General features: G+C 38.9%; 100 protein-coding genes and 2 pseudogenes (1 of these 102 cut by a window edge). 54 read left to right on the top strand and 48 right to left on the bottom strand.

The window, feature by feature from the left end; translation table 11 throughout:
- Positions 1-47: 47 nt before the first annotated feature.
- The 5 genes from HX021_RS13850 to HX021_RS13830 all read right to left on the bottom strand — a co-directional run bounded on the left by HX021_RS13850 (position 48) and on the right by HX021_RS13830 (position 4,379).
- Positions 48-449 carry a TolC family protein gene (locus tag HX021_RS13850; RefSeq protein ID WP_286590995.1) on the bottom strand — a complete coding sequence of 134 codons (402 nt, stop codon included), beginning with the start codon at positions 447-449 and terminating at the stop codon, positions 48-50.
- Positions 450-629: 180 nt separating this feature from the next.
- Complete coding sequence (locus HX021_RS13845; protein WP_286590994.1) at positions 630-1,484, bottom strand: helix-turn-helix domain-containing protein; 855 nt, start codon at positions 1,482-1,484, stop codon at positions 630-632.
- A 288-nt stretch (positions 1,485-1,772) separates the two neighbouring features.
- Positions 1,773-2,234, bottom strand: coding sequence for a nuclear transport factor 2 family protein (locus HX021_RS13840; RefSeq protein WP_286590993.1), 462 nt, complete (start codon positions 2,232-2,234; stop codon positions 1,773-1,775).
- Complete coding sequence (locus tag HX021_RS13835; RefSeq protein WP_286590992.1) at positions 2,234-3,388, bottom strand: FAD-dependent oxidoreductase; 1,155 nt, start codon at positions 3,386-3,388, stop codon at positions 2,234-2,236. Before HX021_RS13835 ends, HX021_RS13840 begins: the two co-directional genes overlap by 1 nt.
- Positions 3,389-3,629: 241 nt before the next feature.
- A complete protein-coding gene (locus HX021_RS13830) occupies positions 3,630-4,379 on the bottom strand; it encodes a helix-turn-helix domain-containing protein (protein ID WP_286590991.1) in 750 nt (249 codons plus the stop codon).
- Positions 4,380-4,573: 194 nt separating this feature from the next.
- Between HX021_RS13830 and HX021_RS13825 the strand changes: the two genes are divergently transcribed.
- The 4 genes from HX021_RS13825 (at position 4,574) to HX021_RS13810 (ending at position 9,514) form a co-directional block, all read left to right on the top strand.
- Positions 4,574-4,786: a hypothetical protein gene (locus HX021_RS13825; protein ID WP_286590990.1), complete on the top strand. Its 213-nt coding sequence runs from the start codon at positions 4,574-4,576 to the stop codon at positions 4,784-4,786.
- 139 nt (positions 4,787-4,925) lie between these two features.
- Complete coding sequence (locus tag HX021_RS13820) at positions 4,926-5,147, top strand: DUF6140 family protein (protein ID WP_108635557.1); 222 nt, start codon at positions 4,926-4,928, stop codon at positions 5,145-5,147.
- Between the two features lie 160 nt (positions 5,148-5,307).
- On the top strand, positions 5,308-7,140 hold the full coding sequence (locus tag HX021_RS13815; RefSeq protein WP_121122685.1) for a DUF262 domain-containing protein: 1,833 nt from the start codon (positions 5,308-5,310) through the stop codon (positions 7,138-7,140).
- Positions 7,133-9,514 carry a GmrSD restriction endonuclease domain-containing protein gene (locus tag HX021_RS13810; RefSeq protein WP_286590987.1) on the top strand — a complete coding sequence of 794 codons (2,382 nt, stop codon included), beginning with the start codon at positions 7,133-7,135 and terminating at the stop codon, positions 9,512-9,514. Before HX021_RS13815 ends, HX021_RS13810 begins: the two co-directional genes overlap by 8 nt.
- 73 nt (positions 9,515-9,587) lie before the next feature.
- On the opposite strand, the gene HX021_RS13805 is transcribed toward HX021_RS13810, so the two are convergent.
- Entirely contained in the window at positions 9,588-9,998 is a 411-nt protein-coding gene (locus HX021_RS13805) for a hypothetical protein (RefSeq protein ID WP_286590986.1), read from the bottom strand.
- Positions 9,999-10,614: 616 nt separating this feature from the next.
- Between HX021_RS13805 and rhuM the strand changes: the two are divergent.
- Positions 10,615-10,896: pseudogene (rhuM, locus tag HX021_RS13800) on the top strand (RhuM family protein); the annotation flags it as partial.
- Positions 10,897-10,993: 97 nt separating this feature from the next.
- Entirely contained in the window at positions 10,994-11,440 is a 447-nt protein-coding gene (locus HX021_RS13795; RefSeq protein ID WP_286590985.1) for a nuclear transport factor 2 family protein, read from the top strand.
- A gap of 382 nt (positions 11,441-11,822) precedes the next feature.
- On the opposite strand, the gene HX021_RS13790 is transcribed toward HX021_RS13795, so the two are convergent.
- The gene (locus tag HX021_RS13790) at positions 11,823-12,395 is read right to left on the bottom strand and encodes a hypothetical protein (protein ID WP_286590983.1); all 573 of its coding nucleotides are present in this window, start codon (positions 12,393-12,395) and stop codon (positions 11,823-11,825) included.
- 211 nt (positions 12,396-12,606) lie between these two features.
- Between HX021_RS13790 and HX021_RS13785 the strand changes: the two genes are divergently transcribed.
- Positions 12,607-13,053, top strand: a complete 447-nt coding sequence (locus tag HX021_RS13785) for a nuclear transport factor 2 family protein (RefSeq protein WP_286590982.1) — start codon at positions 12,607-12,609, stop codon at positions 13,051-13,053.
- A 109-nt stretch (positions 13,054-13,162) separates the two neighbouring features.
- On the opposite strand, the gene HX021_RS13780 is transcribed toward HX021_RS13785, so the two are convergent.
- Positions 13,163-14,185, bottom strand: a complete 1,023-nt coding sequence (locus HX021_RS13780) for a hypothetical protein (protein WP_286590981.1) — start codon at positions 14,183-14,185, stop codon at positions 13,163-13,165.
- Positions 14,186-14,577: 392 nt separating this feature from the next.
- Here HX021_RS13780 and HX021_RS13775 point away from each other — a divergent pair, with 392 nt between their 5' ends.
- The 6 genes from HX021_RS13775 to HX021_RS13750 all read left to right on the top strand — a co-directional run bounded on the left by HX021_RS13775 (position 14,578) and on the right by HX021_RS13750 (position 21,508).
- Entirely contained in the window at positions 14,578-14,721 is a 144-nt protein-coding gene (locus HX021_RS13775; RefSeq protein WP_286590980.1) for a hypothetical protein, read from the top strand.
- Positions 14,722-14,829: 108 nt separating this feature from the next.
- Complete coding sequence (locus tag HX021_RS13770; RefSeq protein WP_286590979.1) at positions 14,830-16,509, top strand: tetratricopeptide repeat-containing sensor histidine kinase; 1,680 nt, start codon at positions 14,830-14,832, stop codon at positions 16,507-16,509.
- A gap of 13 nt (positions 16,510-16,522) precedes the next feature.
- Positions 16,523-17,188 carry a response regulator gene (locus tag HX021_RS13765; protein WP_286590978.1) on the top strand — a complete coding sequence of 222 codons (666 nt, stop codon included), beginning with the start codon at positions 16,523-16,525 and terminating at the stop codon, positions 17,186-17,188.
- A 669-nt stretch (positions 17,189-17,857) separates the two neighbouring features.
- Positions 17,858-19,978 (top strand): phospholipase D-like domain-containing protein, encoded by a 2,121-nt coding sequence (locus HX021_RS13760; RefSeq protein ID WP_286590977.1) that lies wholly within the window; start codon positions 17,858-17,860, stop codon positions 19,976-19,978.
- Positions 19,979-19,989: 11 nt separating this feature from the next.
- Positions 19,990-20,943, top strand: coding sequence for a hypothetical protein (locus HX021_RS13755; RefSeq protein WP_286590976.1), 954 nt, complete (start codon positions 19,990-19,992; stop codon positions 20,941-20,943).
- A 4-nt stretch (positions 20,944-20,947) separates the two neighbouring features.
- Complete coding sequence (locus HX021_RS13750) at positions 20,948-21,508, top strand: thermonuclease family protein (protein WP_286590975.1); 561 nt, start codon at positions 20,948-20,950, stop codon at positions 21,506-21,508.
- 100 nt (positions 21,509-21,608) lie between these two features.
- Here the strand turns inward: HX021_RS13750 and HX021_RS13745 are convergent, their stop codons facing one another.
- The 3 genes from HX021_RS13745 to HX021_RS13735 all read right to left on the bottom strand — a co-directional run bounded on the left by HX021_RS13745 (position 21,609) and on the right by HX021_RS13735 (position 24,744).
- Positions 21,609-22,718 (bottom strand): hypothetical protein, encoded by a 1,110-nt coding sequence (locus HX021_RS13745; protein ID WP_286590974.1) that lies wholly within the window; start codon positions 22,716-22,718, stop codon positions 21,609-21,611.
- Complete coding sequence (locus HX021_RS13740) at positions 22,615-23,541, bottom strand: tetratricopeptide repeat protein (protein ID WP_286590973.1); 927 nt, start codon at positions 23,539-23,541, stop codon at positions 22,615-22,617. Before HX021_RS13740 ends, HX021_RS13745 begins: the two co-directional genes overlap by 104 nt.
- 123 nt (positions 23,542-23,664) lie before the next feature.
- Positions 23,665-24,744: a type I restriction endonuclease gene (locus tag HX021_RS13735; protein WP_286590972.1), complete on the bottom strand. Its 1,080-nt coding sequence runs from the start codon at positions 24,742-24,744 to the stop codon at positions 23,665-23,667.
- A gap of 205 nt (positions 24,745-24,949) precedes the next feature.
- Between HX021_RS13735 and HX021_RS13730 the strand changes: the two genes are divergently transcribed.
- On the top strand, positions 24,950-26,110 hold the full coding sequence (locus HX021_RS13730; RefSeq protein ID WP_286590971.1) for a DUF4236 domain-containing protein: 1,161 nt from the start codon (positions 24,950-24,952) through the stop codon (positions 26,108-26,110).
- A 208-nt stretch (positions 26,111-26,318) separates the two neighbouring features.
- Here the strand turns inward: HX021_RS13730 and HX021_RS13725 are convergent, their stop codons facing one another.
- The 8 genes from HX021_RS13725 to HX021_RS13695 all read right to left on the bottom strand — a co-directional run bounded on the left by HX021_RS13725 (position 26,319) and on the right by HX021_RS13695 (position 34,252).
- Positions 26,319-27,722, bottom strand: a complete 1,404-nt coding sequence (locus HX021_RS13725; RefSeq protein ID WP_286590970.1) for an alginate export family protein — start codon at positions 27,720-27,722, stop codon at positions 26,319-26,321.
- Between the two features lie 17 nt (positions 27,723-27,739).
- Positions 27,740-30,043: a cation:proton antiporter domain-containing protein gene (locus HX021_RS13720; protein ID WP_286590969.1), complete on the bottom strand. Its 2,304-nt coding sequence runs from the start codon at positions 30,041-30,043 to the stop codon at positions 27,740-27,742.
- 23 nt (positions 30,044-30,066) lie between these two features.
- Positions 30,067-30,486, bottom strand: a complete 420-nt coding sequence (locus HX021_RS13715) for an OsmC family protein (protein WP_286590968.1) — start codon at positions 30,484-30,486, stop codon at positions 30,067-30,069.
- A 9-nt stretch (positions 30,487-30,495) separates the two neighbouring features.
- Entirely contained in the window at positions 30,496-30,798 is a 303-nt protein-coding gene (locus HX021_RS13710; RefSeq protein ID WP_286590967.1) for a GNAT family N-acetyltransferase, read from the bottom strand.
- A 37-nt stretch (positions 30,799-30,835) separates the two neighbouring features.
- On the bottom strand, positions 30,836-31,021 hold the full coding sequence (locus HX021_RS21710) for a (4Fe-4S)-binding protein (protein WP_353621039.1): 186 nt from the start codon (positions 31,019-31,021) through the stop codon (positions 30,836-30,838).
- A gap of 64 nt (positions 31,022-31,085) precedes the next feature.
- Positions 31,086-32,579: a gluzincin family metallopeptidase gene (locus tag HX021_RS13705; protein ID WP_286590966.1), complete on the bottom strand. Its 1,494-nt coding sequence runs from the start codon at positions 32,577-32,579 to the stop codon at positions 31,086-31,088.
- 244 nt (positions 32,580-32,823) lie between these two features.
- Complete coding sequence (locus tag HX021_RS13700; protein ID WP_172393543.1) at positions 32,824-33,477, bottom strand: hydrolase; 654 nt, start codon at positions 33,475-33,477, stop codon at positions 32,824-32,826.
- Positions 33,478-33,667: 190 nt separating this feature from the next.
- Positions 33,668-34,252 carry a Crp/Fnr family transcriptional regulator gene (locus HX021_RS13695; protein ID WP_286590965.1) on the bottom strand — a complete coding sequence of 195 codons (585 nt, stop codon included), beginning with the start codon at positions 34,250-34,252 and terminating at the stop codon, positions 33,668-33,670.
- A gap of 393 nt (positions 34,253-34,645) precedes the next feature.
- Here HX021_RS13695 and HX021_RS13690 point away from each other — a divergent pair, with 393 nt between their 5' ends.
- From HX021_RS13690 to HX021_RS13655, 8 genes are all read left to right on the top strand, one after another.
- Positions 34,646-35,614: a zinc-dependent alcohol dehydrogenase family protein gene (locus HX021_RS13690; RefSeq protein ID WP_286590964.1), complete on the top strand. Its 969-nt coding sequence runs from the start codon at positions 34,646-34,648 to the stop codon at positions 35,612-35,614.
- A gap of 571 nt (positions 35,615-36,185) precedes the next feature.
- Entirely contained in the window at positions 36,186-36,833 is a 648-nt protein-coding gene (locus HX021_RS13685; protein ID WP_286590963.1) for a hydrolase, read from the top strand.
- A 323-nt stretch (positions 36,834-37,156) separates the two neighbouring features.
- Positions 37,157-37,777 (top strand): Crp/Fnr family transcriptional regulator, encoded by a 621-nt coding sequence (locus HX021_RS13680; RefSeq protein WP_172392616.1) that lies wholly within the window; start codon positions 37,157-37,159, stop codon positions 37,775-37,777.
- A 176-nt stretch (positions 37,778-37,953) separates the two neighbouring features.
- Positions 37,954-38,868: a pirin family protein gene (locus HX021_RS13675; RefSeq protein WP_172392617.1), complete on the top strand. Its 915-nt coding sequence runs from the start codon at positions 37,954-37,956 to the stop codon at positions 38,866-38,868.
- A 47-nt stretch (positions 38,869-38,915) separates the two neighbouring features.
- Positions 38,916-39,935 (top strand): Atu2307/SP_0267 family LLM class monooxygenase, encoded by a 1,020-nt coding sequence (locus HX021_RS13670; RefSeq protein ID WP_172392618.1) that lies wholly within the window; start codon positions 38,916-38,918, stop codon positions 39,933-39,935.
- Between the two features lie 375 nt (positions 39,936-40,310).
- Positions 40,311-41,000: a hydrolase gene (locus HX021_RS13665; protein WP_172392619.1), complete on the top strand. Its 690-nt coding sequence runs from the start codon at positions 40,311-40,313 to the stop codon at positions 40,998-41,000.
- Between the two features lie 57 nt (positions 41,001-41,057).
- On the top strand, positions 41,058-42,827 hold the full coding sequence (locus tag HX021_RS13660; protein WP_286590962.1) for an amidohydrolase: 1,770 nt from the start codon (positions 41,058-41,060) through the stop codon (positions 42,825-42,827).
- 150 nt (positions 42,828-42,977) lie between these two features.
- A complete protein-coding gene (locus HX021_RS13655) occupies positions 42,978-43,850 on the top strand; it encodes an AraC family transcriptional regulator (RefSeq protein WP_286590961.1) in 873 nt (290 codons plus the stop codon).
- Positions 43,851-44,352: 502 nt separating this feature from the next.
- Here the strand turns inward: HX021_RS13655 and HX021_RS13650 are convergent.
- From HX021_RS13650 to HX021_RS13620, 7 genes are all read right to left on the bottom strand, one after another.
- Entirely contained in the window at positions 44,353-44,943 is a 591-nt protein-coding gene (locus tag HX021_RS13650; RefSeq protein WP_286590960.1) for a Crp/Fnr family transcriptional regulator, read from the bottom strand.
- A gap of 11 nt (positions 44,944-44,954) precedes the next feature.
- A complete protein-coding gene (locus HX021_RS13645; RefSeq protein WP_286590959.1) occupies positions 44,955-45,179 on the bottom strand; it encodes a (4Fe-4S)-binding protein in 225 nt (74 codons plus the stop codon).
- Between the two features lie 92 nt (positions 45,180-45,271).
- Positions 45,272-45,595 carry a MoaF-related domain-containing protein gene (locus HX021_RS13640; RefSeq protein ID WP_502959005.1) on the bottom strand — a complete coding sequence of 108 codons (324 nt, stop codon included), beginning with the start codon at positions 45,593-45,595 and terminating at the stop codon, positions 45,272-45,274.
- A 73-nt stretch (positions 45,596-45,668) separates the two neighbouring features.
- A complete protein-coding gene (locus HX021_RS13635; protein ID WP_286590957.1) occupies positions 45,669-46,508 on the bottom strand; it encodes an alpha/beta fold hydrolase in 840 nt (279 codons plus the stop codon).
- A gap of 36 nt (positions 46,509-46,544) precedes the next feature.
- Positions 46,545-46,898, bottom strand: a complete 354-nt coding sequence (locus tag HX021_RS13630; protein ID WP_286590955.1) for a nuclear transport factor 2 family protein — start codon at positions 46,896-46,898, stop codon at positions 46,545-46,547.
- A 567-nt stretch (positions 46,899-47,465) separates the two neighbouring features.
- Positions 47,466-48,047: a Crp/Fnr family transcriptional regulator gene (locus HX021_RS13625; RefSeq protein WP_286590954.1), complete on the bottom strand. Its 582-nt coding sequence runs from the start codon at positions 48,045-48,047 to the stop codon at positions 47,466-47,468.
- Positions 48,048-48,251: 204 nt separating this feature from the next.
- Positions 48,252-49,235, bottom strand: coding sequence for an alpha/beta fold hydrolase (locus HX021_RS13620; RefSeq protein ID WP_286590953.1), 984 nt, complete (start codon positions 49,233-49,235; stop codon positions 48,252-48,254).
- 73 nt (positions 49,236-49,308) lie between these two features.
- Between HX021_RS13620 and HX021_RS13615 the strand changes: the two genes are divergently transcribed.
- From HX021_RS13615 to HX021_RS13595, 5 genes are all read left to right on the top strand, one after another.
- The gene (locus HX021_RS13615; RefSeq protein WP_286590952.1) at positions 49,309-50,166 is read left to right on the top strand and encodes a LysR family transcriptional regulator; all 858 of its coding nucleotides are present in this window, start codon (positions 49,309-49,311) and stop codon (positions 50,164-50,166) included.
- Between the two features lie 472 nt (positions 50,167-50,638).
- Entirely contained in the window at positions 50,639-51,100 is a 462-nt protein-coding gene (locus tag HX021_RS13610; RefSeq protein ID WP_172392630.1) for a nuclear transport factor 2 family protein, read from the top strand.
- Positions 51,101-51,124: 24 nt separating this feature from the next.
- A complete protein-coding gene (locus HX021_RS13605; protein ID WP_286590951.1) occupies positions 51,125-52,579 on the top strand; it encodes an aldehyde dehydrogenase family protein in 1,455 nt (484 codons plus the stop codon).
- 11 nt (positions 52,580-52,590) lie between these two features.
- Positions 52,591-53,118: a putative antibiotic biosynthesis monooxygenase gene (locus HX021_RS13600; RefSeq protein WP_172392632.1), complete on the top strand. Its 528-nt coding sequence runs from the start codon at positions 52,591-52,593 to the stop codon at positions 53,116-53,118.
- Positions 53,119-53,434: 316 nt separating this feature from the next.
- The gene (locus HX021_RS13595; RefSeq protein WP_172392633.1) at positions 53,435-54,964 is read left to right on the top strand and encodes a GMC family oxidoreductase; all 1,530 of its coding nucleotides are present in this window, start codon (positions 53,435-53,437) and stop codon (positions 54,962-54,964) included.
- 418 nt (positions 54,965-55,382) lie between these two features.
- Here HX021_RS13595 and HX021_RS13590 read toward each other — a convergent pair whose 3' ends face one another.
- From HX021_RS13590 to HX021_RS13565, 6 genes are all read right to left on the bottom strand, one after another.
- Positions 55,383-56,366 (bottom strand): SDR family oxidoreductase, encoded by a 984-nt coding sequence (locus HX021_RS13590; RefSeq protein ID WP_246250354.1) that lies wholly within the window; start codon positions 56,364-56,366, stop codon positions 55,383-55,385.
- Between the two features lie 125 nt (positions 56,367-56,491).
- Positions 56,492-57,010, bottom strand: coding sequence for a Crp/Fnr family transcriptional regulator (locus HX021_RS13585; RefSeq protein WP_286590949.1), 519 nt, complete (start codon positions 57,008-57,010; stop codon positions 56,492-56,494).
- A 67-nt stretch (positions 57,011-57,077) separates the two neighbouring features.
- The gene (locus tag HX021_RS13580) at positions 57,078-57,698 is read right to left on the bottom strand and encodes a Crp/Fnr family transcriptional regulator (RefSeq protein WP_172392635.1); all 621 of its coding nucleotides are present in this window, start codon (positions 57,696-57,698) and stop codon (positions 57,078-57,080) included.
- Between the two features lie 410 nt (positions 57,699-58,108).
- A complete protein-coding gene (locus tag HX021_RS13575; RefSeq protein WP_172392636.1) occupies positions 58,109-59,044 on the bottom strand; it encodes an arginase family protein in 936 nt (311 codons plus the stop codon).
- Between the two features lie 941 nt (positions 59,045-59,985).
- Positions 59,986-60,483 (bottom strand): hypothetical protein, encoded by a 498-nt coding sequence (locus tag HX021_RS13570; protein ID WP_286590947.1) that lies wholly within the window; start codon positions 60,481-60,483, stop codon positions 59,986-59,988.
- On the bottom strand, positions 60,470-60,997 hold the full coding sequence (locus tag HX021_RS13565; RefSeq protein ID WP_286590946.1) for a hypothetical protein: 528 nt from the start codon (positions 60,995-60,997) through the stop codon (positions 60,470-60,472). Before HX021_RS13565 ends, HX021_RS13570 begins: the two co-directional genes overlap by 14 nt.
- An 838-nt stretch (positions 60,998-61,835) precedes the next feature.
- Here HX021_RS13565 and HX021_RS13560 point away from each other — a divergent pair.
- From HX021_RS13560 to HX021_RS13535, 6 genes are all read left to right on the top strand, one after another.
- Positions 61,836-63,629, top strand: a complete 1,794-nt coding sequence (locus tag HX021_RS13560) for a hypothetical protein (protein ID WP_286590945.1) — start codon at positions 61,836-61,838, stop codon at positions 63,627-63,629.
- 2 nt (positions 63,630-63,631) lie between these two features.
- A complete protein-coding gene (locus HX021_RS13555) occupies positions 63,632-64,870 on the top strand; it encodes a hypothetical protein (protein WP_286590944.1) in 1,239 nt (412 codons plus the stop codon).
- A 256-nt stretch (positions 64,871-65,126) separates the two neighbouring features.
- Positions 65,127-65,456 carry a nucleotide pyrophosphohydrolase gene (locus tag HX021_RS13550; RefSeq protein ID WP_201670433.1) on the top strand — a complete coding sequence of 110 codons (330 nt, stop codon included), beginning with the start codon at positions 65,127-65,129 and terminating at the stop codon, positions 65,454-65,456.
- Positions 65,456-67,354, top strand: a complete 1,899-nt coding sequence (locus HX021_RS13545) for a DUF2075 domain-containing protein (protein ID WP_286590942.1) — start codon at positions 65,456-65,458, stop codon at positions 67,352-67,354. Before HX021_RS13550 ends, HX021_RS13545 begins: the two co-directional genes overlap by 1 nt.
- Before the next feature lie 547 nt (positions 67,355-67,901).
- Complete coding sequence (locus HX021_RS13540) at positions 67,902-68,375, top strand: Panacea domain-containing protein (protein ID WP_286590940.1); 474 nt, start codon at positions 67,902-67,904, stop codon at positions 68,373-68,375.
- Positions 68,376-68,398: 23 nt separating this feature from the next.
- Positions 68,399-69,136, top strand: coding sequence for a UU032 domain-containing protein (locus tag HX021_RS13535; protein WP_286590939.1), 738 nt, complete (start codon positions 68,399-68,401; stop codon positions 69,134-69,136).
- A 287-nt stretch (positions 69,137-69,423) separates the two neighbouring features.
- On the opposite strand, the gene HX021_RS13530 is transcribed toward HX021_RS13535, so the two are convergent.
- The 5 genes and pseudogenes from HX021_RS13530 to HX021_RS13515 all read right to left on the bottom strand — a co-directional run bounded on the left by HX021_RS13530 (position 69,424) and on the right by HX021_RS13515 (position 72,983).
- On the bottom strand, positions 69,424-70,182 hold the full coding sequence (locus tag HX021_RS13530; RefSeq protein ID WP_286590938.1) for a hypothetical protein: 759 nt from the start codon (positions 70,180-70,182) through the stop codon (positions 69,424-69,426).
- Complete coding sequence (locus tag HX021_RS13525) at positions 70,172-71,176, bottom strand: hypothetical protein (protein WP_286590936.1); 1,005 nt, start codon at positions 71,174-71,176, stop codon at positions 70,172-70,174. The genes HX021_RS13530 and HX021_RS13525 overlap by 11 nt, the downstream gene beginning before the upstream one ends.
- A 48-nt stretch (positions 71,177-71,224) precedes the next feature.
- Positions 71,225-71,350: pseudogene (locus HX021_RS21705) on the bottom strand (double zinc ribbon domain-containing protein); the annotation flags it as partial.
- Positions 71,351-71,668: 318 nt separating this feature from the next.
- The gene (locus tag HX021_RS13520) at positions 71,669-72,310 is read right to left on the bottom strand and encodes a hypothetical protein (RefSeq protein WP_286590935.1); all 642 of its coding nucleotides are present in this window, start codon (positions 72,308-72,310) and stop codon (positions 71,669-71,671) included.
- Positions 72,311-72,341: 31 nt separating this feature from the next.
- Positions 72,342-72,983 carry a hypothetical protein gene (locus HX021_RS13515; RefSeq protein ID WP_286590934.1) on the bottom strand — a complete coding sequence of 214 codons (642 nt, stop codon included), beginning with the start codon at positions 72,981-72,983 and terminating at the stop codon, positions 72,342-72,344.
- A gap of 547 nt (positions 72,984-73,530) precedes the next feature.
- Between HX021_RS13515 and HX021_RS13510 the strand changes: the two genes are divergently transcribed.
- Genes HX021_RS13510 through HX021_RS13495 form a run of 4 tightly spaced genes read left to right on the top strand, consistent with a single transcriptional unit; the run spans position 73,531 to position 78,966 of the window.
- Positions 73,531-73,689 (top strand): hypothetical protein, encoded by a 159-nt coding sequence (locus tag HX021_RS13510; RefSeq protein ID WP_286590933.1) that lies wholly within the window; start codon positions 73,531-73,533, stop codon positions 73,687-73,689.
- 17 nt (positions 73,690-73,706) lie between these two features.
- Entirely contained in the window at positions 73,707-74,402 is a 696-nt protein-coding gene (locus tag HX021_RS13505; protein WP_286590932.1) for a TlpA family protein disulfide reductase, read from the top strand.
- Positions 74,395-77,601, top strand: a complete 3,207-nt coding sequence (locus tag HX021_RS13500; RefSeq protein ID WP_286590931.1) for a SusC/RagA family TonB-linked outer membrane protein — start codon at positions 74,395-74,397, stop codon at positions 77,599-77,601. Before HX021_RS13505 ends, HX021_RS13500 begins: the two co-directional genes overlap by 8 nt.
- Positions 77,602-77,613: 12 nt before the next feature.
- Positions 77,614-78,966, top strand: a complete 1,353-nt coding sequence (locus HX021_RS13495) for a RagB/SusD family nutrient uptake outer membrane protein (protein WP_286590929.1) — start codon at positions 77,614-77,616, stop codon at positions 78,964-78,966.
- 44 nt (positions 78,967-79,010) lie between these two features.
- Here the strand turns inward: HX021_RS13495 and HX021_RS13490 are convergent, their stop codons facing one another.
- Positions 79,011-79,400: a hypothetical protein gene (locus HX021_RS13490; RefSeq protein WP_286590928.1), complete on the bottom strand. Its 390-nt coding sequence runs from the start codon at positions 79,398-79,400 to the stop codon at positions 79,011-79,013.
- An 84-nt stretch (positions 79,401-79,484) separates the two neighbouring features.
- Positions 79,485-80,132, bottom strand: a complete 648-nt coding sequence (locus tag HX021_RS13485; RefSeq protein ID WP_286590927.1) for a Crp/Fnr family transcriptional regulator — start codon at positions 80,130-80,132, stop codon at positions 79,485-79,487.
- 310 nt (positions 80,133-80,442) lie between these two features.
- Between HX021_RS13485 and HX021_RS13480 the strand changes: the two genes are divergently transcribed.
- The 14 genes from HX021_RS13480 to HX021_RS13415 all read left to right on the top strand — a co-directional run bounded on the left by HX021_RS13480 (position 80,443) and on the right by HX021_RS13415 (position 90,383).
- Entirely contained in the window at positions 80,443-80,568 is a 126-nt protein-coding gene (locus HX021_RS13480) for a hypothetical protein (protein ID WP_286590926.1), read from the top strand.
- 80 nt (positions 80,569-80,648) lie between these two features.
- Positions 80,649-81,629: a hypothetical protein gene (locus HX021_RS13475; protein ID WP_286590925.1), complete on the top strand. Its 981-nt coding sequence runs from the start codon at positions 80,649-80,651 to the stop codon at positions 81,627-81,629.
- A 23-nt stretch (positions 81,630-81,652) separates the two neighbouring features.
- Positions 81,653-82,714, top strand: a complete 1,062-nt coding sequence (locus tag HX021_RS13470; protein ID WP_286590924.1) for a histidine kinase — start codon at positions 81,653-81,655, stop codon at positions 82,712-82,714.
- Between the two features lie 33 nt (positions 82,715-82,747).
- Positions 82,748-83,500 (top strand): LytR/AlgR family response regulator transcription factor, encoded by a 753-nt coding sequence (locus HX021_RS13465; protein ID WP_286590923.1) that lies wholly within the window; start codon positions 82,748-82,750, stop codon positions 83,498-83,500.
- 41 nt (positions 83,501-83,541) lie between these two features.
- The gene (locus HX021_RS13460; protein ID WP_286590922.1) at positions 83,542-83,850 is read left to right on the top strand and encodes a MerR family transcriptional regulator; all 309 of its coding nucleotides are present in this window, start codon (positions 83,542-83,544) and stop codon (positions 83,848-83,850) included.
- 598 nt (positions 83,851-84,448) lie between these two features.
- Positions 84,449-85,093, top strand: a complete 645-nt coding sequence (locus HX021_RS13455; RefSeq protein ID WP_286590921.1) for a DUF6266 family protein — start codon at positions 84,449-84,451, stop codon at positions 85,091-85,093.
- A 101-nt stretch (positions 85,094-85,194) separates the two neighbouring features.
- Positions 85,195-85,734, top strand: a complete 540-nt coding sequence (locus HX021_RS13450; protein WP_286590919.1) for a DUF6266 family protein — start codon at positions 85,195-85,197, stop codon at positions 85,732-85,734.
- A 38-nt stretch (positions 85,735-85,772) separates the two neighbouring features.
- Positions 85,773-86,159: a hypothetical protein gene (locus tag HX021_RS13445; RefSeq protein ID WP_286590918.1), complete on the top strand. Its 387-nt coding sequence runs from the start codon at positions 85,773-85,775 to the stop codon at positions 86,157-86,159.
- Between the two features lie 14 nt (positions 86,160-86,173).
- Positions 86,174-86,683 carry a CHAP domain-containing protein gene (locus HX021_RS13440; protein WP_286590917.1) on the top strand — a complete coding sequence of 170 codons (510 nt, stop codon included), beginning with the start codon at positions 86,174-86,176 and terminating at the stop codon, positions 86,681-86,683.
- Positions 86,684-86,777: 94 nt separating this feature from the next.
- Positions 86,778-87,200, top strand: a complete 423-nt coding sequence (locus HX021_RS13435) for a hypothetical protein (RefSeq protein WP_286590916.1) — start codon at positions 86,778-86,780, stop codon at positions 87,198-87,200.
- 381 nt (positions 87,201-87,581) lie between these two features.
- Positions 87,582-88,406 (top strand): helix-turn-helix domain-containing protein, encoded by an 825-nt coding sequence (locus HX021_RS13430; RefSeq protein WP_286590915.1) that lies wholly within the window; start codon positions 87,582-87,584, stop codon positions 88,404-88,406.
- Between the two features lie 119 nt (positions 88,407-88,525).
- On the top strand, positions 88,526-89,023 hold the full coding sequence (locus HX021_RS13425) for a DoxX family protein (RefSeq protein ID WP_286590914.1): 498 nt from the start codon (positions 88,526-88,528) through the stop codon (positions 89,021-89,023).
- A gap of 3 nt (positions 89,024-89,026) precedes the next feature.
- Entirely contained in the window at positions 89,027-89,377 is a 351-nt protein-coding gene (locus tag HX021_RS13420) for a SnoaL-like domain-containing protein (RefSeq protein WP_286590913.1), read from the top strand.
- A 463-nt stretch (positions 89,378-89,840) separates the two neighbouring features.
- On the top strand, positions 89,841-90,383 hold the full coding sequence (locus tag HX021_RS13415) for a hypothetical protein (RefSeq protein WP_286590912.1): 543 nt from the start codon (positions 89,841-89,843) through the stop codon (positions 90,381-90,383).
- A 298-nt stretch (positions 90,384-90,681) separates the two neighbouring features.
- Here the strand turns inward: HX021_RS13415 and HX021_RS13410 are convergent, their stop codons facing one another.
- A complete protein-coding gene (locus HX021_RS13410) occupies positions 90,682-90,999 on the bottom strand; it encodes a winged helix-turn-helix transcriptional regulator (protein WP_286590911.1) in 318 nt (105 codons plus the stop codon).
- Positions 91,000-91,128: 129 nt separating this feature from the next.
- Here HX021_RS13410 and HX021_RS13405 point away from each other — a divergent pair, with 129 nt between their 5' ends.
- Together HX021_RS13405 and HX021_RS13400 are read left to right on the top strand one after the other, a co-directional pair.
- Positions 91,129-91,731 (top strand): isochorismatase family protein, encoded by a 603-nt coding sequence (locus tag HX021_RS13405; RefSeq protein WP_286590910.1) that lies wholly within the window; start codon positions 91,129-91,131, stop codon positions 91,729-91,731.
- A gap of 9 nt (positions 91,732-91,740) precedes the next feature.
- A complete protein-coding gene (locus tag HX021_RS13400; protein WP_286590909.1) occupies positions 91,741-92,469 on the top strand; it encodes a pirin family protein in 729 nt (242 codons plus the stop codon).
- Between the two features lie 29 nt (positions 92,470-92,498).
- Here HX021_RS13400 and HX021_RS13395 read toward each other — a convergent pair whose 3' ends face one another.
- Together HX021_RS13395 and HX021_RS13390 are read right to left on the bottom strand one after the other, a co-directional pair.
- A complete protein-coding gene (locus tag HX021_RS13395; RefSeq protein WP_286590908.1) occupies positions 92,499-93,662 on the bottom strand; it encodes a PepSY-associated TM helix domain-containing protein in 1,164 nt (387 codons plus the stop codon).
- Between the two features lie 2 nt (positions 93,663-93,664).
- Positions 93,665-96,118, bottom strand: a complete 2,454-nt coding sequence (locus HX021_RS13390; protein ID WP_286590907.1) for a TonB-dependent receptor — start codon at positions 96,116-96,118, stop codon at positions 93,665-93,667.
- Between the two features lie 38 nt (positions 96,119-96,156).
- Between HX021_RS13390 and HX021_RS13385 the strand changes: the two genes are divergently transcribed.
- Entirely contained in the window at positions 96,157-97,293 is a 1,137-nt protein-coding gene (locus tag HX021_RS13385) for a helix-turn-helix transcriptional regulator (RefSeq protein ID WP_286590906.1), read from the top strand.
- 131 nt (positions 97,294-97,424) lie between these two features.
- Here the strand turns inward: HX021_RS13385 and HX021_RS13380 are convergent, their stop codons facing one another.
- The 6 genes from HX021_RS13380 to HX021_RS13355 all read right to left on the bottom strand — a co-directional run.
- Positions 97,425-98,819 carry an alpha-L-fucosidase gene (locus HX021_RS13380; RefSeq protein ID WP_286590905.1) on the bottom strand — a complete coding sequence of 465 codons (1,395 nt, stop codon included), beginning with the start codon at positions 98,817-98,819 and terminating at the stop codon, positions 97,425-97,427.
- An 18-nt stretch (positions 98,820-98,837) separates the two neighbouring features.
- Positions 98,838-100,295 (bottom strand): beta/gamma crystallin family protein, encoded by a 1,458-nt coding sequence (locus HX021_RS13375; protein ID WP_286590904.1) that lies wholly within the window; start codon positions 100,293-100,295, stop codon positions 98,838-98,840.
- Positions 100,296-100,390: 95 nt separating this feature from the next.
- Positions 100,391-100,813, bottom strand: a complete 423-nt coding sequence (locus tag HX021_RS13370) for an Ig-like domain-containing protein (protein ID WP_286590903.1) — start codon at positions 100,811-100,813, stop codon at positions 100,391-100,393.
- 94 nt (positions 100,814-100,907) lie between these two features.
- A complete protein-coding gene (locus tag HX021_RS13365; RefSeq protein WP_286590902.1) occupies positions 100,908-102,863 on the bottom strand; it encodes a RagB/SusD family nutrient uptake outer membrane protein in 1,956 nt (651 codons plus the stop codon).
- An 11-nt stretch (positions 102,864-102,874) separates the two neighbouring features.
- Positions 102,875-106,396, bottom strand: a complete 3,522-nt coding sequence (locus HX021_RS13360; protein WP_286590900.1) for a SusC/RagA family TonB-linked outer membrane protein — start codon at positions 106,394-106,396, stop codon at positions 102,875-102,877.
- Positions 106,397-106,575: 179 nt separating this feature from the next.
- Positions 106,576-107,653, bottom strand: the 3' portion of a protein-coding gene (locus tag HX021_RS13355) for a FecR family protein (protein ID WP_286590899.1). The gene runs 116 nt beyond the window's last position; the window shows 1,078 of its 1,194 coding nt (coding positions 117-1,194); the start codon falls outside the window, past its right edge; it ends in the stop codon at positions 106,576-106,578.

The following is a 107,653-nucleotide window of genomic DNA, read 5'->3' as shown; positions in this document are numbered from 1 at the left end:
CAGAGGAGTTTGCTAGAAAAATCAATAAACAAAATATTGCAGCTTAACTATGTGTCCATTTTATTGTTGCAATTCCACTCACTTTCCACAATGTTATATCTTATTTTTCCCCCATTATAAATAACTTGACTTATTTCAGCACTTAATGAATTGCCAAAATGAATATTCGATAAATTTGAATAATGATTTAGTCTTTTGTCAAATATTCTCGTATCGCTCATATAGTCCATTCCCGCTAAGACAGAAATTTCAGGCAATTTTAATTGTTGATTTATACGTGTCTTCTCGCTAGCTAATTTTACCCCCTTTTCACCAATCATTAATAAAGGGTGGTGTTCAAGTGTTTTAGCAAACACTTCTTCCAAAGATTGTCCGGCCTTTTGCTGCGCCCAAACGAATTGATGTAATGGAAAAAATACCAATAGGAAAATTAAGAATCTTCTAACCATGTATTATAAAATTTATCCTCGATTTCTGCGGATGATTAAAAATTGTGAGTTCATACAACAACATTCTTATAATACCTGTAAGGTATTGTAGTCGAGTATTAAAAACACTTCAAAACCTGTTGTACAAAGGAAGAATAAACGGTAAGTCTAGGCAATGGAGAGAAGGTGGTATGTGTTGGACTAATCGAATATTCTTTTTCGAAACTCAATGGCTGGTATACCACATACCTTTGCGAACAGACGCGAGAAGTATGCATAATCTTCATACCCCAACATCGCTGCAATTTCTTTAATAGAAGCATCGGAATGAAATAGCAAGCGTTTAGCTTCTAAAATCACGCGCTGTTGAATGTGATAGGAAACAGAAAAACCAGTCGTATTACGTACACACTGATTTAAATAAGGAGAAGAAATATGTAAAAGTTTGGCAAATTCAAACGGACGTTTGGAATTAATGTAATTTTTTTCCAACAATAGCTTGAACTCTTTGGTAACAATCTCTGCACGCGTGAAGTATTCAGTTGGTTTGTCAAATTCTATATATTGCGCTATCAAAAGAGAGGCAAATGCATTACAGCTATTCAAGAGTGCGGAATCATAGAACTTCCCTTGATGGTTTTGAAAAAGAGTGGAACACAACGAAAATGATTTGTTTAAAAGTGTGCATGAATCACTACTAATGATCAGTGGTTTCGCTGGGACCAATTCTTCAATTACCTTCAGATACTGTCTTTGAATATATTCGCTTTTAATAGAAATAATACGAAATTCGACATCCTTTTGGTTAATTAATCGATGGACTTGATTTGGATGTAGATACAGAATAGTTTTAGCTGTAATATCATATCTATGAAAATCGATTTCCACGCATGCTTGTCCCTTTTGTTGTAAAAGAAAAATATGAAAATCGTGACGATGAGACTGATCCACTTCTTTCGATACGGATCCATTTGCAGAAAGCCACTTTCTGATAGATACTCCTTCATGAATATCCTCTGTCAGCTTCATTATCGGTATAAAATTGATATTTTTCAAAGAAAACATTTTAAACCATATAAATATAATACTTTATTTAAAACCTATACAAATTATATTACTATATTCGTTGTGCCTTATGTCTATCAATTGGCAAGGAGAATGTAAACGCTTAGACTCCATTTTCCGAACTGCTTGTCCATATTTTTAAAGCTATAATCTTCCCTCCAATGATATGTATGGATTTTTAATTGCTCACATGGAAGTATGTATTACGGTTGGGGAGGATAAATAATATGCGCTTAGACAATCGTCAATGTCAACTATTTGTTGACATCGATTCTAATTTCAATATTGAGATTTGTGCTTCACAATATCCCCAAAATGTAATGTTATGTGCTGTATTCGCCAACCGTATTCAGTTTTTATGTAGTTGATATCTTGGCTCATAAAAACCTGGTTCGTGGTGTCCTTCTTAAATTTACTGGTAACCCAAAACAACCAATTTCCTGTGGCTGAACTTCCATTAATTTTTATAACAGGATTGGAATAACTGTGCATAGCAAAAAGGACAGTTTGCGTTTCTATAATAAAACTCTTAGTAATGTTTTCTAGACCTTCTTCTCTGATACCCATTGATGTACTTTCCCAAACCGCATTTTTCGTAAAAACTTCTAAAAATGCTTCGGGATTTATTTTCATATTATTCCGGCCCTGATTTATATATAAGGCATATTGATGGGTAACATCTTTAATAGCCTCTTTGTCTTCAAGGGCCTGGACACGTTGTTCTATACTTTGCTTTTCCATTACATTTCCAATTTGCCATTTGATTTTTGATGAAAATCTTTCATTAATTGATAATTAAAAAGCAATTCTTCTTCTGTAACTATTTGATTTTCGGGTTTGTTTCTTTCTTCTGAACTTTCGCCTTTTGATTTTGCCATGGCGGCTCTTGTTGTTTGGAAATTTGCTTTCTTTTCTTCTGTGACACCATTGGCAAATAATTCGCACAAAGCTTCTGCATCCAGCATTGCCAAACTAATTCCTTGCCCTCCCGGTCCATAAGGATGGGCTGCATCTCCTATCAAAAATAATCTTTCACTATACCATTTATTAGGAATACTACCATTATACACAGGTTGGTGATATAATACTGTTTTTGGATTAGTTTTACAATCCCGAAAAATTTGTTGCAAGTAAGGTATCCAATTCTCTGACTTTTTTGTTACTTTTTCGTAAACTTCTTTGTCTGTTATGACTTTTGCTTCTTCTTCGGTCATATGTAGGTGCATCCACAAGAAATTATTTTTATAGGTGTCATTACAATCTATTTTGCCAATCGACCCCAAACCTATATTGCCATCAGTATTGTTAAATGAAGACATTTCTATTTTTTCACTACTTGGAAAAATAAAGCCAAGCCCTAAGTAGCCTGCATATCGTTTATCAGATTTACTTTCAGGATTTAAGAGCCTTCTTACCTTAGAACCTACACCGTCCGAACCTACCAAATACTTACCTGTAATTTGCTGTCCGTCACTTGAAACAGCAACTACGCTATCTGCTTTTTCAATTACATTCTCCAAAGCATAATCATAAATAACCGGAATATCTAATTCATTTATACGCTCACGAAGTTTTTCAAAGACGGCCAATCGGGTAACTATAATAGCAGGGCTCGCATCTGGTTCAGTTTTATCCTCAAAGCTTATTTTGCTATTAGCAAAGTACATCACTATTTTTTTTGTAGGCTCTCCTATATTATCGATTCCCATTTTTTCGAGAATTTTCACTCCTTTAGAAGAAATTCTCACACCGCTTGTAGCTCCACCAAAACTTTTTCTTGCTTCAAGAACTATGCAAGGTATTTTTTTCTCCGTAAGCTGAATTGCTAGACTCAGACCTGCAATACCTGCGCCTACTATGATTATCTGATCTTTGTTTTCGGTTATATTTTTCATCTCAATTTAACTTTGATTTAGATAATACAAAGTTATTGAGTGTTATTCGCTTAAAATTGTACAAATCGGACGTTTCTGCAATTGTAGTTTATTTCTTAATGAATATCCTTGTAGTGCTTAAAGCCAACTTTTGATTAAATTTATGGAAGGTCAAATACAACCAAGTTAAACAAACGTAGCCAACAGCTCTAAAAATGCCAATGTAACATTACACCGTCTATTTTACAGGCTCGGTAAATATCTACTTTAGTAGTGAAAATTGTAAAAAGCGATCCTTTATATTTTTATTGAGCTCTTTCGGAGAAACCCCTGAATGCTTTTTGATTTCCTTGATAAAGTGAGACTGATCTGCAAATTTCTGTTCAGGAAATAACTTTCCCTCTTTAATATTTTGAAAAGAAAAACGAAAACGAATAATATTACAATAAGTTTTTAACGAAACACCAAATCGTCGATTGAAATATCGATTGATTTGTCGACTATCCCAATAAACTTTTTCAGAAAGTTCCTGAACTGTCAATTCACCTTTATAATCATATATTAATTCAAATAGTTGACGCTTTCTATCGTCAATTCTTTCTGTCACAAGAGATTGAATTTTTTGTGAAGCCTTTTTCTGAAATACCCCGAAATCATTTAAATCATTTTTATGAAAATCCCAAAAGCCCTCTTGTAAATTTAGACCTTTATCTCTTAAGTTGGCAATTTTATCAGAAAATAAAAACTCCGCTGCAAGCGGTTTGAAACTTATTGCAAAATTTCGTTGTTTTGATATGATCTTAGCTTGGTGGAATTGCGTTTCAAGTCCCAAAAGCGTTATGTGGAACGGTTCCGTTTTAGATTCAGAAATTATCAAATCAATCCGACCGTCTGGTAATATGACCACTTCCTTATCCATATTTGATTGATTCTGTAGAAGCCAAAAACTATCGACAAAGTCATAGAGCGAGCTGTCCGGTTTAACAAATATATATTTCAAGTCACTATCCATTGAAAGAAATTAATTTCTCTCGTAAAGTTATAAAATAACGTGTACTGTATTGATATATAAATAAAAAAAATAGGTAGAGATTATTTATGGCACGTGTATCATAAATTGTCAATAACACAATGATTCAGGTTGAATAGTGAAAAAATGTGTAAAGACGATCGCGCAAAAAGCAAGTGGATATTACGGTTTGATTTATGCCAGTCATTTCGGTCGTCACCGTATTGGACAGCCACAAGGTGATCCGATATTTAAATCGTTTGGATAGTCTTTTGACCCTTCCTGAAGTAGGAGAAGAAATAGAGCAATTGTGGCTCAAATTGATTCTTGAGGAATTGGATCTCCCTGTATCGCTCGACTTCGTCAATCCCAGATTGCCTGAAAGATCTTGTTTGTTCGTTAATCTCTGATAGCGACCTACTTTGGCGTTATAGCCGGATATATTTGACGAGGTTCAATAAAATCGTTACGCTATTTTATTGTACAACGAGTGAAATTGCTTTTTAACTACGCAAATATTTATTAATTTAACACAATCATATTATTCTCATGAGCCTATTTTTAATTACTGTAAAATCACGTCTGGCGGCGAATCTGACCGTCATGGAAAAAGGAATGACAGTGGAAGTATCCTGTCGCGATTCCGAATTATATGCCAATGGCTGTCCCCATGTTAAGGAAGCTTTTATGCGCAAATATGGTATCGATCTGCTGAAGTTGGGTGGCCCCAATGCGATATGGAACTATTTTGATATTAAAAAGATCTCTTAACTAATCTTGGAAAGAAGGAGAGGTGTTTTTGTAATGGCATACGTTTGCCATTCATATAAAATTAAGATATACTTTGCTGATAGAATTTTTCCGAAATAAAATATGAAGCACCGTTGTTCAAATGGATTTGCAAGGTCGATATAGGATTAAATATTTACAAATGACAAAAAAATTAGATACAGATTTATATACAATCGTAGAGATTTTAAATGCCGGTATTGATAATTTTGAAATCAAAAGTTACCAAAGAGGTTACCGGTGGGATATTGATAATATTAAAACGTTAATTGGAGATATTTTAGAATGCGGTGCCAATAGTGTCTATTGTTTGCAGCCTATTGTTGTGACTAAAATATCTGCTTCTACTTACGAAGTTATCGATGGTCAACAACGTCTTACAACTTTTAAAATATTAATGCACTGTCTGCGGAGCTATACGAGCGAACTGGATATCAAAGATTTTAATATTTCCTATGAAACACGGTCTTGTGAGATATTTTTGAAAAAACTATATGACAATGCATTAAGACATGAATTGGAAGATTTAACACTCGAGCATGTCCTCGTTCTATGGAACCAGCTGACATTAGAAAAAGAGGAGCGGAACAGAGATAATTTTCACATCTTCCAAAGTTATTGTACTTGTCATTTCGAGCTGAAAAGGCTAGATATTGCTACAATATCTAGTATTGTTGACAAAATAAGGACACAAATAAAATTTATATGGTATGAAGTAGATTTGTTGCTATTAAATGTTACTGCCGAAAAGCTTTTTGCAAATATTAACAAAAACAAAATAAAGCTTACGGGAGCTGATTTAATAAAGGCCCTTTTTATACTGGACATAGAAAATAATGCTGATAATGTTGAGGTAAAGCATTTTAGAAAGCAAAATCTGGCAAATGAATGGGACGAGATTGAGCAATCATTGAGAAACCCTGATTTTTGGTTCTTTATTACCAATAGTCACAACCAACATTATGATGTGCGGATTGGTAAACTTTTTGATATCGTGACCGAAAACAGGTTGGAGTCGGATCTAGGAGCTTATTTTATAATGAGTAAAGATGAAGATCTGAGGCCTTGGTCTTTGATCTACGATAAGTATAGAATTGCTCAGGAGTGGTTTGAAGATACGTATTATTATCATCGTATAGGCTTTCTTGTGAATATGGATATTCATTCGTTCGAACGGATATTGGAGGAGTATACTAACGGTGAAATCACATCTAAATTAAAATTCAAAGAATGGCTGGATGGTGAGATTTCTGCCTATTTCCGATCATTCGAAATCAAGGAGCTTCTTTATTCAAAACAGAACGATAGGGGGCGCTATGGTAGGTGTACGGGGGTGTTATTACTTTATAATATTTTACTTACCGAAAAATTCTATCCTGGTCAGAAGTTTTCCTTTGGAAAGTTTGTTGAGCAAGAATGGTCACTTGAACATATCCAACCTCAGAATCCAAAAGAAAAGACTGCTGAGAATTGGCTTGAATGGTTAAAGGAAATAAAACCACTTATTGTTGATAAAATAACAGATAATGAGCAGCTAATAATAAAAGTAGATGCTGATCAATATGACTTTAGTGAGATCAATTATGATGAATTATGTCATAGTTTGAAGCCGGTCAGGCAGACGGATAAGATCCCAGCCCCTATTTTAAAACAGTTGAGTGCTTTAGAAGATACGTTTGAAGAGGAATTTCCTGTCCATGGGATTCAGAACCTCGCTTTATTAGATAAGGTAACCAATTCAAAATTGAGCAATGGGTCTTTCAAAGAAAAGCGCGCTTTAGTACTTCAAATGAATGATCCCGAAAGTGTAGACAATGAAAAAACGTATTTGCCTTTAGGGACTTTAAACGTTTTCAGCAAAACAATGATAACAGATCCTATGGGTATTCAGCTTGAATACTGGAGTGTTACAGATAGCGAATTTTATGAAAAAGATATTAAGAACACTTTAGCACCTTACTTGTCCTATGAATAACGATAATCAGCTTTCTTTTGTAAATATCATCACGAAGTTCAAAATTCAAATCCCTATTCTACAACGCGATTATGTACAGGGACGAAAAAATGATACAGTAAAAGAAATCAGGGAGAATTTTGTAGAAGATTTAATTTGTCATATTTCAACACACACCGAGAAAATATTGCCACTGGACTTTGTTTACGGTTATGCTGATGAGGAGTTTGGAAAATATGATCGAGAAGTTGCGAAGAAAAATCTTAATGCTTTACTCGCAACGATCGCTAAATATTCCAGCCCTGAAGAGTTCCAGATTTCCTATACTATTAAAGATCATGGAGATTTAAAGAAAGATCTATTTATTCCTCTAGATGGGCAACAGCGGCTTACAACCCTGTTTCTGTTACACCTTTATGTAGCGTTAAAATTCCGTCCGGAGCAAATCTCACTACTGGAAGGTAAGCTTACTTATAAAACCAGAAAATCTTCCGATGTTTTCCTTTCAAAATTGGTTGAAAATGCGAAATCTTTATCCCAAGAGCTCGCCATTGATGACGCTATTAAAGATGCAAGCTGGTTTTTAATTAGCTGGCTTAAAGATCCTACTGTCGAAGGGATGCTGGTTATGCTCCGGGAGATAGAAGATAGATTTGCTAGCCTTGAAAACAAAGATGAAAGTCTCCAATTAGCCCATCACAATTTATTTGTTTCTCCTAAAATTAAATTTGACTTTCTGGATCTGAACGAGCAGGGTATAACTGATGATATTTATTTGAAAATGAACTCAACAGGTAAGAGTTTGAGTGACTACGACAACTTTAAATCGTGGTTTGTAGGGAAAGTAGATGCGTTATTGGAGAAAAATAAATGTTTGAAAGAACAATCCTGTTTTACCAATTGGAAAGATAAGTTAGATCAGGACTGGTACAATATCTTTTGGGAACAAGATCAGCTTAAGTCGGATCAATTGATGTATAGTTTTATCAGAAGCGTTTTAAGTTATGCTATTGTTTTTTCAGATGAAGAAGAAAAAGATAAAAAACTAAAATTTGATAAATTAAACTCAGACACATTTTTGTCATTAAAATTTTTTGAAGAGAACGAATTAATAACTGAAGAAAATATATCTTTTCTGTTTTCTTTACTAGAAGAGCTAGCGAATGAAAGCGAATCTTTGCTTGATATATCTGACCTATGGAATAGTACATTTACCAGTGAGGGGGAGTTTCGAAAGGTTGTAATTGATATACATGTTATCGAGTCTCTTTTACACAGAACCTTTATTTATGCTGCCTTTTTGTTAATGGTCCGCAGATCATCTTTTAACAGATTGGAATTTAAAAAATGGGTAAGGATATTTCGAAATATCGTTTATAATACCCGGATTGACGATTTTCCGAGATTTATACATTCAATTAAGGCTACACATGACTTTCTATCAGGTGATCAAAGACTTTACACTGATAATGAAAAATGGATAGATTTTTTCTCAGAAAAACAGGTAAGAGAGGAGTTTCACAAATTTCATCTGGAAAATACCGATACCGAAAATATTAAGGCATTCGAAAAAGCTGAGAATCATTTTTATCTCTATGGGCAGATCGATTTTCTTATAAACTGGTCAAGAAACGGAAACGGAGAATTTGAGCTTAATACGTTCCAACGATTCTGGGAACGATTTGAAAAATTGTTTTCTAAAGAGCATCTTGAAAGTAAGATTTTACAGCAGGTTTTGTTGGTATTTGGTGATAAGTGGATGCCAGATAAAGGGAGCTACAGATATTCCTTTTGTAAAAGTTCCTATAATTCTGCAAGGGAGAGAGATGAAAACTGGCGTCAAGTTTTCAGTGGCGGAGACTCTGGAATTTTAAATATCTTAAATAGCAGTGAATGTGAAACTGAAGATTTAAAGGATATTATTAGTACTCATATAAAAAAAGTAAATGACTGGCGAAGATATATTTTAGAAGATGGATCGTTGATTGATCAATGTGGTCAGCGTCTGATCAATTGGTTAGGTGATGGGAATTTTGTACGATTACTTGATAAAACTAAATTGAGTGGTAATCATAGAGAGTTGAGAACTTGGGTGTTGTTTAAACAGCTCGAAAAGAAGTTTGGTGGCGATTTAATTAAATATTTTTCTGCTAATTCGGGCGAGCGAGATTCTCGAATTTATTTTGTGACTTCTGGCCTTTTCCTCAGGTTTGATAGGCATTCAAGTTTATTCTGTTTTGAAATTTTACAGGAGGAAAATAACCAATATAATATCGTTGATGAACTCGAAATAGAAAATGTGTATGAAATAGAAAATGTGTATTTAGATTGCATAAGAGATTTTAATTTATATACAAAAGATAAGTTACCCGTAAAATTGGAAGAACTAATTTAATGATATGTATCATATCAGCTCCACAGGCGGATTTTTATATCCGCCTGTGGATATCTTGGTTTTGAAAAATAAATCACTCTTCCTCATAAAGTTCCCAATATAGATCATCAATAAAACTGACAAACTCCTCACTGCTAAATATTTCGCGGTAATCCCCGTCCTCATCTTTGAGATAGAAAGTTCCTTCTTTTCTTGTGACGGCAAAATAGCTCATGCCAGCTTGGAAGGGCTTTGCGAAGTCATAGACTTTACCTTCTTCAAGACAGACTTTGTCAAGCACAGCATTTAAAAATAGCACGCGTGATTTGCGTAGCATATCATTCATTTCGTCCATCACTTTGAGATAGTGATTCGGCGTATTTAGTGATTGTATATTAAAATCTTGTTTGAGTAGAGGTGCATTACCTGGATAGGATTTTTCCTCGAAATTTTTGTTGATATGCTCAAGTTCCTGGCATAGATGATTTATTTCTTCTTTTGTCATTGTTAATAATTATTTACGTTGTAAGATAGGTTAAGTTATAAACTTAGTAAATCTTTTCGAAAATTGAAGAACATCATGCCACGATCGCCTGTGCACATCCCTCGCACAGGTGATGGATAATTTTGTCAGGCAATTGCTGTTAAGGGGAGCAAAATGCTCTGCTTAACAGCAATATTAACACATTTAAAAAGGCAAAATTATAACTTAGCAGGAATTACCCTCTGCATTTTATTGACAACAGCACTTACAATAAAAAATATTGAAACTTTTAATCTAGTCTCAATATTTAATACAGCAGTACTATTTCGGTTTGTTGTCCTCGGAGTAGTTTTCTGTTTTTTGCACATCTATACTTATAAAAAATATGCTAAGCCTCATCAAGACATGTTAGTGGACTTACAGTATCATATAGCTGAACTGGAGGACTTTCATTCCACAGCTATAGACGATTAGAAAAAGGCGATAATGTTTTTTGAAATCTTGGATCGTTCATTTTTTACCTTATATTCATGTTTCATGAACATTTAAATTTTGTGAACGAAGGACAGAACAGTACTTTACTAATGCTCTAGATAGATGAAATAAAGAGAAAAATCGGAATTTCCGATTTTCTACTAAGCTTACAAATTATTATAACCTTGATGTCATTATCTCTGTCGGCTATCGTATCAAGAATTATCGGGGCACCAAGTTTCGACAATGGGGTAGGGGACGTTTGTGTGAGTATATTGTCAAAGGCTTTACCATGAATGGTGAGTTACTGAAGCAGGCCGTACGTAATTACTTTGATGAGTTATTGGATCGTATCCGTGATATACGTTCCTCGGAAAAAGTTTTCTGGCGCAAAGTGTTTTTTGTTTTCACCTCCCCATTCCCTCCATTCACCGAGTTTTCCTGATCGTTAGTCTAAAGCCCATAGGCTAGGGGCGTATTGTGTCGTAGTTTTGAGTCAACAAATAAGAACTAAAAAACTAACACTATAAAATAAAGACATTATGAAAACTCTAGTAAAAACATTAGCAGCAGCAGCTTTAATCGCCGTATCCACATTCGCTATGGCTGCTGAAGGACCAGGTTCCAAATCAGCAAAAGCCAACGTTAACCTTTCCACAGCAGACTTCGCACTGGAGCATTATGTTGCGGTCACTACCGAGGGCGAGTCAGCAGGAGTGGAGCAATTATTTGCAGAAGATTTCAGCCAAAACATCCAAGCTTCCAATGTACAGTCTTATAGCCGTGAGGCGGTGGTTAAATCTCTGAAAAAACAAAAAGGAGAGCAGCTGAACTGTGAGGTCAGCACACAGATCATCGAAGAGTCTGCAGATTATATGGTAGCCAAAGTAACAATGAAATTTGAAAATTTCAGCAAAGTAGACCTTGTGACTTTGGTACGTGAAGGTAGTAACTGGAAAGTATCCACATCGATCAATTCGTATAAATAAGAGCCATCTCAAATAAATATATAAATGTTGTAAGGCCATGTCGTGAGACGTGGCTTTTTTACGTCAAAAGGGCCTGATGTAAATCAGACCCTTTCTCTTAGCGTTTAATTGTACAGTAATTTTTATGTTTCCTATCGTTTCCTCTTTTTTGTTTCGTCATCCAATGTTTTTGAAGACAATTGGATTTTCACTGTACGACGCCAATTTTTATGTTGAACCTTTCGAAAGAAAGGTAGCTTGTAGCCGTTTTGTATTATAAGAACAGTAGTCATTTCGAAATAGTTTTATTGGAGTGAATTTTTTTATAAATTCAATAGGACTATTGAAGTATATCTTACAAGAACAAATCCGTCATTAGAACCGATGAAAAATCCTAAACTCCCTATAAATTCTGAGAAATGATATTACCATCAAAATCTAGTTCATAACAATTCGATTCGAAGTCGACCAGTTTTATGCTTTTCGGCAGTACTGTCACTTCTTTGTGGCCATCAATATTTACCCAGATATTAATTCCAGCAAATCTCCAAATAATATCGCCAGCTTTGGTGAGTCTTATAATCTCAATTTCACCATGTACTAATAAGTCATTTTCTATTTTTTGTAGTCCAAAGTTAACGCAGTCGTCAATCTGATTCTTCCAGGTTAGTGACAAATTTGGAATGCTAAAACAGTATAAATCATCTGTGAAGCAGATGTATAAATGATCGTCTTCTATTAGGAATGTCCTTTCAGTTAAACCAGCATAAGGACCTGTACCACAAATGATCGTGCTGCCAATTTCTTCATTATTCAAACTAATTAATATTGCTAGCTGCGCCGATACTTTATATCTACCTATTGAACTGTCAAAGTATACCTGATCATATTCTCTCAGATTATCTGACGATTCAATTTCGTATTGGTCATCCTCAAGGATTGTTATTTTATACTCTTGATATGAAGTTTCAATCATCTGTCGAGTGCTTGTGATATTAAAGATAATTGATATAATCGATTATCGAAAATTCGACGGTTTTATTGTTAAGTGTTTCACCTCCCCATTTCCGCCATTCACCGAGTTTTCCCGATCGTTGGTCTAAAGCCCATAGGCCAGGGGCATATTGTGAAGTAATTTTGAGTCAACAAATAAGAACAACAATACTAACACAATAAAAAAAGACATTATGAAAACTCTAGTAAAAACATTCGCAGCAGCAGCCTTAATCGCAGTATCCACTTTCGCTATGGCCGCTGAAGGACCAGGTTCCAAATCAGCAAAAGCAAACGTTAATCTTTCCACCGCAGACTTCGCACTGGACCATTATGTTGCGGTCACTACCGAAGGAGAGTCAGCAGGAATAGAGCAATTATTTGCCGAAGATTTCAACCAAAAGATCCAAGCTTCCAATGCACAGTCCAACAGCCGAAGTGCTGTGATCAAGTCCTTGAAAAAGCAAAAAGGGGAGAAGCTAAACTGTACAGTAAATACTGACATCATCGAAGAGTCAGCGGACTATATGGTTGCTAAAGTAACGTTGAAATTTGAAGATTTCACCAAGACTGATCTTGTGACGTTGGTGCGTGAAGGTAATAACTGGAAAGTGTCCAAATCGATTAATTCGTATAAATAGTACCTTATCACTGGTGGTTTGCCAACCATAAAAAGACAAACCACTAGTGAATCATATGTTTATTTAAGGCCACGTCGGGAGATGTGGCTTTTTTATGCAGCTAACGAACCTATTCCTTTTGTTTCTGCATTATTCCAAGTTGAACATGTTGATTGCTATCAGGTTTTATACGGACATACGTATCCCAAATATGTCTTGTCACAGCCTTTAATGATTTATTAGGTTGGACCGGGTGATATCCTGGGCCTGTAAAAAACTCAACTTCATTGTCGATTTTCGAGTACCAAATATTCCCAATGTCTTTCACCCCTAGGCTGTCAGGCTGTGTGATTTTACGGAAATACTCTAGTCTATCCTGATCTAATCCAATAACCTGATACGCTTGTGTTTTGTCCTGACAATCGACCTGAATATATTTTTCGCCATTCCAGCACATGCAATCTTCGGGAGTCAAAAAATGTATTGTAATAAAAATAGTAACAATTAAAGACGCAGCTCCGGTAAATCTTAAGGCATGTTTATTTAAAAATGGCTTTTTCTGAAGACCTGATTCATCTTTATTTCTTTGGCTTTCATCAGCTCCTTCTGGACTAATTACCTGACCTGTGTCAACATGATCTATATCCACAGTTTTCTCATGATCACCTTCCGAAATTACAGCCTCATCTTGGCTAATACCTTTGGGACCAACAGCTGTGGAGGGCACCATTTTACTACCATCTTCAATGGGCGGGGGGGTATGTGGGGGATCAAGGTCAATTTGTGTAGGGGTATTATCATAATTATAGCGGAATGGTCGTGGTTGATAATCCACAAGTACAGCTAATAATTTGACAAGAAGCTCATCTGGATTTTCAGTTTTACCTAAAATAAACTTCTGTAAAGCTCTTAACCATCCTGTTTTATACTTGTAAATAGCATCTTCTAAACTTTTTTCCTTTTTAAGAGGATCAAAGAATTTCTGTAAGACCAGAATATCGGCTTCTGGTAACCCTTCGGACAATCTAATTAAGCAGTAATCCCTCAAGTTGGCAGGTGAGGGGCTGGCCAATAATTCATCCATTTCTTGTTTTCTTTTCTTTTCCTCATAGAGGGAAAGAACCCCTTCTTTAAATATGTTAAACGTCGGCATGGCTACAAAATTAGGTTCTATTTCTATCCGTATTTACGGAATCCCGTAAGCAAATAGTCTATCTATACATCAGAATTTTCAGTATAACCGGGATTTGACAAGACCTTTCGGACTTAGCAGTATCATTTGATAAAAAGGTTTTTAACGGCTATAACTTTGTTCTCGAAGTCAGATGATAGATCGATTAAAATTATAAGACTAAGATACTAAACTGATTTCACAATGAGAAGATCTCGCGGTAGTCATTAGCCGGTTTGGGAAGCAGCTTCTGCCTCCCGCGATTGACACTCTTACTTCCCAAAAAATTCAGAAGGCCTTCTGAAAACAATGTAGCAATCCCGTGCACGGAGCACGCGGACCTACCAAGTTTTTACATTCTAATTTTTTGAATCATGTGGAGTTTAATATTATATTTTTTGTTTGGAATCGGTCAGCCTTCCAACGGACAGCAGGGTAATCAAAATGGTCAAACTACAGTGACACCTTATGGAGACCATGGTGGAGAAACCGAAACTCCTCGTCCTCCTAAAGGATAGATAATTAAGCAATATTTTTTATTGAAAAGGTAGCCTTTGGCTACCTTTTTTTATTTATTATTTTATTAGCTCAAAATTGTCAATATCTTAGATAGAAATTAGCCAGATTTGAAATATCTATATTGTATTAGCATCTTTCTGCTTTCTTGTGTTAGCCATGAAGAGAGGCAAGAAAATACTGTAAGTAGCCTAGACTATGACAAAGCTTATGAGTACATTGATGCAGGAAAAACGGATAGTTCCTTTTTCTTTTTCGATAAAGCGAGACAGGTGTTCTTGGATAATAAGGATAGTCTTGGAGTAGCCAAATGCCTTGTTAATATGGCAATTACATTAAAAGATCAAAATGATTTTTTTGGTGCCCAAGAAACTGCACTTCAGGCAGTTTCCTATATGAATACTAATGATCCCAAGCATTATATTTACTTAAGTACAAATTACAACAACTTAGGGGTTGCAAGTAGTAAACTTGGTCAGTATAAAACAGCATTATCTTTTTATGAGTTAGCGCTCAAATTTTCGAATGATTCGTCCAATACATTCAGTTATCAAAATAACATAGCGATTTGTTATCAAAATATTAATCAGTACAATACAGCGATTGAAATATATAATAGTCTACTTGGAAAAACAAAAAACAGCCCAAAACGCTATGCGAGAATATTATCTAATTTGGCAAGAACTAAATGGCTCCAGAATTCAAGGTATCCCGCCGAAAATGAGCTGTTAAAAGCTATGACTATTAGGAGGAGAGAAAAAGATCTTTGGGGATTAAATGCAAGTTACGTACACTTAACCGATTTTTATACTAAAAATAGCCCTAATACTGCACTATTATATGCAGAGAAAATGTATGAGGTTGCTAAGGAATTAAAAAGTGCTGATGATCAAATTTATGCCTTAGGTAAACTCGTTGAGCTAACTCCCTCAAATCTGGCCAAAAAATATTTTAGTATTTACCAGCACATGGCTGATAGTGTCCAGAAAGCCCGCGCCGCTGCCAAAAACCAATTTGCTTTGATCCGTTATGAAGTCGAAAAAAACAAAACCGAGAACCTGAGACTCGAAAAGGAGAATGCCCAAAAACAATATCGCCTGACCAGGCAACGTGTGATAACCGGGGCCAGTATATTTTTGCTTTTGTTAGTTGTAGGAGGTGGAACATTTTGGTACAAGCGCCGCAAGCAACGGCTTGAACTCGAAGCGCAGAATCGTGTCAAAGAAACCCAACTTCACCTTTCTAAGAAGATACATGATGTTGTGGCCAATGGTATCTATCGCGTGATGACCGAAATCGAATATAAAGATGACATCGATCGGGAAGGAATGCTCGATAAGCTGGAGCATATGTACAATCAGTCGCGCGATATCTCACATGATGTCGAACAGAAGACCATTACCGAGATTCCCTTTAGCGAACAGATTGCTTCATTGCTCAAATCATTCGCTGCTGATCACCGTCGTGTACTCATTGCCGGGAACGAGGCCGGGCAGTGGACTCATGTCAGCAAACGAATCAAAGACGAGATCAAGCATGTGCTTCAGGAATTGATGGTCAATATGAAAAAACATAGCCAGGCCGATCAGGTCGTGGTACGTTTCGAAACATCAGGAGAACAACTGAAAATAGTGTATAAAGATAATGGCATTGGCATGCCACAGGAAAAAACTCAAGGAAAAGGATTGTCCAATACGGTTTCCCGTATTGAAAGCCTCGGCGGTGAAATTATCTTTGTCAGTGAACTGGGAAAAGGACTCAGCGTTACGACCAATATCCCACTAGTATAAAAGATAATAATGTATGTTTAAAAAAGTACTCATTGCCGAAGACCATGATACAGAAAATGTTGCGGTGCAAATAACACTTCGCGATCTTGGTGTGAACCACCCCAAGTATGTTTATTATTGTGATCATGCACTCACCTGGATCAAGAATGCCATCCGCGATGGTGAGCCCTATGATTTACTCATTACGGATATTGAATTTGAGGATGACGGTAATTTCCAGGAGATCAAGGATGGTCTAGCATTGATCAAAGCTGTTAAGGAGATTCAGCCAGACATCAAAACCATTATTTTTACAGGTAAGGATAGATCCGTAACGATCAACGAAATGTTTAAGGCCGGTCAGATCGATGGCCACGTAATTAAAGCACGTCGTGGCGGGCAACATCTTCGGGAAGCGATCCAGGCCGTTTATCAGAATAGGATCTATCAGTCTCCGGATACAAAAAAAATTATTCAAGAGCAAAATTCACATGAGTTTACCCAACTAGATTTGCACATCATTAAGCTATTATACGAGGGGATTGCCCAAAAAGATATGCCCCAATATCTGCAGCAAAGAGATATCAAACCATCAAGTCTGAGTAGTATTGAGAAACGGCTCAATCTGATGAAAGATATATTAGGCTTCACCAAAAATGAGCAGTTAGTCGCTTATTGCAAAGAGATGGAATTGATATAAACCTATTGTTACGGGAAACCGTATGAGAGGACCATCTTACGACATTAATTTTGTGAAGACAAGCAATCAGGTTGTAGATTAAAGTATTTTATGCATTCAAGATACTTATTGCTATATGTTAACCAATTCGATGAAAAGGAAAGGCTATCTTAAGATAGCCTTTATTTGTTTTTATCCTATTCCATGAACTCCAGTCTAGCGAATGCCTACATCTTAATCGGATTTGTTTGATCACTTTCATTCCTTATTGATGACTTGTGGGGATGGTCATTCGCAATAGGAGTGCAATAACACAAAAGAGAATTAAACTATTGAAAATATCATCGTTTTGGGAGATGTAGTCGTAACCGAATAAAAAGGCTATAGTTATTGTGAATACAAACAAAAACGATGGCCAGGATATCGACTGAACCGTAGGAACATTTGAACTCATTTTATCAAGATCTAATTTTGGTTGTAATGACATGTTAAATATACTGAAACTGTAGAGAAGTCTTTCTTTCAAGTATTGTTTTTGTGTTAAGTTTTACGCAGAGACTAAATCAACCAATTCCTAACCGCACCTTTACGGGAAACCGTAATATCTGCTTTGCGGGATTTGATACTTTTGGATCGATAAATCAACAAATATCAGCAAAAGTCATTTAACCATATTTAACTGAACACACTATGCACACAGATCAATTGATCCAAGATACGCTCTCCGATAGTAGAGTGATCTATGAACGTGTTAGGCAAGAACTTTCTAAAGCCCGAACCGAAGTCTTGATAGCGATGGCCTGGTTTACCGATAATGAACTGTTCGCAACAGTTCAAGGATGCCTGGATCGACATGTAAAAGTTTCTATTATTATATCCGATCAACCGGATAATGAAAAGCTTGATTTTGCGCTCTTGGAAAAGCAGGGCGCAGAGGTGACCAAGGTCAAAAATGTTGGTTGGGGGATCATGAATCAGAAGTTCTGCGTGATCGACCAAGCTGTAGCTATTACAGGTTCTTATAATTGGAGCAACAATTCCAAAAGCAATAATCATGTAAGCGTTATCGTCACCAATTATCCAAAGACTATCGCTGAGCTCACTGATACTTTTCATGGGATACGGACGCGAGCCATAAGGATCAATAACGGTGAATCATTGGAAGATATTATAGCATCTGAACAAATAGAAACACCTATGCAGCTTAAACCCGAAAACCATACTCTCCGGTATACTATGTCTTCAGGAGGAGAACTCAATTTCCAACAGCAGTCCTTGAAAGAATTCAAAGATGTGCTGGACAATATCATTGCCTCTGAAGTAGGAGCCTTTGATAAGGATCTGGTCAAGCAGAGTGGCTATAACCGCGCCAAAGAAAACAATGGCGACCATCAGATTCTTCACCAGGCCATGGATAGTCTGTACTCCAATTTCATCAATGAAATTGAAGTTATCGCAGAAAAGAAAGATCGTTTGAAGGTGCGCATTGACGAACAACAGAAAGTGAGTTCGACCAATATGGAATTTCGTACTGAGCAGGAAATTGAAAAGATTAAGGGCAATGCAACGGTAGACAAGCAAAATCTCGATTCGGATATCAATACTTTGACCGCAAAAATTGAAGAGAAACGTCTTCAAATTACCTCTAATAACAATACGAGAATCCCCTTTATCGAAAGTAAGATCATTGCCTTGAAGCAAAAGATCAAAGAATTGGAAGTTGAGTTTGTAAAGCCTGCAATCAATAAACCTATTATGTCAATCCTAGCAGCTACGACTTTATTACTTGCCCTGTATATATTTGTTTTTTACTCCTCTGTGGCCTATATCTTTATTTTCTCAAAAGAAGAGATTAATGAGATGATGCTGCTAGGCTCAGCAAATACACAATCGCCCGAAGTCTTTAATCCACATGCTATTACTAAGATAGGGGAGAAAGGGATTGGCGGTATCTTATTTCTCTTTTTGTTTGTCGCTATTCCGTTGGCATTGGGTATGTACAAAGTTTTTAAAGATCTTTTTGATGTCAGTGAAAATAAGGAAGTCCAGCAACATGGTATTATTCAGAAGATCAAAATGGCCTTCGTGAACCATTTGGGCATTATTCTCATCCTCGTTGTTGATATTTTTATTGCCTATAAAGTGTCAAAAAATATCAATGATATAGAGTTGTTGACTAACAAGACAGATCAGCGTCTGTCACTGTTAAATGTACTTGGAGATAGTAACTTTTGGCTAGTATTTATTCTTGGTGCGCTTGGCGTATTTCTATTTGGATTCTTTTTCGAAAAATTAATGAGTCAGGTCAACGAACGTAATCTTTCTTTTCAACAGCAGAAGACCAAGCATATTGTCGAGAGCCACCAGAAAGAGATCAATGAATACCAGGAGCAGATCAATAAAATTCAATTGGAGAATGATACCATACAAGCTGAACTATTTGCGCTGCAAGTGAGCAAAGATGAAAAGATAGGTCAGATCCAACAGCTCCCTATTCAGCAGAACGAGCGGGTAGGTGTCCTGCAACATCAGCTGCTCACTTTTAAAGAAAGGATTAGTAATATCGGACAGATTTACAAGAGCCAAATTGACAATGACAAGTTGCCTATTTCCAAAGCGGAGATGGAAAACCGTGTCAATATCTATATGGAAGGCTGGAGCAAATATCTATACGAGGTGTATGCAATTTTAAAGGCCGAGACCAAAACCCGTGAGGCTGTAGGTGAATGCGAAACTTGGCTTTCCAATTTAGGGCTACAGTCTGATATTAAACATGAACTTCTTGAAGATATTGCAGCATTTAATAATTAACCGTTATCCCAATGAAAATACCTTATATTTTATCATTTTTTGTCCTGTCCTTATCAGCCGCTTGCCGGAATGATGATGCTAATAAACAGCAGGTTATGCTGAAGGACTATAATATTATTATCGCACCAGACCTTTCCAATAGGATCAACACACATTTATATCCAAAACCAATCCACGATACTGTTTTGATCCGGGAAGTTATCAGCCATAGTGATGAGCTATTAAAGCTCCATAATCGGAGTTCTGGTCAATTAGATGTTTATAAACTTGATTTTATCAATCGTGGAATATTAAATACCTCATCATTCGATCCGAAGCGGATGACTATTGATTTTAATCGGTTTTCCAATAATCAGTTAGATAGGGTCAGCTATATTCGCAAAGGGCTTAAAAGCGATGTAAAGGCGTTTTCAAATGAGGTAAATCGGGTCTATGATTATGCATTGAAAAATCAGTCCGGGGCGGATGTCTGGAATTATTTTAACGAAACGATCAAGAGTTCATTGGTAGACGTTTCACCAAAACGAATAAATGGGGATAGTAAGATCATTGTGGATAAGAAAAATACCAATGTCCTGCTTCTTCTGACTGACGGTTATATCGAAAGTACAAACAAGGGTAGAGGTTATCGTCTTGGATCAGAACTTGTGACCAAAATTCGAAAAGATTACAATGCGAGCGGTAAGCGAGACTTAGCCGCTTTTATACAATCCGATTCCACCTATGCAATCAATAGAACTGATTTTAACCTCAAAGACGTGAACATCTTTATTGCTGAACTTGTTGACCGTTCATTGGATCCAAGCGGTGCAGCCAAAGAACAGCCTACTGATTTTCAGATTATCAAGGTTATCTGGGAGAAGTGGCTTAAAGATAGTGGCTGTGCCAATGTTAAGGTTATTCAGGCTGTGAATACAAAAGAACAGTTTTATCAGGAGTTTAAACAATTCCTCAAAACGTTATAGGCAGATGAAAAAGTGGGTAAATGTAATGATCAAACTGGGCATAATCGCCCTGTTTTTTCTGCTTGTTTTTTTAATGAGCTGCACGCAATCCGAGCAAACTTTCCGGTCTTTCGGTTTTTTGGAAAAAAGCAATCTTCCTTACTCGGATGCGGTACGGGTATATAAAGTAGTTGATGGAGATACCTTCTGGATAAAAAGCAGAGCTGGAAAAAATGTAAAGATCAGACTGATCGGTATCGATGCTCCTGAGGATCGAAATGCTTTTCACAAAAAGAAGCATCCTTTTGGGATAACATCCAAACGCTATCTCGATAGCTTGATTCTGCATAAGGAGATCCGATTAGAATATGATGTGGATTCACTGGACCGTTATGGACGGACTCTCGCATACGCTTATCTTAACGATACATTCATCAATGCTGAGCTGATCAAAAATGGATATGCATTATTAATGACAGTGCCACCCAATGTGCGGTATGAATCCCAGTTTGTCGAAGGACAGCGTTATGCCCGCTCAAATCGCTTGGGTCTTTGGAATGTATACGATAATCCTAAACTAGACTGAGTATTCAATCGTTGGCTCATTAGATCGGTCTGTTATATCAATATAACAGACCGATTTTGTTTTTAGCGAAATTATAAGTTCAGGACTTTGTGACGAAGGGTTAGCTTGGCCAGTTCTGGCTTAGATGGGCATTCCATATTTTTTTCATCATAATCTCAAATATGACCTGCTCTTTTTTTGATACCAGTTTAGGTTCTTTACCCTTGTGTTTTTTGATCAATATTTGGTCAGGTAGGGCCAGGATATTAGTGATTTGCGTGTAGGCGAGCTTAGAAGAGGAATCCGAAGCAAAAAAGTACATTTTTTTGTTTGTCATCACTATAGTCCCTCTTTTTATAAATTGATAACTTGAATAGCCCCGGTCTGAACGCAATTCAAACCAGTCGATATTGCTTTCCTCGTATAAGCATATTTCATTTTTTATAATCTCTTGATTTGTACCCAATTGCTGGAGAGGTTCTTTCTCGAGTTTCCAGTAGGAAAGAAGTTTATTGAGCATTTGTTTACTATAAGCCGGAAACTTGATGTTACGTATCTCTAGTGACTGCTCTAGCTCATGAAATTCACGGTATGATATTCGTTTTTTTGCGATAAATGGCTTGGCCAGTGAATCAACGAATTGTGTAGTCCTTTTATCTTTTATTCCTTTGAGTATGGTATCACCGATGTTAAAAAACTGAACTAATTTGTTGAAATGAGCGAAGTCGTTGTTATCCAACATAGAGTTTTTAAGTAGTTTAATGTATTCTCTATCGATCACATCAATGCCTAATTTTTGCCGATAATATGTTGCTGTATGATCGGCTATGAGTAACAAAGATTGTAAATGTTTAATGTTATCTAATTCAAATTCACTGATGATCCCATTTTTACAGCATTCATTGATATAGGTGATATAAAATTCCTCCATATTCAACCCGAAGCTTTTGTATACGTCGGTGCCATACTTTGATACGATCAGCTCCATGTCATGAATGCTGACCGATTCTATTGGTTTATTTGCAAAGAGGTTATTGATTTCAATTACACAATTCTCATCCGGCTCTTGCTTAAACCAACGTTGCAAGAGACTTTTCTTGATGAGCGGTTTCTTTTCAAATATTTCCTTATTCATATTGTCTGTATTCTTCATATATGGGATCATTCCAGTTACATACACCGCCATGCCAGGAGCAGGCCCCTCGACCTCGTGCGTTAGATGTAGTGCCATCACAGCATCTTGTCACATAGCCTATAATCCGCTTCCTTAAGGGATTGATTACATTATATAATCTTTGGGCAACGGTTGACCCAAGCTCCATCGCTCTGTTGAGATCGTTGACAGCTGCTTGTGGTTGCTTTAATTTTTGATAGCATACAGCTCTCCTGTAGTAATGGTCTGCGTCCTTATTGTGGGCTATCAAGTTATCCAGCTTTCCTAGCGCATCGCTATAATTGCCTTGTTTCATCAATAGATCAATCTGGTTGGATCGTAGGGTATTTCTTTTGTTGGATAGCTGATCTATTTCATCGCCAAACTTGGCAAATGTATTTGCACGATCAATCAGTCTGAGCGATCGATCTATATCTTTAGTTGGGGCTGCCAACAGTTTTAAATAATAGCTTAGACTATCCTTCCGGATAGCCTCATTCTTCTCCTCCAACGCTTTCTTTTGTCGTGCAGCTAGCTCCAGCTCTGCTTTTTCCTTTTCTTTTTGTAATTGGAAATGATGACTGGCAATACTAACAGGAATTGAAAAGACAATAAGAAGCAGCGTGATAAAGAGTTTTACCTTAGCGTCCAATTTTACCCGTAGCATGTTTTCCCATTTAGCTTCAGTTGGCGGAATAAAAAGCGAAGAGATTGAAGCCAAGATCAATCCAGTTAGCAGGTTGTTAGCGAATATAAAGGCAAACAACATAATGCAGCTGGACAAAACAATCTGCCACAAAGGGAACTTCTTTGCCTGCGTTTGGTCACTAGCTCCATGGAAGATATCTTTAAATATTTTCTTACCGGGTGATATCAGTCCACTTACATATCTTCTTTTCATGGTTTTTGGAAGTTATTTTTTCGTTGCGATTATGAGTTCGCTTGAGGTACTATAAAAAGATATATCGCTTAAGAGTCTTGCTCCCAAGCGATAGTTAAAGAATTATTATAATGAAAGCATGTACTATTCATAATTTTTCAGTGCATCTGTTATTTCTTGGCGGTAATTATAGATTTCATCCAGGGAAGTCAACAGTTTTTTGACACCTTTATCTTTCCCCTCATGAAATACTTCAAGATATTTATTTGTTGAGTTGAAGTGTAATCGGGCCAAGGGTTTGCGGTTATTGTCATCGAGTAAGATGCCAAAATAAGATTGCGTATCGCGAAAAGCTATGCGAGAGGCGGGGACATGCTCACGCAAGATCGCTTTTACGATCTGTGATCCCTCAATTTCCTCTTCTGTTGTAATTATTTTGATCTCGGTACTGATGTTATCGTCGATTGGCGGCACTTCAGCAGTCGCTTTTTGTGGTATCGTCTCATTGATACTAAGAGCAGTTTTCAATCTTGAGCTGATGGATTCATTAATAGATGATGAAAGTGCTTTCTTGGTATATTCCTTAAAAACAGCCATTCTAGAAGCGATCAGCGGCTTGTCGAAAAATCGGTTGACCAAAAGTTTGACTAGTTCATCAGATGGCTCCTGAAGTTCTTTTTCAAACTCTTTTCGGATCGCTTTGATATATTTTAGTCCTTCTGCGGAATCCAATATTCCCTCTAGGTGGTAACCATTCTTGGTAAACTTCTCCAGGATCTTGATGTTAGAATCTTTAAGATTGTTGAGATCCAGGGTAAAGAATGGTTTCTCATCCATGATATTCGGTTTTTCGAGATCAGCATAAAAATTATAGATATGTCCATTCGTCAATACGCCAAATCTTGCTTTTGAAACGTGAAAATAACGGTGCAACTGCGAATTGTGTGCGTCCGCAGTTTCCTTCCAATGCTTACATTCAATGATTAATATTGGTTCGTTATCTTTCTTAATGACATAGTCTACCTTTTCTCCCTTTTTGGTGCCGATATCGCATATAAATTCAGGTATTACTTCCGTAGGGTTGAATATATCATAGCCTAAAATTTGGATAAAAGGCATTACAAAAGCATTCTTAGTTGCTTCTTCCGTGCATATTTGATCTTTGAGGTTGCCTACACGTTGATGTAGCTGCTCCAGTTTGAGTCGTAGATCGTTTTCCATCATGTTAATAATATTTGATTATGACCAAAGTTAAAGAGAGCCCTTCTGAGAAATTTACGGGTTCCCGTAAATTGAAAATAGGTTAGTTATCAAGTTAATTGATTTAAGGCAAGAACAGTCAGCCTTTATGGGAAACCGTAAAAACAAGCTTCTGTGGTCATATAACTTTGTATCCAATTATTAACTGAAACAACTTAAATACAAAACTATGGCTTGGAATTTTAGAAGACGTGTAAAGATCATTCCCGGAGTACATCTGAATTTTAGTAAGAGCGGGATCTCAACCTCAATTGGTGTAAAGGGAGCAAGTATGACATTTGGGAGCTCAGGTACCTATTTAAATGCGGGAATACCTGCGTTGGGAATTTATAATAGACAAAAGATATCTGGTGGTGGCTCCCAGCCACATTCTCCAACAGTATTGCCTTCGTCCCCTGCGTTAGCACCCCCTATTTTTCCGATCGAAGAACAAAACCAGCATCGCGGAAATATTTTTAGTGCTGATATCCATGAAATAACGAGTCAGGATATGCAAGGTATAAAAGAGGCAATTCTACTTGCCAGGGAACAACGCCTATCCTTGGAAAAGGATCTCGCAGAGATCAATGCTGCGGTCAAATCCACTAAAAATAAAAAATTGATAAGCTATCTTTTGATTTATGGATTGATCAATAAATCTGTACCCGAGCGATTGAACAACGATCTTATTGCTCAACAGGAGGCGATCAATCAGACCCATGAACAAATAGAAGCATCTTATGTTGACCTGAAGGTCGATTTTGAAATTGAGCTACAACAGAAATATGATGCCTTGGTATCGAGCTTCCTTACGCTATCAAAGAGCCATAAGATCTGGGATGTGACAAGTGCCCACTATGAAGACCGTGTTGTTACCCGTTCATCAGCCAGTACTGTAGTTAGTAGGACAGACGTACGTTTTGGAATAAAGTCAATTCCTGAATTTAAGTCAGAAGTAAAGGCTTTGTATTTTCAGAATGCCAATGGGGCAGATCTTTATATCTATCCGAGTTTCATCATTATGTACAGTAAAACCAAGGAGTTTGCCATTATTGGTTTGGACGAAATTAGCCTTCAACAACATGCTGTACGCTTTACAGAAACACAAGGGGTGCCAGCTGATTCAAAGACGATTGATATGACTTGGGCTAAAGTCAATAAAGATGGTAGCAGAGATAAGAGATTCACTGGGAATTATCAAATACCAGTGGTACGCTATGGTGAAATCAAACTACGAACAGTCACAGGGGTCAATGAGGAATATGAATTTAGCAACTACGAAGCTACAGAGGCATTTGCGAATGCCTTTATGGAATATCAGCAATCTGTTAGACAATTGGTTCAATTATAGAGCACACATACTTAGTGTAAACTTTTAAAAATAAATACCATGCAACAAGAAAGGCAACGCGGCAACGCTGAAAGTTTCTCCAGGAAATCGGGAACTTTAATGAGTAAACAGTTTATTCCCATTGGAGAGGTCAAATCTTTAAAGATACAAGTCGTTGCACGTTATCGGCAAAATAATTTGTCTTTTATTTTTGTATTTATAAAAGAAATTAAAATTTAATCCCTAAAGTGGAACCTACAAAAAAACCATTTTTATGCTGTTGTATTACATCTTTAATGACACTACCCGTTTTAAAATATTGGACACCTATATTATAACTTAAAAATTTATTAACATTCCATGAAAGGGTGGTTATATATGCGGTGCCTATGTATCTTTTTTTTGAATTTAATGCGGATAAACTTAAAGAGCCACTTGGGCCATAGACCCCATCGTTCAGAGAATTTCGCCAGTTAAAAACTACGTCCATTGTCAATAGTATATTATTTGCAGGGTTCCAGTTTAGGTTCGGGTGAACCGATATTAGATTCGCCGGACCTGCCTGTGGATTCATTCCAAAATATCCACCATTTGGATACATTGCATTAAAAGTTCCAAGCTTGTTACTATACAGATTTTTGGTGCCTGTTATATAGTCGCTCTTTAGCTTTAATGATGGTAAACGTGTGCTGTATTTAAATATGTAACCAATTTCGGAAGAAATTGCTAAGGCACTGATCGTACCGGAACCAAATGTCCCAAACTGATACCCGGCCTCAAAGTTATAACCAAATCCAATTTTATTCCTCCAAAAACGCATACCTAGCGTATGGCGTATTTCCTCTGCAATACCTGCGTCGAACTTTGCATTTTTGCGGTTGATCCCAAGGTAATAAAGATCAAAATTCCCACTTTTTGGAGAAATATAAGTGTTGTAAATCCCCCAAAGATTAGGTTTGCGAGTAGAGGAATTGTCAAAAATACCTGTATTTACAATACCATCTGCCATAACAAATGCATCAATCTTTAGGTTAGGTGATTTATAAGCTATCTTTGCGCCGTCAAAGTACAACCGAAGGTTAGGACCTTCTCTTGCATCTATCAGACGCCCACTTCCGTAACGCAGTTCCTGTCGACCTAATCGGACAACGAGTGATTCATCTACTTTTCTATACGGGATAAAATCTATAAAAAGGTTCTGTACATTAAGCTTATCCTCATCAATGCGGCGTGGGCCAGTCGTACGACCATCTTCTAAACCACTGCGCAATTGACCAAATATACGAAGTCGCTCGCCGATATGGAAGTCAGTGTGTAACTGGTATCGCTGTAAGAAAAAAACATCTTGCCCAACATTCATTTCTCCCCAGTCTTCATTCATCGCATAATTCATTTCTCCTCGGACTTCACCCCCTAATGAAAGATAAAATTGTCTGTCTTCTGAAAGTTGAATATATTTTATTTTATTGTAAAAAGTTTTTGCACTATCTTTCAATCGTGAATAATCTTCATCATAACGCATCAGCTGAAAGTTCTGTCCTGTAGCAAGTTTTGTTGTTAACAACATACCCAACACTAAGATAAGATTTAGTCTCATGTACGCAATCTTTGAAGCTAGTAGAGGATTTTTCATTATAAAACCGTTCAGGTTTATATTTCCATAAAATTTTCCTGATGATTTTTTAAACACGCTTTTATTTTATGTGTATCACCTACGAGCCATATAATATCATCAGCCAATATCATTTCTGACGAACTTGGGTTTAGAATACGGCTTTCATTTCTTTCAATGCCCACCACATGACTATGCAAATCTTTTTGGATGCCGGAACCTTTTATTGTTTTATTACAATACGGGTTGGTTTCGGAAAGTTGAATTTTAGTAAGCTTAATATCATTAATATCAATATTCTCTTCTTTCTCTTTTGTGATATCTTTCTGATCAAAAACAAGTTTTAACTGAGAAATCTGTTCGTCCGTACCCAAAACCCCCACTTTGTCATTGGGTAATATCCGTTGCTTTCCATTAGGCAGATGAACGGTTCTGTCATTTCTACGTATATACACTATATTAATCCCGAATTTCTCTTTCCACTTAAGCTCGTACAACGACATTCCTGCAAAAGAAATCGTATCGCCAGCTTCTAATTCCGTAACATATGCGTCCCATTTCTGGAAGTGTACACTGGTTTCTTTATTTTTTTTGTGTAGTGCTATGTTATCTTTATTTCGGAGATATTCAAGTTGTTCTCTTTCATTAAGATTCGATATGAATTGTTGTTCAATCCGTTGATGAATTTTCTGAATATTGCTAGAGAAAAACCAAAGCATTGTCACAATCAACGGAATTGATATCACCAATGCATATCTTGTTGTTGTAATCTGATCTATGAAAAAACCGATAAGTAATATTCCAGTAAGAAACCTGATGACATGAAGTGAAATACCCATTAGCGAATAGTTCAGGTAGTATGAATTGATGGTTTCACCACCCTCTTTTATAGTTATTTTTTTATTGAGAATAGCCCATAGAAAAGGTGACGCTAGCAGGGATGCCATACTTATCAGCAGGACATTTCGCCAAAGCAGGCTTTCTATTTGTATATTCAGAAACGGAATGAATAAATATTTAAATAATAGTGCAATGGCAATCAGTATAATGCTGTTAATGATAAGAATTTTGTTGTATTCATGTAAGGTTTTCTTCCAGAGAGGATTATCTTTGTTTTTCTGCGTTTCAGAAGTATAGGCATCCAATCGCATGATCCATGTCTGCGGAAGAGTTTTTACTATGATATTATACAATGGTTCTGAAAGTTTTATAAAATAGGGCGTAGTAAATGTGGTAATTGCCGACACGCCTACAGCTATCGGAAAAAGAAATTCCGAAATCACACCCAACGACAACCCCAGCGCAGCAACAATAAAGGCAAATTCTCCGATCTGAGCCATACTGGAACCTATTTGTACGGATTGTTTTAGCGGCTGGCCCGAAATCAGTGCACCTAATCCGCTAAAGAAAAATTTTCCTACTATAGTGAGCAGTGTGATAGCGAGTATAGGACCGGAATAGTTGTACATTGCATGCGGATCTATCATCATTCCTACGGATACGAAAAATATAGTTCCGAAAAATTGTTTGATTGGTTGAGTAAGATGTTCTATTTTCTCTGCCAATATAGTTTCGGCTATAAGGGAGCCCATTACAAAAGCTCCCAATTCAGCTGAAAACCCGACCTGTGTTGCCAAAAGAACCATCCCAAAACAAAGCCCTATGGCAAGAATAAGGACCGTTTCTTCATCCATCCATTTTTTTGTCTTTTTTATAAATACAGGAAGTAAATAAATACCGACCAAAAACCATAGAATCATAAAAAAGGCAAGTTTAAATACTGTAAAAAGTATTTCCGAGCCTTGAAACTCCTGCGTAAGGGCTACTGTAGATAGCAATACCATCAAGAGGATGACAATGATATCTTCCACAACTAATACACCAAAAACTACTCTGGCAAATTGTTTGGATTTCAAACCAAGCTCGTCAAAAGCTTTTAAAATAATGGTTGTGGAAGAGCTAGCTAGCATCCCTGCAAGAAATAGGCTGTCCATCTTGTTCCAGCCTAATAAATAGCCAGTAAGATAGCCACCCAGACCCACGAATAATATTTCAACAACCGCAGTAATAGATGCAGAACCACCTACTTTTACAAGTTTTTTAAAACTGAACTCTAAACCTAAACCGAACAATAGCATGATCACGCCAATCTCGGCAAACGTATCCATATTTTCTTGATCAACGATTGTAGGCAAGTAATGAAAATGTGGACCGACCAAAAATCCGGCAATAATGTATCCGAGCACGAGTGGCTGTTTAATGCGTTTAAAAAGGATGGTAACCAGAGCACCCACCAGAAGTATCAGTGCCATATCTTGTATTAATTCGGGTAGATGAGCCATATTAAATTTTTTTACGATAACAGTTAAACGGTTGACAATTCTGTTAAGATGCCAATTTTACCTTTGAGTATTTTCGATATGGGACAGTTTTCTGCAACTCTTTGCAGTCTTTGCTGTAATTCTACATTCGGTAGTTCACGAAATATAATCTTTCGTTCAATGTAGGTTACTGTTTCCTTATCTTCTATTTTTTGGAACAGGTTAGCCTCAACTTCTATTTCGGAAATAGGCAAATCTTTATGGTCAATATACATTCTGAGTGTTGCCAATGTACATCCTGCCAATGACGATAGTAATAATGTAAATGGATCGGGGCCAAGATCCTTTCCGTTCAATTTTTCAGGTTCATCAGTAATCAGAATACCATTCCTCCAAAGAATAACTGTTTTGTACTTTTGGACGCCTATAGTTCCTTTTATCGGATTTTCCAATATATATTTCATTACAAATGATTAAAGTTTCTTTTTTAACCACACATCTGAGTATTTTTCAGGATGGCGTTTGAATTGCGCCAGAACGTATGGGCAAAGCGGTATAATTCTCAGAATATTTTCCTGAGCATAACTTACTAGTTGATTGAGTAATAACTTTGCAAATCCCCTACCTTCGTACTCATCATTTACTTCTGTATGATAAACTCTAAGCTTTCCATCTGCAACAGAAATGTCCATTTTTCCTGCTTTTTTGTCATCTGAAAACAATTGGACTTCACCATAAATACCATTTTCTTTAAAAACTACTTTTGTATTTTCCATATTCAAAATTACTCGGTTCTATTTTTTTACTTAATTCTCAAAACAGGCACTTTGCTAACCAGATCAATAAGTTCCATTGTGAATGAGTTCTCGACTTTCTAAACGGACGTTCTTTAGAATTATATACTTTTGATAAAGTTCTCACCCATACTCCAGCATGAATACATAATTTAGATTGCTGGAGGATGGTAATATTATTCTTCTGAAGGGCGTATAGCACCATTAAATGTTTTATTACCAGTTCGTTCATTCTTCATTTTTGAATTTATTTAGGTGAATGACTTGCCCTACCACTGATAAATTTTTGAAAGATCGGCATCGTTGGCTAAGCTTATCTTTGGTATATTGTCCTTGATTTCGACAATAAATTCGGAAATGAGTTTTACGCTGTTAAAATCAATGGGGTACCCTTCTATCATATGGCGTTTTATTTGCTCTTTTAATTGTTGTTTGTTCAAATATGTGGCGCCTGTCTGTATAAAATCTTCAACAGTTAAAACCTCACCGATCTTTTTTGTCTTTTTAAGTGTGTAAAGGTCGATCAACATATTTCTTAAGGTGAATTTTCCATTCGATGCTAATCTAATTTGGTTATCAAGGTAAAAAGCGTAGAGAAATCCACGTCTGTATGGAAGAACTCCATAATTTGCATAATCCGTCCAATACTTTGCGGAAATTGAATCATTATGCACATTTTTGACCTTGCTTCTATAATGTGGATTTAGGGTTTTCTCATTGAGATAATGCAGAAAATCCTCCTTATCGTAAATTTTGCTATTTGCCAAGTTAATGATTGCTGTATAATCGTTAAATCCTTCACCAAACCATTGATTATCGAAACTATCGTTGCCTAACATTATTTTCATCCCTATCCAGGTGTGAGCGGTTTCATGTGCTGTAACTAATTTTTCCCATGTGCCAAATTTTGTCCCGAGCTTCATGACAAAACCGTTTTTCATTCCAAAACCACCAGCACCTATATTTTTTTGGTTGTTTTGAAGTGCAGTTGCGGCTAAAAAGTAGAAAGGAAAATCAGTGTCGTTCCAGAATCTGTGGACACTTGGAAAGTAGTACTCAAAAAAAGGATTAAGATTTCCCTGTAGGTCGTTTTCGTATTTATCTACCTTCGTGGTTACACAGTAGTAGCGGATCCCCATGACATTGTATTCTTTCACATCTATATTATCTCCCATAACAAAGTATACCATTTCTGAAAAGTTTGCATAATCGTCTGCAAGTTTTGTCGATGGATTAGTTTGAGATGGGAGGATGGAATTGAAATAGGTGAAGTTTCCGGGATATTTACGCCATCTAAAGGACACTAATGGATTACTTTTATCGGTTACTTCTAGAGTAAATTGCTTATTGACTAGCGTCAGCATTCCTTTGGTAATAACAGGTCTAAAAAGTTCCGTTTGAGATGCCAAAGTTGGCTTATCAACGTTAAGTGAACCGACTATTTCATACCTGATTCGATGTTTTTTTGCCCCCTTATGATATACGGTGATTCGTCGGTTCACTTCGTCTATTCTGACTGATTCCGGTTCTGTAGCGCGAAAATTTCTGATTACATTAAAAATATCTGTCTGGCCGCCAAAGCTAGGATCTCCGAATGTAAATACAGTACTGTCTTTTTGAGATGCTGAATACGTTAGTTCCACATTTAATATAGAGGATCGTCCATCCCAGTTTAGCAAATAGTCCATGAATGGCTTTTTTTGAGCATAAGAATAGAAATAAAAAGTTAAAAGAATAGCTAATATTAAATTGTATTTTTTCATCTTTCTAAATTTTGTGGTAACATAACGATCAATCAACCGATTTTGGACTCTTTTTTCATTTTTATTATGTTATAAGAGTTTTATATTGAATGCTTCTAATTTTGCGTTAGCCTTAGCAGGACCATCTGTACGTATATTTCCAGATTGCACCATTACAAAATCAATATGGCAACGTCTAATTTGGATAATAGGAAGCAGGCGGTCTATAGTTAAAACTATTTATACCAGATCTTCAACTTTATTATTATTGCTCCGGTGGAGTTGTTGCAAGTAGCTGCCATTCCCACGCTAAAGCGACACCGCTTCCACCGCCATGGTCAAACAGAATAGGGCCTAACTGAGATGCGGAATCGGTACGAGCCCAATCGCGTTGCCATTCTGAAACAACTGCTAGCCAGTTGATTGGTACGATTCCCGCCTGAACCATTCTGCGCACAGCCATATCATGAGCCTCGACACTAACACTGCCACACGCATCTGTAACAACAAATACATCATAACCTTCTCCCAAAGCTTGAATTGCAGGCATTGCAACACAAACCTCTGTCCAAAGTCCAGCTATAATTAATTGCTTGCGACCACTGTCTTTTACTATATCAGTAACAGCCGGATCTTCCCAGGTATTGATGAAAGTCCTGTTAATAGGTTTTTGTTCCGGGTATACATCTTGAATACCTTTAATGATATAGCCCCCTCTTTCTTCGATGACGGTAGTAAGTATGGTCGGTACATTAAATACTTTTGTAGCTTTAGCAAGGCCTATTACATTGTTAATAATCATTGTAGGTTCATGGCTATGCAAATTTGCAACCTGAAAAGGCTGATGATCAATGAGCACTACGATACTGTCTTCCGGCCGAAGTAGACCTTGAAGACCAATTTTTGGTGATTTTTCCATTTTCTTTTTGATTTGATAATATATACCTCAAAGATGCATCTAAATAGAAACGGAAAACGTAGACTAATGTCTATAAATTGCAAAACAAAGGTAATCGAGATTATTATACGTAGACCCTGTGGTAAAATGAACAGTATTTGATAAGTAAAAGCGGCTTAACCTCGGTTATATATTTGGATTAAGAATAGATTCAAAAAAATCGTTGTTTTATAATTTTATTACGTATTCTACTTAAGGTGTCTTTTGTAATTCCAAGATAAGACGCGATAACGTGCTGTGGGAAACGATCAACAAAATAAGGGTAATTATCAATAAAGTATTTAAAATGGATTTCTGCTGTAAAACTAATTGAATAGGTAATTCTTCTTTGTGTAGCAATGGTATTTAATTCATCAAGTCTCAAGAATAATTCATTAAATGCGGGACATTGACTGCGCAATTTTATTGAATTTTCTTTAGAAATGAGTAGTACTTCACAATGTTCCCAAGCATCTATGGAATAAATACTGGGGGTTCCCATAGCAAAGCTTTCCCGATCACAAACCCACCAATTTTCAATATATAAATTAACTATATGTTCAATACCTTTTTCATCTGTATAATACTGGCGCATAGATCCTTTTGTAATAAATGCAATGTGTTTAGAGATTTCACCTTCTTCTAAAAGGTATTGCTTTTTTCTTACCCTCCTAGGAGTAAAATAACTTATGAAGACCTTAAAATCTTCTTCAGAAATTACAGTATATTTATTAACGTAATGAAATAGTGGGTGCATACGGCTGAAGTGATATTTTATGGAATTTATTGATTTGATGTAAACAAAATTATATCAAATGCATAAAAGAACCGTAGACAAATGTCTAAGAAAATAAAAATAGACGAGATACTTAGTTGTTTATTTCAGTTTACTTTCAGGGTGATAAGAAGCACATTGCAATCCTCGCATGCTTCAATATGACACTTACCAGTGGTACGTATTACTAACCCATTTTCTTTATATAAACTGATAAAATGTTTACCACCTCTCACATCTATATAAGATTGGCGTATAGGTTCGAGGTATTAGAATTCTATAATTGAGCTATAGTATTTATAGATATATGTCTACATGTTTTCCTTGTTGGTTGAATTAAATTTGTGTAATTGAAAGGTATTAAACATAAATAAGATGAAAGCAGCAGTATTAAACGGGTTCGGTTCAGTAGAAAAATTTGAAATTCTCAATATTCCAACTCCCAAGCCTGGAGTTGATGAAGTGCTCGTAAAAGTTATGGCGACATCGGTGAATCCGTTGGATTTCCAGGTGCGCAGAGGGGACTACAAAAACGAATTACAACTTCCGGTAATCACAGGGCATGACGTTTCGGGCGTTATTGTGGAGGTTGGAACAGGTGTTAAAAACTTTAAGGTTGGCGATGAAGTATACTACAGTCCGGAAATTTTCAATGGATACGGAAGCTATGCAGAATATCATGTTGCCAAAGAATCAATAATCGGAATCAAGCCTAAAAACATAAGTCATATAGAGGCCGCTACATTTCCACTTGCGGCAGGTACAGCTTGGGAGATGCTATTTATAAGAGCTCAGCTTAAGATTAATCAAACCATATTAATACATGGAGGTGCAGGAGGTGTGGGAATACCGACTATTCAATTAGCAAAAGCAATGGGCGCAACAGTGTATACGACGGCCAGAAGTGTTCATCATGAGTTCCTCAAAGGGCTTGGGGCCGATTATACCATTGATTATGAAAAGCAAAATTATATAGATGCAATTTTAGAAATGACAAATAATAATGGCGTTGATGTAGTGATTGATACAATTGGTGGTACCACCCTTTCAGACAGTGGAAAGATTCTTAATCAAATGGGCCAAGTAGTAACTTTGGTTGATATCGAAACCCCTCAAAACCTGATTCATGCATGGGGTAAAAATGCCACCTACCATTTTGTATTTACAAGACAGAATAGAAACAAATTGGATGAGCTGACCAAACTGATCGAGTCTGGAAAATTAAAGCCTGTCTTAAACCAGGTTTTCTCATTGTCAGAAATAGGTAAGGCCCACAGTCTGCTCGAGTTTAGAGATAGTGCCCCAGATTTTTATGGAAAGATCGGTATACAGATTGGGAGTTAAAAAGCTATTAGATAGAAGTGATGTAAACATATTATTCCATCTTATCTAGCGGGTATAAAAGATATATTGAACCGTATTCTAAGACGATAATCTTGCAGATTCACTTTGTTACTAATGTAATAAGAATGACAATTAGAAGGATAAGTAACTGTTGCGGAGTAGATATATGTCTACAATTTTTTTTGTCATTTATCTACGATTCTAGCGTTCGACATCTACTAAATTTGCTTTATGAATACTGAATACTAGAGTGCGGAAAGAATTTTTTGAAGCAGCGGATCTGCTTCATGTTATCGCTTACTTTAGTGCGGTTGAAAAAAACGTGAGATAATAATCAACAAGTTGCAGAGTATACTGAATCGAGGATAGGTTGTTTCTGACTTGCCTTATATTGGCAGATCCTTATCAATTGAGGTGTACAATATTGATTATAATGCTAATGTAGGTCAAGGAGATGTAAGAGCAATCCGCTTTATATTGCTCTGCAGAATTGTGACTATTCGTAATGGCTTGAATATGCTAATTTATATTACAGAATAATTTTAATAATAACACTAAATAATAAAGTAAAATGAGTAGTTTACCAATTCGTGACACGAAAGCAGACCATCTGCTAACTGGTGATAATTCAGTTTTAATCATTATTGATTATCAACCTCCTCAGATTAATTCTATTGCATCTATGGATAGGCAATTATTAATTAATAATATTAATGGAACAATCGAAGCCGCTAAATTATATAATGTGCCGATTGTCCTATCAACAGTTAATGTGAATTCAGGACTTAACCACGAAACCATCCCTCAAATTAAGAAACATTTGGAAGGAATTCCATCTATTGATAGGACATCAATAAATTCTTGGGAGGATAGAGAATTTGTAGAAGCTGTAAAAGCAACAGGAAGAAAAAAACTCATATTCACCGCATTATGGACGGAGGCATGTCTCGCTTTTCCAGTTCTGGATGCGCTTAAAGAGGGGTATGAAGTATATATGGTGGTTGACGCTGTAGGTGGAACATCTAAGGTTGCACATGATACCGCTATTAAACGCTTAGAAAATGCTGGAGCAGTACCAATTAGTACTGTCCAATTATTCTGTGAGCTCCAAAGAGATTGGAAAAGAACGGAGACAGTTCCTGGATTTTTGAAATTATTTATAGAGACAGGCGGTACAGCTGGCATCCAGTTTGGGTTTGACTCCGCTTCAAAAAAATAATTGGAGCGATATTTATTCTATAATCTTTTATGTGAAGAGAAATTGATAGAAGCTGATTATTAATAAAAAGTCCTACTTTAATAGTTTTGGATGAAATAAAATGAACTTAGCTTGCTAAATGAATTGTTTGATTTAGCAAGTTGAGTTCATATATTTTTTTCAATACAAATACTGATTGTGAACACAGGGGTAAACTAACCATTAATTTTAACTGAAATCCTATTTCTAAAATAGACTTTCGAATACCTGCTAGAGTAGTTGTTTATTTAAATATTAAACTTTCATTGAATTTGGAATCTATTCACTTTTTAAATGCGTGATTTATGGACGATATGATTTTAAATAACATTTCCAGATTTACGTCGCTAACCACTGATGAAAAACGTTTTTTTGAAAGTGTGCTGGAATTAAGGATGATACCTAAAAAAACGATTATTCACCATGAAGGTGATATATGTCAGTTTGAAGGTTTCATAAAAAAAGGCTGTGCCCGTGTTTATTATATGGATCAAAGTGGTTGTGAAGTAACGTTGTCTTTTGCGATAGAGGATTGTTGGATAACTGATATATGTTCTTTTTATGAGAAAAGTATTTCAGATTTTACCATAGAAACCCTAGAAGATACTGAAATGTATGTATTTACCTTAGAAACTAAGGAGAAATTATTTGCTAAAATTCCGAAGCTTGAAAGAAGCTTTAGATTATTAGTGCAACGAAATTTATCCGTTTTTCAAAATAGGCTAGTGAATATGATTCTTAAATCTGCGACCGAACGTTATCTAGAATTTATAAAAATGTATCCTTCAGTTCCAGCTAGAGTACCACAATACTATATCGCTTCATATTTAGGTGTATCTCCTGCATTTATTAGTACCATTAGAAAAAGGCTCTGTGGCAACAAATATATAATATTGTTGAATACATTAATTATGAATATCCTATAGGATGTGTAAAATTAATCAATTACATCAAATATCGGATTTACTATTTTTAATCAATCTGGGAACTTGAATATCAGGTATTCTTAAATATTTCCAGGATATAATTTTGTTGAATGTGCTTTTAAAATGAACATTACGAAATTTATATTATTTCATGTTAAGTTTTAATTTTCTGTTATATGTTAGATATTGTTATAGAAGCCAGAATGGCTCAAATTTCAGAAGGTTTTGCTGTTAAGCGGATATTGCCTTACCAACTCCGTAGAATGATTGGTCCTTTTATTTTTATGGATCATGGAGGCCCCTTGAATATTCCAATAGAGTCTATAAGAAGTTTGGATGTATTACCTCATCCACATATCGGTTTATCTACAGTAAGTTACCTCTTTAGCGGTATGGTGACCCATAGAGATAGTTTAGGTGTAGAGCAAATAATTACTCCTGGAGAAGTAAATTGGATGACAGCTGGTAAAGGGATAGTTCATAGTGAGCGCTTTGAAGACCCTGTAATGCTTGCAGGAGGTAAACTTGAGATGATACAGACTTGGGTGGCACTTCCGGAAAAAGAGGAAGAAAGCGATCCATCATTCACAAATTATAAGCCCACTCAGTTACCTGTGTTTACAGACAAAGGGGTCTGGATGCGGCTGATTGCAGGTGATGCTTATGGCCTGACAAGTGAGGTCAAAACACATTCCCCCTTATTTTACGTCCATGTTGAATTGGATCAAGGAGCACATTTTGGCCTACCAGTCGGACATAGTGAAAGAGGGGCATATATTGTGAGGGGGAGTCTTGAAGTTAACGGTATTATTTATAAATCTGGTCAGTTACTCGTTTTTACAAAGGGTATAGATCCTTTGCTAATCGCTAAAGAGCAAAGTACTGTCATGATGCTCGGTGGAGAACATCTCGGTGAGAGATTTATATGGTGGAATTTTGTTTCTAGCAAAAAGGAAAGGATCGAACAAGCGAAAGAGGATTGGAAGCAAGGACGTATTATTCTACCTCCAATGGACAATCAAGAGTTTGTTCCTTTACCAGAGGATAAAAGCAAGCCTGCCGGAGGCCCCTCACCAAATCACCTATCTTAGCCGTAAATTCTTTCCTCAAATACATTTGTACATCGAGATTATAAAATATGGAAATAGGAATTGATAGTTTTGCTTCAGCTCTTTACGGTAATAAAACGCTTCAAAGTGTTGATGCTATGGAACAATTATTGGAACGAATTGTAAGGGCCGACTTGTCGGGACTTGCAATATATGGTATCGGTGAACATCATAAAAAGGGATTTCTGGATTCCGCACCGGCGGTAATTCTTGCTGCTGCTGCTGCTAGGACAGAGAGAATACGTTTAACAAGTGCTGTTACGGTTCTCAGTACATCGGACCCTGTACGAGTTTACCAAAATTTTGCGACTTTAGATCTGATTTCAAAAGGAAGGGCAGAGCTTATCGTAGGAAGAGGCTCTGCTATCGAATCATTTCCACTCTTCGGGTATAATTTAGGTGATTATGACGAGCTTTTCAATGAGAAACTGGAACTCCTCTTAGCTATCCGAGAGAATGAATTTGTTACGTGGTCAGGCAAATACCGTTCTTCGTTGGTTAATCAGCCTGTCTATCCCAGGTCTATTCAAAAAAAGTTACCAGTTTGGTTGGGGGTAGGGGGGACTCCAGAGTCATTTGTTAGAGCTGGAAAGCTTGGACTTCCATTAATGGTAGCCGTGATAGGCGGAGATACCGCTCGTTTTCGCCCATTAGTTGACTTATATAGAAAAGCTGGCCATGAAGCCGGTTTTAGGCCGGATCAACTTTCGGTGGGACTACATTCACCAGGTTATGTATCACGAACAGATGAAGAAGCCATTGTTGAATACTATCCAGGATATGCTGAATTGTGGACTAAAGCAGGCAGGGAGCGGGGCTGGCCTCCTGTCACAAAGGAAGCTTTTGAAAGGATGATTGCGCCAAAAGGAGCACTTGTAGTGGGAGGACCCGAACAGGTTGCTGCCAAAATACTTAGGCATAGTGAAGCGCTGGGAGGAGTAGATCGCTTTACATTCCAAATGGATAATGCAGGTCTCAATCATGAACAATTATTACAATCTATTAAAATTATAGGCGAAGAAGTAATTCCCAGGGTCAATGAGCGATAGATCATATTTCACTTAAAACATCCATTATCTTCAAAGTGATCTTATAGTATAAGGGAGCAAAGCCCTCTTTTTAACGTGTAAATCCTCTATTTGCAAATCTATCGTCCTTCAGGATAGATATTTAATAAGCCGATCTTTAACTAGTTAAACAAGTTTTAGTTTATAATACTGGAACTTTGTGATACTACTAATGCCTATGAAATTGGTCTATTTGTCCTGTGAGATTTGCGATGCTTATTCCAATGGATGCAATTACCTATAGGTGATTAAAAGTTTATAATTGTTGTGGGTATGTGTAAGAGAGGCGTTTAAAAAGCTGTTTGTTAATAGTACAATGGATTAAAATTATTTGTAATCAAATTAAATATATAAAAAATGAAAAAAGTTATCTTATCATTTGTGTTGGGCTTGGCTTCAGTTGCTGTTTATGCTCAAAAACCGAGTCCTGAATTATTAAATCCAACCAATCACTCATTACTTTTGATTGATCACGAAGGTCAAATGGCATTTGCTACACATAATATTTCGACGACAGAATTGAGAAATAATGTCGGACTAGTGGCTGGTGCATCAAAAATTTTTAATGTGCCTACTGTTGTGACCACTGTTGCTGAAAAGTCATTCAGTGGCCCAGTATTCCCAGAAATACAAGAATTCTATCCTGAATCAACTTCTGGTTATATTGATAGGACAACTATGAATACTTGGGAAGATGTAAATGCGCACAAAGCAATCACAGGTAAAGGTAAAAAGAAGATAGTAATGGCAGGATTATGGACGAGTGTTTGTATAGTCGGCCCGGTTCTATCGGCTATTAGTGAGGGATATGATGTTTACGTTATTACCGATGCGTCTGGAGATGTTTCAAAAGAAGCTCATGAGCAGTCAATAGTACGTATGGTTCAGGCAGGAGCAAAACCAATTACTTCATTGCAGTATTTATTGGAACTTCAAAGGGATTGGGCTCGTCAAGAGACATATAAGCCTGTTAACGACTTGGTCGTTAAGTATGGAGGTGCTTACGGCGTAGGAGTTCAATATGCAAGAGAAATGTTAAAGCATTAAGAAACAGTAATAACTTAAAGGCAGGGTTAAATCTGCCTTTTTAATAAATAGATGATTATGAAAATAATTAAAAGCATTTTCCTTATCGCTTTTCTTTATAACGTATCGATGCTATACGCACAGCATGCCGATATTATTATAGCAAATGGGAAAATTTCTACTTTAGATGAAAAAAATTCTGAAGTTCAAGCTTTAGCTATTTCTGCAAATAGAATTTTGAGGACTGGCACAAATGAGCAAATTCTTAAATTAAAGGGGAAAAAGACCAAAGTTATTGATGCAAAAGGTAAACGTGTCATCCCAGGCTTGTTTGATAGTCATATGCACATGATACGGGCAGGTCGTTTCTACAATTCTGAATTAAGGTGGGATGGTGTAAAGTCGATCAAACGCGCATTAGAGATGCTAAAAGAGCAGTCCCAGCGTACACCAAATGGTCAATGGGTACGCGTTGTGGGAGGATGGAATGAATATCAGTTTGAGGAAAAAAGGCTTCCAACCATAGAAGAAATAAATGAAGCTACTGGTAATGTTCCTACATTTATATTGTATTTGTATGGCAAAGCTTGGTTAAATCAAGCTGGGTTAAAGGCGTTAAACATAACGGCCAATATAGATAACCCGTCCGAAGGGTTAATACAAAGAGATATAAATGGAAATCCAACGGGTTTGTTAGTTGCTGAGCCTAATGCATTTATTCTGTATTCCACATTAGCTAAATTACCTAATCTCACTAAGGTTGAGGAATTAAATTCTACCATTCAGTTTATGAGTGAGATGAATCGACTTGGAGTGACTGGAGTGATGGACGCTGGTGGAGGTTTTCAAAATTTCCCTGACGATTACAGTATAACAGGCGAATTGAGTAAACAAGGAAAAATTACTGTTCGTTTACCCTATTTTTTATTTGCACAAAAAAAGGGAAGTGAATTTGAAGATTACAAGAAATGGATAGGTATGATAGAGTTGCATGCTGAGAAACCTACGAATAAAGTTGATTATCATGCTGCTGGAGGAGGGGAAAATATTGTAGGTGATGCTGCTGATTTTGAAAATTTTTTATTTCCAAGGCCAGAACTTACTCCTGTTATGGAGTTTCAATTAGAAAGAGTAATACGCCTACTTATCAAAAACAGATGGCCCTTCCGACTACATGCCACATACAACGAAAGTATCTCTCGATTTTTGGATGTAATTGAAAGGGTCGACAAAGAATCCCCCCTCGATGGCTTAGTTTGGTTGGTTGATCACGCTGAAACAGTAAGTGAGGAGAATTTGCAACGTATCAAGTTACTCGGCGGCGGAGTCGCTATTCAACATAGAATGGCCTATCAGGGAGAAATTTTTGTTCAGCGTTATGGTAAAAAGCTAGCTTTAAATTCTCCACCTGTCAAAAGAATGTTGGAATTAGGAATACCCGTAGGATTGGGAACCGATGGAACACGTGTAGCCTCTTATAATCTTTGGGTTGCACTCTATTGGATTACTACTGGTAAAACCATAGGGGGAAATCAAATTATGGCAAAAGAAAACGTATTAGATAGGACTACAGCATTGCGACTAGCGACTCATAAAGGTTACGAATTAATAAAGGAAGAGAAAAAAGGTAAAATTGCAAAAGGTTATTTCGCTGATTTAGTGATCCTAGAAAAGGATTATTTTGCAGTATCAGATGATCAGATAAAAAATATTACAAGCCAATTAACCATCGTTGATGGTAAAATAGTATTTGCGAATAACGAATACAGCAATTACGCTCCAACACCACTACCCGTTATTCCTTCATGGAGCCCAGTTAAATACTATGGTGGTTATCAAAATAATTAAATCACATATTAAACATAGATACAATGGTAAAAGCTTTGAGTAATCGGCAAAGTAACAGAAGAATAATTTAGTAATCTGAATTTTATGATAAAGTAAGTTAAAAATGGAAAAGTATGATTATAAATGTATAGCTAACTCATTGATGGGTTTATGAGACAAATCGAGACTTTTAATTTTACTCCTATCAGTAATGAGAGACAGAAGATACACATTATTTCTTTGTCTGAGCGATTACGCAAAGGAAAAGGAAGCGTAGTTAAGCCTCATCGTACCAATTTCTATATTTTGTTTTTTGTAACACAAGGGGTTTTGAAGCACCTACTTGACTTTCAGGTATGCGAAATTAAGCAAGGCGATTTTTTAATTATTAGGCCTAATCAAGTCCATGCTTTTCTTCCAGGTTTTGATTCAGAGGGTGTTATTATAGCTTTTGCCGAGGATTTTTTATTGCATAAATCTCCTCACTATTTTTTATCAGAAATTTCAAGGTTTCTAAATGAGTTATCATTTGACTGTCCATTTCATTTGGATGATGATAAACGGGAGAAAGTTGATCTGATGATTCATATGATTAAGCAGGAATTGTCAAATCCATATGATACATTGCAAGAGAACTTATTACAAAATCATCTTTCGACCTTATTATTATTTTTAGTAAGGGTTATAAGAGGTAATTTTGACTACTCCACGAGAAAAAATAGGGAATTGCTATATGCTTTACAATTTAAGAGATTAGTCGAGGTTTATGTCGGAAAACAATCAACAGTATCATATTTTGCTAAAGAGCTCGACATAAGTATTCGATGCCTTCAGAAATTTTGTGAGTTGCATTTTGGTAAATCACCCAAAGTAATTATTCAAGAGTCTTTATTAATGGAGAGTAAGCGGATGCTTATTGACCCTTCACTCCAAATCAAGCAGATTGCATACAAATTAGGATTTAACGAACCTACCAACTTTACAAAGTTTTTTAAAAAATACAGCAAAATTTCACCTGAACAGTTTCGTCAATCGCTCTTTTAATACTAATTCCCTAAACTTTTTTATTGCATGAATCAGTTACGTTTGGAATACACCTACAAACGATTGGTAGGACTCTTCGCTTGCTGAAGAGCAGAGCTGTTTTTAATTCTCTGATACAGTGCACTGGAGCTTTACTATATGGAATAATTTCCGTCCTTCGTATTATTGTAAGTCTTAAGAAGAGAAAATTTTGTTAAATGACTATTAATAAGAGAATAATCTTTTTAATTGTCATTTTTGTATGATACTGTGTTGACGTACGTCCAGCCTGTATTTTTCTATTCCTATAAATAGTAATGACAAATACGATAGGAAAAACAAGATTTGGATTAGCAATAGTGCTGCTCTAAACGTAATACTATACCGACTTGCTATTATAGTAGTTGGGATGCTCTGTGTCATGATTTTTTACTTTCTAAAGGATTTTTGTATTTCTATATATTCTGTTAATCAATCGTCCGTTATAGTTTATTGTAAGACTGTCAGCAGAATACCATTAATCTTATTTCATACTACTTTTTCTAGTGAAGTTTTTGCGAATTTTACTTAAAAAGGCTTGTGTTATACCTAAGTAAGATGCAATATAATATAAAGGTATTCTGCGTAGGATTGATGGATATACGCTAATAAATTCTACATACCTTTCAGTAGCTGTTGTAGTAAAAATTTTTACCAGTCTTTTTTGAGTTGTAGATAAATTCTGTATTATTTGATTATAAAATACTCCCTCAAGTTTTGGTATTGATTTGCATATTTCCTCTTTAGCATGAGAGGATAGAAAATATATGTCGGTCTCTTCTAATGTCTCGATTGAAAATAAGGAGGGAATCCTTTCGTAAAATGAGCACACATCGCTTACCCAGCAATCTTGTATTGCAAAAGCTAATGTTACTTCGTATCCATTGTCATCTATATAGAAAATACGGATACAGCCTTTCTGTATGTAGGCATTAAAGTCACATATATCTCCAGCCTTAAGAACAATTGTTTTTTTTGGAATAGATTTAAAAACGAGCATTCCGGTAAAAAGCAACTCTTCTTGTGCGTCTAATGTTACGTATTTAGAAATATTGTTTAAGATGGTAGAATACATCACGTTTCTATTTAAACCTGCTTAGAATTCTTCTTTTTAATACTTAATGCCTGTGAGGGACATTTGGCCACTTGGTCAATAATTTCCTGTATGCTTGCATTTTCAGGTTTGATCCAGGGACGCTGTTTTGGATTATAAACTTTAGATAGTGTATGAACGCAAATGCCCGCATGCTGGCATAAATGTGGTTTCCAGATAATCGTGATTTCTTCTTTAGGATATTCATGTATTTCCATAGTAGTATTTCGTATTTTTATTGATTAGATAATGTAATTAGGTAATTTAGCTTAAGCCTATCACGCTTGTAGATGGGCAATTTTTTTAGAAACTATTTGTTTTCGAGTAACCAAATTGTACCTCGCATCGTGTAAAGTCTGCCATCAGGTAATGTTATATTATAATAGGCAATTCCATTTTCATGATCTTCGATGTGGGTTACAGTGGCTCCTGATTGTTCCTTCCAAGTGACAAGGTAAAGCTTTGTCCGGAGCTTTATAATGTTGGTATCGACGCGTTCGGTATAACCACTTCGCGCTAACGATCCTCCTTCGATGACTGTAAAAACCATTGAGCAGTCTGTTTCAAAAAAAAGTTCGATGATGAGAATACCTGAATACATCAAATATCGCCTACCCAATAATGTATCATTCATCTGAATGTATAACTTCGTATCTTATATCCCTGTATTACTTTTGCAAAAATGCAATCAATTCCGAATTAAATTTTTATTTCTCTTCGAGAAATAAACCATGTCCACTATTCCTAAATTTTACTATATAAGAGTTTGCGATTCCCCGATGGATTTGCTCGGCTAGTGAGAATTTACAAATTGCGTCTAGTTCACCATGAAAAATAGCAGTAGGTAAACTAATTTGTGAGAGTTCATTGCTCAGGTCCGAATCACGTAAGGCTATTAAGCTCTGGGTGGTGGCATATGCAGACGCTTCCATGTTGATGCCATATAGCCAATTTGTAATGCCAAGTGGTAAAGCATTATTGTTAGCAGCGAAAAGCTTACCAAAATTTTCTATGAGCTTTGGTCTGTTAACCTTACTTAGCGCAATTAATTCATTTACACTTTCTTTTGTGAAATTGATCGAGGGGTCATTTTGTGCGGTCCATTGCGGAGCCGCAGCTCCAAATAAAGCAAGTTTTTGTATTACAGGATTATTGTACTTTGCAACATAATGGATTGCGATTGCTCCGCCCATAGAAAAGCCGCCTAAGGTGACATTTTGAAGATTTAATTTTTTAATTATTATATGGATATCCTGCGCAAAAACATCATAATTGTAATTACTATAAGGTTTATCTGATTTTCCAAATCCTCTTAGAGTAATGCAAATTACCCGATATCCATTTTCTATTAGGCTATGATATTGGTATTCAAACATCGCATTACTTAAGGGCCATCCATGTATCAAAACGATAGGGTTTCCTTCTCCGAGGTCCGTTACATGCAGTTTGATATTTTTTTCAACTTTAATAAATTCTTTGCGAGCTGTTATTTTTTTTGTTTTTTGTGAAGCTAATATCGAAGCTTCCGCTGTTATCAATGAATTCATATTATTTTAAATTTGATAATGTTATTTTATATGATCTTAGTCCAGGAAGACATATAATGACTTTATTTTTCCATTTTCGAAAACTGCAATATCCATTCCCGTGGCTACAATATTGTTTATATCTGGGCCAAGCCCCCACAATAACCTGCCTATATTACTGTTGGTATCGGTTCGCCCAAGCTGAAAAAAGTTAAAAGATGTGGGTATGGAATCCAGAATTTTCTGTAGGCTTTTATTTATAGCCGTATAACCAGATACTTGATGCCCCAGATGTAATAAGCATTGCTCTGCATAAATCGCCGCAATTGCTTTAAATCGGATATAGTTGTCTCTCTCATTCCAGACATGCGCCAGATTTGTTTCCATTAATTCCGCTAGATCTTTGTTCATCTTAATTATAACTTTAAATAGAAAATAATTATTCCTTTCAAATAAATTCAATCAGCATGCAATATCACTTCCATAATTAAGGAGGTTGGATAACGAATTTGTGGATTCAAGATGAATTTTAGGATGCATTTGTTTTTATTATTAAGCTTGACTGCGATTTATAACTTCAACTACATTAAGTAGAGGGGTGCTACGTTTGTAAATATGAGGTGTACCTGTTATACTTTCACCTAATCCACAAGAGTCTTAAAGGTCATCGTAGATTCTTAGTTTTTAAATTCATAAATTGAAATGGTTCATGATCGTATCAATGTTATCTGGACGAAGTAAATCAACCAGGCCAGCTGAGGGTGTGTTTTCCATAATTGTCTTAAAATATTTGATTAAACAAATTTAAATCAACTGTGGAATACTTTTGATAGATAAATGGCATATAAAATTGTCGACAAATGTCGATATTTTTATAATTAGATCCAGTGGTATTACCTTAGTTGAGCTTTTTGGAAAAATGTATTTCGATGGGAAATTATAATTTTACACCATCTAAAATATAAATTGGAGAAGATTTTACTTCTTCAGGGATCTTTTTCGTATTCTGCTCAAGGTATCTTTCGTTATTCCAAGATAAGAAGCAATGATGTGTTGAGGGAACCGCTGTATAAAATACGGATGGCGTTCAATAAAATCAGCATAACGTTTTTCTGCGGTATTGCTGATGGTACTGGTAATCCTTTTTTGACTGGCAATATAATTCAGCTCATCCAATTTCAATCTAAATTCATTAAATGAGGGGCATTCCGTCTGTAGTTTGAGGTTGTTTTCTCTAGATAGTAGTAGTACTTCACAATCTTCGCACGCATCAATATTGAATTGGGTGGGCGTGAGTAGCGCATAACTCTCACGGTCTCCAGCCCACCAATTTTCAACGTATAAATCTACATTGTGTTCCAAACCCTTTTCATCAACATAAAATTTTCTCATTGATCCTTTTAAGATGAAAGCCATATATTTGCAAATATCTCCTTCTTGGAGCAAATATTGTTTTTTTCTGATTTTTTTTTCAATAAAATGCCCGATGAAATAGGTGAAATCCTTTTCTGTTAATAATGTGGTGGCGTAGCTATTTATATACTGAAGAAGTGGATGCATAGCAGTAGACTAATTGTAAATATAATAAAAATTTTTTATAATAAAATTGTTTTTATCTAGACCATTGCAATTAATATTAATCGATCCAGTATGCTAATTATTATGTATTAAGTTTATTGTATAAGATTCCTAATGGCCCTACTAAACAGAAATAGGGCCAGTAATTATTAATTCTTGATTTGATAATTAATAATTACAAATGTTCTATTTAGGAAGAGTTTCCATAAATTGAAGTATATCTTGCCCGATTTCCATAGCATGTGTTTCAAGTGCAAAATGCCCTGTATTATAGAATTTTACGTCGGCATTAGACAGATCATTACGATAAGCCTCAGCTCCAGCAGGAAGGAAATAAGGATCTTTGTTGCCCCATACGATCAACGCTTTAGGCTGGTGCTTTCTGAAATATTGATGGAAAGCAGGATATAACGCTATATTATTTTGATAATCATATAATAAATCAAGCTGTTTTTCATCGGAATCGGGACGATCTAGAAAATATTGATCTAACAAATAGGTTTCAGGAGCGATTAATTCGGGATCATCGACACCTGTAAAGTATTGAAATTTAAGTTCCTGTTCTTTTACGAATCCTCGTAAGGCATCACGATCTTTATTGTCGTTACTTTTCCAATATTTTTTAACCGCGTCCCATGCTGGTCCAAGACCTTCCGTATAAGCATTTCCGTTTTGCGAGATAAAGCCAGTTATTTTTTCCGGATTGTTAAGCATTATCCTGTATCCAGTTGGTGCACCGTAATCAAAAACATAGACGGCAAATCTTTTGAGGTTTAATTTCTCTATAAATTTTTGCATTACAATGGCTAAATTTTCGAATGTATAGTTAAAGTCTGCTCTTTCTGGAGAATCTGAAAATCCAAATCCCGGAAGGTCGGGTGAGATAATATGATACTTTTGATTCAAAATCGGAATTAAGTTCCTAAACATATGCGATGACGTCGGATACCCGTGCAGCAGTAATATTATTGGAGCGTCTATAGGACCAGATTCACGGTAAAAGATTTGATGACCTGCCACTTCGACCTTGCGGTGGTAAATTTTGTGTGCAGTTGATTCTGCACCTAACTTTGTTGTTGCAAATGATTGTGCCATAATTTTATAGTTTGTTGATAATGTAAAAATTACAAGGATGCTAATCCATATAACTTTAGTGCTTAATTTTTTCATTATTCAAAGTTAAATAGTATTTTTGATTATAATAAACGATTAATACTGATGGTTTGAATCATAATTTGTGATAATGAATTTAAATGACCTTAAATTATTTGATGCGGTAGCCTACCATGGAAGCTTTACCAAGGCGGCTGAGGCTATGCATACAGTCCAATCCAATGTAACAGCGAGAATAAAAATTCTAGAAGACGAATTTGGAACAGCACTATTTCTACGTACTTCACGTAAGGTATCGCTCACTCCGGCGGGTTTTACATTGCTGGAAAGCAGCAAGAAAATTTCAAATATTATAGCTGAGACCAAGCTCTCAATAGGGGGGGGGAAATCAATTAATGGGCAAATAAGAATTGGTTTTTTGGAGACAACTATGGCACTTAGAGGCCCAGGCCTTGTCAATGAATTAGCGGCTAAATTTCCCCAAATCGAAATTGATTTTAAATCCGCGATGCGAGATAAATTGATTGATGATGTGTTAAATTTCAAATTAGATGCAGCTTTTGTGCCTGCTCCAATAGATTCCGAAGAACTTGGACAAGTGCATATTATGGACGAATCTTTAGTCGTCGTTGCACCAATCGGAATAAGCAGTCTGGATGAGTTAGTTCAGCAATTGCAAATAAAGACAATTGTATTTGATCAGGGATGTTTTTTCAGAGCTAGATTGGAGTCGTGGTTAGGAAGTAAAAAAATTAGCAATTACCATAGGACGGTAATGAGTTCTATTGAAGGCGTGGTAAATTTCATTGAGTCTGGGATTGGTTTTAGTTTTTTGCCTAAGGAATTAATTACGACGTTTTACAAGGAAAGAAAATTAAAAATATTCTCTCTCCCTGCAGAAATAGGAGCGATCAAAACTGTTCTAATTTACCGAAAAGAAAATACGTCAGATCCGTTACTTAATGCCTTTATGAGTTTGTTTCATTAATATATACTCCATATTTACTGAATTCTTTAAATAATAATCCTTCATCTCGCAGAAATCTCCAAATAAGATGCTTACGGTACTTTTTATTGGGGATTATTCCTATCCTATCGATGTCACATCAAGCTATATGATGGCGCTAACAATCTAACGTCGGCATATCCAATTGAACAATAATTTTTCTGACCGATTTTTACCACTGATTAACCGTTTCATACCTTTTTTGTAAGTTGTTTCCCCCTAATTTTGTTGATATTACGTTAAAGGCATTACGACCTTAATTACAGCTTATTATAATGCTAATAACATGTTGAAATTGAGGGTAACTTTTAATCATGTTTATGAGGATTACAATTTTTAGGGTTGAATTATGTATTTCTGAGAGGTAAATCCTAAACCTATTGATAATTAAATAATCAAGATAACATATAGTCCCTTTGGAATTAAATTATTATTAAACATAAAAATCAAAGAAATGAAAACACCAAAAGAAACTATCGAACTTTTTTTAGCAAACACTACCAATCCTGAAGTGATTGAATCAGTAGTTGATAAGAATGCCACTTACATTTCCTTAAATTTTAATAATCCGGAACTACAATCAATATTACCTTGGGCGGGCACTCATCATGAAGGAGCAGAAGGGTTTATTAATACCTTTGCTGGGGTTAATGAATTTTGGACAATTCAAGATTTTGAGGTGCAGGATATTTTTTCAGAAAATGAAAAAGTAGCAGTTTTTGGAAGCTTTACTTACACTTCCCGAACACTGAATAAACAGGTAACTTCTCCATTTTCAATATTGGCCAAGGTGAAGGATGAAAAGATTTATCATTTCATGTTCCTAGAAGATACACTTGCAACAACTGGAAGTTTTAGGATTACTCCGGCAGGAACTTTCCATAGTGACCCAAACGGAATTGAATTTAAACTGTGATATTAATAGTATAAGAAATTTGAAATGAGTAAAATAGCATTAAATTGGATAAACGGTGAATGGGTTGATAGCGCCATCCACAAGGATAGTATAAACCCAGCTACAGGCGAGAAAATCGGTGTATATGCAGATGGAGGTCAGGCAGAGGCTTTAAAGGCAATAACAGTTGCGAAAGAAGTTTACAAAAATTCTGATTGGAAACACAATAGACATTTGCGATATAAAGTTTTAAATGAACTTGCTGATGCTTTCGAGGCAAATACGGAAAGGCTAAAAGAGATATTAATGATGGAGAATGGCAAGGTAGCCAGAGAAGCCATATTTGAAATTAGTCTGGTTGCACCTAAACTGCGTTATTATGCGGCACAAGCTTTAACTGAGTTTGGCCGTGCTTTGGAGACCCAACCAGGTAGATTTAGTATGTTATTAGCAGAGCCTATTGGGGTAGCAGGAATCATTGCACCCTGGAATTCGCCAATCATTCTTATGATTCGTTCTTTGGCTCCCGCATTAGCTGCTGGATGTACAGCTGTTATTAAGATGCCTTCCCAAACGGCGCAGACAAACTATGTCATTAATGAAGTGATGGCTTCCGTCAAAACTTTGCCAATAGGAGTTATCAATCAGTTTACTGAAAGCGGTCATGCAGGTGCTTCCTTAATGGTTGAGTCGCCTGATGTACCGACAATTTCCTATACCGGCAGCACGTCTACTGGTAGTATTCTGATGCAAAACGGAGCGTCGAAATTGAAACGTTTTGGTTTTGAGTTAGGAGGCAAGACTCCCATGTTGATATTTGACGACGCCAATTTAGATGAGGCCCTCCCTGTTCTTGAGAAAGCAATTACCGTTTTCGCTGGACAATTCTGTATGACTGGAAGCCGTATTCTAGTACAAAGTGGTATCGCAAATTCCTTTATCACACAGTTTACAAAGCGTTTGGAAAAAGTAAAAGTAGGACCGGCGTCGGATCCGACCAGTGACATGGGACCAATTATTGATCACGCCAATGTTGACCGGATAGATGCTTTAGTGGAAAAGGCGATTGTTGATGGTGCAGAAATTTTGGTTCGTGGCGGTAAAATTACTCATGGTTCCCTTACTTCCGGAGCTTTCTATCGCCCAACCTTACTAAAGGTAAAACCAGAGGATAATAAAATGGATATCGTTCAACAAGAGATCTTTGGTCCAGTAGCAACTGTCCAAATATTTGATACGCCCGAAGAAGCAATTGCTTTGGCAAACGACAGCCAATTTGGTTTGGCAGCTTCCGTTTGGAGCCAAAATGTGGATTTGCCTTTAAAAGTAATTCGCGAATTGGATGCTGGAACTGTATGGATCAACAATTGGGCTGTGGTAAATGATGAATTTGAAGAGGGGGGATATAAGATGAGTGGATTGGGTAGACTTAATGGTTTGAATGCTATTCACGATTTTGTTGAATATAAGCACATATTTCACGGAGCGGGTACATTGTAATCATATAGATTATGAACAGCACTATTATTGTTCGATATAAGCTGCTTGCAGAACGTCAAAAATTCGATGAATGGAGAGAAAGGATGGATGCGAACAGTCAACTTGCCGATGGCTTTTTAGATAAAACTGATTTGCCACTTAATCCGAAGCAACCGTATCATTCTGTTGTATTACGGTTTGATAACAAAGCAAATGCACAGAAATGGCTATGTTCGGCTACAAGAAAGAAATTGCTGCAAGAACTTGAACGAATTGCCATAGAAAGGCGAGAAATACTGCATGAACATGATAATTTTTGGTTTGATATTTCGTCTAAAAAGACGATAAAGAAATGGAAACAAGTAGTAGTTTCTATAATTGCAGTTTACCCGCTTACACAAGTTATTCCGATTTTAGTGCAACTAATTCTAACGCATTTAGGCATTTCGTCAACATTTGTGGCTGGTGTCCTAATTGGAACAATAATATCTATCTGTATGGTCTACTTTGCAATGCCATTGATTCTAAAGTTATTTAAGGGATGGTTAGAGATTGACTAAATTTTGAATTTAGTTAATCTATGTCGATTTAGGCCTTGATGAGACTTACTGTAGGTTATTGTCCAATGTTGACAAAAGTCAATTGTACTTTTTATCTTTTATCATCGAATTTGAGCATTAATCTGATGCATATTTATTATGTAGAATCGGACAATACTATAATTCTAAAATTGAAGAGTAGTACTCTACCTAGAGTCAAAAAAATCTTTTGAGCCATGAGTAAAAAAACAATCATTAATATGGTCCAACTACACATTTGGTCATGAGATTGTAAAGGCATATTCTAGGATATAATTTACACTATACATTAGATATTATGAGAAATTCAAAAAAGCTGCGTGCAAAATATGACTTTATAGTCGTTGGTGCTGGCTCCGCTGGAGCTGTGATGGCATCACGTTTGAGTGAAAATGGTAATTTAAATGTCTTACTTATAGAAGGGGGAAATGATTACCCAGCATGGGGATACCCCAGTACAATTTCAAGTGCAAATAATGTAGGGGGGGAGGCTGTACATGATTGGGGCATTCAATCGGAACCCACCTTTTATGGAAATAGAATAGATTTGCCAAGGGGGAAAATTTTAGGTGGAAGTTCGGCCATTAATGGTGCTGTGGCTCTTCGTGCGCGGCCCGAAGACTTAAAAAGATGGAATCTTCCTGGCTGGTCGTTTGATGAGCTTCTTCCATATTTTAAGAAATTAGAGGCAAGTGATTCGGGAGATAAGGGGCTTCATGGTTTTGATGGACCATTGCCCGTTCGGCAGTTATTACGGAGTGACATAACAAATGTTCAAAAGGCTTTTGTTGATGCGACGGTTCAAGTTGGATACCAATTAATCAACGATTTTGATAGTGCCAATGCTAATGGTGTCGGTCCATATCGTATGAATGTTGTTAATGGTGTACGAGTCAATACAGGAATGGCATATTTAACCAATGCTGTCCGGGAAAGAAAAAATCTCACGATCCTTTCGCAGGCGGTAGTTGACAAAGTATTGATTAAAGAAAAGAAAGCTATTGGGATTGTGTTAGCTAACGGAGTTGAATTTTTAGGTAATGAAATTATTATTTCAGGCGGAACTTTTGGAAGTGCAGCAATATTACTTCGTTCTGGTATTGGAGATAAAAATGATTTAGAGAAACTATCAATAACTGTGAATGCTGACCTTCCTGTTGGTAAAAATATAAAAGATCATCCTTTTCATTATGCAGCTTATGCCCTTCATAAAGAAATGGTTGAAACGAATTCGCCACCCATTGGCGCAAAACTATGGACATCAACATCAACTTCTAAAGAAAGAGAATTAGATCTTCATATTACGGCGACTCATTTATTTCCCGACGAATGGAGCCCTACTGGAAAGGGATTTGTATTAGCTGTGTCTGTAACGACACCAAATTCGAAAGGAAAAGTTTGGATTGAGACTACAAATCCCACTGTCAATCCTAAGGTAGATTTAAATTTCTTAAATGATGATTCAGATCTCGACCGAATGATAGAAGGGGCTAAATTAGCTAGAAAAATTGCTGGAACAGCCCCATTATCTAATTTGATACATTCAGAGATTGCTCCTGGCGCTAATATAAAGTCAGATAAAGATTTAGCAATGGCCATAAAGAGAAATATTGCCAGTTATTCTCATCCCACCTCAAGCGCACCAATGGGTTCAATTGACTCAAAAGAGGCTGTAGTTGATTTAGAGGGTAGGGTGCATCACATTCAATCCCTTCGCGTTGTAGATGCATCTATTTTCCCGGACATTATTTCCGTTGCCACAAATGTAACCGTGATTGCTATAGCTGAAAGAATAGCTGATACCATACTAAAATCTATAGTAAAGTGAGCTGTTTCTTATAGTGACTATAATTTTTGAATAATATTCCCTGATTGATTATAAATAAGTTTTTATATCGAAGCTGGATGCCTATAATTGCATTATAAATATTAGACCATTGGCTACTCTACAATTATTGGACGAAATCTGATTCTAGAGCCATCCTAATTGTTAGGGCCATATTAAATTGTAAAAAGTATATATTAATTGTTTGCAGCTGATTTCGATAGCTGACTACTCTGACTTAGAGTGCGGAGTTGCGAGTTTAAAAGTTGTTATTTGGCAATGATATTATATAGCCAGAATTAATAATGTAATTTTTTGTATGAAAGATTTCCGAATAAAAAAAGAGCTATCCAAATATTAAGGTAGCTCTTTTTATTATCCAGTTAATTCTTTGATTAATTTGCTGTGTATGTTAAGGTGTTTAATTCAAAAGATCTTCTAATCCATAGGCAGTTAAAACTTTTGTATACTGTTGATGTACAGCATCGTTTGCTTTTTTAGTAATTTCACCGATACTTGGATCCACAACTGTTCTCAATGGTCTTTGTCCTTGAGGTAAGCTAACTAATTTTATCACTGCATCCGCAACTTCTTGTGGATTTGGTTTGATCGTATCAAACATTTGCCCCATTGCAGCAAACATTTTTTCCGGAAACTCTGCTAAAGGTTTATATTCATCAATAACTGAAGCATCCGAACCATATTGAATTTTCTGCGACATTTCAGTAGGAAAGCCGCCTGGCTGAATAATTGCTACATCTACTCCCAATGGTCGTAGTTCATAGTGTGAGCTTTCGCTAAGTCCTTCTAAAGCAAATTTTGATGCACTGTATACACCAAAGAAAGGTGATGAGAATCTTCCGTAGCCACTTGATATATTAATTATTAAACCTTCTCCTTGTTTGCGCATAAAGGGTAATGCTAATTTCATCAGTCTCCATGGAGCGATTACGTTGACATCAAATACTTTGTTTACATCAGAGGGGCTGGCACTTTCAGTGATACCAAACATTGTTACCCCTGCATTATTTATCAGAATGTCGATTGTACCTTCTTTGGCGACGATCGTTTCAATAGCGTTTTTAACACTTTTTTCATCTGTTAATGATACATCCAAGACTGTTACATTTTCGACACGCGCTAGGGCTTTTGCTCTGTCAGCGTTTTTCCCATTAGTATCGCGCATGGTTCCGTATACGGTATATCCAAGGGAAGCAAGGCTATTCGCTGTAAGCCATCCAAATCCACTATTTGTTCCGGTGATTAATACGACTTTTTTACTCATTATTTTATCTGTTTTTAAATTAATTGTAAACAATTTCTTTGTTGCAATATGTCTTACATATTGGTTTGTAGTAGTTTTTAAAATAGAGAACTGCTTCCACCAATCTGTATAATCAGACATTTTGTTGGTAAGTTATTCAGTGTAAAATTACGTTAGGTGCGGAGAGTGGGACGATGATAAAAGATAATAAATATCATTGATATTGATCAATGATATTTATTATCAAGTGCAGCAAAGACAGGGGCCTATTTGAGTGTTTTTTTTTTGATGCGGCTTAGTGTCTCTTTTGTGATACCTAAAAATGATGCAATTTGATGCTGTGGAAATCGTTGAATAAATTGTGGATATGACTTTAGAAAATTTTCATATCTCATTTCTGCCGAAATACTTATGGCGGCATTAATTCTATTTTGTGAAGCAATAGCATTCTTGTCGTCCATTATTCGGATCATTTCGTTTATGGCGGGGATTTTTTTCATTAACTCGGCCATATCTGCTCTGGTTATGATCAGTAAATCTGTGTTTTCCCAAGCGTCGATGTAAAAAATAGAGGGTTTAAGATCAAAAAAGCTTTTCCTATCAGTAGCCCAATAATTTTCTATAAAAAGGTTTATAACATTTTCTACTCCTTTTTCATCAACGTAGTATTGCCGCATAGCCCCTTTCGTAATAAAGGCGGTAAATTTCGAGATATCTCCTTCTTGTAAGAAATATTGTCTTTTTCTCAATTTTTTTGGTTGAAATGTATTTTTTATCAATTCCATTTCCTCTGATGTAAGGATCATTTGAGAATAATTATGAATGTAATTGAATAGTATCTGATACATTTTGTTAAATTAAATTTATTAATAAAACTTTTAAACCTACTAATACTATCAGATTGCGATTTGCTTTACTTGTACGCCATAATCTACTCAATGTTTCACGAGACAAACCAAGATATGCTGCTAGCGTTGCTTTAGGAACACGTTGTATAAGTGCTGGTTGGACGGAGAGCAATCGTGAGTACTTTTCGTGAGGAGAATCGGTCAGAAATGACAGTATTCTATTTTGTGATGCCAGATGTCCTCTATTAGCTTTATGAAGGAAAAACGATTCCATTTTCTGAAGCTTACTGCAAAGAATATGGTAACTATCTAAAGAAAGACAATAAACTTCGGTGTGCTCTATACATTTCAGACTTAACTTAGCGGGATGTCCTGAGAACCAGGCCGAATAATCTGTTTCCCACCACTCTTCCATAGCAAACGAAATAATATGTTCCTTCCCAGAGGAATCGTGATAAATCAATTTTAAAAGTCCCGATTTTACTAAAAAGACGTGTTTTACATGCTGGTCCACTTCTATTATAAAAGAACCTTTCTTGTAGAATTTAATATCAAAAAATTCTTTGATAAATTGAAATTCATCGTCATTTAACGGTACAATATCCTCGATATGTTTTCGTAACATCGCAATCCTGATAAAAATACAATAAATTTAATAAAAATAAATGTAATTCGTATTAAAGAAGGGATGTTGTTTTCTGCCAATAAAAAGAAATTAGAGACGAATTTAGTAATTCGATGCAACGGTCACTCGAGGAATGTTAATGAAGAGGTAATTCCTTTATGGTATAAATTGGGAGAATGTTAAGACTGCCTAAGCAAATGAACAAACAGAGGGAAGTCCTGTTCTGCGTTTTCTGAGATTTAATCAAAGGTAGCGTTAGAAAATGAAGTTATTTTAAAATAAAGGGTTTGAGAGTAAAAGTAATTTTGCTTTAGTAAAAATGGAATCCTTTTAATCCAGTCAAACCATTAACTTTTGAGCCAACTTGTCCAAACAATATTATTAAAGATTATTCGGACAAGTTTGCATCCCTACTTCTTTCCGCCTATCAAAGGTAGATTAGAAAGCATATTTTTTAGTGCCATCGCATCCCAGGGCAAATGTTCCGTAATGCTCAGTCCCACAACTTCCACATGCTCTGATACTTCGGAAAGGAGTTTCGTAACTTGTGTCATAGTCATTCCTCCAGATGGAGATCCGATTATACTAGGTAACGATGGATCTGGATTAGAAAACAATAGAGAACGAAACAGCTTCGGGTCAAGTACATCGAGATCGACGTGTATAGCAATGTTTCGAACACCGATTTCCTTTAACCAATCGATAACAGATGTATTGTTATTCGCTAATTCTTCGGGACTTACACTACGTAATTGAAAGTGTTCGAAGAAATTCTTTTCCATAATACGCACTTCAGGCAGCTCAGGGAGGGTCTCACGTACGCCAGCAAACATAACATGGCTGGGTTTTACTGGTTGAGGCACCAAATTTACAAAATCTTCATCCCCTTGTCCCAAAAGGTTCCCCATAACCATAGCGTGTCCATTTTGATAAACTGACTTATTCATCACATCGGGATGCGTGTCTACCCATAATATTGCTAGATCTCCGTTGTATTTTTTATTCAAGTACGCAAAAGGGGATAATGATACTAGACAGTCTCCACCTAAAATTACGATTCGCTCGGGGTTATGTTTCTCAATTAGCTTACGTGCATCTTGCGCTTGCGTAAGTAGTGCTTCTTTAGCTACAATACCATCTTCTACCTCCAACGGAACATTACTTGGATTCTGGACGGTGACTTTTTCAACAGGACCGTCGGTATGCGGCGCTAGCCAATCAAGCATTTCTGAACCGAATATATAGGCTGCATTATTACCACCTTGCCATTGTGGGAATAAAAGGCGAAGGGTAGAGTACACCTCTCTATGGTTTTCTTTATTATTAAATAAATTGTTGTTTTTCATATTTATTATGTTCTTTAGACGGAAATAATATTTGAGGTATTTTTACCTGATTACTTAATTAAATTCAAAATTAGATATATCATATGAAATAAATGTGTGATCAGAATCACATAATTGGCTTTCGCCTCTAGTTTTTATGCGTTTTTCCTAATCGTTTTGCACGCAAGTGATGATTTATATAGGTATGTTTCTTGGTTGTGAATTTTGCGAAATAAAGTTTTTTTGCTGTAATCTGATCGTGTTACAATTTTAAAAGTTGATTGCAGTCGTGCTCTAATTAAATATGTTGATATCAAAAATCTATTTCCCATCTTTTTTAACGAATATTGGTTAGAAACTTTGGGGCTAGTTTCGTTTTTTCGGTGGTTTACACTTTCCACCGGTAATCTTTCCGTACGCATATGATCGAGAGATATTAATTTTATTTCTTTAACTAGTTAAAGAAATAAAAGACAATCAAATCTTAATTTTGGAATGTTATAAATTATATCGGTACTATTTATACCTGTACTTGGCTACGTAATAAAGGAGGGCTAAGGTGTATAATACCTTTTGAATTTACTAATGATGTGTTAATTTTCTTATTAAAATGAACTTTAAAACTACTGCAATTGCTGTTTTTTGTTTCTTTATCGGGGCAAATACCGTAGCGTCTACACGAAGGATTAATAGCTCGCTAAATACAGAATCACGATCATATCACGGATCGAAAAAATTGTCAATATTGAAATTCAGTGAACAAGATACCATATTGTCTAGAAAAGAAAGTAGACGTACGAAAAAAAAACAAAAAAAAAGTATGTATAAGGACCTCAAGTTTAAAATTGGTGATGGCGTGACCGTCACTACAGGGCCAATGAAAGGTATGTATGGTGTCTTTATCTATTATGATACAACTATGAAGTATCTAATTCGTTTCACTGGAACTCAACAAATGTTTTTCAATGAAGAGGATATCCAACTTTGGACGGAATATATAAAGAAAAATAAATGATACACGAAAAAGACTCCTCCAAAATGACAGGAATATGTAGTTTGGATATAATGTCGATGTTGACCCCAATGCCAGTAAAGTCCAAGATGTGATTATGATTTCGCAGATAATTGTGGGCTTCGGGAATATATCTTAGATCATAATTGGTTAGAACATCCTTGATAGCAGGAGTATTTTTACTATTCATGGTGAAAATGCCCAATATAAGCCTTAGACTGTTGTCCTCATTTTCATCAGCCAATCTTTTCAAGAGTGCATGTTTTGTACTGCAAGTTCCACATAACTCATCAAACAAAACCAGTTTATTATTTTTATTGTGGTTGCGTTTATAATCGAGGCTTTCCACCCATTGACAGGCTTCAGCAAAACTTTTAATTCTTAAATTGTTGAACGATTTAGAAACAATTCCATTGTTGCCTGTAATTTCAAAATCAGTTATCTTCATTCTTGATCTCAATTTTATTTTTTTCACTATCATAAATCATATCCAAGTGCCTGTCCCAATTACAAAACTCATCACAGGTAAACTCAAGTATAGGTCCACTCCAAGTTGTGAACTTGATATCGTCCATCTCAATTGGGCTTGAAATCGTCTCTTTATGTTGTATACTATTTATGATCCTAATAACATTATAATAGTCTGATAAGATAAAATCCCCGAAAGGTGTTGCAGTTAAGTTTCTATATTGTGGTTGTTCCTCTAAATCCACTAGGTCTCCATTGATAGCATTAAGTTGATATAGGTAATCTGAGGTCAAAACCAAGACGATATTTTTTACTAGAGAAATCGATACATCTTTTGGAAAACCCCTAAAAACACCACACCACTCTGAATAATCATCATTTGTAAATTTGATATATGTCCAATTCTGGGAATTCCATGGGCTATTATTATCATAGATTCTTTCTTCGTATTCTCCAGAATAGGGACGGTTTATTATTTGGCCTTCAATGATCATTTTTCTATTCGTCCTGTTTCGTGTATTGAGATTTCGTCATCAGTGGAGCAGTGATCTTGAGTGCGCAAATTTGAGAGATGCCATTACATAAACACGACTTTTATCGATGCGGTAGTTTGAGGTTACTTCATGATGATGATTAGTCTATTTGGAATTTTCTCTCTTCATATCTGTCTACAAAGAAATAAAGCAGTGTTGCTATGACTACACTTATTAATAGATAATAAAACAAAACAACAGACACCACATCTCTTCCCCATAAAATGAAGATCATCAGTATAAAGAGCACGCTAAAAATCCCTACTCTATTTAATAAACTCAAATGTTTACCTTTCTTGTTAAAATAATTCTTTATCAATTGAAAGGGTAAAAGAATTATGAGTAAGAATGCAATAGAAATATATGGGTAACCAGTATCATAAAGAAAAGATAAAAACTTTGGAATAGCTATACTGTTGTTCCATTCAACTGAAGGAACTAGTAAATCCCTAATAAAAATAAGAATCGGAAAGAGAATAAATGCGATAATGCAATTAACAAATATTTTTCGTAACATATTTCGATAGATTTGATTACCCCTTAATAAGCTATGGCTCAAGTTCGAAATAATCTCTAATTGCCAAGATTAATCTACTCCTAGTTAGCTACATTCAAAACTAAAAAAAAACACAGTAAGCGCTTAATTATTTAATACTTATTTGCTTAATTGATTAAATTTCCTATCTTAAAGTTATAAACAGTTTAGCCAAGTTATTGACTATTCGTTAAGCGATATTTTTCTGATATGATTTCTGCAGCTGCGCTGTGCGAATCATGAACTATTTTAACCAATATCCATATGAACCTAGAGTCAGCAGATCAACATCCCGTTTTACAAGTTTTTCTTAGTGATAAGCCAGAGTTACCAAACGTTTGTGTCGATTCTAATCCCACAGGTCTGGAGCCGATCTTCACTTTTCAAGAATATATCTTTGACGATTCTACATTCAAATGCCATTACATCTATGGCAACAATATTACCGCCTGCTTCTCCAACTGCTTTATGGAAGAGGAAAAAGAAATATACACTATTCCCACTCAGCCCATCGTCACCTTTCATATACAAGTGCTTGAAAACTGTCTTACTAGATTTGCCAATGGGCAGGAACAAAGCCGCTATACTGAAGGGCAATGTCGTCTATTTTGGCAGAATGATCACATCATGGCCTATGAACCAGAGGAGGGCGAATCGGATTATTTAGACTTGTATATCCGACCCAGCCATTTGCTGGATATGGCAGACCGTTACCCAGTATTGAGGAAATTTGCAATGGATGTTGCTACAGAAACGCAAAGTTCGCTAGATTTTTTTGTCTCGAATGTTGATGGGCAACTATTGAACTCCATTGATGCCATGCTGCTTGAAGTTAAGAGCTATCAGGTAAGCGACCAGCGTTTTACTCATCTGTGTGAATGTCTCATGCTGCAAAGCATGGGTATTTCCGTAAGTGTAGAGTCTCAGCCCCTAGATGCAGTCAAACGGACTTTCGAGAGTGCTTTCGCTCATTTAGAAGATGATGTATTTTCTGAGGAACAAATGAATTGCTTAAGGATTATTGCGCGCTGTTTCAACCGAAATCAACTGATCGACAAGTTTTACGAGGTCAAAGAAGAATATTTAGACCTCAAGGAGGATCGAATTAAGAGTAAGGCACGTGAGCAGGAGGTCAAAGCTTGTTATTATCGGGTTATGGGAAACTCCGCAAATCTTTTGGCAGAGGCATATTTTTGGATGGCACAGCAGCTGCATGAGCAAAAGAAAAGATTTACGCTAACTGACGAAGAGGAGCAAATGCTGACGGAAGCTATTATTACGGTCTGCGATCAATCCTTTGAGCTGTGTACACCAAGTGCAGATCAGCTCGAATTTTATACCAGTTACACGCAGCGGCCCTATGTAGGCGATTTAGGGATGCAAGAATTTGGCCGGATCCTAAATATGGTTGTCCCCGATATGAATCTGCCCTTGGACAAACTAGACGGAAGTAGAGAGAGTGGAGCGATCTTGGGCCAATACCTACAAGATCGTCTCGGGTTTACACCTTTATCGCATTTTACCGAAAAAGGGGAAATGGACAAACCCCCAAAAGTGGTCGAACTTTATCATACGCTTATGCAGCAGATGACAGATGAGCTCACGATTACCGATACGGGTGATGTCAAAAAGAGCGATCTAATCCGTATTCTGGATCATGCTTACCAGCATAACGATGTGATGACACTATTGATGTTTGAGATTGAGCACTTGACAGATCAGAAACATTATGTTGAGCGCCAAAAGTTTAATAAAATAAGTACGTGGGTGATGGTGCTGGAGGATGCCATCGAAGAATGGTATAACTATCCTTATAGCGACAGCGAGCAACAAAAGCTAATCGACTATTTGGTACATGTTTACATGCGGTCAGGCGATAATATGAATGCTGTAGAGCAGAAAGTCGGAAAAACCAAGGAGATATATGACATGTTGGTGCCAACACTTCTGGATGCTGGCTATGCTATTGAATCACAGACTAAAAAACACATGTTTATGCTGTTGGCAGAATCATTGATTATTGCTGCTCAAAATCCTTATGAAGAAGGGGGGACCTAAATATGAAAAGGAAAAAGAAAACTAAAGCTCCAGTTAATACCGCTAAAGAGACACGAGAGAGATATCATGCCTTTACAAAGTCGATGAAGCTACTTTTCGAAAAGATGGTTGGCCAGGGCTACTTCGAGATGCTTTCCCCTCAGCTATTGGCACAGTTTTATAAAAATCGCTATCCGGCGCTAAAGATCATTATTGATGAAGACGTTATCCCCGACGCTCAGAGTAGGGAAAACTATCGGTCAAGTATTACAGGTCTTATCAAAAAATGCATGCTGATCCTACCATCGGGCGAAGAAATATCCATTTCAACTTTTTTTACGGATTTAGCGCTAATTGTTCATTTCGTCGAGCTCATTTCTATCAGTTGTATTAAAGAGCATGTCAAGATGAGGGCTGCTTTTGCACCCTATTTCATGTCAGGCGACTGGCTTTTACCAATGAAGCATCAGACATTTTGCACATTAAGTTTTACGAATGAGCAGTTTTACGATCCTGTTAAAGGGACTTTGCAGTTTGATGTATCCGATCTCGCACTGACGAAGCCCGGGGGGCGAAATCAGATCCGTTTGCGCCGGCTGAAAAATAAATTAGATAAGCAGGAGATCGATGGCATCACGCGGCCAATTGTAGCTGTCGGCGATGCTCCGGTTTTCGTAGGCGACTGGACGCAATGGGTACAATTCGATCCGGCGCGGTTCGGTATTACGCATATTTCCGATACAGAAGCCAAACCACTCTATATACAGCATCATGCGCTCAATCGTTTTGAGGAGCGTACCTATAGTCCCAAAGGGTACGTACAGGTTTATCTTGCTAAGACCTTTATTTACGATACACCGGAGGTAATCGTATATCGTGGACAGGTACTTATCGCCTGTTACTGTGCCCGGCACAAAGTTGGCTATTTTCTGGTGAGCTATCATGGTGATAAATGGGTGATACGGACCTTTCTTTTTCTGACAAATGAAGGTACTCCCGAAGGGACAAAGCTCAAGGAGCTCGTAGGGTTGGAAAAAGAAGACGCAAAATATCTGATGATAGACCGGGTCACCGCATTTTTGGATTATGATATTGAGCATGATCAACGGCTCCGTACGCTGTTCGAAACTGCCGGCTGCGGTTCCCTTTTCGGATATATCAAGCTTTTTGTACGTCCGGAAGACAATGTCAAAAACAGTGCATCCATCGCTAATTATCTTTTTGGTAAAACAGACTGTTTCGACGAGTTTATACAGATTTGATAAGAAGAAAGCTATATGAGCTTTTAAGATCCCGAATCGTTCATTAAATTTGGCTGTTCATGTATCATGAACAGCCAAATTTAATGAACGATTTTTTTGAAGGGCGATTCTATCATCTATCAATTACATGTACTTTCAATCATGCAGATTCCGAACCAGACTTCAAAAGCACTGGATTTCTTCAACGCCCTTTTATTCCTAAACAATATTTCGGATATTTGGACAAAGGCCATTCAGTAGTTAAACGATTTTTATCATGTCCGATATTCAGCAGTTAATAGCACAGATCAGAGCGTTCAGAGATGCCAGAGATTGGGAGCAGTTTCACAACTCCAAGGATCTTGCAGTGGCATTGAGCATTGAAGCTTCCGAGCTACTGGAGCTTTTCCTGTGGAAAGGCAACGAAGATGCCAATCCAGATAAGCTGAAAAATGAGCTTGCCGATGTACTGATGTATGCTCTTTTGCTGGCGGATAAGCATGGACTTGATGTCAAGCAGATCGTGGAGGACAAGATGAAACTCAATAACGAAAAATATCCGGTCGAAAAAGCCAAGGGAACCGCAAAAAAATACAACGAACTATAATGAGATTATACGCTGGTTCGGCAAGTGATTTTATCCATCTCAATACAGAAAATAAACTTGTCGATTTACTTAGAGAGCAGTTTTTAAAACAGTTCGGATACAATCCGTCGCACAATGAAGCCATGTCATGGCGCAATTCATTGTTTCGACTTTCCTATATCATGGAGCGCCAGAATCTACAAGATCAGGGTGTCATGGTGGAGTACAAGCTTCCCTTAAGTGCCAAACGTATCGATGTCGTTATCTACGGTCACGATGAACAGCAGCATAAGCAAGCAGTGATCGTCGAACTCAAGCAGTGGGAGAAATGCGAGTTTACCGACTACGATTCCGATTATGTCCTTACCTGGGTAGGAGGTGGTCATCGATCTGTGTTACACCCAAGTATCCAGGTGGGGAACTACCTATATTATCTCAAGGAAAATAACAGCGCTTTTTACCAAGAAAAAGAGCCTATCCAAGTATCAGCTTGTAGCTATTTACACAATTATAATATATCAAACGATACCACCCTTCAGGATCAGCGATTTGAAGAAGCCGTCAAACGTTTTCCAATGTATGGATCTGAAGACAGCAGCCAGCTTTCTGCCTTTATCTATAGCCGCGTAGGAGCAGGCGAGGGGATGAGTATTCTCCAAGAGGTCGAACAGAGTAAGTTGCGACCATCGAAGAAGCTGCTCAAACAGGTTTCCGGTGTTATTAAGCAAAAACTGAAAGGCGAATTGCAGCTCTTCGGCCAGGTAAAGGCCAAGGGAGATTATATCCTTTTGGATGAACAGCTGATTGTATATGATACGGTGATGTCTCTTGCCAAGAAAGCAAAGGACAATCAAAAATATGCGGTTATCGTCAAGGGAGGCGCTGGCACAGGTAAGTCTGTCGTGGGCTTGCAGTTATTGGCCGATCTTACTGCGAGCAATATCAATGCGCACTATGCAACAGGTTCGAAATCATTTACAGAGACCTTGCGTAAGATCCTAGGCAAAGAAGCCAATAGCCTGCTCAAATATTTTATGTCCTATGGCGATGCCGAACCCAATAGCATTGATGTATTACTGATGGATGAGGCACATCGCATACGCGAACGTACCGGTTATCCTTTCAAATCCACAGGCCGCTTACAGATTGAAGATCTTCTTCGTGCAGCGCGGATCTCCGTGTTTTTTGTAGACGACTATCAAGCCGTGCGGAGGGGAGAGATTGGGCAGTCTATCTTTATTCGCCAGCAGGCTGAGAAAATGGGTTGTACAGTTTACGAATATAATCTAGAGTCTCAGTTCCGTAACGGTGGATCAGAAAAATACAGCCAATGGATAGATCATACATTGCATATTCGTGAAACGGCAACGACCGAATGGAAGCAGGAAGACAATTTCGAATTCCAGATTATGGACAGCCCGCATGCCGTGGAGCAGGCTATTCGCGATAAAGTTGCCGAAGGCTATTCAGGGCGTATGATGGCAGGGTTCTGCTGGCCTTGGACTCAGCAGGCCGATGCCGATGGAGAATTGCACAAAGATGTCGTTGTGGGGGATTATATTCGCCCCTGGAATGCGAATGAAAAGACGAAGGGCATGCGTCGTGGTATTCCAAAATCCCAATACTGGGCCTATGAAGATGCAGGAATCGATCAGGTCGGATGTATTTATACCGCACAGGGCTTTGAGTTTGATTATGCAGGAGTGATCTTTGGTACTGATCTACGCTATAATCCGGACACGGCAGAATGGGAGGGTTTTCCTGAACATTCGCACGATAGTGCGGTAAAAGGACCTGATTTTTTACAGCTGGTGAAGAATACTTACCGTGTTCTTTTGGGACGGGGTATGAAAGCTTGCTATGTTTATTTTATGGATAAGGAGACTGAACGGTATTTTAGAAGTAGGGTGAGGAAGTAAGTTATTTATTTCTTTTTTCAATAAATAAACAACTGATATTTCTAGTAGTCTATGCTTCGAATCTTTCCTTTTGAACTTTCAGTGGTAAGACTAAAGTTAATATTCGTTATTAGGTACATTGTCTCATGATACGGGTACTGATGGATTGTTAAAGTCTAAGTACGGAGTTGTAATTTTACAAAGTTAATAATATTTAAAAATGTTACAATTTGAAACGAGCCCCTACGCTTGCTTAACTTTCTTTGACCGAAGCCCGTAATGGTAGAGAAAGAAATGTCTCTAAAAACAGCTTAAAAATTATGTTATTGGCATTTTTTTTGCCTTTATATACTTTATATAATCGTTGCTAATCAGTAAAGGCCAACGACGCTAGGTGGTATAGGTTATTTGGTAATATTATGCGAATGTTATAATATTGTGTGGGAAAAATGTTTAAGTGTGTGAAGGAAGGCTCCCTTTTTTATAAGTTCGTAATAGAATTAGTGCTATTTTAAACCTTATTAAACTTACGAAGTTAATATTTTAATGAAATTTTAAAATAAATAATATGTACTCAATTAATGCAATCTCCGATTATATCATAAGTGCTTGTAAAACTGATGGTAACCAAGATCTCAGTGTATTAAAGCACCAAAAGTTATTGTATTATGTACAAGCTTGGTATCTTGCATTTAATGGTAAACCTGCTTTTGATGGAAAGTTTGAAGCTTGGGTTCATGGACCTGTGAATAGGGAAATCTACAACTTATATAAAGATAGTCATTCTATTTATGCGGAGTTGGGTTTGGTTGATATTAAAACCTCTGACTTTAATAAAAATTTAGATCAAGATATAATTAATCATCTCAATTCTGTTCTTGAAGTTTATGCTTCACTTTCAGGATCTGAATTAGAAGAATTAACACATCGGGAAAAGCCATGGCTGGAAGCTAGAGGAGGCATTAGTCCATATCAAAGATGTACGAACGTATTATCAGAGGAAACGATGGCAAATTATTATAGACAAAGATTAAATAATTAAAAGATTAGGTAGTTAATTGTAGAATGTCCGAAAACAGAATAAGAGAGGCGGCAGGTGTACTTCCTAAGCATAATAAACCAGTCAGTAACTATAAGCCCAATCATAATTCAGGATGGGCATTCTCTTTCAAGTACTTTAGGCAAATAGAATATTTTGGATTGAAGGATGAAAGCTCTAATTGGTTTGCAGCATTACTCTTGAGATTACAGGATATTAGTTCTAAGGAAATTAATGTTTTTAATACAAATCTACAAGAAAAAGAGGGATATAGATACCATTTGATCGATTGGAACTCTAGGAACATTCCAATTAAAAGAGACGACTTAAATTGGATTGACGAGAATATAATAAAAAACGAAGTAGAATTTCCGTTTTATCAATTTCAAATAAGTAAAGCTAATGGTCGGGTTGTCGGCTTTTGGGATGTAAATCAAACTATTTTTCATGTTGTTTTACTTGATCCCAAGCATAATATCCAGCCTGCTGGAGGCAAATATAATTATAGGGTTGATAAAACTTCTGTTCTCCCTTGTAAGTACACTTCTCTTATCGCCGAACTGGATAGACTAAAAAGTAAAAAGTGTTTTTGTGAAAAATGTACTTTTAAAGCTGAAATATCAAGTTTACAACATCGGTTTAACGTTGGAAATTTTGTTTATTTTCAATTAGATGACGACTATTACCAACAATTTCAAGATTTGACAATTGACAAAAGTGTCTCTGAAATAGTGGAATTATTCATTTTGAATAATTCAGATTAGTTCGCATAAAAGATCATCCTATTTTATATTATAACTATGGAATTACTTTCATAAGTGTAGACTATTTATAATCTTCAGCTTATCCCTGACACAAATGTTAGCAATAAATTCCTTTCGAGGCATCTTAAAAGCAGTGACGTCTGCGGGCCACCGAGTTTTCGAACTTCAATTAATTATAATTGTATGTACTAAAAGAATAGCTTATAGCTTTGGTTTTTACATTTCTTAAACTAGAGTTTTCATTTGCTATCTTTTAATAATCGGTTCAGAATTAATTGTTATATAACTTATTGGAACCTAACAATTACATTTTCAATCAAATCTTCAATAAAATTTATTGCTTTACTTTCTTTTACTATGACTGTGTTTGGATGAGCAGCGGTATTACGAGTTCCTAGCTTTTCGTCTAAAATCTTCCGTACATCATTGGAAATTAATCTTGCTACACGTAGTAGTTCAATAAAGTCGTTTTCTTTAATGTCAGAAAAATGCTCTTTCTTCGAGATAGTAATTTTTTTATATTTCCCTTGTGATTGTATTGCAGTATTAAAATCGGTAAGGTAGCTTTTTAAAATGAACTCATAAAGGACATCCATAGTTAAAAGCCAACACATTATTGTTGCAGCACGAAAGCTCTTAATCTCAAAACAAGAAATTGCTTCTTCTAGGAAGGTCTTCTGCTCCTCGCTTGTTATCTTGGTTAACAACTGCCTCAAACTTGAAGAGATTTGCTGAGTATGTTTGTTATCGAGATATATACTGTCAAGCTCTTTTTTGCTAATTCTGTGAAAGGAATATTGGCCATTTTTTTTAACAAAGACAGGAGGCTTCCCTCTCAACATTCTGCCAATACAGTCAGAAATATTAGTAGGAGGATTTATGTCGTTATTCACGAAACTAGACCTGATTTCTGCTGTTGAGAATACCTCCTTCACTTCAGTTATGCAATAGAAATATGCAATAAGTTTGACTTGTTCTAATTGAGATAATTTCTCAAAACCATCTATTCTGTCTATAAATTGACCAAGCTTTTGATTATCTTCCATCTTTTTCTTCCATTCGTAATCTGTCGATGTGGATTTCACCCACTCTCTCTACAGTCCACCCCCCGTTTGGGTGATCCTTAAACCATTTTTTTGTATTTTTAATATTGTTAATAGTCTGCCGTAAATGATTTGGCCTATCTTTCATATTTAATGCTCTAAATGCATAATCAATATTTCCTTCTAAAAAGCTATCTGTATTATTTATTATGTGTGCATAATATGCTATTAAAAGAATTTTTTCGCTGGATGTAGATGGTTGATGTTGCTTTAGAAACTCTTCCAACGACGTTTTACTCTCTCCTTTAAATATATCAAATTCCATAATCTCTACGGGTTTAACTGATGTTTTGCGATTTGAAGAGGCCGTAGTTTTCTTTTTCGGACTTTTGAATGGTCTACCATTAGAGCGTTCACCTTTTATGAGCGATAAAATCTTTTCTAGGCCTGAAGGTTTAAATTTAAATTCATTTTCATTGACTGTTTGGATAGTTTCTGAAAATAACTTCTTCCACTCGCGTAGAAAATTTCTTTGCCGGCTTGGTGTTTTGCGTTTTTTTAAATATCGTTCCTTTACAGAATCTTGTGAAAATGTTTTGGTACCCTGTTCACTTTCATAAAATGCATAAACTGAAATCCATTCACTTTCCGAGCATTCAAATACAGTAGAATTTTCTAAATCATTTACATGCGGTACTTCTCCAATAGATGAACTCATATTTTGACTAGGCCGTGGGGCCAAGGTCGCTTCTTGTTGCTCGACATTAGTCTGCCACTCGGAATTCTCTATTTCATTATTACTTATCGTTGTCTCGTTTATTCTAGAGGTATGTGGAAGACTTAAATAAGAGGCATTCTCAAAAGGGCTCACTGAAATGGCTTTATTATTAGCTATTGCAGCCACTAGTTCTTTTATCCCGTCTTTTCCGACATCATCAGTAAATGAAATTTCATAGGAGGTCTCTGCTTCATTTTTTCGAAATTTTATGGTATTCATCGCTGCCTTATAGGTATTGGCGTTGGTCGTCGGATGGCCACAATTACTACAGAACTTAGCGTCCTTACTAAGTATTGAATTACAGTTTTCACATTTTAATTTGCAGCCACAATTAGAACAAAAAACGGAACTATTTGGTACGGCAGTCGAGCAAGAAAAACATATAATTTCCATAATAATCAAATAGGTTTGCGTAAAGTTAAAGATTTTTTGATCATTTTACGCTTTAAGTTTATATAATGTTGTATTGTTGCATATAATAAAATGAAAAATATTTATTAACCGTACATATATCCCCCAAATGATGGCGACATTTACGGGTAATCTTCTACTTTGCGTGGTAAAAAAGAATGGAATATTAGATGATCATTAACACTCTTGTAGTTTTCTTAATGCTAAAATTAATATGTAAATACATGCATGTATCCAATCTTTAATGAATTCAATATATATTTTAGAAGTTTAAAGAAGTATTTCCTAGAGTCTATTAAGTTACAAAGCATATACAAACCTCCCATTCCCATCCTTTTTATTTGTCAACTTAGGAGTTCCTTTTGTACCATTGCAAGCCTTTAAGGCATTCGCCAGAAACAACGGACGTATTGTGCTTCCAAGCTCTTTCTCACAATCTTTGAGAATCTGTAAGGCGTTTTTAGGCCCGGTAAAATATCCTGTGGAGATTTGGTGCAATACCCAATCTTTAACCGATTGTTCTGTGATTATACTTGGGGATTCGAGTAATAAATCTTTTGGTTCGGCAGATAAGGTCGCTATAAGTTCAATTCGGCCATCTTTGAAAAGTTTTTCAGCTTTATAAACAACTAAGTCAGATTTATTCTTGGATGCAGATATTTGAATTGTATATTCTGAGTTAGTGATATCAGGCACTATTTGATCAATAACACAATCAAAAATTTCACGAAATATATTGGTAAATGGTACGGAGTAAATTAAAGTATGGGTGAGATCTTCAGCATCACGAACATAAAAGTCGCGTTGGCCCATGAGAAAAGAAAGCTCGAATTGACTATAACCTCTTTTCTTCCTCAAAAGAAATACATTGAGTGTTTTTTCGACCTCTATACGTGGCATGGCAGTAATGTTAATTATTTTAAATTTAAGATCAACTTGCATAAAATTGGCCATTTCTTTGACTACAAAGATACTAATCCTTTTTCTGCTTACCGATAAGAATATATGTGTTAAGATCGCCTCTAAGCATTACTTTAAGTCTTTTGTTTTTACCTTTCACTGCATTTTCCAAAGGTTGGGTAAAATCTTGAGAAACCCAATTTTTATTCTGAACTCTATTACACTCTTCAACAATTTCTTTTAACGTATGAGAAGTTTTAAAAAAATCTGTTGCTTCTATTATAGCATTTAAAGTTATAGTTGGGCCGGATCCAGGAGGAATCGCGTGGACCTTTTTAGCTACTTTTTCGTTGCTTAGTACTTCTGAAGGATATAAATCATAAATTGTATAATGATTTTTTCCTTTAAACTCTAATTCTAAACTAGGATTTTCATTGATATATTTATTTATATAAAGTATTATATCTGATAAGACTTCGTCACTATAGCTTCCTTCATTCTGTTCATTTTCCATTGTTCCAATATAATTGGAGCTTTTTCCAATGCCTTTGGAAAGCTGGCTAGCAGATAAATTGAAGTGAATTCTTATACGTCTAACAGCGTTAATATTGAAGAGTTGTATAGGAAAGATAAAAACTGATTTTGCCATTTTCCAAGTTGGTAAAGAAAAATGTGTATCATATTTATAGGTAATAATTTGATTTTTAAAAACCACTTTTGTATCTTTGTTTTAGAAAGATATTAGATCAGTCATCTATATAGTTTAGGTGTTTAAATCAAGAGTCTTGCGCCTGTAATTTCTCACGCCACAACGCAAGGCAGTAGTTTAAATACCCACGTCTATACTTTTATGCTATATTTGCATGTAAGATAGATGTGGGCGCTACTGTAAATCCGTGTTGTGTAAGGCGTGAGAACTTTATTTCAGGTACGGTTTGTAGCCCCACATTTATCATTAGGCCACCAACCGACAAGACTCGTTTTATAAACGAGTTATGAACAAAAAACAAAGATCAAAAAACATCATCACGGCCCCCGAGTAGCTCGGCTGGTTTGACCAAATAAGGTTTGGTTTCTCTTGCCATGAACTGCGTAACGCCAATATTATACACCTGTGACCCCTCATTCAAACGCGGTTTGGCTCCCAGAATGAATTAATTATTACAAATGTGAACTGAGTAACATCAGGCTCCCAATAAGAGCTGATTTCGATCGGAGAGGGGATGCTATGTACTTTCGGTTACGGATTTACTTACTGAAAAATGAACAGGATTTTAGCCCTACAATTTGCTTTTGACTGGATGATTTATGATGTCCATAAGGTCGATTATGCTGGGTCAACAGACGCGAAAGAGCGCATTGGAAAAAAGATGGAATTGAGCAAAAAAGTTGCTGAGTTTTTCAGTCGGTTATCGAAATAACCACTAATAAACAAATTATGAATACCCCAAGATTACTAGCCTTTGTAAGGCTTTATATAACCTATATACTTCAAGTACGTGTTAAGCACTATTTAAGTACGGATAGCGTACTGTTCAAAGTGTTGAAAGGCAAAGAGACGTTTCTGATGGGATTTATCCTAGTTTCTATGTTTAGTTTATCGGCTCAGACGCCCCGCAAGGACAGCGGGGCCAATGGGCTTCTTTCTATTGCTGCGATCAATGTGGGAGATAGAGTTCCAGATGATTTCTATACACGACAGTATAAAATTTTTAAAGATGGAAATCCAATTATTACAGATTTAACGCATCTGAAAGGTAAGCTGATCATCTTGGACTTCTGGGCTTCATGGTGTGGAATGTGTCTTACGCAAATGCCAAAAGGGGAGAAGCTGAGCCAACGTTATGCAGATACGTTGGCTATGGTACTTGTCAATACTAAACATCGGCGGGATGACCTTGCCAAAATCAAAAAGACATATACTGAGAATCTGTCCAGAATAGGAGGGAGCTCCCTGCCTACGGTCTATGAGGATGAATACCTGATTCGTTTATTTCCACACGCTTCAATTCCGAGGTATGTGTGGATCTCACCGCGTGGTACAGTGCTGGCTATCACAGGATATACCTTCGTAAATAAAAAACAGATTGATGATGTAATCGACTTGTTAAGGGGGCAGGGAAACTATGAATAGATTATTGACTTACCTGCTTCTCTCTATGCTGCTTTTATTTTTCAACGAGGTAAAAGCACAGCACAAATACATCGGTACGGTGTTGGATGAGACTGACCAGCCTATTGCTGGTGCAACTATCAAATTGACCATGGCTAAGCTGCAAATAAGGACGGATCGCGAAGGAAAGTTTCAATTCGCGACTACAGATCTTAATGAACAGTTGACCATAAGTCATACGGCGTACAATACTCAGATTATTCTGCTTTCTGAAGCCAAAAATAATACCCTTCGGATTATCCTCGCTAAAAAAACGAACCAACTCGAGGAGGTGATGGTAGAAACAGGCTATCAACGCATCCCTAAAGATCGGGCTACGGGTGCTTTTGCACAGGTGGATGACAAGGTAATTATGCAAAGAACGTCTTCGGGGAATATACTGGATCGGTTAGAAGGTAATTTTTCAGCTTTGCAGATGGATCGACGTAACGGTACCAATCAGATCAATATTCGAGGTATCAATACGCTTTCGACTGCACTGATGGGGCCATTGATTATTGTCAACGACCTGCCCTTTGAAGGGGATATCAATTCCATCAATCCCAATGATGTGGAGACGGTTACACTACTTAAAGATGCGGCGGCAACGTCGGTCTGGGGTGCCCGTGCTGGGAATGGCGTGATCGTGATCAAACTCAAAAATCATGGAAGGCGTAAAGGAATGACTGTTGACTTTTCGTCCAATCTGACCATGACCGAAAAGCCTAATTTAATGTATGCTCCCAAAATGTCTTCGGCTGAATTTATTGAGGTAGAGCGAATGCTGTTTGACAAGGGCTTTTACAATACTATATTGAATGGTACAAATTCCAATCGTGGTATTGTTTCTCCAGTAGTGGACGCACTACATGATCATACGAATGGGCTGATCTCACAACAGGAAGTGGATGCACGTATTGAAAAATATAAGACGCTGGATTATCGCAATGAGTTGCTCCGTCATGTTTATCGCAATGGTATACTTAGTCAAAATAATATTGCCCTGTCAGGTAGTGGTGTGCAGAGCGGATATCGTATTGGGATTGGCTATGACAGAAATGCGCTCAACAAAAAAGAGAGTGCTAGCCAGCGGCTTGTGATTAATGGGAGCTATCAACTGAATTTTTGGAAGCGGTTTAGACTGGAGAGCAATCTGATGTATTCCAATATGCAGAATAGCTATAATCCTGGCCTCACGGATTATCCCATATCCGTGGGGGGAGGAAGGACCAATCTCTATCCGTATGCGCAGTTGATGGATGACTCCGGTGATCCCTTGGTCATTCCATCACAGTATAATTTTAGATATATGGAATCTGTTGCTGCACGTAACGAAGGGCTGCTGGATTGGCTTTATAAACCCTTAGATGAATTTGGTAAATCCAAAGCCAACAATAATACCAATTATTGGAATGCTGGCCTTAAATTATCGGTCAAGTTGTGGGATAATCTGGATATTACTGGCCAGTATGGCTTTGAAGGTCAGCTGGGAAGCACCCGGACATTGCGTGGACAGGAGTCTTTCTTTACCCGTGATCTCATCAATCGCTTTACGCAGATCGACAAGGGTTCTGTAAAACGGGTCATACCTTTCGGAGGGGTTTTGACCAATGGGAATAATGATTTTACGAGCCATAAAGGAAGGATTCAACTCAATTTTGCTCAAAAATGGAATAATCTGCATGAGCTTAACTTTTTTGGCGGATCCGAGGTGTCTACAAGGACAGAAGAGAGTAATTTATTTACAACTTATGGGTTTGATGAAAAATTGTATGTCGGTCAATTGGTAAATCCTGTGGACGCCTATCCGATCTATGATGGTCTTGGCGGTTTGAGCCGTATTCCCTATACAAATGGTTTTGATAAACGGACGCGGCGCTATGTTTCGTTGTTTGGAAATGCTTCGTATACTTACAAGGGACGCTATATCTTTTCAGTCAGTGGACGCAGGGATGCTTCCAATCTGTTTGGGGTAAATGCCAACAATAAATGGAATCCACTCTGGTCTACCGGTCTGGCTTGGAAAGTTTCGGACGAAGCTTTTTTCCCAAAGAGCAATGTTATCAACGGTCTGAAGTTGCGCTCTACATGGGGACATAGCGGAAATTCTGGGGGCATGACCACAAGTTTACCGATCATAACCTATATGTCAGGTCTAAACACCGATGTTAGCACTTTTCCGCGTGCTATCGTGTCGCTCCTTCCCAATCCATCGCTTCGATGGGAGGATGTACGTATGATTAACGTGGCCTTGGATGCGACACTTTTCAATAATAGAATCTCGCTGTCTGCGGATGCTTATTTCAAAAAGTCTACTGATCTCTTTGCTTCAGATCCAATCGATCCGACCTATGGTTTTAGTACCGTAAGACGCAATGTAGCTATGGCCTCGGGAAAAGGAATAGACATAGATCTAAATGCTAAAATTATCGATGGTACTTTTAAATGGATCTCGAAAGTACTGTTTACTGTCAATAAAGATAATGTGGATAAATATTATGGTGGTACGTGGCGTGCATCGACCTTTACCTCTTATGCCGGGCGAAATCTGTCCCCCGTGGAAGGTAAAGCTCTTTATCCGGTATTTTCGTATCGCTTTATGGGACTTGACCCTACGAATGGTGATCCGCAAGGATATCTTAAAGGAGAAGTCTCAAAAGATTACACCAAACTGTTAGCTGACTCTATGCAAAATTTGATCTACCATGGTACAGGTATACCGCCATATTATGGGTCATTGAATCAGACATTTATATGGAAGTCTTGGATGTTTACGGTGAATATTGCTTATAAGTTTGGTCATTTCTTCCAAAAGGAAACCATACGTTATCAGGACCTTTTTAATGGCTGGCGTACGCATGGAGATTATGACCAACGATGGCAAAAACCGGGGGATGAGTTGAGGACAACGGTACCGTCGATGACCTATCCGGCTAACGCGAATCGGGATAATTTTTATGCGTATTCCGAAGAAAATATTGGTAGGGGAGATGTAATACGACTACAGGATCTCCGATTGCAGTATCAATGGAGGCTAGCCCATAAATATCCGGTTCAGTTTTATGCTTCGGTAAATAATGTGGCTTTGTTATGGAAAGCAAACAAGTGGGGAATAGACCCCGATTTTAACAACATGCCCCCAGCTAGAAATTATAACTTGGGGCTATCAGTTCATTTTTAAATAATGGTGCATATGAGGTATATTATGTATATAGGTATAGTGTTACTGGGCGTATTCTCCCAGTCTTGTGCCAAATTTCTGGACGAAAAGCCGCAGTTGTCTGCGGCCACACCTGATAAGGAGGAGGACCTAAGAGCGCTCTTGGACTTTGAGTCCCAGATCAACCTCTATTATCCTGGGCTGATCGAACTGGGGACTGATGATTATTACTTGACTGATGTAGATTATGGGAAAATGCAGGCAAGCTATCAGGAGGCTTATACATGGGATAAGAATATGCTTTCTATAGATGTTGGTTATTGGCGAACCTGTTATAATACGATTATGATATCTAATATTGTATTGGAGGGAGTAGAACGACTGCAGCCAGTTAAAAATATTGATATCCAAGGTGAAGCGATGTTTGTCCGTGGTTTGGCGCATTTTTATGTCGCTCAGTTATATTGTCCTGTATTTGATAAAGATACAGATAGTCCCTATGGGGTGCCAATTCGGTTGACCTCTGATTTTAATGTGCCTGTTACCCGAGCTACTGTTCACGAAACATATCAGCAGATTATTGAGGATATCAAAGGGGCTATTCCTTTCCTAAAAGATCAGGCGGCTGAAATCAATAGGCCAAGCAAACGTGCGGCTTATGCAGCCCTAGCTCGTATCTATCTAAGCATGTTAGACTATGAATCGGCCCGATATTATGCCAATCAATGTCTAAAAGTAAATGCCGATTTAATGGATTTCAATGCAATCGATCCTGCACCTGCTTTTCCTTTTAATCCAAAGAATGTGGAGATGATATACTACGGTTCTACAATATCTGGGAGCAGCGCTCTACATAATGGTACGGCAAGGATACCAAAGCCTTTATATGATTTGTACGATGGTGATGATTTGCGAAAACAGGTTTATTTCAAATCTATTAACGATACAGAATATGCTTATAAAGGATATTATTCTGGACGGTCTGCTTCTTATTTTGCTGGATTTGCAAATGATGAGCTTTATTTGATCCGTGCGGAATGTAATGCACGACTAGGTGCTCGGGCTGAAGCTGTGGCCGATCTCAACAAATTGTTGGAAAATAGAATTGTTAAGGGAGCTTTTGAAGCATTGAAACCGTTAGATGCGAAAGAATTGTTAAGCATCATATTGAACGAACGACGTAAGGAAATGCTATTTCGTGGTGTAAGGTGGTCAGACTTGAAACGCTTGAATTTAGATCCCGATCATGCTGTCGATCTCTTTCGTGAGATCAATGTCAATGGAGAAATAAAAAGGTACGAGTTGCCAGCTAATGATCCAAGATATATCTATCCGATACCGGCGGAGGTGATTATTCAAAGTAACATCCTGCAAAATCCGAGATAGAGAAAGAAGACCGGCTTTCGTGAAGGAAAGCCGGCTTTGTCGTTTTAATGATTGGAACGGAATGCTTGTACGGTAGTGTTTGGATTCAAGGTAGATTCTGCATCTTGAATTTCGCTTTCTACAGTTGAACCGGAAGATTGTACATATGTCATGTCTGGTTGACCTGAACCATCGTCCGGGGCTGAGATGGAGCAGATTTCTTCCGTCTTATCACCACACTCAAATTTCGGTGTCAAAGCATAGTTCGCTGGATTTGTCGGGTCCGAATCAACGAGCTCATTGTTGTACCAAGTTTGGTTTGCCCGTGTTGCTGTAGTGTTTGGCTCTACTTTCACTTCCTCTTTTTCAATAAAACTTTGGGTACCGTATGCAAGACCCAAACCTAATAATGCTAATGCGCTGGCACGTAGCCAGCTGTTTCTTTTTGTTGCCATAGGCTTTAAAATTTAGTTTATAAAATGTTTTATTAAGCCAGCATTCTTCGCTGGCTTTAATACAAAGTTGGATATAAACTATGATCAGTTTTTGCCTGACCTATGGGGGCTATTTTTTGGAAATTTCCCTGTTAAAAGAAAATATTGCGCCTCCTGTACGGTATGGCGCGAAATACCGAGTAGATCGGCCTGCTCAATCTGTGTAGTCGCAGCCTTGATTTCGGGCAGTAGCTTGGCAAAGTGCAGGTAGCGATCAAAAGGAGAGTGGCCTAAAATGGCACGCCTCAATAGCGCAAGCTGTCTTTTCTTTTTATTGCCCAAGACGTCTATCAGCGTGTCGATAGATTTCTCATTTTCTTGAAACTGCCGGAGGATGAGGTGCGGAATCGCAATAATGATTCCCGAACGGAGGGCTACTATATTGCCCGGGTGCAAATTGTGCGTGTAAAGGTGACTGGTCGTCATCAGGGCCATGTTGGGAATGGCGAGGCTCATAATCTTGCGTTTGCCTGTATTGGGATTTTCCTCAATCCGGGCCAATAGCCCGGTGGCGACAAAATAAGTCATCTCCGAACGATGATCAGTTGAGCTGAGTTGCTCGCCACGTTTGACAGTCTTGACTTTGAGATTATCCTTGGCCCACTGATAATGAAAGTTGTCTATTGTATGATATTTTCCCCAAAAATCAAACAAGAGTTTTAGTCCAGCCTTGTGGCTGCGCTTATCCGTCATAATGTGTTGTTTTTAGTTTATCTGGCTTACCTTCAGTAATATATGGTTTGTAGTAAAACTACAATCTTTAAAAACTAAAAACGAAACTACCCTTATAAAGGCTTTTGCCTCCCATCAAACCCAACTTGATAGCGATTTGCCGAGCATAAAACGATGTGCGCCAGACAAACGGCAGATGACGGTGCTGTCCTTTGGTACCTCCGATAATAGTTGAATTTTTACCGCCGATCGATCCACAGTCTTCAGTGCCTGAAGCCGTAAAGCTGTTGCGAGAACAGCCGATGGTTTTATTTTTTGAACGAGATATATCGTGGAAATTACAGTAGTATTAGCGCAGTTTGGACTCTATGACCCAAAACCGCTTACCATTAAGGACCTCATGCTTGGTATGGGTGAAGAGGAAGAGGACCGGAAATGCAATATTGCATTCCCATAATAACCAATGTTAACAATGGACATGTTGTGCCATGGCTCTATGGCACAGCATGTTCTCTCTATTGACCTTAAAATTTTTATATGCAATTTAATTGGAAAGCCGCTATGCTGGCCTACACTGAAAAGGATTGGCGGGAGTTTGTATTTTTCTCGGCCAATATGCAACATCTTCTGGGTATTTGTAACCTCGATATCCAGCAAAATCTTCATCGCGCTGTGATCAATTTCTCGAATCGACAGGCCGAAGTCAACGTCTTCGGATTGCAGTTTGATGGCAAGCCCTCCTGGCTTCCTCCGCCTGAGAAGCCTGGATTTATCCTGACTTTTCATTTTGGATATTATCGGGCGGTACCAGCCTTTCTGCTCCAGCTAGGCTATAAGCTCTGTATACCTGTGGCAGAAGAGATCATAGACCAGCAGATGCAATATTACAAGGATCAGCTCGGAGATAGCTGGCAACAGCAAGTTATATTTCTTAAGGCTGAGGATCCTTATCTCTTCTTTAAACTACGCCGTCAGATGGATCGTGGCTATCATGTATTCTGTTACCTCGATGGTGGTCTAAGTGCAGCGAAAGATGCTGCTCGGTACAAATTGAAAGAAATACAATTTTTAAATGGTCGCATAGCCGTACAGCATGGTATATTGGATATGGCTCATCTGCTTGGAAAAAACCTGACAATTCTGATCGCCGAAATACCGCTGGAGAATAATCCCGTCACCATCCGTACACTGGATCACTGCCCTGTGAACTGGTTTCCGAATCGTCAGTATTTTACAGATTACTTTATCAGAGTCATCTATGAGGATTTTGAAGAGGTCCTGTTGGGCCATCCCGAGGCTTGGGAAGCCTGGCTTTATCTGCACAAGACAATGTCGCCAAGTTCGGACGAAAGTCGATGGGGGATAGATCAGCGTATTATCCTATTTAAAAATGCAGATCAGCACCTCCTGCTCGACAAATTTACCTACCTCAGCTATGCATTGCCTCTGCATGTAACAAACAAGTTTCTAGATAAGATTTGTTTTGATAGGGATGTGTTATTATTTTTAGGTTATTAATTTTAAATATATATTAATAATTTGTGAATAAACTCTTGCAAACCAATTGGTTCAGGCATTTTTGTTTCTGGATTTTATACGCGCTTTATTTTTTTGCAGTTAACGCTTTGGGCAACGATAGAATGTCAGGTACGGTGGCGACGGTTACTGTCTTCTACTGTGCGATCATATTCTATGTGGTCTCCTTCGTATTAAAGAGTTTTTTTAGTCGGGGAAAGCTATTCATGACCCTGGCAGTACTGGGCACTTTTTATGTGATCTCAGGATGTGTGGTGTATTGGCTCTTATATGGAAGTCTTGGGATAAAAATTGTGAATGGTGCTTATGTGGTCTCCGGAGGTTCTTTTCGTTGGGGGCAGTTTATACAGACATTGCTCGTGATGCATGGTAATTACACGGTGATTGCGTTGGTTTATTACCATTACAAAGGAAAGCTTAAAGAGTTAAACGAAAAACTCGCAGCAGTCGAAAAACAGCTCGAGGCCGAATCCAATATGAAAGCCTCACAATATACGACTTTCTCTGCGCAGGTGCATCCGCATATGATGGGAAATATCTTTAACCATCTGAAAAAAGAGATTGCTCCTAAGGATCCCGAGCTGGGACGTCAGATCGGTGAAATCTACCGCTTGATGAAATTCTATATGGACGCACACGATGCGGACGGACCGAACAAAATATTGCTGTCGGACGAAGTGGCGGCGCTTCAACAGTACCTATCCATACAAGCACAGATCGAAAAAGATCCTTTTTATATTCAATTGCGCTGCACAGGCAATCTGATGCGTTTCGGAATTGCTCCCACGACCTTACAGACACTCGCCGGCAACCTGTTTAAGCATGCCGATATCTGGGACAAGCAGCATCCCGCCAGCATTGATGTCCTCGTCGAACACAGTGGCTATATGATCCGTGTCAAAAATAGAAAGCGCCCGGGGCGGCAGATTCTGCCGAGCCATGGGGTGGGCCTGCGGAATGTGCGCAAACGCATGGAGTATCTGTTTGCGGAAGATTTTACCATGTCGGAAATGCAGGATGAACAGACCTATGAATTGACGCTTTGTGTGGAGAATTTCAAGAATTAGTAATGGAAATAAATGAACTAAAAACGGATAAATATGAGCAAAATATGGATTGGTGTCATCATCGATGACCAACAGGCATGTATTGATCATCTGCTCGAGATGGTGACGGAGATCAGTTATGTGGATATTGTCAGGACATTTAACAATCCACAGGAAGCAAAAATCTTCCTGCGGGCCAACAAAGTGGATTTTATCATCCTCGACGTGGAGCTGGGGAAGACCAACGCCTTTGATTTTCTGCGGACATTGCCCAGCTCAAATTTAAAAACGATCCTTTATACGGCTCATCGGCAATATGAGGATCCGGGCTATGATATCAATGTCGTTGATGTACTGCTCAAAGAGGTGTCCAAGAGTAGATTTTATGCCGCCCTGCGCCGCGTGGATGAGGCACTTGGCAAGCTAATCCCGATTATCGGACATGATTCGTTGGAACATTATTCCCATTACTTTATGATCAAAGGGCCGGTGCGTTACGATCGTACTGAAGTGAGGCTGAAGAATGTGATCTACGTGGAAAGCAGCAATGGCCATGTTATCTTTCACCAGATTGGCAATAAGACCTCGGTTTGTAACAGCTCCTTAAAGGAAGTCAAAGAAAGGTTGCCCGTCAAGTGGTTTATGCAATGCCACAAGAGCTTTATTATCAATAATAGCTTTTTTTACAGTTATGGGGCCGATGGCATACTGATGACCGAAGGAACAAAAAAGAAGATCCCCGTAGGCGACAAAAAACTGTATCCCGACTTCTTTAACTTTATTAATTCCAATATCCTTGGAGGCTAACCTCGATGTAACCTATTAACCCTATTAACCATTTTAAAAATATGAGAAAACAATGCTTTAACAATGCAGGCCGAAAGACAGATGCTCATCTGCTGAGGACCCTACATCTACTCTTTAATGAAATTCAAAAATTGAAAAAAGCAGTGCTGGACAGCCTTCCCCCCGAAGATATTGATCCCGAGCTGCGTGATACCGACTTTGTCAAGGATACGGTCGGCGTATCGGACCGTACGCTGCTGCGGTACCAGAACCTGGGCTTGATCCAGGTACATCGGCGTGATAAAGGCGGAAAAAAGTACTTTAAGCTAGACGATGTGCTCCGGCTCAAACGCTATCTCAATGGTGGATAGTACAGGTTGCTGCGAAGTGTTTTGGCCTTAGGCTTTCGCTTCGCAGCATTTATGGTCTTTCTTTGCCCCGACGATAGGCTATGGCTGCCAGTATAGCGGGCCGGCACCTATCATTGGCCTACTGTGAGCCTATCCAGCTAGGTCGTTGGTGGGTGCGATCCAGGTCATGGCCGGCTCCATACCGCAATTTGGTCATAAGCAGGCTAATCAAAAGGCGGTATAGGCTGTGGCTATCCACAGTCATGGCTTCCTTTGGTGTGCTTCTTTGTGCATTTGTTTATCCTGTTTTGCTGTTTTATTCCTGTTTTGTTTGCTGTGCTGCAGCTCCCATATTTCCCTGTTTTGCTGCTCTTTCGTACAGCTTTATTCTAAGGAATGGACACTATAAAAGCTGCTCTTATTATCTTTTATAACCAAAAAAATGCATCGCTATTTGGCGGCCATCGGACAAGATGTAGGTCAGCGTCGGCCAAGCACCGGACAATCTGTTTTGTAATCTATTATTCTGTTTATTAATGTTTTATGTTTGTTCTGTCAAGCGAAAATACCGGTATAAAAATCTTGGCGATTTATTTTTTAATCCTTTAAATTTTTTAAAATGGGAACAATTGTAAATGGAGCAAATGGGGCTTTTCGAGGTAAGGCCGGCTCAGTGATAGGTGCCAGTTGGAAGAGTATCAATTACATCAAAGGACTCTATAAAAAGAGCAACAAACCGCATACGGAGGCACAGCTGATCGTGCAGGCACGCTTCAAGACGTTGATGCGTTTTCTGCTGCCGATCAACAACTTTCTAAAGATTGGCTTTGGCCAGAAGCGCGCAGACCGGCTCACGCCGATCAACTATGCATTCCAGTTCAATCAGGATGAGGCGATCCAGGGTGTTTATCCGGATCTGACCTTGGATTATAGCAAGATCAGGCTGGCCGATGGAAACTATGGTGCTGGCGGAACGGTAGCCGTCGCATTCGATGCTGGCGAGATCACGGTGTCCTGGTCGCCAGAGAATAACGTTGTCTACGAAACCAAAGACGACGACCTGGTGTATCTGGTCTGTTATCATCCGTCCAAAGATGAGTTTATGACCTCGCCAACGGTGCCCACAAGACAGTCTGCTGGGGTCTCCTTTGGGGTGCCGGAGCACCTGCTCGGGGATGTGGTGCATGTCTGGTATTTTATGGCGGACCGGACCAAGACCAAAATCTGCAGAAGTAGCTACCTGGGTGAGGTTATGCTTGCCTAATGCGTAAAAAAAGGGCTAAGGGCACATTTGGTGCTCTTAGCCAATTTTAGGTCTTAAACAACTGACGTTAGCATTTCATTTATTAAAACAAAAAAGCATAGATGAATCAAAGAAATCAAAACAAACCTGTGGGGCAGCTGCTGACGCAACGCAGGTTCTATCTGGCCAACCAATTTTTGTATCCCCTGGCCTCGATCATCAAAGAAGGATTTGGCCCGCGGGTCCGACAGGCAAAAAAGAGGCTGACAGCACGCAACCTGGCGATGGCCCATGCCATCAAATATGCCATCAAGGGGGAGTACCCGGATCTGTTTGTTGACCCTGCACTTATCTTGCTCTCCGATGGACCTGTCCGGGGGATTACGGTCGGCCATATCATTCGGGATGCAGCAATGCTGCGGGTAGACTTCGATGGTGGCGAGATCACAAGGATAAACCATGATGATGAGGTCATGCTGCTGGCCTATGACCAAGAAGGCCGGGTCGCTGTCCGCAATGAAACGCTGGTGCCCCGTTCGGCATCGCGTGTGCTGCTGGAGCTGCCCGATTATATGCAGGAGGCTAGACTGCACCTGTATGTACTGCTCCGTGACCGGGATCGGATTCAGTATTCGCGCAGTCAGTATCTCGGAAGTGTATGATTATTATTTTATTATTTAACATTTAAAAACACAACGATATGAACAGTGTAGAAATCAAAAGGGGCTGGTTCGGTCCCGATGAAAAGCTGGTGGTCGAGCCTAAATATATGCTCGCTATCATTAGTCTGCTATCGGCGATTGTTTTCTTATTCGTCGGAAGCACGCTGCAATTTTTGGATCCTGCAGCGGGTATATTGGATCTGGGGGCCTTATCATTACTTTATTTTGGATTGATGGCAGGCCTGGTATTTATCTGCTGCTGTACTTGGCTGCAGGAATACCTCTGGAAGCCTTTCAAATACTACAGGCAGGACATTTATTATCATTTTAATCAATTGAGCTCATGGCAACAATCTATTCTCTATTTCTCGGTATTCTTTCTTTTTCTTTTTGCTTTTCTACAGCTGTTAAAAATGCTGTTTTAAGCAGCAGGACTGCAATGCATGAACCATACGTTGGCAAGTCTGACCGGCTAAGCCTGCAGATCGATGGCTTAGATCTGCCATCAAAAGGAGAAGTGCGCAATAGCATTCTCCGGATAGCGACAGCCGAAATAGGCGTCCGGGAGGAAGGGGGAGAAAATCGTGGTCTGCGGGTGAAGGAATATCTTGCTTACGTCGGGCTGGGCGGGGGATATCCCTGGTGTGCGGCATTTGTGAGCTGGTGTTATGGGCAGGCTGGACTACCATCGCCCAGAACGGCTTGGTCGCCGGCACTTTTCCCAAAGCGTCGATTATACAAGCCACGTGAAATTTCTTTGGGAGCGGTGAAAACAGCTGATCTATTTGCAATTTACAGCATTGGCCTGGGGCGTATTCATCATGTGGGACTGGTAAAATCATATAAGCGTGGTGTGTTGGTCACCGTGGAAGGAAACAGTAATGACCGTGTGGAATCACGTCGGCGCCCCCTGTCAACGGTCTATGCGATAGCTAACTGGGTTGGTTGATTTTTAAAATTAATATTTCAGGCACGACTTAACATGTCTGCCTGAAATTATTGTATCAAATTATATTCAGGTGAAAGAAATGAAAATCTATCAGGTGTCTTGTTTAATCGCTGTTTCTCTACTGTTGGGATGTGGTATCTACAGCAAAAAATCTCAGCGTGAACAAAAATCAGAAAATTCATATAAGCAGTATGAAGAGCAGCGTCTGCTTTTCCATCAGAAGCACATGGACAGCTTATCCACCTATTGGTATTTTTGGACGGATAGTCTGTTGTCATTCCGCCCGGACAGTGGGCTGAGTGCACATGGGGGACGAATGTATGTGCAGCAATCGCGAAGCACCCTTGCCGAGGGAATTTTAGATGCCCGTCAGAAGAATGCACTGGAACAAGGTTCATTGGATTCGGTTACAATGCCGGATAAGCGGGCCTTTTCGTTTGATTCTTTATTCGTTGTAATTAGCATACTTTCGGCTCTTTTATACCTCATTTGGCGGGCTCGTCACACAATGAGGTAGTGTTTTATGCTATACGGGCATGATGCAGCCATCAGCATCATAGCGGATTTAAACGGGTAGATTATGGGGGATACGAGATTGCAATAGCGTCAAAGAGCTGGGGTAATTATTTCAATATGTTGTAAGTCAGTATAATTTACTTAAATTTATAACAGAGGTAATTGTTGAAATAAGCATAAAGGAGACAATACATGATAACAAAATACACATCGGGAAGATAGCTTAATGCCGAGCGTATTGCTTCTCAAAAATTGTAGGGTTAACAATTTAAGAAATAATAAATAGCCTGTATATGAAAGTAAGCCGTTGTGTAAGAAAAAGCGATTTATAAATATTTCAACTGAGGATTATCTAAACGATGATGGTAACCGAGGTATAATAATGATGTATACCGCTAAATCAAGAATGACCATGTTTAAATATGCCGAACCGATGGGTAAACTGCGAGATTACATTGCTTTCTTTTGGCAAGTGGAGGTTAACCATGAGCCTGGGGAGTCTTACGCCTATAATTACATTGCGACGTCAAAACCAGTATTTCTATTTAGATATTGTGGTGAGCACGTCAAGATATCAGGTACAGATCAATCATTTATACACCAAGCCAGTATTGTTGGACAAAGTGAGACATATACAAATTATCAGGTACTTTCGGATAGGACTTCGTTTTTCGGTGTCCGGTTCTATCCCTGGGTTTTGCCCGAACTTTTCGGTATATGTGCTACTGAACTCACCAATGGCAGCCTTGATATCCTATCCTTGCTGGGACGAGAAGGAGATAGATTAGTATCTGACATGTTGAAAAGTGCTCATTTCGACAAACGAATCGAAATAATTTCTACCTATTTAAGCGCAAAAATTCAGAATCCAAGTAAAAAATTCTTACAGGCGCAACAAAGTATAGTATTAATCCATTCTAACGAGGCCGAAATTACGGTAGATGAGCTTGTGCAGCGGGCACATATTTCGGAACGACAATTTGAACGGAACTTCAAAACCCTTACTGGATTCTCTGCGAGAACGTATCTTAAAATTATCAAATTTGAGCGGGCGTTGAAAAATATGAAAAACTCAATACATCGGAATGACTTGCTTACCTCTATAGCCCTGGATAGCGGATACTATGATCAAGCTCATTTCAATCGCCATTTTAGACAATTTACAGGAAAAAGCCCCTTAAATCATCTAAACTCTCATCCTTACTAACGTTAGACTGAAAAATGTCGGTTCGGTACAATTTATCTGTTTCTATTCATCTGATCTTTGTCTTAGTTTTAAAGCTTACCGGATAGTAGGTCTTTTCACAATCAAAATTTGAATAGTTCATGGAGCCAGAGATCACATTAATTTTTGTTTTTGTTGCGACACTTGTTGTTTTGAAATTTTTCAAAAGGAAATTTTTATGGAAACAATCGGGGCAGATTGCCATGTCAGCTATGTTAATTGTAACATCAATTGGACATGTTATATACAGCGTCGGAATGGAGAAAATGATTCCAGCGGTAATACCATTTAAAACAGAAATAGTCTATTTGACAGGTTTGTTTGAGTTTGCCTGCGCGGTAGCCTTATTCTTCCCTTCATTAAGGAAAATAACCGGATGGGTTTTAATAATCTTTTTGACTCTGATTACACCGGCGAATATTTATGCAGCTGTAAATAATATCAATATTGAAACCGGCCGTCAGGATGGCGATGGACTTGCTTATCTCTGGTACAGGATACCCCTTCAAATACTTTTTATCTCTTGGGTTTATTTTAGTTCCATTGATAAAAACAACGACAATCCGGATATAAAGAAGAAAATTAATTTAAAAAAATAAATAATGGAAAATTTTGATCAAATCGTTATGGAGTTCAACTCGTTAATAAAGAGTTATAATTTCTTAGAAGCACTCCATAAATTTTACCACCTTGATGTAATATCAGCAGATAACACAAACCCCAGTATTGTGGGGCTAAATAACCTTGTAAAAGAGACCGAACATTTTATAGAGCATGCTCAAATTGAATTTATAGCCCTTCGGTCTATTACCGTTGAGAAAAATCTGACCGTGAGCAATTGGCACTATAAATTTACGCATAAAACGTTTGGTTTGATTGATACAAATCAAATATCAGTTCAACGTTGGCGTGATGGAAAAATATTTCAGGAACATCATTTTTACATTTCGTAACATGAATTATCGCGTTAATCTCATGAAAAACGAGTATAACATGGTATATAGGACGCTTCCATAGCTTTGATTATTTGTGGCATTTATTATTTCTTTCTGCTGTTTTATTATTTCCCGTTGGGGTTTTATTATTTCTTTGCTTCTTTAAAAACAGGGCTCCATACCTGCCCCTCCATTAGGTGCAGCACCCTGCCTGGGCGTCAGCTGCTACTTTCTCGTACGCCTCCAATCAAACGTAGCCTCGTCTAAAAGCGGGTGGATATGGCTATCGCTTCTGGTGATCCTGGGCGGGATAGCATATTTGTCCGACAATCAGCTGGACAAGGAAAAACCTTCCAAAATAGATGAACATGAAAAAGAAACGGATATGAACGAAGAAAGAGACCTCTCGTTGTTGAAAGGAATGCATACGCTCGCGGAGGAATTTTTGCTAATATTACACGAATTTTAATAAATTAGATTTATGAGATATTTAGTAGTCCTATTGTTAGGCTTGTTCACCTGCTATTCGGCCGTTGCTCAAAATCAAGCGAAGGGAGATCGTTCCGGGAAAGATGAAAAGACTTATGTACTAGTCGCCAATAAGATCAATACTGATTTTAATTACGAATTGCTGGATGATTTTGAGGAAAATTTCTCAGGCTTGATCAAGCAAAATAACAGTCGGGAATTGATATTTAACCCGATAAATGGCAAGTATCATTATTACAAATTTATTGCTACCTATAAGGCTAAAGGCTTTTCGCCAGATCCAGCCAATGTCAAGCCGGATCAAACCTTTCATAATATTTTGATCATTAAGACCGATGACTATCAAAAGATCGTGGATGGATACCATTTTGTGCTCGAATGGAGCGAAAAGCCCTTATCTTATCCATTATTTAGGGTCAATGCTACAGGCTTGACATTGCAGGACGGATTATCATTGAAGCCATTGAATTTAAAAAGAGTGATGGACGATACGGACTTTGATAGCGATGGGAAAATAAAATTGTCAGGAAGGTAACCAAGATAACGGTAATCCTCAGCATCCACCATTGAAGGGAGGAGCCCGGCATCTGGATGAAACCTATAGACTGAACAGGAAATCTATTTTAGGTTGGCAGCAAGCAGCGCTGGGAAGAGGTTGCTAATCTGATCTATGAGCTGATTTTTGCCAATGAGCCTTACGAAGCCTCGCGGAAAGCAAATAATTCACGTCAGCTGCGAAGTGGCTCGAATGTGGTCTACAGAAGATTCCTGCAGCAGAATAATCGTGATCTGTGCAAGATGCAGATTGGTAAGGATGGATTTTCAAAGGACCGTTAGGCTTGATGATATTCTTCGCCCCATCGGTGCAGATCTAAGATAATCGGTTCCAGCTTTCTGCCTTTTGGGGTGAGTGAGTATTCCACCGTCGGCGGAACTGTGGCATAGGCCACCCGTTTGACGATATCAGCGCTCTCCAGATTCTTTAATACCTTGACCAACATACGGGTATTGATATTGGGTATTGTCCGCTCCAGTTCCTTGAACCTTTTTGTCCCGTCAGTCAGTACATAAATAATCGGAATTGACCATTTGCCACCGACAATTTCCAAGACATCTTTTAATACGCAGTTAAATTCTATTTTATTTTTCATGGCTGATCTTCAGATTTCTCAATTCTTTACCTTTTGTTACTACTGTACATTTGTGTAACTACTTGCAAAAGTAAAGTATAGGGAATAACTTTACAAGAAAATAGGGTGTGAAACACAAAAAAAATGGTCATGAAACAGTTTAAGAAAAATGATACGGTGTTGTTACTGATCGATCATCAGGTAGGAACACTCAACTGGTCGGTGAGCCGTCCAAAAGAAATGATTGTCAGCCGTACGGTAACATTAGCCAAACTGGCAAAGGCGCTCGATATTCCGGTAGTTCTGACAAGTAGCCAGGAAACAATGGCTCAGGGGCTTTTGATTCCTGAATTACAGGAGATACTTCCCCAAGAATATGCAAACAGGGTCAGGAGAGAAGGTATCACCAACGCATGGAATGATGAAAACTTTAAGAAAGCGGTAGAGGAAGCTGCGGGCGGGCGCAAGAATGTCATCATGGCGGGACTTACACACGACGTTTGTATTGTATATCCGTCCCAATCGATGACCGAAGAGGGATATGATGTACAGGTGGTCATTGATGCCGGTGGATCTCCGACACAGATTGCGGATGAAGTGGCCCGCCGGACTTGGGAAGATGCCGGCGTGCGTACGACAACCATCAATCAATTGGTGGCCGAGCTGATCCACAGTTGGTCGACTGAAGATGGACAGAAGGTGATGCCGATTCTTTTTGAAGACATATTCTCCAATATTGGAAAGTTCATATAGACAAAGATCATGTTAAAGAAAATCGATAACTCAAAAAAAACAGGAAATAGCCATATCGCCATCCTTTTTCCGGGATTGGACCTGGGTGACAGGGATACTGGTTATTATAGCATAGGACGCATTGATCAGGCCAATATCCAGGCCGGGGCGGTAATCAAGATGCATCCTCATAGCAATGACGATATCCTTTCTTATTTCAGAACGGGAAAGGTCAAGCATACGGACTCCGAAGGTTTTGAAGAATTTATTACACCGGGACGGTTGATGCTCATGAAGGCCGGGAAGATATTTCACCATGAGGAGGCTGTCCGGGAAAATGTAGAAGGACTACAGATATTTATCCGTCCGGGAATGAAGGATAGCCGTCCTGAGGTGATTTTTCAGGAACTTGAACAGGTGCATAGTGTGGATCAATGGCGCCTGATCGCTTCGCCGGATGCGTCGCGGACCAGACTCCAACTGAGCAGCAAGACCTGGATATACGATATGCAGGCCACGGCTGGAAAATCATTTGCGCTGCCTGAAACATTCGGCCCCGATTTTGGCCTGCTCCTGTATGTATTTCAGGGAACTATTGCCGTAAACAATGAAATCGGCCTTGACAAAGGGGAAAGCTTGTTTATTCAGGATGAAGCTATCAGTTTCACTACGGAGAACAATGCGGAACTGGTCTTATTTGTTACGGATACGACAGCGCCTTATTACGATGGGGGTATGTACAGCGGCAATCAGAAATAGCCCCGGACTGAATATCGGCTGTCGGAATCTTACGAGCGCGATTTCTTCTTTTTAAATTTTCGGCCATACCAAATGTAGAAGCCTGTAACCGGCAAGGAGGCACAGATTAAACTAGCCACAAATGCGATCCACATGCCTGTTAGCCCTGCTATTTTTCCAACATGAATATCGTAATTGGAGTTTCGCCATTTCATGCCCAATGTTTTATCATTTTGTAGGCGCTTGTAGTATGCGCGCCCATTGCGAAGATCATAGGCATAGGCATCCGAAGCTGACCACCAGGTATGTCCTTTCGTATAGATATTTACATTAGCTTGTGAGGCATCATGAACCAAATTGATAAAAACGCCCTGATGTGTGCTGTATTTTTTCACAACGTCGGACCATATCAGGTCTAAAGGTGCTACAGGGGACTTTGTCACCTGGCTATCTTGATGTTTTGGTTCTTCGATTTTTGTATTGGGCCGCTTACCGTCCATAAACCAGTATATGCTTGTTTCCCACCACTTGAAGGACCAAACCAAACCGGTTGATGCGATGACCATCGCGACCAAAAATGCATAAAAGCCAAGTACTTGATGAAGATCATAGTTGAGACGCTTCCACTTTGTGCTGAAATCTATTTTTAACCGCTTTACAGCCACTTTACGGTTTTTTGGCCACCAAAGGAAAAGTCCTGAAATTAGCGTAATGATAAACAGCAGGACGCTGGTACCTACGATCACGCTCCCTACGTCGCGCCTGAGATAAAGAAATTGATGGATCTGCCTTACGATCCAGAAAAAATTTGTCTCCACATCTATTTTTCCTAAAACGCGCCCGCTGTAGGGATCTACGAAAATACGGTCCCAATAGATGATTTCTTTATTTACAAATACACCCACGATATCGTTTTTGGGACGGCGTTTAAGGGACTCAAAAATATAGGCTTCCTGCTGATCAGCTGTAGCAGGCACACGAATAATATTAATGGGCTGTCTCGTGGCATGCTGTGCGTTTGCCTGCAAGATCGAAAGAGGAAGGACAGATGCTTTTTCCGGTACATTTACCTTGACATAGCTGGGATGAAATAGGGAAAACAGTTCTTTCTCAAAAACAAAAATAGCGCCTGTAATGCTCACGATAAAAACCACCAGACCGGAAATTAATCCGATCCAGCGGTGTAAAAACAAGATTATGTTTTTGACTTTCATGATTAAAATGTATAGCCTAGGGTAAATAGGAAATTCCGCGGTGCACCTGGGAACAGACGGATATAATCGTAACCTCCGACCCAATGTGTTTTGTTGGTAATATTATTAAAGTTGGCCTGCAATTGTACCTTGCCAATGGTATAGTACAAGGCCGCATTCAGTAAACTGTAGGATGGAATCGTCTGATCCTGGTTAAGGGAAAGGTTTCTTTTATCTACATAGTTGGCACCGATGCCGATGCCCAAGCCTTTTGCTTTTCCGGAAGGAACAGAGAATCTGGTCCAGATATTTGCCGTATTTTGAGGCGCATTTGGTTTTTGTCTGTTCAGTTCTTCATTATTCCCACCTTCGGTGATCTTGGCGTCATTGTAGGCATAGGATGCAATAACACTCCAATGCGGGAGAATCTGGCCCTGAATGTCAAACTCTATCCCTTTAGATCTTTCTTTTCCGATCTGTTCCATTAAATCTGCATTGTCGGCTGTAGGAGTAGGGTAAAGGGTATTCTTCTGATTGATCTGATAGATAGCTGTACTCGCCTGAAGTTTTCCGTCCAGCCAGGCTGTTTTTAATCCAAATTCGGTCATATCATTTTCGAGTGGATCAAATGGTCCGCCGGCATTTGGATTTGCCAGTGCCGAAGCCGTTTGTGGGTTATAGCCTTTTACGTAGGTTCCGTATAGATTGATCTGTGGATTGATGGTATAAACTGCTCCAAAGCGCGGCAGTATAACATCTTGGTGTACATTCTCGGCCTGATCGGTTTTATAATTGGCAATATCCTTGTAATTCTCGTACCTAAGCCCCAGCAATAACTGGATAGGGCCCAAGGTGAGCTGGTCCTGTAGATAGAGCGCATGCAGATGATAATAGGTCGGCGCAACCAATGTCGATGCATAAAAATATTTACTTCCATCTTGCAACTGTTGGCTTTTCAAGGGGTTGCTGAGGTCAAAACTGGATACATTGGGTACTGGGTTTCCATTTTTGTCGAGCAGATAATCGCCTATTTTTTTGGGGTCAAATCGTGCAATGGTTCCTGTATTATCTTTATTTCTATACCCGCTCGCTGTCAGCTGCGAACCACCCACAGGTAACACCTCCTGCGCATAGTCATAACCGGCAATGAGTTTATGTGCTAGCGCACCAGTGTTGACATTGTAATTGAAGAAAGCGGTGATGTTATCAACAAATCGTTTTCTGTTGCGGATGAAAACCTGTCTCGCCACCATATTTTCAATATTGGCTCCTTTCCCGTCCACAGCATAGGCATTGGCTGATCGATGTTCCGATAGGTCCTCTGCATAGCCTGTTTTCATATAGGAAGCATTAAAGCTCAACTTCTCATTGAAACGGTGATTCAGCGAAGCGGTCACCATATAGGTCTGCTCATTCAGAAAATCATTGGCCGTACTCATGGATTGGCTTATAGGTGTTGAATAGAGATCACCGTTAGCAAAGATGGATTGCCCCCGGTCGAGCCTTGATTTCGAATCGTTATAGACCATATCAAAATTGATACGGGTATTTTCTGAAGGAATAAAAGAAAATGATGGTGCCAGGACCAAGTTTTTGTCGAACTGTAGATCTCTAAAATTCTGCGCATTTTCATAGCCAATATTGAGGCGGTACAACAGGGTTTTATCGCTAGTCATCGGGCCTGTAAAGTCGGCAAGGGCGCGCAGGTTGTTGAAACTTCCCACAGAAAATTGCAACGATTTGCGTGCCTCATCGAGCGGTTTTTTTGTAACACGATTGACAACACCGCCAGGGCTGGCATTACCGAACAGGGCCGAAGAGGGACCTTTTAATACTTCTACACGTTCCAGATAATTGGCCAGGGGCTGTTTCCAAAATCCTGTTGTTGTACGCATACCATTGACCAGCTGCGTATTGGATCCACCATTGATCCGAAAACCACGGATCGTAATATCATCATAGAAGGTGAACTGGTTAACGCCGCTGAAATTCTTGACAATTTCACCGACACGCATCAATCCTTGGTCTGCGATAAGCTCTTTCGTCGCATACGAAACCGATTGGGGGAGATCGCGCAATTTGGTTTCGGTCTTGCTTCCGATAAAGGACTGTGTATTGCGATATGATTTTTCCTTGCGCCCGTAAATTTCCACGGTTTGTAATGATTCCTCTGCGCGAGACATCGGAAATGATAAGGTCATTGGATGTGCTGGGTCAATCGATACTTTCCGTTTGATGCTTTTGTAACCGATTGCATTAATTCGGATATCATAAGTTCCTTTGGCTAATGTAGACAATATAAACTGGCCACGATTGTCTGTTGCGGTATGCTGGTTGGTTTTCAGTACGGTAATCGTAGCCCCAGCTAGTGGTGTATTATTTTCATCCAGGACTGTTCCATTGAGAAGCTGTTTTTCTTGCGCTTGTGTGAGTTGTAGACTCCATATTGCTGCGACAAGCATAGGTAATTTTCGCATCTTATTTAAATTTAATCTTAATAAAGCGTCAAAATTAGATGATTAAACTTATATTTGTGGGAGAAAAAATATGCAATTCGGGAATTTTATACATTGGCATGTACCCAGATAGTTTAGAAAAAGTCCTTTCCAATAATGCCGATCTACGTGACTCATGGTCGCTGGATGAACAGGTTGAGCGAGAAATGGCACGTACGCCGCCCAGTTATTCTTTTGATATCCGAACCTTTGTGGATCATCCTTTTCAATTTCACAAAAAATCGTTGAAGCAATATTCTTCGCAAATGGATGTGTCCGAGATCGTCATACCGCAGGGAATTCATATGATATATGGCGAATTAACATCGCATAGCGACGGTTATATTTGTATCGAGAATGCCGCTCCTTATATTCATGTTTTTTTTGCCTTAAATAGCGACAGACAGTATTATGTAGATGGAAATCTGTTGGTGAATTCTTCCCCTGGCCATGTCCAATGTTATCTTTTTGCAGGACCTCAGATCTTAGGACTATGGCATCATCGACCTGAGGAAAGTTTTGTCGAAGTCAATATTCCGGTCTCCTCATTCGAATCATTTCTGCCCCGTGAAAGTCCTTTCCTGGACAAGCTTCATAGGCTTTTAGAAAAGTCGCGATCGGGCATCCTGTTTGACGATTCAGTCTTGATAAGTGCAGAGCAAAAGAGGATTATAGCCGAATTGATTGATCTGGAGCTTGACAAAGAATGGAAGCATCTATTTTGTTTTGGTAAGATCCTTGAACTGTTGGCGCGGACATTTGATCAGTATAAACTAGGCAATAAGGTAAACTGTAGGGATGATAGCCTGAGTCCAGAAATGAGAAAATTGATGGCCAAGGCAAAAAAAATAATTGAAAGCAGATTAGCAGATCCGCCTTCTTTAGCACAATTGTCCGCTGAATTGGGAACGAATGAAAACTATTTGAAAAAATATTTTAAACGTTGCTATGGGACGACCATCTATGGCTACGTCACTAAGGTTAGAATGCAAAAAGCCCGAAGTTTACTTTCTCAAGGAGACCGCCAAGTAAATGAAATTTCACGCTTTTTAGGTTATAATAATCCTGCGCATTTTTCGGCGAGTTTTAAGAAACATTTTGGGGTGAAACCAAAGGCCATACAGAGCTTTTCAAACATAGATGGAAGGCATGGTTAAGCCCTATGTTTTTTGCCATGTTAATAGAATCATGATGAGCAATCATCAAAATCTGGTGACTGTACATTGTCATCAGTTAAAGGCAGGATGATAGAAAATATCCCCGACAAGTCTATTGCCGGGGATGTTGATTAGTTGCGGTTTGATTCAATCTTATATACGTAAATCGGTATATCATTCTTTTGTCCTGTGGGTAAAACAAGATTTAAATGATCGCTGCCCTGTGTCCATTTGACCTTCGACGGACTGCCCAGAAGGCTGATCGAACTGATCGCAAGTTTGTTTTTGGCAAGCTCCGGAATGTCTATCCTCGCTGTTGAGGGGCTACGGACAAAGAGGTAGACTGAATTACCTTTCTGGGTAAAACGATAGTCGGCAATGATCTCCTTGGAAGTCGCATCATTGACGGCATCTTTCCCAACCTTTTCCTTGTCTGACTCTTTCTTTGCAGTTTGTGCGCTCGCTGTTATGGCTTGTGCACCGTTCCAGACCGTCGTACCGTAGATTGCCTCGCCATTGACCTTCATCCAGGCACCGATGGCGTGTAGGTTTTCCTGACTCTCTACTGGCCAGCTGCCGTCACCTTTGGGGCCGACATTGAGCAGGAGGTTACCGCCCTTGCTGACCACTTCGATCAGGTTGCGTACCAGCAGTTCGGGGCTTTTCCATTTTGTATCATGCCTATTGTAGCCCCAGTTTTCGCTCATCGTAATACAAGCTTCCCAATTTTTCCGTGCTTTCGAAACCAGCGTTTGCTCGACGACAGCATAATCGCCCAGACCATTACCGATGCGGCTGTTGATAATACACTGGGGCTGGATGGCATGGATCAGATCACGGATCTCCTGGCTCTGTTTTTTGGTGATCAGCTCGGGCGTGTCAAACCAGATAATACCGATGGGGCCATACTGTGTCAGCAGCTCACGGAGCTGCGGTTTGACTTTGTTTTCGACATACTTGTTCAGGTCTTTGGCATCTTCATCGGGATAGTCCCAGGTATTGCTGCGCCCGGCTTTTGTGGGCCAATTGGTCGGTACATCTGGGTCTGCCCAATCGCGCCCCAGGGAGTAATAGAAGCAGAGCTTTAACCCGTACTTCTTGCAGGCCGCCGCGAGGGCGAGCATAGGATCTTTGGCCCAGGGCGTCCTCCGGACGATATTATAATCACTGACGGCCGAATTGTACATCGAAAAGCCATCGTGATGCTTGGCCGTGATCACAATATACTTCATGCCGGCATCATGGGCCATCTGCACCCAGCGGTCGGCATCAAAGGCGGTCGGGTTAAACTGGTCGGCGATCTTCGCGTAGGTCCTGACCGGGATCCGTTCATAGAGCATAAAATGTTCGCCGCCTTTGGTGGGATGTCCGTTCCAGTCGCCTGCGGTCTGCGAATAAAGTCCCCAGTGCAGAAACAGCCCAAATTTGCCCTCGGTAAACCAGGGGGCTGGCTGGCCGGACAGGTTCAATCCCGCCACGGCAAATAGCAGCAGCAGGATTGTTCTTTTAAAAATGAATGTCTTCATCGTAGCTTTCGGCCCTCCCTAACGGTTTTGTACTTTCATGGATGAGACTTTATCGTTGAAAGTCGAGAGATAGGAAGACGATGAGGTCACCACGAGGCTGTCGCCGGTAAAATTATTCCCATTGTATAAGGTGACTTTAACGTTTGTCCCTACTTTAATGGAAGAGATGCTATTGTCGGTCAGGCCTTTTGCCAATAAATCTGATGTGGTATATTGCCCCGGGCCAAAGCTGCCTTTCACACCGGCATAGGAGGCATTGGAATAGGTATACACCGAATCTTGATTGGTCGTCATGAGGTCGTTGACATACTTGAAATCGTAAACATTGGATGTGGTGTATCCATTTTGCAATAATAATTTTACTTTGAGTTCGTAGGGTGTATTGCCTTTGTAATAGAGTTCATTGAGGTCTATGGTTCCTTGGATGCCCCCAGAGGAAACTGGCGCAAATTTCCAGGTGACGGCGTTGTAATCTTTGTTGGCTCCGGTACCTTCGTTGTTCACGTTGGGATCCATATAGACCAATATCTCGCTCACAGGCAAATTGGATGTATAATTTCCGCTGATAAAGATTTTTTGCTGACTGTTGTCAATGGCAAATTGCGGTTGTATGGAATAACTCGGTGCCTGATAAGGAGCAGCTGTCGGCACTGCCGGTTGAAAAACTTCATTTCTGCTCAGAATGGCCGCATCAGAACCGGTCAGGAAAGTAGGCAGTCCCTTGCTAAAGCTCACATTGCCGCTTCCCATCAGCGAGGTGCCCAAGGTGGGTTCTTCACTGACATACTTCGCACGGTTGTGGGGGAGGTTTAATCCATGGCCCAGCTCATGCAGCATGCCGCCGAGGTAGTTGGAGCTTGGATTTGGAATTCCGTTGACGGACATGGACGAATTATCTACGGCAAAGCAGTATTTGCCATAGCCATAGAAGGGCTGGCTATTATCGCCGTCTGTTCTTGCCGGTAAAAGGACTAAATAGTGATTGTTGGATGAAAATTCGTTTGGATGGCTGGTTTTGTAGGCATTGATCTCATTGATAATCTTACCAGCTGATATAGAGGAGCTATAGGGGTAGTCTGCTTGAGCGCCCGCGGCCGGAATTTCAATAATATTCACCAAGCCAGTGGAATCTTTTGCCAGGCCCAGGTAGTTGCTGTAGCCATAGCGTTCCATTTCGTTATGTAACCAGTCCTGGAAATGGACAAATAGCTGCGATAACCTAGTTTTGTAGTCAGGTAAAGCTGGATTGTCCGTGGGTACAAACATAATGATGTTGAGATTGACGGGATTGCTGACAAATTTAAGGTTGGCCAGGGAGGTGTCTATAGTTCCATTCGACGAAGCCTTTAATCGCTGAGTTTCTGGTACAGTTTGCTCTACCAAAGGTTTTGAACAGGCGAAAAAAAGTGATAGGACGGTGGTGGATAACGCAATTCCCTGAATGATTTGCATCCATTTTTTTGTTTGTTTTCTCATAATTTTTATGGTATTTAATTTATAATTGTTCATGCATATACTAAATTTACACGATGGTCATCTCTGCCATAGTTTTTTGATCAGTATGCTGATGATTAGTTCGTCACATCGACAATATACCATACATTCAGTTCGCCAGACCGTATGGTGACGGTATCTTTGCCGACGGTTAAGCCCGTAACCAAGCCCGTACTGCTATACGTTGCAATTTCTGGATGTTTGTTGCTATAGGTCGCTTCGGTGACGGTGCGGTTTCCGGGATTGACCGCCAGATTGATCTGCAGCGGCGTTCCGATTTTGACCGGAATCTGCATGAAGCCGCCCGAAAGTACCGCTTCCCGAACAGTCAGATTGTCTTTAATGGGCGCCAGGTCCTTTTTGCAGGCGCTCAGCCCCATAGTTACACCTAGTAGGCTAATCGACAGGTAGATATATGCTTTAATTTTCATCTGTATAAATTTGTTTTTCAATTGTGATGAAGCTATCAGATTTATTCTTTCCCCAGTGCGATTATTCATTCATGATTTGTTTTTTAGTTGTATTCATGAACTCGTTTCACTCGGTTTGAATAAATCATGATGGTTTCATATTGTTATTTCTTATATATTCATATTATTTTGCGCCCAACCATCCCGGATTCTGAACCAGCTGATTGCCATCTAAAGTGAGATCGTATAGAGGTAACGGCCAATAGTAGCGGTAGTCTGCCCACAGGGCGGTACCATTGCTGATGTTGGCACTCCTCGGGTAGGCGATGATAAAGCCATCATTATCCAAAAAGATGTCTTTATTGACTTCTTCTTTGAGCGCGATAATAGGTTTGGCGGTATGGGTACCATCGTACAGTTTTCCTTTTTCGGCTGTAAATTTCATGCCGCGCAGGGGAACGGTCATCAGATTACCGGCTTTCCAGCGCATCAGGTCTTCGTAACGGCGGTCTTCCAGTACCATTTCTACACGGCGCTCTCTTCTGATTTCACGGATGATGGGACTAACGGCATAATCAAGTTTGCTGGCGTAGATTTCATCAAGCCTGGGGTCCGCTGGGAGGTTGCCCAGCTCGAGTTTGCTGCTCGGGTATTTCGCGAAGTCGAATCCTGCACGTTGGCGCAACAGATTGATCGTCCGGTCCAGGTCATTCTGTGTCAGGGTGCCCAAGATGGCCTTGGCTTCAGCCAACATGAGCAGAACTTCGCCATAGCGGAATTCGATCGCTGTCTGTTGACCATTTGTCGTCGCTTCATTTTCGGCGCGGTCACCCATCCAATGTTTGATGGGAAGGTAACCGGTTACAGTTGTACCGCCGCCCACATTATAGGACAGCCGTGGATAGGTGATACCATTTTTCTCAAGACTGGTCGTCCCGTCCGTTCTGTTAAAAAGGGATCGGTTTTCACCCGGGTAATTAATGGTCTGCTTCAGGCGCGGGTCGCGGTTTTCAAGTTCGGACCATAGGCCATCATAGCCTTTGAATAGCGGGTTGGCGGTGTAGTTGCCGGCAGATCCCGAAGAATAGATCGGTTTCCCGTCAATACATAGGTATTCATCGATAAGACCACGCGTCGCTCCACCGGCAGGTCTGGCTCCTCCAAGGCTGTTGTTCTGGTCCCAATAGCGCTGGGTGGCATGGCCTACCACGGTACCGTCATAAACCCGGGCCAGTATAGCTTCCTTGTTGCCGTCGGAGCTGGGGTCCTTCTTGAAGGTAAACAGTTTCCAGTAGGGGGTGTCGCCTGTGGCATATAATTGATACCGGCCCGAAGCGATGATTTTTTCACAGGCATCCACACAGGCCTCCAGGAAAGGTTTTGCCGTGCTTTGTAAAGAGAGCTCGCTGTGGTAGGTGCGGAACGAACCTTCAAACAGGGCTATGCGTGCTTTCAAAAACAGGGCCATGTCCTGATTGATGCGCCCATCAGGACCACCAGTGACGCCTTCTAGTCCCGCAATGGCCAGATCAATGGTTTTCATCAACGAGTCAGCGACCACAGTGCGTTTATCCCGAGGCTTGTACAGTTCCTTACTGTCGATGTTGAGATCAGTGGACAGCCAGGGCACATCGCCAAACAGCATGAGCTTGCGGTAATAATCCATCGACTTAAAGAAATAGGCTTCGCCAAGATATTTGTTCAGTCGGGTAGGGTCGTTATTGACATCGGGCAATGCGTTGCGGTAGTTTTGGATGAAATAATTGACCGAACGCAGGTCATCCCATGTCCAATCCACCGAAGTACCGGAATTTGGTGGAATAAAGGTATTGTCTAGCATACTGCTGATATTGCCATAGCGAACCATATTGTCGGTCATAAAGTCGCTGGCCAGTAAATGACTGCCCCCGACCACATTGGGGTTGACTTTGGCATCTGCCCAGACTGTGCCATGTCCCAGAATATAACGGCCATAGAGGTTGTTGAGGTACAGCGTCAATTCGGTTTCAGTCTTTAATGAGTTGTCCTTCGACAGTTCGGTTTCTGGACTCAGCTGTAAAAATTTATCGTTACAAGACTGTGCCAGCAAGAGGGGGGAGGCTGCAGCAATGACGATTAATCTGAATATATTTTTTTTCATAGTAGTAATGGTTAGAAGACAATTTGGGCACCAAAAGCAATGGACCGCTTTTGTGGATAGTCGGCAGAGATCTGATCGACATCAAAAACTGTTGGTATTTTTGTGACTTCAAAGATATTGTAACCTGCAAGGGTGAAGCGTAACCGCTCGACACCAAATCGTTTGGTCAGCTGATTGGGTAAGGTATAGCCCAGTACGGCCTGTTTCAGTCTGAGGTAGGCACCGTTGATCAGGTACCGGTCCTGCACGCTTACCGAAGAGCCATACATGGGAAACTCCGCATCTGTACGCTCAGGTGTCCAGGATCGTTCGTACATCCATTGTGATCCGGCTCCACCACCCCAGTATGAGGATATGCCTGCCCAGATATCACGTTTCAATACACCTTGAAACAAGAAATCAAGGTCGAAATTTTTATACTGGACATTTCCGGTGATGCCAAAGCGATACCGTGGTGTGGAATTTCCGATGACGACACGGTCTCCTGGATTGGTCAAGGTATTCAATCCAGCATCTATCTTACCGTCTGGGATCCCTTCGGGGCCGCCCAGATCCTGATACCAGATATAACCTGGATAGAGCGTGCCCTGATAGGCGCCATTGTAGATCCAGTTACCATTGGTTTCATTTCGTCCTGCGAAGTCACTTTCCTGCAATATACCCCCCGTACGGTAACCCCATATTTCGCCGATGGTCTTACCATCATACATGACCTCCCTGCCCGCAGAGTTGGTAATCATCATGCTGGTGTTGGCGGCATAATGCTGTACTTTGGTCAGGTAGTCGGATAGGTTAATACCGACACGATATCTGAGGTCCGCATTGATGCTCTGCTTCCAGAGGAATGAAAGCTCAAATCCTTTTGTCTCGAGGATACCTGAATTTTCCAATGGTGCTGCAGTCCCCAGTGTCGTCGGAAATGAAGCGCTGCCATCGGTCAGGATATCGGTGGTCTTGCGGTTGTAATATTCGAAGGTCACATCGAGCCTGTTGTTGAGCAAGGTACCATCAAGACCAATGTTCCAGGTGCGGGCTTTTTCAAAAGTAAGGTAGGGCGATACGAGTCCTGGGGGATCGATATAGACGATCTGTTGCCCATTGATCAGGTAAGGAGCCTTGCCTGTATTCATGGTGGCCTGATATGGATAGATGGATGAGGGCTGATTGCCCAGTTTTCCCCAGCTTCCGCGTAGCTTCAGTTCGTTGAGCCAGCCTTTTGTACCTTCCATAAAATGCTCCTGCGAGATCCGCCATCCGGCCGAGAAGGAAGGAAAGGTGACAAAGCGGTCTTTTTCGGTAAACTTGGCACTGCCGTCATAGCGCAGGTTGCTCTCAATGAAATACTTTTCTGCATAGTTGTAGTTCACACGGCCAAATACAGCACGTCCAGCAAGTGTATACGCATTGCGGTATACCGTATGCAATGATGGGTCCTCAGCGGCATCGGGGTTCTGGATATCCGGAGAGATCAGTTTCCGGAAGGTATTGGTGATCTGATTAAACTTGGTCTGCTCCTGATTGTACCCTACCACAGTAGAAAAATGATGTTTTTCTGCCCAGGTCTTCTTATAGTCAGCATAGATGTTGACCAAATATTTGTTGGTGTTATTGTTGTCAAAATAGGCCCGGTTTTCCGCGGCCTCGGCCTGCTGGGCGGTATATTGCCAAGAGTCTACGATCTGGTTGAACTTTGGACTGTATCGGCTCAGGCTATACGATTGCGGTTGATAACTGAGGTCTGCCTTTAGTTTCAGTGCATTGGGAATTAAGGTAAATTCGGGCGAGATCAGTAAGGATACCCTTCTATCCGTGGACTGATTGTTGGCCCCATAGCTTAGCCAGGAAAGGATGTTGTCGGTATAGGCATTGGGCAAAGGATCGTTTGGCCCGGTTTGGATGGGCATATTGATGTTCTTGTGCGTTTCGCCCATCATGGCTGTCCAGATACTTCCTTTACCACCAACGATGTAGGGGCTGTTGAAGTTGGTCTGGTCAAAACCTATCTTTCCAAACACGCTGAACCAGTTGTTCACCTTGGCATTGATATTCATCAGGGCATTGTAGCGTTTCAGCTTATCGGTATTGATCTTGTACATACCGGACTGGTTTTGCAATCCCCCGGAAATATAGTAGTTGATGGACTCGGCACCACCGCTGAGATTGAGGGTGTGCTTTTGCATCGGCGTCCATTTTTTGACCGCTTCCTCAAATGGATTGACATTGGCGACCCAAATGATGCTGTTTCCCTCTTGGTACCAGGCGTTTTCAGGCGTGGGGTTATCCATATATTTTTGGATCATCTCCAGTTTCTTTTCATCGGCGGTACCAGGCTTGCCATTCGTCCATAAGGTCCTGTCCATGCCTGATTTCTGGATCTCATAGGCATTGAGGATATCGGGGAGCCCTGAAGGTGTGTCAAAGTTGGAATCGAAATTGTAGGCGATCTTGCCTTTCTGATTGAACTCTCCTCGTTTGGTGCGGACTAAGATGACCCCATAGGCCGCTTTGGTACCATAGATCGCTGCTGCAGAGGCATCTTTGACAAAAGACATGTCCATGATGTCATTTGGGTTGAGCTGATTCAGGGCAGCCGTGGAGCTCTCCACCCCGTCTATGATAACCAGGGGGTCACCGTTCACGGATTCGAACACCTTGGTGTTCTGATTATAACTCATGGAGGTACCGCCCCGCAGGTTAAATCCGGGTGTACTGTTGGGCGAACCGTTTCCGAAGGTGATGTTCAGATTGGGGACTAGGCCCTGTAAGGCCTGACCGATATTGGCGACCGGCCGATTTTCAAAGGCTTCCTTGCCGACATGTGAAATGGCTCCTGTGAGGTTGACTTTCTTTTGTGTGCCAAAGCCGACAACCACAACTTCCTCCAAAGCGCTGTCGTTTTCTTCAAGTGATATGGACAGACTATTGGCTGTTGCACTACTGAAGCGCACGGTCTGTGGTTTGAAGGAAAGGTGCGAGATGGTCAGGCTACCCTCGGCTTGGGCCGATGATAGGGTGAAATTGCCATTGCTATCGGATGATGTCCGTGTGCTGCTGCCGTTTAAACTGACCGTCGCATTTTCAATGGGCCTGCCGTCTTTAGCAGCGGTCAATCGGCCTTTGATCGTATGCTGTTGCTGTTGAACGTTTTTTTTCTGTGCACTTGGCAGCACGACAACATGGTTTTTGTGCATTTCAAACTGAAGGGGAAGCTTGTCTGAAAGTTCTTTGAGGACATTTCCCAGTTTTTGGTTGGAGACATTGACATCTACCTTTCTGAGGTCGATAAAGAGGCTTTCATCGTAAAAAAAATGATAGCCAGTCTGTTTGTTGATCTCTGTCAACACCGATTTTAGGTTTCCCTTATTGATATGCAGAGTGACCTGCTGTGCCTCGGTCTTACCGTATACGCCATAGGTAAAGAGCAAGCCCAGAAATAAGGTTGCTTTGACCTTTTTTGAAATAAGGGGTGTAAAGTTGGGTTCGGTCATTCGACTCCCGAACAGGTAATCTTTACATTTGTTAAAGTAATTCATATTTTTCAGTAATAGGGTTGGTTTTTTTTGGTTTTAGTTCAAGTACGGACCGTCGGTCCGCTACTGGACATCATCATTTAGGCGCTGCTGAATGATGCAGCACCAAGCGTGTTGGTTGGGTAAATCTTTAAATCATCCTTTGATCCTCCTTTGGTCTTTAATAATTGGTTTATCTTTTTTTAGTCCTTGTTTTTTACGGTAACTGTTTTTTTGTTGATTTCGAATTCAAGGCCGGCTCCACGTTTGATCAGCTCCAGGGCTTCGGCCAGGCTCACGCTGCGGCTGATGCTGCCCCCAAAAGTTTTCTTGCTGATCGGGCCCTGGTAGACGACCTTGATGCCATACCAGCGTGATAGCTGTTCCATGATCTCTGGGATCTGATCGTGCTCGAAATAAAAGTAACCCTGCCGCCAGGCGGTTTCTTTTTCAATATTGGCTTGTGACACGCGCATGTCACGACCGTCGAATTCTACTTTTTGTCCCGGTACAATGCGCTTGCTTGTCTTGTTTTCGTTGGTCAATTCGATACTGCCATTCAACAGGGTGACATTGGAGATGGCATTGTGGTAAGCCTTGAGGTTGAAGCTTGTGCCCAGCACTTTAATCGCGCCATGTGTGGTGCTGACAATGAAGGGACGATTTTGGTCGTGGGTCACTTCAAAATAGGCTTCACCACGTAGCATTACGTTTCGGCTCGTCTTGCTGAAGGCCAATGGGTAGCTGAGTTCGGAAGCTGAATTGACCCAGACTTTGCTGCCGTCTGGTAACACCATGCGATAGAACCCGGATTCGGGTACGGTCAGGGTATTTTTTAAGCTGGCAAGTTCGGCCTGCTGGTTGCTTGGCTTATAGTGCAGCTGTCCGTCGGTGATCTGGAGCTGTTCGCCATATTTTTCCTGTAGGGTAGCCTGCTGATGGGACAGTTCGACTACTTTGCCATCGGAAAGTGTCAAGGTGGCTTTCTGTCCACCGGGTAAAACATCGTTTTTATACTGATGGGTCTGATCGGCGACGATCTGCTTATCCATGTTTGGCCTATTCAGGAACAAGGCGATTCCGATGAAGACCAGTAGGCTGGCTGCGATGCCTGTATAGAGGCCGATCTTTCGTATTTTTCGCTGTGCTAAAAGGGGGCTGGCTGCTGTGACTTGCTGGTAATTTAGGATGTTGATCCTTGCTTGATCCAGGTCTAGGTTATTCCAGAATGCGGCGTCGCTGGATTTGAGGCCCTGACGGGTCTGTTTCTCCCACTGTTGG

Source organism: Sphingobacterium sp. N143 (assembly GCF_030325625.1).
Classification (GTDB): Bacteria; Bacteroidota; Bacteroidia; order Sphingobacteriales; family Sphingobacteriaceae; genus Sphingobacterium.
The sequence above is the reverse complement of the archived record's forward strand: the minus strand, read 5'-3'. Positions and strand labels throughout refer to the sequence as shown.

Excerpts from the sequence above, each read along its gene's own strand:
- HX021_RS13850 (WP_286590995.1), bottom strand. The coding sequence starts at position 449 with ATGGTTAGAAGATTCTTAATTTTCCTATTGGTATTTTTTCCATTACAT.
- HX021_RS13840 (WP_286590993.1), bottom strand. The coding sequence starts at position 2,234 with ATGGAAAAGCAAAGTATAGAACAACGTGTCCAGGCCCTTGAAGACAAA.
- HX021_RS13835 (WP_286590992.1), bottom strand. The coding sequence starts at position 3,388 with ATGAAAAATATAACCGAAAACAAAGATCAGATAATCATAGTAGGCGCA.
- HX021_RS13830 (WP_286590991.1), bottom strand. The coding sequence starts at position 4,379 with ATGGATAGTGACTTGAAATATATATTTGTTAAACCGGACAGCTCGCTC.
- HX021_RS13825 (WP_286590990.1), top strand. The coding sequence starts at position 4,574 with ATGCCAGTCATTTCGGTCGTCACCGTATTGGACAGCCACAAGGTGATC.
- HX021_RS13820 (WP_108635557.1), top strand. The coding sequence starts at position 4,926 with ATGAGCCTATTTTTAATTACTGTAAAATCACGTCTGGCGGCGAATCTG.
- HX021_RS13815 (WP_121122685.1), top strand. The coding sequence starts at position 5,308 with ATGACAAAAAAATTAGATACAGATTTATATACAATCGTAGAGATTTTA.
- HX021_RS13810 (WP_286590987.1), top strand. The coding sequence starts at position 7,133 with ATGAATAACGATAATCAGCTTTCTTTTGTAAATATCATCACGAAGTTC.
- HX021_RS13805 (WP_286590986.1), bottom strand. The coding sequence starts at position 9,998 with ATGACAAAAGAAGAAATAAATCATCTATGCCAGGAACTTGAGCATATC.
- HX021_RS13795 (WP_286590985.1), top strand. The coding sequence starts at position 10,994 with ATGAAAACTCTAGTAAAAACATTAGCAGCAGCAGCTTTAATCGCCGTA.
- HX021_RS13790 (WP_286590983.1), bottom strand. The coding sequence starts at position 12,395 with ATGATTGAAACTTCATATCAAGAGTATAAAATAACAATCCTTGAGGAT.
- HX021_RS13785 (WP_286590982.1), top strand. The coding sequence starts at position 12,607 with ATGAAAACTCTAGTAAAAACATTCGCAGCAGCAGCCTTAATCGCAGTA.
- HX021_RS13780 (WP_286590981.1), bottom strand. The coding sequence starts at position 14,185 with ATGCCGACGTTTAACATATTTAAAGAAGGGGTTCTTTCCCTCTATGAG.
- HX021_RS13775 (WP_286590980.1), top strand. The coding sequence starts at position 14,578 with ATGTGGAGTTTAATATTATATTTTTTGTTTGGAATCGGTCAGCCTTCC.
- HX021_RS13765 (WP_286590978.1), top strand. The coding sequence starts at position 16,523 with ATGTTTAAAAAAGTACTCATTGCCGAAGACCATGATACAGAAAATGTT.
- HX021_RS13760 (WP_286590977.1), top strand. The coding sequence starts at position 17,858 with ATGCACACAGATCAATTGATCCAAGATACGCTCTCCGATAGTAGAGTG.
- HX021_RS13755 (WP_286590976.1), top strand. The coding sequence starts at position 19,990 with ATGAAAATACCTTATATTTTATCATTTTTTGTCCTGTCCTTATCAGCC.
- HX021_RS13750 (WP_286590975.1), top strand. The coding sequence starts at position 20,948 with ATGAAAAAGTGGGTAAATGTAATGATCAAACTGGGCATAATCGCCCTG.
- HX021_RS13745 (WP_286590974.1), bottom strand. The coding sequence starts at position 22,718 with ATGGCACTACATCTAACGCACGAGGTCGAGGGGCCTGCTCCTGGCATG.
- HX021_RS13740 (WP_286590973.1), bottom strand. The coding sequence starts at position 23,541 with ATGAAAAGAAGATATGTAAGTGGACTGATATCACCCGGTAAGAAAATA.
- HX021_RS13735 (WP_286590972.1), bottom strand. The coding sequence starts at position 24,744 with ATGATGGAAAACGATCTACGACTCAAACTGGAGCAGCTACATCAACGT.
- HX021_RS13730 (WP_286590971.1), top strand. The coding sequence starts at position 24,950 with ATGGCTTGGAATTTTAGAAGACGTGTAAAGATCATTCCCGGAGTACAT.
- HX021_RS13725 (WP_286590970.1), bottom strand. The coding sequence starts at position 27,722 with ATGAAAAATCCTCTACTAGCTTCAAAGATTGCGTACATGAGACTAAAT.
- HX021_RS13720 (WP_286590969.1), bottom strand. The coding sequence starts at position 30,043 with ATGGCTCATCTACCCGAATTAATACAAGATATGGCACTGATACTTCTG.
- HX021_RS13715 (WP_286590968.1), bottom strand. The coding sequence starts at position 30,486 with ATGAAATATATATTGGAAAATCCGATAAAAGGAACTATAGGCGTCCAA.
- HX021_RS13710 (WP_286590967.1), bottom strand. The coding sequence starts at position 30,798 with ATGGAAAATACAAAAGTAGTTTTTAAAGAAAATGGTATTTATGGTGAA.
- HX021_RS21710 (WP_353621039.1), bottom strand. The coding sequence starts at position 31,021 with ATGGTGCTATACGCCCTTCAGAAGAATAATATTACCATCCTCCAGCAA.
- HX021_RS13705 (WP_286590966.1), bottom strand. The coding sequence starts at position 32,579 with ATGAAAAAATACAATTTAATATTAGCTATTCTTTTAACTTTTTATTTC.
- HX021_RS13700 (WP_172393543.1), bottom strand. The coding sequence starts at position 33,477 with ATGGAAAAATCACCAAAAATTGGTCTTCAAGGTCTACTTCGGCCGGAA.
- HX021_RS13695 (WP_286590965.1), bottom strand. The coding sequence starts at position 34,252 with ATGCACCCACTATTTCATTACGTTAATAAATATACTGTAATTTCTGAA.
- HX021_RS13690 (WP_286590964.1), top strand. The coding sequence starts at position 34,646 with ATGAAAGCAGCAGTATTAAACGGGTTCGGTTCAGTAGAAAAATTTGAA.
- HX021_RS13685 (WP_286590963.1), top strand. The coding sequence starts at position 36,186 with ATGAGTAGTTTACCAATTCGTGACACGAAAGCAGACCATCTGCTAACT.
- HX021_RS13680 (WP_172392616.1), top strand. The coding sequence starts at position 37,157 with ATGGACGATATGATTTTAAATAACATTTCCAGATTTACGTCGCTAACC.
- HX021_RS13675 (WP_172392617.1), top strand. The coding sequence starts at position 37,954 with ATGTTAGATATTGTTATAGAAGCCAGAATGGCTCAAATTTCAGAAGGT.
- HX021_RS13670 (WP_172392618.1), top strand. The coding sequence starts at position 38,916 with ATGGAAATAGGAATTGATAGTTTTGCTTCAGCTCTTTACGGTAATAAA.
- HX021_RS13665 (WP_172392619.1), top strand. The coding sequence starts at position 40,311 with ATGAAAAAAGTTATCTTATCATTTGTGTTGGGCTTGGCTTCAGTTGCT.
- HX021_RS13660 (WP_286590962.1), top strand. The coding sequence starts at position 41,058 with ATGAAAATAATTAAAAGCATTTTCCTTATCGCTTTTCTTTATAACGTA.
- HX021_RS13655 (WP_286590961.1), top strand. The coding sequence starts at position 42,978 with ATGAGACAAATCGAGACTTTTAATTTTACTCCTATCAGTAATGAGAGA.
- HX021_RS13650 (WP_286590960.1), bottom strand. The coding sequence starts at position 44,943 with ATGTATTCTACCATCTTAAACAATATTTCTAAATACGTAACATTAGAC.
- HX021_RS13645 (WP_286590959.1), bottom strand. The coding sequence starts at position 45,179 with ATGGAAATACATGAATATCCTAAAGAAGAAATCACGATTATCTGGAAA.
- HX021_RS13640 (WP_502959005.1), bottom strand. The coding sequence starts at position 45,595 with ATGAATGATACATTATTGGGTAGGCGATATTTGATGTATTCAGGTATT.
- HX021_RS13635 (WP_286590957.1), bottom strand. The coding sequence starts at position 46,508 with ATGAATTCATTGATAACAGCGGAAGCTTCGATATTAGCTTCACAAAAA.
- HX021_RS13630 (WP_286590955.1), bottom strand. The coding sequence starts at position 46,898 with ATGAACAAAGATCTAGCGGAATTAATGGAAACAAATCTGGCGCATGTC.
- HX021_RS13625 (WP_286590954.1), bottom strand. The coding sequence starts at position 48,047 with ATGCATCCACTTCTTCAGTATATAAATAGCTACGCCACCACATTATTA.
- HX021_RS13620 (WP_286590953.1), bottom strand. The coding sequence starts at position 49,235 with ATGAAAAAATTAAGCACTAAAGTTATATGGATTAGCATCCTTGTAATT.
- HX021_RS13615 (WP_286590952.1), top strand. The coding sequence starts at position 49,309 with ATGAATTTAAATGACCTTAAATTATTTGATGCGGTAGCCTACCATGGA.
- HX021_RS13610 (WP_172392630.1), top strand. The coding sequence starts at position 50,639 with ATGAAAACACCAAAAGAAACTATCGAACTTTTTTTAGCAAACACTACC.
- HX021_RS13605 (WP_286590951.1), top strand. The coding sequence starts at position 51,125 with ATGAGTAAAATAGCATTAAATTGGATAAACGGTGAATGGGTTGATAGC.
- HX021_RS13600 (WP_172392632.1), top strand. The coding sequence starts at position 52,591 with ATGAACAGCACTATTATTGTTCGATATAAGCTGCTTGCAGAACGTCAA.
- HX021_RS13595 (WP_172392633.1), top strand. The coding sequence starts at position 53,435 with ATGAGAAATTCAAAAAAGCTGCGTGCAAAATATGACTTTATAGTCGTT.
- HX021_RS13590 (WP_246250354.1), bottom strand. The coding sequence starts at position 56,366 with ATGTCTGATTATACAGATTGGTGGAAGCAGTTCTCTATTTTAAAAACT.
- HX021_RS13585 (WP_286590949.1), bottom strand. The coding sequence starts at position 57,010 with ATGGAATTGATAAAAAATACATTTCAACCAAAAAAATTGAGAAAAAGA.
- HX021_RS13580 (WP_172392635.1), bottom strand. The coding sequence starts at position 57,698 with ATGTTACGAAAACATATCGAGGATATTGTACCGTTAAATGACGATGAA.
- HX021_RS13575 (WP_172392636.1), bottom strand. The coding sequence starts at position 59,044 with ATGAAAAACAACAATTTATTTAATAATAAAGAAAACCATAGAGAGGTG.
- HX021_RS13570 (WP_286590947.1), bottom strand. The coding sequence starts at position 60,483 with ATGAAGATAACTGATTTTGAAATTACAGGCAACAATGGAATTGTTTCT.
- HX021_RS13565 (WP_286590946.1), bottom strand. The coding sequence starts at position 60,997 with ATGATCATTGAAGGCCAAATAATAAACCGTCCCTATTCTGGAGAATAC.
- HX021_RS13560 (WP_286590945.1), top strand. The coding sequence starts at position 61,836 with ATGAACCTAGAGTCAGCAGATCAACATCCCGTTTTACAAGTTTTTCTT.
- HX021_RS13555 (WP_286590944.1), top strand. The coding sequence starts at position 63,632 with ATGAAAAGGAAAAAGAAAACTAAAGCTCCAGTTAATACCGCTAAAGAG.
- HX021_RS13550 (WP_201670433.1), top strand. The coding sequence starts at position 65,127 with ATGTCCGATATTCAGCAGTTAATAGCACAGATCAGAGCGTTCAGAGAT.
- HX021_RS13545 (WP_286590942.1), top strand. The coding sequence starts at position 65,456 with ATGAGATTATACGCTGGTTCGGCAAGTGATTTTATCCATCTCAATACA.
- HX021_RS13540 (WP_286590940.1), top strand. The coding sequence starts at position 67,902 with ATGTACTCAATTAATGCAATCTCCGATTATATCATAAGTGCTTGTAAA.
- HX021_RS13535 (WP_286590939.1), top strand. The coding sequence starts at position 68,399 with ATGTCCGAAAACAGAATAAGAGAGGCGGCAGGTGTACTTCCTAAGCAT.
- HX021_RS13530 (WP_286590938.1), bottom strand. The coding sequence starts at position 70,182 with ATGGAAGATAATCAAAAGCTTGGTCAATTTATAGACAGAATAGATGGT.
- HX021_RS13525 (WP_286590936.1), bottom strand. The coding sequence starts at position 71,176 with ATGAATACCATAAAATTTCGAAAAAATGAAGCAGAGACCTCCTATGAA.
- HX021_RS13520 (WP_286590935.1), bottom strand. The coding sequence starts at position 72,310 with ATGCAAGTTGATCTTAAATTTAAAATAATTAACATTACTGCCATGCCA.
- HX021_RS13510 (WP_286590933.1), top strand. The coding sequence starts at position 73,531 with ATGAACAGGATTTTAGCCCTACAATTTGCTTTTGACTGGATGATTTAT.
- HX021_RS13505 (WP_286590932.1), top strand. The coding sequence starts at position 73,707 with ATGAATACCCCAAGATTACTAGCCTTTGTAAGGCTTTATATAACCTAT.
- HX021_RS13500 (WP_286590931.1), top strand. The coding sequence starts at position 74,395 with ATGAATAGATTATTGACTTACCTGCTTCTCTCTATGCTGCTTTTATTT.
- HX021_RS13495 (WP_286590929.1), top strand. The coding sequence starts at position 77,614 with ATGAGGTATATTATGTATATAGGTATAGTGTTACTGGGCGTATTCTCC.
- HX021_RS13490 (WP_286590928.1), bottom strand. The coding sequence starts at position 79,400 with ATGGCAACAAAAAGAAACAGCTGGCTACGTGCCAGCGCATTAGCATTA.
- HX021_RS13485 (WP_286590927.1), bottom strand. The coding sequence starts at position 80,132 with ATGACGGATAAGCGCAGCCACAAGGCTGGACTAAAACTCTTGTTTGAT.
- HX021_RS13475 (WP_286590925.1), top strand. The coding sequence starts at position 80,649 with ATGCAATTTAATTGGAAAGCCGCTATGCTGGCCTACACTGAAAAGGAT.
- HX021_RS13465 (WP_286590923.1), top strand. The coding sequence starts at position 82,748 with ATGAGCAAAATATGGATTGGTGTCATCATCGATGACCAACAGGCATGT.
- HX021_RS13460 (WP_286590922.1), top strand. The coding sequence starts at position 83,542 with ATGAGAAAACAATGCTTTAACAATGCAGGCCGAAAGACAGATGCTCAT.
- HX021_RS13455 (WP_286590921.1), top strand. The coding sequence starts at position 84,449 with ATGGGAACAATTGTAAATGGAGCAAATGGGGCTTTTCGAGGTAAGGCC.
- HX021_RS13450 (WP_286590919.1), top strand. The coding sequence starts at position 85,195 with ATGAATCAAAGAAATCAAAACAAACCTGTGGGGCAGCTGCTGACGCAA.
- HX021_RS13445 (WP_286590918.1), top strand. The coding sequence starts at position 85,773 with ATGAACAGTGTAGAAATCAAAAGGGGCTGGTTCGGTCCCGATGAAAAG.
- HX021_RS13440 (WP_286590917.1), top strand. The coding sequence starts at position 86,174 with ATGCATGAACCATACGTTGGCAAGTCTGACCGGCTAAGCCTGCAGATC.
- HX021_RS13430 (WP_286590915.1), top strand. The coding sequence starts at position 87,582 with ATGATGTATACCGCTAAATCAAGAATGACCATGTTTAAATATGCCGAA.
- HX021_RS13425 (WP_286590914.1), top strand. The coding sequence starts at position 88,526 with ATGGAGCCAGAGATCACATTAATTTTTGTTTTTGTTGCGACACTTGTT.
- HX021_RS13420 (WP_286590913.1), top strand. The coding sequence starts at position 89,027 with ATGGAAAATTTTGATCAAATCGTTATGGAGTTCAACTCGTTAATAAAG.
- HX021_RS13415 (WP_286590912.1), top strand. The coding sequence starts at position 89,841 with ATGAGATATTTAGTAGTCCTATTGTTAGGCTTGTTCACCTGCTATTCG.
- HX021_RS13410 (WP_286590911.1), bottom strand. The coding sequence starts at position 90,999 with ATGAAAAATAAAATAGAATTTAACTGCGTATTAAAAGATGTCTTGGAA.
- HX021_RS13405 (WP_286590910.1), top strand. The coding sequence starts at position 91,129 with ATGAAACAGTTTAAGAAAAATGATACGGTGTTGTTACTGATCGATCAT.
- HX021_RS13400 (WP_286590909.1), top strand. The coding sequence starts at position 91,741 with ATGTTAAAGAAAATCGATAACTCAAAAAAAACAGGAAATAGCCATATC.
- HX021_RS13395 (WP_286590908.1), bottom strand. The coding sequence starts at position 93,662 with ATGAAAGTCAAAAACATAATCTTGTTTTTACACCGCTGGATCGGATTA.
- HX021_RS13390 (WP_286590907.1), bottom strand. The coding sequence starts at position 96,118 with ATGCGAAAATTACCTATGCTTGTCGCAGCAATATGGAGTCTACAACTC.
- HX021_RS13385 (WP_286590906.1), top strand. The coding sequence starts at position 96,157 with ATGATTAAACTTATATTTGTGGGAGAAAAAATATGCAATTCGGGAATT.
- HX021_RS13380 (WP_286590905.1), bottom strand. The coding sequence starts at position 98,819 with ATGAAGACATTCATTTTTAAAAGAACAATCCTGCTGCTGCTATTTGCC.
- HX021_RS13375 (WP_286590904.1), bottom strand. The coding sequence starts at position 100,295 with ATGAGAAAACAAACAAAAAAATGGATGCAAATCATTCAGGGAATTGCG.
- HX021_RS13370 (WP_286590903.1), bottom strand. The coding sequence starts at position 100,813 with ATGAATAATCGCACTGGGGAAAGAATAAATCTGATAGCTTCATCACAA.
- HX021_RS13365 (WP_286590902.1), bottom strand. The coding sequence starts at position 102,863 with ATGAAAAAAAATATATTCAGATTAATCGTCATTGCTGCAGCCTCCCCC.
- HX021_RS13360 (WP_286590900.1), bottom strand. The coding sequence starts at position 106,396 with ATGAATTACTTTAACAAATGTAAAGATTACCTGTTCGGGAGTCGAATG.